85 protein-coding genes, 1 pseudogene and 1 other annotated feature are annotated in these 115343 nt (G+C 38.4%); of the genes and pseudogenes, 57 read left to right on the forward strand and 29 right to left on the reverse strand.

Annotated elements, in window-relative coordinates; translation table 11 throughout:
* The 6 genes from N3I35_09725 to N3I35_09750 all read left to right on the forward strand — a co-directional run.
* Positions 1-238 (forward strand): hypothetical protein (locus N3I35_09725; GenBank protein ID MCX8130364.1); only part of this gene is annotated, 238 nt, incomplete at its 5' end.
* Positions 210-1325: a CoA protein activase gene (locus N3I35_09730; GenBank protein MCX8130365.1), complete on the forward strand. Its 1116-nt coding sequence runs from the start codon at positions 210-212 to the stop codon at positions 1323-1325. The genes N3I35_09725 and N3I35_09730, both read left to right, overlap by 29 nt.
* A complete protein-coding gene (locus tag N3I35_09735) occupies positions 1294-2283 on the forward strand; it encodes an acyl-CoA dehydratase activase (GenBank protein ID MCX8130366.1) in 990 nt (329 codons plus the stop codon). The genes N3I35_09730 and N3I35_09735 overlap by 32 nt, the downstream gene beginning before the upstream one ends.
* 120 nt (positions 2284-2403) lie before the next feature.
* Entirely contained in the window at positions 2404-3582 is a 1179-nt protein-coding gene (locus N3I35_09740) for an endonuclease Q family protein (GenBank protein MCX8130367.1), read from the forward strand.
* A gap of 78 nt (positions 3583-3660) precedes the next feature.
* Complete coding sequence (locus N3I35_09745; protein MCX8130368.1) at positions 3661-4122, forward strand: recombinase family protein; 462 nt, start codon at positions 3661-3663, stop codon at positions 4120-4122.
* 389 nt (positions 4123-4511) lie between these two features.
* Positions 4512-6008, forward strand: coding sequence for a methyl-accepting chemotaxis protein (locus tag N3I35_09750; GenBank protein MCX8130369.1), 1497 nt, complete (start codon positions 4512-4514; stop codon positions 6006-6008).
* Positions 6009-6114: 106 nt separating this feature from the next.
* Here N3I35_09750 and N3I35_09755 read toward each other — a convergent pair whose 3' ends face one another.
* Positions 6115-7236 carry a DUF2087 domain-containing protein gene (locus N3I35_09755; protein MCX8130370.1) on the reverse strand — a complete coding sequence of 374 codons (1122 nt, stop codon included), beginning with the start codon at positions 7234-7236 and terminating at the stop codon, positions 6115-6117.
* Between the two features lie 339 nt (positions 7237-7575).
* On the opposite strand from N3I35_09755, the gene N3I35_09760 reads away from it, so the two are divergent.
* From N3I35_09760 to N3I35_09820, 13 genes are all read left to right on the forward strand, one after another.
* Positions 7576-8595 carry a LacI family transcriptional regulator gene (locus N3I35_09760; protein MCX8130371.1) on the forward strand — a complete coding sequence of 340 codons (1020 nt, stop codon included), beginning with the start codon at positions 7576-7578 and terminating at the stop codon, positions 8593-8595.
* 59 nt (positions 8596-8654) lie between these two features.
* Positions 8655-10454: an alpha-glycosidase gene (locus N3I35_09765; protein MCX8130372.1), complete on the forward strand. Its 1800-nt coding sequence runs from the start codon at positions 8655-8657 to the stop codon at positions 10452-10454.
* A gap of 472 nt (positions 10455-10926) precedes the next feature.
* Complete coding sequence (locus tag N3I35_09770; GenBank protein ID MCX8130373.1) at positions 10927-12252, forward strand: maltose ABC transporter substrate-binding protein; 1326 nt, start codon at positions 10927-10929, stop codon at positions 12250-12252.
* A gap of 125 nt (positions 12253-12377) precedes the next feature.
* The gene (locus N3I35_09775) at positions 12378-13679 is read left to right on the forward strand and encodes a sugar ABC transporter permease (protein MCX8130374.1); all 1302 of its coding nucleotides are present in this window, start codon (positions 12378-12380) and stop codon (positions 13677-13679) included.
* A complete protein-coding gene (locus N3I35_09780) occupies positions 13676-14515 on the forward strand; it encodes a sugar ABC transporter permease (protein ID MCX8130375.1) in 840 nt (279 codons plus the stop codon). The genes N3I35_09775 and N3I35_09780 overlap by 4 nt, the downstream gene beginning before the upstream one ends.
* A 22-nt stretch (positions 14516-14537) precedes the next feature.
* Positions 14538-16475 carry a type I pullulanase gene (pulA, locus tag N3I35_09785; protein MCX8130376.1) on the forward strand — a complete coding sequence of 646 codons (1938 nt, stop codon included), beginning with the start codon at positions 14538-14540 and terminating at the stop codon, positions 16473-16475.
* 378 nt (positions 16476-16853) lie between these two features.
* Positions 16854-17849 carry a radical SAM protein gene (locus N3I35_09790; protein ID MCX8130377.1) on the forward strand — a complete coding sequence of 332 codons (996 nt, stop codon included), beginning with the start codon at positions 16854-16856 and terminating at the stop codon, positions 17847-17849.
* A gap of 136 nt (positions 17850-17985) precedes the next feature.
* Positions 17986-22485, forward strand: a complete 4500-nt coding sequence (locus N3I35_09795) for an amino acid adenylation domain-containing protein (protein ID MCX8130378.1) — start codon at positions 17986-17988, stop codon at positions 22483-22485.
* A gap of 35 nt (positions 22486-22520) precedes the next feature.
* Positions 22521-25670 carry a cyclic peptide export ABC transporter gene (locus N3I35_09800; GenBank protein MCX8130379.1) on the forward strand — a complete coding sequence of 1050 codons (3150 nt, stop codon included), beginning with the start codon at positions 22521-22523 and terminating at the stop codon, positions 25668-25670.
* A 7-nt stretch (positions 25671-25677) separates the two neighbouring features.
* On the forward strand, positions 25678-29475 hold the full coding sequence (locus N3I35_09805; GenBank protein MCX8130380.1) for an amino acid adenylation domain-containing protein: 3798 nt from the start codon (positions 25678-25680) through the stop codon (positions 29473-29475).
* A 1-nt stretch (position 29476) separates the two neighbouring features.
* Positions 29477-30742, forward strand: coding sequence for an ACP S-malonyltransferase (gene fabD / locus N3I35_09810; protein MCX8130381.1), 1266 nt, complete (start codon positions 29477-29479; stop codon positions 30740-30742).
* A gap of 20 nt (positions 30743-30762) precedes the next feature.
* On the forward strand, positions 30763-34656 hold the full coding sequence (locus N3I35_09815; GenBank protein MCX8130382.1) for an SDR family NAD(P)-dependent oxidoreductase: 3894 nt from the start codon (positions 30763-30765) through the stop codon (positions 34654-34656).
* A complete protein-coding gene (locus tag N3I35_09820) occupies positions 34649-46999 on the forward strand; it encodes an amino acid adenylation domain-containing protein (protein MCX8130383.1) in 12351 nt (4116 codons plus the stop codon). The genes N3I35_09815 and N3I35_09820 overlap by 8 nt, the downstream gene beginning before the upstream one ends.
* A 154-nt stretch (positions 47000-47153) precedes the next feature.
* On the opposite strand, the gene glgP is transcribed toward N3I35_09820, so the two are convergent.
* Entirely contained in the window at positions 47154-49721 is a 2568-nt protein-coding gene (glgP, locus tag N3I35_09825) for an alpha-glucan family phosphorylase (GenBank protein MCX8130384.1), read from the reverse strand.
* Positions 49722-50107: 386 nt separating this feature from the next.
* Complete coding sequence (locus N3I35_09830) at positions 50108-50266, reverse strand: hypothetical protein (GenBank protein MCX8130385.1); 159 nt, start codon at positions 50264-50266, stop codon at positions 50108-50110.
* 121 nt (positions 50267-50387) lie between these two features.
* Here N3I35_09830 and N3I35_09835 point away from each other — a divergent pair, with 121 nt between their 5' ends.
* The 9 genes from N3I35_09835 (at position 50388) to N3I35_09875 (ending at position 57577) form a co-directional block, all read left to right on the forward strand.
* Positions 50388-50789, forward strand: a complete 402-nt coding sequence (locus N3I35_09835) for a hypothetical protein (GenBank protein MCX8130386.1) — start codon at positions 50388-50390, stop codon at positions 50787-50789.
* 140 nt (positions 50790-50929) lie between these two features.
* Complete coding sequence (locus N3I35_09840; GenBank protein MCX8130387.1) at positions 50930-51961, forward strand: phosphodiester glycosidase family protein; 1032 nt, start codon at positions 50930-50932, stop codon at positions 51959-51961.
* Entirely contained in the window at positions 51958-53004 is a 1047-nt protein-coding gene (locus N3I35_09845) for a hypothetical protein (GenBank protein ID MCX8130388.1), read from the forward strand. Before N3I35_09840 ends, N3I35_09845 begins: the two co-directional genes overlap by 4 nt.
* Positions 53005-53038: 34 nt before the next feature.
* Positions 53039-53362 carry a metal-sensitive transcriptional regulator gene (locus N3I35_09850; GenBank protein MCX8130389.1) on the forward strand — a complete coding sequence of 108 codons (324 nt, stop codon included), beginning with the start codon at positions 53039-53041 and terminating at the stop codon, positions 53360-53362.
* Between the two features lie 143 nt (positions 53363-53505).
* Positions 53506-53835, forward strand: a complete 330-nt coding sequence (trxA, locus tag N3I35_09855) for a thioredoxin (GenBank protein ID MCX8130390.1) — start codon at positions 53506-53508, stop codon at positions 53833-53835.
* 265 nt (positions 53836-54100) lie between these two features.
* The gene (locus tag N3I35_09860) at positions 54101-54544 is read left to right on the forward strand and encodes a DivIVA domain-containing protein (protein ID MCX8130391.1); all 444 of its coding nucleotides are present in this window, start codon (positions 54101-54103) and stop codon (positions 54542-54544) included.
* 84 nt (positions 54545-54628) lie between these two features.
* Positions 54629-54967, forward strand: a binding site (T-box leader).
* 135 nt (positions 54968-55102) lie between these two features.
* Positions 55103-55582, forward strand: coding sequence for an Lrp/AsnC family transcriptional regulator (locus tag N3I35_09865; GenBank protein MCX8130392.1), 480 nt, complete (start codon positions 55103-55105; stop codon positions 55580-55582).
* Entirely contained in the window at positions 55579-56748 is a 1170-nt protein-coding gene (locus tag N3I35_09870) for an aminotransferase class I/II-fold pyridoxal phosphate-dependent enzyme (GenBank protein MCX8130393.1), read from the forward strand. The genes N3I35_09865 and N3I35_09870 overlap by 4 nt, the downstream gene beginning before the upstream one ends.
* A gap of 10 nt (positions 56749-56758) precedes the next feature.
* Positions 56759-57577, forward strand: coding sequence for a Cof-type HAD-IIB family hydrolase (locus tag N3I35_09875; protein ID MCX8130394.1), 819 nt, complete (start codon positions 56759-56761; stop codon positions 57575-57577).
* Positions 57578-57604: 27 nt separating this feature from the next.
* Here the strand turns inward: N3I35_09875 and N3I35_09880 are convergent, their stop codons facing one another.
* Positions 57605-57754, reverse strand: coding sequence for an aspartyl-phosphate phosphatase Spo0E family protein (locus N3I35_09880; GenBank protein ID MCX8130395.1), 150 nt, complete (start codon positions 57752-57754; stop codon positions 57605-57607).
* Between the two features lie 205 nt (positions 57755-57959).
* Here N3I35_09880 and N3I35_09885 point away from each other — a divergent pair, with 205 nt between their 5' ends.
* Positions 57960-58622, forward strand: coding sequence for a helix-turn-helix domain-containing protein (locus N3I35_09885; protein ID MCX8130396.1), 663 nt, complete (start codon positions 57960-57962; stop codon positions 58620-58622).
* 170 nt (positions 58623-58792) lie between these two features.
* The gene (locus tag N3I35_09890; protein ID MCX8130397.1) at positions 58793-59236 is read left to right on the forward strand and encodes a hypothetical protein; all 444 of its coding nucleotides are present in this window, start codon (positions 58793-58795) and stop codon (positions 59234-59236) included.
* Between the two features lie 67 nt (positions 59237-59303).
* Here the strand turns inward: N3I35_09890 and N3I35_09895 are convergent, their stop codons facing one another.
* Together N3I35_09895 and N3I35_09900 are read right to left on the reverse strand one after the other, a co-directional pair.
* Positions 59304-60203 carry a carbohydrate kinase family protein gene (locus N3I35_09895; protein MCX8130398.1) on the reverse strand — a complete coding sequence of 300 codons (900 nt, stop codon included), beginning with the start codon at positions 60201-60203 and terminating at the stop codon, positions 59304-59306.
* A complete protein-coding gene (locus tag N3I35_09900) occupies positions 60200-61000 on the reverse strand; it encodes a hypothetical protein (GenBank protein ID MCX8130399.1) in 801 nt (266 codons plus the stop codon). The genes N3I35_09895 and N3I35_09900 overlap by 4 nt, the downstream gene beginning before the upstream one ends.
* A gap of 271 nt (positions 61001-61271) precedes the next feature.
* On the opposite strand from N3I35_09900, the gene N3I35_09905 reads away from it, so the two are divergent.
* A complete protein-coding gene (locus N3I35_09905; GenBank protein ID MCX8130400.1) occupies positions 61272-62333 on the forward strand; it encodes a metalloregulator ArsR/SmtB family transcription factor in 1062 nt (353 codons plus the stop codon).
* 73 nt (positions 62334-62406) lie between these two features.
* On the opposite strand, the gene N3I35_09910 is transcribed toward N3I35_09905, so the two are convergent.
* Entirely contained in the window at positions 62407-62745 is a 339-nt protein-coding gene (locus N3I35_09910) for a P-II family nitrogen regulator (GenBank protein ID MCX8130401.1), read from the reverse strand.
* A 207-nt stretch (positions 62746-62952) separates the two neighbouring features.
* Positions 62953-64293 (reverse strand): ammonium transporter, encoded by a 1341-nt coding sequence (locus tag N3I35_09915; GenBank protein ID MCX8130402.1) that lies wholly within the window; start codon positions 64291-64293, stop codon positions 62953-62955.
* Between the two features lie 878 nt (positions 64294-65171).
* Between N3I35_09915 and N3I35_09920 the strand changes: the two genes are divergently transcribed.
* From N3I35_09920 to prfB, 5 genes are all read left to right on the forward strand, one after another.
* Complete coding sequence (locus tag N3I35_09920; protein MCX8130403.1) at positions 65172-65756, forward strand: ANTAR domain-containing protein; 585 nt, start codon at positions 65172-65174, stop codon at positions 65754-65756.
* 207 nt (positions 65757-65963) lie between these two features.
* Entirely contained in the window at positions 65964-66677 is a 714-nt protein-coding gene (locus tag N3I35_09925) for an ABC transporter ATP-binding protein (protein MCX8130404.1), read from the forward strand.
* Positions 66674-68743: a hypothetical protein gene (locus N3I35_09930; protein MCX8130405.1), complete on the forward strand. Its 2070-nt coding sequence runs from the start codon at positions 66674-66676 to the stop codon at positions 68741-68743. The genes N3I35_09925 and N3I35_09930 overlap by 4 nt, the downstream gene beginning before the upstream one ends.
* On the forward strand, positions 68736-70118 hold the full coding sequence (locus tag N3I35_09935) for an ABC transporter permease (protein MCX8130406.1): 1383 nt from the start codon (positions 68736-68738) through the stop codon (positions 70116-70118). Before N3I35_09930 ends, N3I35_09935 begins: the two co-directional genes overlap by 8 nt.
* A 78-nt stretch (positions 70119-70196) precedes the next feature.
* Positions 70197-71307, forward strand: a protein-coding gene (gene prfB / locus N3I35_09940) for a peptide chain release factor 2 (protein ID MCX8130407.1) whose coding sequence is annotated in 2 segments (ribosomal slippage) — positions 70197-70271 and positions 70273-71307 — 1110 coding nt in all. Because the reading frame shifts where the segments join, the coding sequence is not laid out codon by codon here.
* Between the two features lie 36 nt (positions 71308-71343).
* On the opposite strand, the gene N3I35_09945 is transcribed toward prfB, so the two are convergent.
* Positions 71344-72999, reverse strand: a complete 1656-nt coding sequence (locus N3I35_09945; protein MCX8130408.1) for an ATP-binding protein — start codon at positions 72997-72999, stop codon at positions 71344-71346.
* Between the two features lie 415 nt (positions 73000-73414).
* Between N3I35_09945 and N3I35_09950 the strand changes: the two genes are divergently transcribed.
* From N3I35_09950 to N3I35_09960, 3 genes are all read left to right on the forward strand, one after another.
* Positions 73415-74479, forward strand: coding sequence for a response regulator (locus tag N3I35_09950; GenBank protein ID MCX8130409.1), 1065 nt, complete (start codon positions 73415-73417; stop codon positions 74477-74479).
* Between the two features lie 252 nt (positions 74480-74731).
* Positions 74732-75478: a DUF554 domain-containing protein gene (locus tag N3I35_09955; protein ID MCX8130410.1), complete on the forward strand. Its 747-nt coding sequence runs from the start codon at positions 74732-74734 to the stop codon at positions 75476-75478.
* Between the two features lie 49 nt (positions 75479-75527).
* Positions 75528-76376, forward strand: coding sequence for a YitT family protein (locus N3I35_09960; protein MCX8130411.1), 849 nt, complete (start codon positions 75528-75530; stop codon positions 76374-76376).
* A gap of 73 nt (positions 76377-76449) precedes the next feature.
* Here N3I35_09960 and N3I35_09965 read toward each other — a convergent pair whose 3' ends face one another.
* From N3I35_09965 to N3I35_09975, 3 genes are read right to left on the reverse strand one after another with little or no spacing between them, the layout of a single operon-like run.
* Positions 76450-76848: a hypothetical protein gene (locus N3I35_09965; GenBank protein MCX8130412.1), complete on the reverse strand. Its 399-nt coding sequence runs from the start codon at positions 76846-76848 to the stop codon at positions 76450-76452.
* Positions 76841-78088, reverse strand: a complete 1248-nt coding sequence (locus N3I35_09970) for an N-acetylmuramoyl-L-alanine amidase (GenBank protein ID MCX8130413.1) — start codon at positions 78086-78088, stop codon at positions 76841-76843. The genes N3I35_09965 and N3I35_09970 overlap by 8 nt, the downstream gene beginning before the upstream one ends.
* A 19-nt stretch (positions 78089-78107) precedes the next feature.
* Positions 78108-78557, reverse strand: a complete 450-nt coding sequence (locus N3I35_09975) for a hypothetical protein (protein MCX8130414.1) — start codon at positions 78555-78557, stop codon at positions 78108-78110.
* Positions 78558-78885: 328 nt separating this feature from the next.
* Between N3I35_09975 and N3I35_09980 the strand changes: the two genes are divergently transcribed.
* Complete coding sequence (locus tag N3I35_09980; protein MCX8130415.1) at positions 78886-79677, forward strand: hypothetical protein; 792 nt, start codon at positions 78886-78888, stop codon at positions 79675-79677.
* Positions 79678-79828: 151 nt separating this feature from the next.
* A complete protein-coding gene (locus N3I35_09985; GenBank protein ID MCX8130416.1) occupies positions 79829-80092 on the forward strand; it encodes a DUF3343 domain-containing protein in 264 nt (87 codons plus the stop codon).
* Between the two features lie 49 nt (positions 80093-80141).
* On the opposite strand, the gene N3I35_09990 is transcribed toward N3I35_09985, so the two are convergent.
* The gene (locus N3I35_09990; protein ID MCX8130417.1) at positions 80142-81146 is read right to left on the reverse strand and encodes a GDP-mannose 4,6-dehydratase; all 1005 of its coding nucleotides are present in this window, start codon (positions 81144-81146) and stop codon (positions 80142-80144) included.
* 319 nt (positions 81147-81465) lie between these two features.
* Between N3I35_09990 and N3I35_09995 the strand changes: the two genes are divergently transcribed.
* The 13 genes and pseudogenes from N3I35_09995 (at position 81466) to N3I35_10055 (ending at position 95829) form a co-directional block, all read left to right on the forward strand.
* Positions 81466-83607: a lectin like domain-containing protein gene (locus N3I35_09995; protein ID MCX8130418.1), complete on the forward strand. Its 2142-nt coding sequence runs from the start codon at positions 81466-81468 to the stop codon at positions 83605-83607.
* 122 nt (positions 83608-83729) lie between these two features.
* A complete protein-coding gene (locus tag N3I35_10000; protein ID MCX8130419.1) occupies positions 83730-84572 on the forward strand; it encodes a hypothetical protein in 843 nt (280 codons plus the stop codon).
* Between the two features lie 60 nt (positions 84573-84632).
* Positions 84633-85724 carry a glycosyltransferase gene (locus N3I35_10005; GenBank protein ID MCX8130420.1) on the forward strand — a complete coding sequence of 364 codons (1092 nt, stop codon included), beginning with the start codon at positions 84633-84635 and terminating at the stop codon, positions 85722-85724.
* 36 nt (positions 85725-85760) lie between these two features.
* Positions 85761-86822: pseudogene (locus N3I35_10010) on the forward strand (glycosyltransferase).
* An 87-nt stretch (positions 86823-86909) separates the two neighbouring features.
* A complete protein-coding gene (locus N3I35_10015; GenBank protein MCX8130421.1) occupies positions 86910-87584 on the forward strand; it encodes a glycosyltransferase family 2 protein in 675 nt (224 codons plus the stop codon).
* Between the two features lie 40 nt (positions 87585-87624).
* A complete protein-coding gene (locus tag N3I35_10020; protein ID MCX8130422.1) occupies positions 87625-89691 on the forward strand; it encodes a glycosyltransferase in 2067 nt (688 codons plus the stop codon).
* Between the two features lie 3 nt (positions 89692-89694).
* Positions 89695-90663 carry a glycosyltransferase gene (locus N3I35_10025; GenBank protein ID MCX8130423.1) on the forward strand — a complete coding sequence of 323 codons (969 nt, stop codon included), beginning with the start codon at positions 89695-89697 and terminating at the stop codon, positions 90661-90663.
* Positions 90664-90682: 19 nt separating this feature from the next.
* Positions 90683-91390 carry a hypothetical protein gene (locus N3I35_10030; protein MCX8130424.1) on the forward strand — a complete coding sequence of 236 codons (708 nt, stop codon included), beginning with the start codon at positions 90683-90685 and terminating at the stop codon, positions 91388-91390.
* 17 nt (positions 91391-91407) lie between these two features.
* A complete protein-coding gene (locus tag N3I35_10035; protein ID MCX8130425.1) occupies positions 91408-92586 on the forward strand; it encodes a glycosyltransferase in 1179 nt (392 codons plus the stop codon).
* Between the two features lie 22 nt (positions 92587-92608).
* Positions 92609-93295, forward strand: coding sequence for a hypothetical protein (locus N3I35_10040; protein MCX8130426.1), 687 nt, complete (start codon positions 92609-92611; stop codon positions 93293-93295).
* A gap of 43 nt (positions 93296-93338) precedes the next feature.
* Complete coding sequence (locus N3I35_10045) at positions 93339-93914, forward strand: SIS domain-containing protein (protein ID MCX8130427.1); 576 nt, start codon at positions 93339-93341, stop codon at positions 93912-93914.
* 12 nt (positions 93915-93926) lie between these two features.
* Positions 93927-95459: an NTP transferase domain-containing protein gene (locus tag N3I35_10050; GenBank protein ID MCX8130428.1), complete on the forward strand. Its 1533-nt coding sequence runs from the start codon at positions 93927-93929 to the stop codon at positions 95457-95459.
* Positions 95443-95829, forward strand: a complete 387-nt coding sequence (locus tag N3I35_10055; protein MCX8130429.1) for a hypothetical protein — start codon at positions 95443-95445, stop codon at positions 95827-95829. Before N3I35_10050 ends, N3I35_10055 begins: the two co-directional genes overlap by 17 nt.
* Before the next feature lie 28 nt (positions 95830-95857).
* On the opposite strand, the gene N3I35_10060 is transcribed toward N3I35_10055, so the two are convergent.
* The 14 genes from N3I35_10060 to N3I35_10125 form a co-directional block, all read right to left on the reverse strand.
* Positions 95858-96724, reverse strand: coding sequence for a WavE lipopolysaccharide synthesis family protein (locus N3I35_10060; protein ID MCX8130430.1), 867 nt, complete (start codon positions 96722-96724; stop codon positions 95858-95860).
* The gene (locus N3I35_10065; protein MCX8130431.1) at positions 96721-97494 is read right to left on the reverse strand and encodes a glycosyltransferase family 2 protein; all 774 of its coding nucleotides are present in this window, start codon (positions 97492-97494) and stop codon (positions 96721-96723) included. Before N3I35_10065 ends, N3I35_10060 begins: the two co-directional genes overlap by 4 nt.
* A gap of 36 nt (positions 97495-97530) precedes the next feature.
* Positions 97531-97851 carry a hypothetical protein gene (locus N3I35_10070; protein ID MCX8130432.1) on the reverse strand — a complete coding sequence of 107 codons (321 nt, stop codon included), beginning with the start codon at positions 97849-97851 and terminating at the stop codon, positions 97531-97533.
* Positions 97852-97872: 21 nt separating this feature from the next.
* On the reverse strand, positions 97873-98682 hold the full coding sequence (locus tag N3I35_10075; GenBank protein ID MCX8130433.1) for a methyltransferase domain-containing protein: 810 nt from the start codon (positions 98680-98682) through the stop codon (positions 97873-97875).
* Positions 98682-99422 (reverse strand): glycosyltransferase family 2 protein, encoded by a 741-nt coding sequence (locus N3I35_10080; protein ID MCX8130434.1) that lies wholly within the window; start codon positions 99420-99422, stop codon positions 98682-98684. The genes N3I35_10075 and N3I35_10080 overlap by 1 nt, the downstream gene beginning before the upstream one ends.
* Complete coding sequence (locus tag N3I35_10085) at positions 99419-100054, reverse strand: HAD family phosphatase (protein MCX8130435.1); 636 nt, start codon at positions 100052-100054, stop codon at positions 99419-99421. The genes N3I35_10080 and N3I35_10085 overlap by 4 nt, the downstream gene beginning before the upstream one ends.
* A complete protein-coding gene (locus N3I35_10090) occupies positions 100051-100677 on the reverse strand; it encodes a glycerophosphodiester phosphodiesterase family protein (protein ID MCX8130436.1) in 627 nt (208 codons plus the stop codon). The genes N3I35_10085 and N3I35_10090 overlap by 4 nt, the downstream gene beginning before the upstream one ends.
* A gap of 34 nt (positions 100678-100711) precedes the next feature.
* On the reverse strand, positions 100712-101686 hold the full coding sequence (locus tag N3I35_10095) for an SDR family NAD(P)-dependent oxidoreductase (protein MCX8130437.1): 975 nt from the start codon (positions 101684-101686) through the stop codon (positions 100712-100714).
* Positions 101683-102996, reverse strand: a complete 1314-nt coding sequence (locus tag N3I35_10100) for a UDP-glucose/GDP-mannose dehydrogenase family protein (protein ID MCX8130438.1) — start codon at positions 102994-102996, stop codon at positions 101683-101685. The genes N3I35_10095 and N3I35_10100 overlap by 4 nt, the downstream gene beginning before the upstream one ends.
* Positions 102997-103037: 41 nt before the next feature.
* Positions 103038-104228, reverse strand: coding sequence for a glycosyltransferase family 4 protein (locus tag N3I35_10105; protein ID MCX8130439.1), 1191 nt, complete (start codon positions 104226-104228; stop codon positions 103038-103040).
* Positions 104225-105295, reverse strand: a complete 1071-nt coding sequence (locus N3I35_10110) for a CotS family spore coat protein (protein MCX8130440.1) — start codon at positions 105293-105295, stop codon at positions 104225-104227. The genes N3I35_10105 and N3I35_10110 overlap by 4 nt, the downstream gene beginning before the upstream one ends.
* A 95-nt stretch (positions 105296-105390) precedes the next feature.
* Entirely contained in the window at positions 105391-106422 is a 1032-nt protein-coding gene (locus N3I35_10115; GenBank protein MCX8130441.1) for a CotS family spore coat protein, read from the reverse strand.
* A 163-nt stretch (positions 106423-106585) separates the two neighbouring features.
* Entirely contained in the window at positions 106586-106831 is a 246-nt protein-coding gene (locus N3I35_10120; protein MCX8130442.1) for a transcription initiation factor IIE, read from the reverse strand.
* A gap of 251 nt (positions 106832-107082) precedes the next feature.
* Positions 107083-108525, reverse strand: a complete 1443-nt coding sequence (locus N3I35_10125) for a hypothetical protein (GenBank protein MCX8130443.1) — start codon at positions 108523-108525, stop codon at positions 107083-107085.
* Between the two features lie 315 nt (positions 108526-108840).
* On the opposite strand from N3I35_10125, the gene N3I35_10130 reads away from it, so the two are divergent.
* Together N3I35_10130 and N3I35_10135 are read left to right on the forward strand one after the other, a co-directional pair.
* Positions 108841-111183, forward strand: coding sequence for an S-layer homology domain-containing protein (locus N3I35_10130; protein ID MCX8130444.1), 2343 nt, complete (start codon positions 108841-108843; stop codon positions 111181-111183).
* Between the two features lie 263 nt (positions 111184-111446).
* A complete protein-coding gene (locus N3I35_10135) occupies positions 111447-112802 on the forward strand; it encodes a LysM peptidoglycan-binding domain-containing protein (GenBank protein ID MCX8130445.1) in 1356 nt (451 codons plus the stop codon).
* A 286-nt stretch (positions 112803-113088) separates the two neighbouring features.
* Here N3I35_10135 and N3I35_10140 read toward each other — a convergent pair whose 3' ends face one another.
* A complete protein-coding gene (locus N3I35_10140) occupies positions 113089-113655 on the reverse strand; it encodes a putative ABC transporter permease (GenBank protein MCX8130446.1) in 567 nt (188 codons plus the stop codon).
* 225 nt (positions 113656-113880) lie between these two features.
* On the opposite strand from N3I35_10140, the gene N3I35_10145 reads away from it, so the two are divergent.
* Positions 113881-114735, forward strand: a complete 855-nt coding sequence (locus N3I35_10145) for an ion transporter (protein ID MCX8130447.1) — start codon at positions 113881-113883, stop codon at positions 114733-114735.
* On the opposite strand, the gene N3I35_10150 is transcribed toward N3I35_10145, so the two are convergent.
* Positions 114704-115144: a YaiI/YqxD family protein gene (locus N3I35_10150; GenBank protein MCX8130448.1), complete on the reverse strand. Its 441-nt coding sequence runs from the start codon at positions 115142-115144 to the stop codon at positions 114704-114706. The genes N3I35_10145 and N3I35_10150 overlap by 32 nt on opposite strands.
* Between the last annotated feature and the right edge of the window lie 199 nt (positions 115145-115343).

Genomic DNA, 115343 nt, shown 5'->3' on the forward strand with positions numbered 1-115343 from the left:
TAAGAGACAGGATGATATTCACGGGATCATCTATCTTATGACTTTTGGCTGCGGAGTAGACTCTTTTATAAGCGATTTGGTTGAGCGTAAGGTACGACGTGCACGGGATATTCCATTTGTTGTGCTGACAATAGACGAGCACTCGGGAGAAGCCGGGATGGATACACGGCTTGAGGCATTTATAGACATGATCAGGTGGAGGATTGGTAATGAAGATAACGTTTCCGCACATGGGTAATACCTATATAGTTGCCAAAGCACTGCTTGATGATTTGGGAACAGAATATGTCATACCACCATTCAATAGCAAAAAGACTTTGGAGATTGGGACTAAGTATGCGCCTGAGATGGCATGCTTGCCGCTTAAAATCAATATAGGAAATTATATTCAGGCATACGAGCGTGGGGCAGATTCAATCCTTATAACCGGTGGTTGTGGACCCTGCAGGTTTGGTTATTACTGCGAGATGCACAGAGAAATACTTTCTGATAATGGTTATAAGATGGATGTTGTAGCAATTGAGTGGCCTGACGATGGCTTAAAGGAATTTGCAAGAAGAATTAAAAAGATTGCTGGGAGTATGAATTTATATAAAGTTACTAAAGCTGTAGCCAATGCGACGATAATATCAAAGCAGGTGGATGAGCTTGAGCACTTGAGCTTTAAAGTTAGACCACGGGAAATCAATAAAGGAAGTACTGACAGTGTTTATAAGGCTTTTTTGAACAAGGTCAAAGGAGTTAAGGGCTCTGGTGCTATCAAGAAGTTAATTGAGGAGACCAGAAATGAACTCTTGAATCTACCTCAGGATACGAACTTTGTACCGCTAAAAGTAGGTATTGTAGGCGAAATATATACAACCATAGATCCTTATACAAATTTCAATATTGCAGCCAAGCTTGGTAATATGGGAGTTGAAGTAGAACGGTCCGTTACTGTCAGTGGCTGGATAATAGAGCATATGCTTAAAAATGCACTCCATCTTCCAAGGGACAAGAGCTATGAGGAAGCAGCAAAGCCCTATCTTGGGAGAATGATAGGAGGGCATGCACAGGAGACGGTAGGAAATGCGGTCTTGTATGCTAAAAAAGGATATGATGGCGTTATCCAGGTTTATCCGCTTACATGTATGCCTGAGATAGTAGCAGCAAGTATACTGCCAGCGGTGGAACGGGATTATAACATTCCAATAATGACATTGATAATAGATGAATTATCGGGAGAAGCAGGTTACCAGACACGTATAGAAGCATTTGTGGATCTACTGGTAAAAAGAAGGGAGAGAGCAGCAGTTGAAGGAAAATGGGCATTATCTGGGAATTGATGTTGGATCTGTAAGTACAAATCTTGTGGTTATAGATGAAGATGATAAAGTTTTGGAAAAGCTATATTTAAGAACAGGGGGACAACCCATAAATGCATTAAGAAATGGTATGAAAATGCTGATTGAACGTCTTAACGTAGGAGTGAAGATCAAGGGTGTAGGGACGACAGGAAGCGGCAGACAGCTTGCAAGTGTCATAGTTGGTTCGGATATAGTTAAAAATGAGATTACTTCACATGCGGTAGCAGCTCAAAAATTAGTTCCTGGAGTAAAAACAATCCTTGAAATCGGCGGGCAGGACTCGAAGGTAATAATTCTTAAAAATGGCGTTGTATATGATTTTGCTATGAATACAGTGTGTGCTGCAGGCACAGGATCATTTTTGGACAGACAGGCGGCAAGACTGGAAATTCCTATAGAGGAGTTCGGGAAATATGCACTCAGATCCGGTTCCACAGTGAGGATCGCTGGACGGTGTGCGGTTTTTGCCGAATCAGATATGATTCATAAGCAACAAACCGGCCACAGCATGGAAGACATTATAAACGGTCTATGTGAAGCACTTGTACGCAACTATTTGAATAACCTGGCTAAAGGTAAGGATATTCAGGCACCGGTTGTATTTCAGGGAGGAGTTGCCGCAAACGTAGGAATAGTAGCAGCTTTTGAGAGAGCTCTTGGAACAAAAATAATCATTCCTGAATATCACGATGTTATGGGGGCATTTGGAGCAGCTTTGATTGCGAAGGAAAAGATGGAAGGAGGGGGCTATAAAACAAATTTCTTTGGATTTGAAACGGCTGAAAATGATTACAGAGCAAAAAGTATGGAATGTAGTGACTGCTCTAACATGTGTGAAGTTATTGAAATTACTTCCAATGGAGAAGTAATTGCCCGTTGGGGTGATAAATGCGGCAAATGGGCAAACCTGATAAGTGAAAATCAGATTGTAGGATAAAATCTGTTCAGGATGAAAAAAATGATGAAATTCAGGGCGGCGTGCAGCCGCCTTAAGTATTTACAGAAATAGCTTGTAATGTATGATATAGTTAAGTATATATTCTTGATGAGGTGATGTATGAATAAATACTTTGTAGACCTGCATGTCCATATCGGACGGTCTTCGGAAGGTCGTGAAATAAAAAAAGCAACAGCAAATAATCTGACTTTTGAAAATATAGCCCATGAGTCTTATTACCGTAAAGGAATAGATATAATAGGCGTAGTCGACTGTATTTCTCCCTATGTGCTTGATGATATCGACAACCTCATAGATAGAGGTGAGCTGGTAGAGAAAAAAGGGGGGGGCATGGAATACAGAGGAGGACAGACCCTTATACTGGGGGCTGAGATTGAGACCCATGAAATAAATGGCTGCAGTTCACATTCATTATGTTTCTTTGCACATTTAAGACAAATAAAGGACTTTTCAAATGAAATGAGCAAACATATTAAGAATATCAGATTTTGCTGCTCTATGAGCAGGCTGACAGGCCAGGGACTCTTTAATATAGTAGACTCATTCGGAGGGATTTTTATACCTGCCCATGCTTTTACACCACACAAGAGCTTTTACGGCAATTGCTGCGATACTCTGCATGATATTTTCAACGAGGAATCTTTTGAAAAAATACCTGCGATTGAACTGGGATTAAGTGCTGATTCAAAAATGGCAAGCCATCTGAGTGAGCTGGATGGAAAAGCATTTATCAGTAATTCGGATGCCCACTCACTTCCGAAGATGGGAAGGGAATATAACATTTTTGAGATGGAAGAGCCTACTTATGACGAGATATTAAAAGCTTTGAGGAATGTCAGCGGAAGGCGTATAGCAATCAATTACGGCTTGAACCCTATGCTGGGAAAATACCACCGGAGTTATTGCGAAACTTGTGACAAGCTTATCGAGGGTGAGCCCCCTGTACTAAGATGCCCTGTATCAGAAAAGCATATTGTGGTTGTAGGCGTACGCGACCGGCTCGAGATTATACAGGACCGTAGGGAAGCGTGCATGAAAGGGAGGGCTCCTTATAAATATCAGATTCCTTTAGAGTTTCTTCCTAAAGTAGGTCCTAAAACCATATCAAAACTGATTGATCATTTTGGGACTGAAATGAAAATAATACATGATGCGCCGTTTGATGAACTGAAAAAAGTGGTCAGGGAGGACATCGCTAGAAATATTGTCTTGGCCAGAGAAGGAGAATTAGGAATTGAAGCCGGCGGTGGGGGAGTGTATGGAAGGATAGAAGGGTAAGAGTATAAAGAGACTGTTGAATAACTATTGGTACTAAAGCTAATAATACAACATAATAAGTATTTGGAGGACAAAACAGTGGATAATACTCAAAGAGCCGGTGGTTATATAAGGGTAGAAAATGAAAACGGAAGAAAAGATAGTGCTGAAAAGCAGCGGCAGGTTATTGAAAGCTTTGCCAGATCAAGAGGTATAAATCTGCTGGAATTCTATATTGATAGCGCAAATAGTGCTGACTTGCCTGGGGAAAGAGAAGGCTATAAAAAGCTGAACAATGATATTGTTTCGGGAAGGATAAACACCATCATAACAAATGACCTTTATAAGTTTACGGATGATGACAGGGAGAGACAGGGACTAATGCATAATTTTGCCGAGAAGGGTGTGGAAATATTTCTTGCATCAACAGGTGACTATATTAATCCGAGTGACCCGCTTACAAAGGAGCAGAGGCTGCTGGCCGAGGCTATGAGGAATATGGAGGATGAAAAGGCTAAAGCTGCAAACAATAAAAGCAGGGATGCAGGCAAAATACATTAGATTTTAAAGTGAGGGCTGTATTCACTGTCAACTCCATTTTTTGTCTACTAAAGGTGATGTCATAAAAGACAAAAGAATGTCAAATAATTGCACACCTTTCATATATATGCTATAATATATATATTCTGTTTTAATAAGAAGAACTATTCTTAAATGATTCTATTTTTAGCCTTTAAGCAAAAGTAATTTCTCTCAATCTATTATATGAATAAGTGCCTGATCGCACTAATGCGTTTAATATAGGAAAGTTTTTGCAAATCATGGTATTTATCCGATTTGAAAGTGTTAATTGCGAATAATTTGGATTGACAAAAAGTGGTTGAAAAAAACTGGGTAATATTGAAAACCATATATTCTGTTCAAAACAAAAAACTGGGGGAGATTTTGTGATGGAAAAAGAAGCAAAGGCTGCATACAACGTAAAAAAGGCGCATTTGGTAAATATCTCTGGAGTATTTATAGTTGCTATAGTACTCTCCATACTGGCACTTTCAGCCAGAGGATGGCCGGGTGCTGCAGAAACTGTATATAAAAGTATTGTTACGAGTGTAGTATTAGCAGTTATTTTCTTTATTCCGATTAAAGATGGTATTAAAGCAATGATATTCAGCTTGGTTCCGGCTATTATCTCTGTTATTTCCTTTTTATCGGATGCTCCCTTCTTAATCGGGTTTCATTATCTGATCTTTTTTTCCATCGCGATGATAACTCTGTATTTTGACAGCAAGCTCATTATTATATTTGGTGTTATATTGAACATACTGATTTTACTAGTGTGGAAACTGGCCACACAGAGCCTTTTTATGGGATATTATCTGAATCTGGGATCTTTGTTCGGTTTGCTTGTTTATATCAACTGCATACTGGGAATTTTGTACCTGCTTACAAAATGGGGCAGAGCATTAGTTGATGATTCTATACAGAAAGAGAAAAAAGCAAAAGAGCTTTTGGAAAAGTTGAATCTTACCATGCGGGAAGTTGATAAAGGCTCAATAACACTAAATGAAAATGTAGCATTCTTTAATAAAAATATACATAACACAAAAGAGGCGATGACAGGTATTAACAACGCTATGCAGGAAATGGCAAAGGGTGTAAATGAGCAAGCTGAGAATATCAATAGCATGTTCGAAAAGATGTCGGTGGTTTCAAATGAAGTAAATGAAATCCTTGATTTATCCCGGAATAATGCAAAGGAAACATCTGAGGTAACAGCGAAAGTCACAGAAGGCTCAGGCAAGATGGAGAATATGAATTCCCAGATGAACATCATATATCAGGCAGTAAGTACATCATTAATTACGGTAAATGAGCTTGAAACTAATATTTCTGATATAAATAGATTCCTTGAGGGAATAAGGCAAATTGCCGAGCAGACAAATATGCTCGCTTTAAATGCCGCAATTGAAGCAGCCAGGGCAGGTGAGCAGGGAAAAGGGTTTGCTGTTGTTGCAGAAGAGGTAAGAAAGCTTGCTGAGAAAAGCTCAAATACTGTCAAAGACATAAATGAAATCATTAAGGAAATAAACTCAAAAACAGGCCTGGTAGTTGAAAAGGTGACACTTGGAGATGATGCTGTAAAAACTGGAAATCAGTTGATAAAAGATGTGAATGAATATTTTAAATCGATTACGCAAGCCTTCAGTAGGACGAATTTACTTTTGACCAGAGAAGAGAAACTTGTGGAGGATATGAATGAAAAGTTTTCTTCAATAATAGAGAAAATAGAAAGCATAGCAAGTATATCTGAAGAACAGGCGGCATCAATCCAGGAAATTTCAGCTACAGTGGATAATGAGCACAATAATATAGTCAGTCTGAGTGGTTTGGTTCAGGAGATACAAGACCTGAGTGATACGTTGAAGGAGCTTTCAAAGACAAATTGAAAACACCTTCGGAAAATTTATTGAATCAACTTCTATACTTTAATAAAAGGTAAAAGGGCTGTTTACAGCCCTTTTACCTTTCCTATGGACATCACCTTTCCGGTTATTAATTGTACCCATGGTCTCCAAATGGCTGGAGTATATCAAGCCACTTTTTTTCAAGCTTTTTCAATTCATCTTTTATGTCAAAAAATTCATCTTCCTTCTTTTCAAGTTTTTCCAGCACCTCAATTACAAAAGCATCTTTGCCGTATTCTTTATATTCCTTTTGAAGTTTGTTGTTGGGAAAACTTCCGGAATCCAATTGAGTCCTTTTTCCATTCAAAGATTTAAGATTAGGAGTGTTTCCTACTAAAATTCTGTTGTTGATCACATTTTTTATCTGATATATTCCAGCTTCGGGCTTTACTTCCTTATACTGCTGCTTTAATTCTTTTTTTCTATCCATACTTAATTCCTCCTTTTTAGTAGAATCGTTTTTAAGCCAATATTGGCTTCCATCAGGTTTTCTGTCCAAAAAGCCATATTCAATCAGATATCTTCTCAAGGTTACAAAATCGTCATATATAGCCTTAAGTATTTTATTTACTTCCTTTTCCGTATATATTTTCTTACTTTCGAACTTCTTTGCAATTTCTCTCAGAACCACGATCTTATATTTCTCTTTTATTGAGAATGTTTTAAGTGGACCGGTTACTCCTTCAGGAAAGAACTTCATTAATATCTCATCGTTTTCCTCCTCGGTAATTCTGTAGCGGTCATCTACCATCCTGTTTGTTTTACTGGGATTCAAAATTGCAGGGGCATGCTTGTCTTTCTCCTTCAGGAGTTCCATCATTACTAAAAACACTTTAGACTGACGCTCTTTCTCTTTTAATGCAAAACGGTGATTGCGGATAGTAGAACTACTGCCGATGCCTAACTCTTCCTGTACTTCCTTGTCGCTTTTACCCTGGTAGAAAAGCTTGAGAAGTTTATTCTGATGATCCGACAGACCAGTAATTCTTTTATCCAGACCGGTCAGGTGTTCAAACACCGACTGGTGAGACTTGTTTATGTGTATTTGCATATACTTCTCAGCTTCATAAAGAATTCCATTTTCAGGGTAGATAATGCCTTTTTCGATTTTTTCCCCACAGAGCAAACATACATAATAATTATCTTTTCCCATATATCCACATTTCAACTCCTCTAATGTGGCATTCCAAAACAATTCAGAAACCTCCATTAAATAAACACATCCTTTCAAAGTTTGCTGTACAGTAGACATTATATTATTCTGTCTATAACATGTCAATACATAATATTTTGTGATTATGTTTATGTATTAACTATTAAGATTGTTTATCGATTATTTTATAAATGAGGTATTAGGTATATATCTTTAGAATAATATATCGTATACATTAACAATGTTAATAGGGGAAGAGGGCTGGTTGACAAATTATTGACTATGGTTACATAAATAAATTTTATTTTACTAAATAGGATGTAATCGGTTGCATAAGTTGTAATATCTGTTATAATTAAAATGACTAAAAATGTGAATAATAAGGTTGGGTAAATCATGGGAGTTAAAATAAAAGATGTAGCTAATGCAGCAGGGGTATCTACAGCTACTGTATCCAGAGTTATTAATAACAGCCCTCTCATACATCCTGATACCGCAGAGAAGGTAAGAAGAGCGATGAGGGAATTAAATTATTTTCCTAACAGTATAGCAAGAAGTTTTGCAAACCAAAGTACATACAATATCGCACTTATCGTGGATATAAATAATTCAGACGCTTTTGCAAATCCGTTTTTCTATCAGGTACAGTTTGGCATTGAAAAGATAATCTGTTCTCGTGGATATAATCTTATGATCATAAATGAAGGATCAATGAACAACCATGAAACCGCTATAAGCAGAATAATTTTAGAGAAAAAGGCAGATGGTGTAATCTTTCCGGGATTTATGCTAAAAGCAAGTATAGTAAAAAAAATGGATGAGTTGAATTTTCCTTTTGTCGTAATAGGTGAGGCAGAAAACAAGTTTAATGTCAACCTGATAGATGTAGATAACAGGATGGGGGGAGAAATTGCAGCCAGTCATCTGATAGAAAACGGCTACAAAAAAATTGCTTTTATAGCAGGAAACCCTAAAGATATGTTTGATAAACAAAGAATAAAGGGATACAGAGATGCTCTGATACAGCATGGCATCGAATACAGAGACAGTTATGTAAAGGAATACGTTTGCGACATAGAAGATGGTACCAGAATAATGAAGGAGTTGCTCTCCAGCAAGGATTGCCCTGATGCAATAGTGTTTTCCAGTAATTTAGCGGCTTTTGGAGCAATAAAAGTTATAAAGAACAGCGGATTGGATGTGCCTAAAGATATAGGGATTGTGAGTTTTGACAGTTATCCGGCTACAGAGTTTTCCGACCCTAAAATCACAACCGTTGATATTGATGTCTTTCAGTTAGGAGCACAAGCAGCAGTAATGCTATTAAAAGAGTTTGAATTGCCTTCCAGCATAAAACAAAAAACCTTGATTTCCGTAAAATTAATAAGTAGAGGATCTGCAGAAAAAAGAAGCTGATACATCTACTGATACATCTAATTATATCATTCTATTCAACAACAGACGGAGGAATATTTATGGTACCTGAGGCAATTATACACAATCTTACCAGGGATTTTGCTTACCCTTTAGAAAAAAACAAATTGCTGATAAAGCTTAAGATCAAGCGCGGCGACGCGACCAAGTGTACCCTGGTATACTGGAACAGGCACAGGCTGGAGTCAGAGGGGAAACTTCACGCTGTTATGAGGTGTTATGCAAGAGACTTCTTGTATGATTATTATGAAACTGTTATAGATACTGTAGAAATAACAAAATATATTAAGTACTTATTCTGTATAGAAGATGAAAGCAATACGGTATGGTTAAATTATTATGGTGTAAGTGAAAAAGAACCTGAGGACGGGTTCTTTGAATATAATTATACAAATGATAATGATGTCTTTAGGACACCGGACTGGGTAAGTGATGCCATTGTATATCATATTTTCCCTGAGAGGTTTTGCGACGGTGATGCTAGTAATAATCCCGAGAATGCTGTGCCGTGGGGAAGTACTCCTACTGGCCACAACTTTATGGGTGGTGATCTTAAAGGGATTGCTGAGAAGATTGAGTATATCGCTGATTTGGGCGTAAATATGATATATCTAAATCCGATTTTTGAGTCTTGTTCCAATCACAAATATGACACTACCGATTACTTCAAAATTGATCCTCAATTTGGTGATCTAGATGATTTAAAGAATTTAGTGAAAAGGTGTCATGAGAAAGGTATAAGGATTATTCTGGATGGTGTATTTAACCATTGTGGAATTTTATCGGGACAATTTCAGGATGTAATTGAAAAAGGGGAGAAATCTCAGTATAAGGATTGGTTTTTTATAGAAAATTATCCTGCAAACCCGCAAATCATGAACTATGAATGTGTAGGATATTATAATTGCATGCCTAAATTGCGGATGAGCAATCCTGAGGTTCGTAAGTATTTTCTTGATGTAGTTCGATATTGGATGGAGGAAACTGGTATAGACGGATGGCGTCTCGATGTTTCTGACGAAATAGAAGCGACTTTTCTCAGGGAAATGAGGGCATTAACCAAATCAATTAAAGCGGACAGTTTCATACTTGGAGAAACATGGAAGGAAAATCTTGAAATGCTGAAAGGCGATCAGGTTGATTCCATTATGAACTATCTGTTCTGGGACTCCGTGGTAGGCTTTTTTGCTAAAGGCAGCATAGAAAGTCAGGAATTTAATAATAGGATTAACAGATTTTTAGGCAATTACTCCAGGCAGGTAAGGTTTTCGCTGTATAACCTTATAGGGAGTCATGATACAACCCGTTTCTTAACATTTTGCAATGGTGATCATAGAAGAATGAAAGCTGCTATAGCTTTTCAGATGTGTTTTCCAGGAATTCCTGCCATTTATTACGGTGATGAGATAGGAATGGACGGAGAGAATGACCCGGGCTGCAGACGTACAATGATATGGGATGAATCGCTATATAATAGAGAATTGCTTGAATGGTACAAAAAGCTTGTGAAAATAAGGAAATCAAGCGAGGTACTAAGACAGGGAGACTACAAATGTAACTATTGTAACCCGGATAACGGGGTATATGCATTTTTCAGGGAACTGGGCAACGATAGATTCTACATTGTTATTAACAGTACTGAAAATGCAGTTGATATGGAATTACCCATTATTGAGGGGCGTAGTGGCAAAAAACTTAAGGATGAAATAAGCGGAAATGAATTTGAAATAGAACCCCTTAGAGGGGATAGCTACTATAATGATGATATATATAGTTATTCAGGAGTTGTAAACCTGAATGTTCAAGCCTTTCAGGTGTATATCCTGCCAAATAACCGTTAGGAAAGCAGGGAAGATATCCCTGTTTTTCTAACGTTACAGCATAGAAAAGTAATCATTTTGCAATCAAAAATATTAATAAATAAAATTATTTCTTATATTGACAATTAGTTCTAAATAATATATCATTACATATAATGATAACAAACAGTAATTTATGAAACCGGTTACAATTTATTTTTTCTTTAACAGATTTATTATAGAAAGATATATAAAAAAGTATGAAATCAAGATAATCAAAGATCAGTCTGAAGAGTGTGCATGTTGTATGTATTCTACCTAATAACCTAATTTCCCGTTTTAATGATATAGTTATGTTTTTTATAATAAAAGAACCAAAAATGCAAATAGATAGCTAGTATTGTTAGATGCATAGCAAAATAGATGTAACAGCTTACATTTGTTTTGCAATTAAACAGATAAGAAGCTCTTGTTTATATAGAGTTTTTTATAAAAAATAAAAGGGGGAATAAACATGTTTAACAATGTAAGAAAAAGACTGTCAACTGCAGTGGTTATGTTACTTGTAGCAGCATTAGCTGTAGGAAGTACTGGATGTGGTAAAACAAGCGAAGCTGGTGCGGAAGCTACAAAAAGTGAACAGACAGCTGCAGCAGCAGAAACAACTGCAACAACTGAAGCAGCAACAGAAGAACTAAAACCTGAAGCTGGTGCAAAACTTAAGGTATGGGATGCAGGCGGATCAGAAAAAGACTGGATGAAAGAAGTAACCAAGAAGTTTGAAGAACAGTATGGAGTACCTGTAAAGTTTGAAGGAATCTCACTTGGAGACATTCCTGCAAAATTGAAAACAGATGCACCTGCAAAGCTTGCTGCAGACGTTTTCTGCGTAGCACATGACAATATGGGCGGACTTGTAAAAGCAGGTCTTGTATACCCTAACGATGTATCCGATATGAATGAATTCGTTGATGCTGCAAAAACAGCTGTAACTTATGAAGGCGTAGTATACGGATATCCTGCAACACTGGATACATATGCAATGTTCTACAACAAAAAGCTTATTAAAGAAGCTCCAAAGACTTTTGATGAAATAATAGAGTATAGTAAAACATTTAATGATTTAAAACAGAAAAAATACGGCTTTATGTTTGAAGTAGGAAATCTATACTTTAACTATGCATTTGTAGCTGGTTTTGGCGGATATGTTTTCGGAAAAGACGGAACTGACGCAAACGACATCGGCATAAATAACGAAGGCACAGTTGAAGCATTTAAATATTTACAGAAAATAAAAGAAATTCTTCCTTTGAATTCTGCAAATATTACTTATGATATCAAAAATGCTTTATTTAAAGAAGGCAAACTTGCTTTTGATTTGAATGGTCCTTGGGCTGTAGACGGATACAGAGATGCTAAAGTTGATTTCGGAGTCTGTCCATTGCCTACACTTCCAAATGGAAAACAACCTGTAAGCTTCTCAGGTGTACGTACATATTTCGTAAACTCTTATACACAGTATCCAAACGCAGCTAAACTCTTTGCAAAATTCATTACTTCAAAAGATATGCTTAAGCTCAGATATACAATAACTCAGCAGATACCGCCAAGAGTTGACTTGATGGACGATGCCGACATAAAGAGCAATCCTATGTCTGCAGCTTTCCTCGAACAGGCTAAGAGCTCACAGCCTATGCCTTCAATTCCTGAAATGAGTCTTGTATGGCCTCCTGTAGGGAATGCTCTGCAAGAAAACTGGAATAAGGGTGGAGATCCTAAACCACTGTTGGATAAAGCAGTTCAGAATATTAAAGATTCTATTTCAAGACAAGCAAAATAGTTCTTTAGATTAGGAGTATAGACAGTGGAATGTTTGTCCACTGTCTATATCTCTAATTGGCTACATTTTCCCGCAGCTGAACAGCTGATTTCCAAACAATTTCCTTTTGAAAGGCGTGTAATCATATGAATCAACATACAAGAAATGCAACACTGCTATCAATACTCTTTATGGGTTTAGGACATATATATAACAAGCGGATTGTAAAAGGTATTATTTTTGCGGTAATTGAACTTTTTTTCATTATAGTTGTTTTGCCGATGGAGATAAAGAATATCAGAGGATTGATTACTTTGGGAGATATACCCCAGAGAATGATAAAGGGAAAAATCGTACAAGGTGACCATTCTGTTTTTATGCTCATATATGGTATAGTTGCCATAATAATTGCCTTTATTTTTATTATTTTATACTTAATAAACATATCAGATGCACGTAATGGCGGAAAACTGAGAGACAAGGGCCGGAACAGCAAAAATATTGAAGGTGATGTCTTCTCTGCGCTGGACAAGAGATTCCCTTATATTCTTCTTACCCCGGCGGTTGTTTTCACACTTTTTCTCACAGTGCTACCATTGCTTTTCGGTATATTAATCGCATTTACAGACTATTCATCACCAAATCACATTCCGCCTAGAGCGCTGGTTAATTGGGTAGGTCTACAGAATTTTATAAACCTTTTTAAAATATCTTCGCTAAAAACTACCTTCCTTGGAGTTTTGTCATGGACGATAATATGGGCGATAATTGCTACACTTACGACTTTTTTTGTCGGTTTAATATTTGCCGTCATCATTAATTCCAGTGCGGTAAAGATAAAGAAATTCTGGCGTACAATATATATAATACCATGGGCAATGCCGTCATTCATATCGGTATTAATGATGCGTAACATGTTTAATGGCGAATTCGGTCCCATAAACAAATATCTTTCCGCTTTAGGAGTACCTGCTATCGGATGGTTTTCTGATCCTACCTGGGCTAAAATTACGTGTGTACTGGTAAACATCTGGTTTGGTTTTCCATATTATATGGCTTTGATGTCAGGTATACTTTCCGGTATATCAAAGGATATGTATGAAGCTGCAGAAATAGAAGGAGCAAGTCCTTTCCAACAGTTTAGGAATATAACGCTTCCTATGGTTATGTTTGCTACGGCACCGCTTCTGATTATGGCTTTTTCATTCAATTTCAACAATTTCAACCTGATATACCTTCTTACTAACGGTAATCCTGTAAACCCGGATTATACTTATGCCGGAGCTACGGATATACTGTTGTCATGGCTATATAAACTTACACTTGAGCAGAGCCAGTTCCAGTTGGCATCGGTTGTTTCTATCCTGATTTTCTTGGTAGTAGCAACAATATCTGCAATTAATTTCTTGAACACCAGAGCTTTCAAAGAGGAGGACATGATCCAATGAAGAAACAAACATTTGGTAAAGGGGTTATGCGCGTAATAATAAATGTAATCCTGGTAGTAGCAGCTATAGCATCCTTATATCCTATTCTATGGATTGTAATGTCTTCCTTTAACCCGGGGACATCTTTATTCAGTTCTACTATTTTTCCTTCCAGTCTAACTTTAAGTCACTATGTAGATCTTTTTACTAAAAATGCCTTTGGAACCTGGTATATAAACACATTTAAAATAGCAGTGTTCACAACAATACTTTCAGTATTCTTTATTACAATTACTGCATATGCTTTATCACAGTTCCGATTTAAGGGCAGACGTTTCGGCTTGTTATCCATGCTTGTATTACAGATGTTTCCGGGGTTTATGTCGATGGTAGCGATTTATTTGCTTCTTCTGCAGCTTGAATTGCTGGACACTCATCTGGGACTCATTTTGGTATATGCAGGAGGATCAATACCTGGTGGGGCATGGATAGTTAAGGGATATCTTGATGGTATACCCCGTTCTATGGCAGAAGCGGCAAGGATAGACGGTGCAAATAATTTCCAGATATTTGCAAAGGTAATGATGCCTTTATCCGTACCAATTATTACATTCATTTCACTGACGAGCTTTACCGGACCTTGGATGGATTTTATCTTTTCCCGGTTGGTACTTCGTTCGGATGAAAAGATTACACTGGCAATCGGGCTTTTTGGCATGGTAAGTGACAGGATGCATACCGATTTTACCACTTTTGCCGCAGGTGCAGTGTTGGTTGCGGCGCCGATTACTATTTTATATACGGCTTTGCAGAAATTTATAATTCACGGCTTGACAGAAGGCGCGTCAAAGACTTAATAAAAAAATTGATGGGGGTTATATGTTTACGACAGAGTTTGATAGACTTTATGCTTATGAAGGTAATGATCTAGGTTTTACATACACAAAAGCAAAAACAACATTCAGATTATGGGCACCTATTGCTGAAAAAGTGACACTTGTTACTTATGATAATGGGGATATTGAATGTAAATGTTCAATGTCAAGCCATGAAATGCAAAAGGATGTAAAGGGTACATGGGTTGTTACTCTTGAGGGTGACCAGAATGGGGTTTTCTATACATATAGGATTAAGAATCCCGGGTATGATGAAGCGGAAGCTGTAGACCCCTATGCAAAAGCACTGGGAGTCAACGGAGACCGTTCTGCAGTTATCGATTTATCCCAAACAAATCCCAGGGGGTGGGAAAATGATGTAAAACCATTTTTCAGCCATCCTGTGGATGCAGTTATTTATGAAATTCATGTCAGGGATTTATCCATTAATGAAGATTCAGGAATAATTAACAAAGGAAAATATATAGCATTTACTGAAGAGGGTACCAGGAGTAAGACAGGGGTTACAACCGGAATCGATCACATCAGTGAGATCGGCATTACCCACCTGCAACTTCAGCCTGCATATGACTATGCATTGCTTAATGAAAAGGTTTTTGATAAGTCCAAGTACAATTGGGGCTATGATCCTAAGAACTATAATGTTCCTGAGGGTTCTTATGCTACTGACCCTTATATGCCGGGTATCCGTGTTAAAGAGTTCAAAATGATGGTTCAGGCTCTTCATGCAAAGGGAATCCGCGTAGTTATGGATGTAGTATACAATCATACATATGAAAATTATAAGTCAATATTTCATAAGGTTGTGCCTGGATACTACTACAGAATGAAGGAAGACGGAACATTCCACAATGGTTCTCACTGTCACAGTGAAACAGCATCTGAAAGAGCGATGATGCGAAAATATATAGTTGATTCCGTAAAGTATTGGGTTGAGGAATATCATATAGACGGTTTCAGGTTTGATTTGATGGGATTGCATGATATTACTACAATGAATGAAGTGCGGAAGGCTCTGGATGAAATTGATCCTACCCTTATTCTGTATGGCGAAGGTTGGGATATGGGAAATCATCCGAGAGAGGTAAGAGCTATCCAGGATAATGCAGCAAAACTTGAGAGGATAGGGTTGTTCAATGACAGAGTGAGAGACAATCTGAAAGGGATATATAATGACCCTCTTACTCATGGGTTTGTTGATGGGGAAAAAGGACTCGAACTGGAGGTAATGAAATGTGTTACGGGAAGCATTCATTACAATGATAGAATTTCCAGCTATAACATATGTCCTGCACAAAGTATAAACTATGTGGAATGCCATGACAATCATACTCTTTGGGATAAGCTGGAACTGGCCAATCCCGGTCTGAGTGAGGATGAGCGTATAAAAATGCACTTGCTTGCAAATACAATAATACTTACTTCTCAGGGAGTGCCGTTTTTACACGCAGGTTCTGATTTCTTAAGGACGAAATATGGTGTTTATGACAGTGTAAATTCTCCTGACAGTATAAATCAATTGGAATGGGAAAGAAAAGCTCAATATATCGATGTATTCAATTACTATAAAGCACTTGTAGGGCTCCGGAAAAACCATCCTGCCTTTAGGATGCGTGAGGTTGAATTGATAAGGAATAATATCATATTTACCAACATGCCTGAAAACGTTGTCGGCTATGTAATAAATGGAGCTGCAAATAACGACAATTGGAAGAATATTTTTGTAGTGTACAATGCAAATAATGAGGATAAAACTTTAGAGATACCCTATGCTAGCTGGAATATTGTAGTTAAGGGTAAAAAAGCAGGCGAGGATGCTCTGGAAACCTTGACTGATTCTAAAATAACTGTTCCGGCGTTAAGTGCTATTGTAATGCATACTGAAAACAAAATAGATTATGACAGTATCAGGATATTTTGATTTTGAAAAATAAACTTATAGTAATAATCAATATACGCTTTTTATAGTGAAGCAGCTTTAAAGCTTAGTATAAATTTCGTTATGAGTCGCAAGACTTATCAGAGTTTGATTAATGTAAACAACTTCTGTAATTGACTTTTTAGTTGTTTATCTACAAAGTAAATACCACAGATGCTTTATAAAAGTATACCAGCAGCATATAAAAGATAGAAACTATAAATAGGCTTTTGCAAAGACAAATTATGTATCTGCTATTCTTGCTTTGACATGCAATCATAAAATCATATTAATAGGGTGTTATTTGTCACCAGTCATATGAAATGCAATTTGCCTATTTATAGTTACTATATATTTTTGCTTTTTAAAGGGGAACCTTATATGTTAAATACAAAATTTCTGTTTCCGTCTACAGTTATGATCGAACCTGGAAATAGCTGCAATCTGAAATGTAAGATGTGTGAAGCGGGTTGTTCTATTACAACGAATAAGGAAAAGGCATTTATGACTCCGGAACAACTGAAGATAATTCTGAATAAACTAGAAAGATATGTAGTAAATATCGTATTTCAAGGTGACTGCGAACCTACTCTGAATCCGCACCTGCCTGAACTTATAAAAACAGCATCGGAATATGCAAAACAGATAAGTATTGTTTCCAATGGTACTTTGCTTAATGAAAGAAAAGTAAGAAGTTTTATCGAAAACGGACTTTCATGGTTTGCCATTTCTATTGATGATCACCGTCCTGAGGTATACAATTCCATAAGAATTGGCGCTGATTATGAAAAGCTTATTGAAAATCTGAAAGTAATTCTAAAATTACGTGACACCGAGACACCAAAAGTTAATGTTGTAGTGCATAAGATAGTATTTCCGGAAGATACACCTGATACTTTAAAGGAGTTTTTACGTACTTTCTATTGTAAATTCGGTGTGAATAAAATTGTGCTTGTACCGCTTGTAAAAGAAGGGGTTATTCAGATAAACAACTGGATTGAAATGCGGAACCGACTTGAAAATGAGCTTCTGCAGGAAGGTATAGATATCAATTTGCGTGACTTTGCAAGCTATCCGTATAAGACTCTATATAAGTACTGTGGGACAAGCCTGTTCTTCGTCAATCATAAAGGTTATTTCAGTCCATGCGGAATGCATTCCCAGACGTGTAAAGGGTTTGGAAATCTTCTGAAGGAGGAACTTGAAGATATAGCCAGCAAGGATTCCTTTATCAACTATCATAAGTTCTGGTCTGAAAGACGGTACAATGACGATGTTCCAGAGATATGTGAAGGCTGTTTTATTTTCAGCGGGTCTTACTTTTCATACTGCCTTGATGAAGGAATAAATGCTGCAAGAGTATTTTCGAACAAGTAATCATGAAAAAAACAGACGTACTTTATAAGTAAAACATAAACTTGAAATAATAGAGTGATAAGGTTTGAGCAATTAATATACAAAACCGGACAATTGCCGTCACGTGTTCTTTTAAGTTGGTATAGGAGTGAAATCAGTGCATAAAGACCATAGTAAGGAATTCTACCCATTGTCTCATCCACAGAAAAGAATATGGTATGTGGAAAACGCATATCCTGATACTTCTTTACATAATATTGGCGGTTATGCAAAAATTAATGGAAAAGTAGATTTCGAATTACTGGAAGAATCAATAGAGATTTTTATTAATAAAAATGAAGCAGTCAGACTAAGACTTAAGGAAGAAAACGGCGAAATAAAGCAGTACGTATGCCAGAATCCGCATTACAGGATAGACTTTTTGGATTTCAGTAAATACAGTAACCCGGAGGAAGAATTTCAAGCTTGGGTAAGGACAGAGTTTGAAAAGGGAATCAAGCTGGAAGAGGATAACCTCTTCTACTTTGCGTTATACAGAGTCAATGATGCCTTTAATGGGTATTTGGCTAAACTGCACCATATTATTTCTGATGGCTGGTCAATAAATATCATGACAGAACAGCTCTGCGACACGTACACCCGGCTTATGAATGATATGGAAGTGGGCGGAGAGAGTGAAAATTCTTACCTGGAATATTTAGATAGCGAGAACAGGTATATAAGCTCCGAGAGGTTTATAAAGAATAAGAGGTTTTGGAATGAAAAATTCAATACATTGCCTGAATTAATGAATAAAACTTCTTCCAATATAAAAGGGAAAAGAAAGACATTTGTTCTGGATGATGAGTTTTCAGATAGTATTAAGGTTTTTATCGGTAAAGAAAGAATATCCCTGAATACTTTTTTTATATCAGTCTTATTAGCTAGTCTGCATAAAATTGAACAAAAGGATGATATAGTAATCGGTTCGCCGGTATTGAACAGGTCTGGTAAAAAAGAAAAAAGTATGATCGGAATGTTTACCAGTACTATGCCTTTCAGATTTTGTATCGACAGCAACAGTACCGTGTCGGACTTTATAGGAGAAGTAAACAGGGAGATAATGCAATGTTATTTTAGTCAAAAATATCCATATGATTTTCTTGCAAGCGATCTGGAACTTAAGAGGAAAGGATATGACAGCCTGTTTCAGGTATGTGTAAACTACTATAATACGCACCTTAGCAAGGAAATAAACGGAATTTCCGTTGAAAGTGTGGAAGTGTACAACGGCTGCCAGTTGTATTCACTTCAACTGGTTATTAAGGACTGGACGGATACTGGGAAACTGACTTTGGATTTTGACTATAAAACTGATGACTACTCCGAATTTCAGATCGAAAGTATGTACAGCATTGTTATGAATATTACACGCCAATTCATAACTAATCCGGATATGAGAATAAAGGATGTAGAGATTCTCTCAAAAAAGGACAAAGACTGTTTGATTTATGAGCTGAATGACACAGGAGCCGTATATCCGGGAGAGAAGACGATTTATGGGTTGTTTGAAGAACAGGTAAAGAAAACGCCTGATAGGATTGCTGTTGCTTATGAAGATTTGCAGCTGACTTACAGGGAGTTGAATGAAAAGGCAAATCAGCTTGCCGGCATGTTAAGAAGAAAAGGGGTAAAACCTGATGGTATTATAGCTTTAATGGTAACCCATTCACTTGAGGCTGTTATTGGCATTCTGGGAGTATTGAAGTCCGGAGGAGCGTATCTTCCGGTAGACCCTTCATATCCTGCAGAAAGAGCTAATTATTTGCTCGAGGACTCCGGAGCAAAAATTTTGCTAACAAATACTGATCTGAAAGATGGTATGGAGTTTAATGGCGAAATTATCAATATAGGTGATAAAGAAATATACTGTGGTACAACCAATAATATAGAGGCAGTAAATTCACCCAATGACCTTGCATATGTCATATATACATCCGGTTCTACCGGCAAACCTAAAGGGGTTATGATAGAACACAGAGGACTTGTTAATTACATATGGTGGGCAAAAAGAATGTATATTCCCAAAGAGGATGAAATCTTTGCATTATATTCATCTCTTTCTTTTGATCTTACAGTTACTTCAGTTTTCACACCATTAATCTGCGGAAGCAAAATAGAGATATATAGTGATGACGGCTCGGAATTTATTCTTTATAAGATTCTGAGAGAAAACCGCGTAACGGTTGTCAAGCTTACTCCGGCTCACCTGTCATTGCTGAAGGATATGGATAACAGCAATTCGTCGGTTAAAAGGTTTATTGTGGGTGGAGAAGACTTGAAAACCGGCCTTGCCAACAGTATACATAAGAGTTTTAATGGGAAAATAGAAATATTCAACGAATATGGCCCTACCGAAACTGTTGTAGGCTGTATGATTCACAAATATGATCCAGAAAAGGATACAGGAGGATCTGTGCCTATCGGTCATCCTGCAAGCAATGTTCAGATTTATATTCTGGATAGATTCCTGAATCCTCTGCCTGGAGGCACTATTGGAGAAATGTATATATCCGGAGACGGCGTTGCAAGAGGATATCTGAACAGACAGCAGCTGACAGATGAACGTTTTATATGCAATCCATTTATTGCAGGACAGAAGATGTATAAAACAGGGGACCTTGCCAGACGTTTGGATGACGGGAAGATAGAGTATTCTGGCAGAGCTGACCATCAGGTAAAAATCAGAGGATACCGTATAGAACTTGGGGAAATAGAGAGCCAGCTGATGAGGCATGAAAGTATAGAAGAGGCTGTAGTTATTGATTGTACTGATTCTACCGGATCTAAGTTTTTGTGCGCATATGTCGTTCCAGGCAATGATTTTAATATTTCCGGCATACGTGAATTCCTTTCAAGATATTTACCTGACTATATGGTTCCCTTGCATTTTATTGCTATGGAGCAGCTTCCTTTGACGGTGAACGGCAAAGTAAACAGGGATTCGTTGCCTGCTCCTGTAAGTATTGCAGGGGATGAAAGACCTGTTATATATAAAAATGAGAGTGAAGAGAAGGTAGCTGAGGTTTTTAGACAAATACTCGGTGTAGATAGAATGGGAGCAAGTGATAATTTTTATCACTTCGGAGGGGATTCCATTAAGGCAATACAGGTGGCAGCCAGGCTTGGCGAGATGGGACTGGGCGTAAAAGTGAAGGATGTCATGGCAAATCCTTCTATTGAACAGCTGGCAGTTATCGCAGGAAAAGGTAAAAGGGCTTCTGCTGCTACACAAGCTCCATGTGAGGGAAGTGTAGGACGTATGCCTATTATATCCTGGTTTTTTGCACAGAATTTTAAGAATATAAATTACTGGAACCAGTCTGTTTTTCTGACTCTTAAACAGGATATTGGTACGATTGAAATAAAGAATGCCGTAAATGCTATTATAAGGCATCATGATTCACTGAGGTTGAATTATGATGCCGGCAGGGCTGAACTTTTTTATAATAATAAACACCTTACAGAAGAATATGAAGTACAGGAATTTAATCTGTCGGCTTTTACACCGGATGAGCAGCAGGTATGGATAGCCAGATATTCAGAACAGATTAAGGCCAGTATGGATATTGAAAACGGAGTGTTATTTAGAGCAGGAGTTTTTATTACCGGTCATACACAAAACAGAAAACTGCTTCTTACAGCGCACCATATTGTCACAGACGGGGTATCGTGGCGGATAATGCTAGAGGATTTTGACAGGCTGCTAAGATGTGGAAACGCCAGCAATACTGAATTACTTCCTGCCAAAACATGCTCTATGAAGGTATGGGCGGAGCAGCTTGGACAGTATAGCTTGAAAAGCGTTCTTAAGGAGCGTGAATATTGGGATTCAGTTATTAAAGATGTTTTTGCTTTTCCTATAGATTTCAATACTGGAGACGATTCTCTTGAGTATTGCGACATAGTTACTGGAAGTCTCTGTGAGAAGGAAACGGAAGCTCTGCTAAAGAATGCAAATAATGCATATGGTACAAAGCCGGATGAACTATTGGTTGCCGCACTAGCCCATACAGTGGAAAGCTTAACGGGAATGAAAGACATAGTTATAGAACTTGAAGGCCACGGGCGTGAGGATATATTTGAAGATATCGATGTTTCGAGGACTGTCGGCTGGTTTACAAGTATCTATCCTGTCAGGCTAAGAATGAATGAAACGGACATGGATTTGCAAATCAAATCTCTTAAAGAGCAAATAAGAGGTATTCCAAACAAGGGTATAGGTTTCGGGATACTAAAATATCTGAACGGAATTTTGAGATATGACGGGCAAAAACATATAAGGTTTAACTACCTTGGTGATTTTAAGAATATATCAAGCAGCAGCGTATTTGAAGTTTCAAACGGGATTACCGGCTCCGATTGCTGTAAAAGCAATCATATGACCTGCCGGCTTGATATTAATGCAATGGTTTTTGAAGACAAGCTTGAGATATCAATAACCTATAGTAAAAACAAATATACTGGGGAAACCGTACAAAAATTTATAGATACATTTATAGAAAGAATCAGGGAAATCATCAGTTATTGCTGCAGTAAGGACCAGGTGGAGTTTACTCCATCAGATTTCGATACTATAGAAATTTCTCAGAACGAGTTGGACAATATGTTTGCCTGAAGCTAATTTTGCATGGATTAAAGGGGAATTTGATTGTGAGGAAATATTTAAGAATTTGTATTTCAATCCTGGTAAGTATTGTTTTATTATCAGTGACTCCGATAGCAACATTTTCAGAAGGGATTAATAATAAAGAAGTTTCCTATAAAACTCCTTCAGATGGTAGTGGCTTATTACCGCTTAAGATAGAAGAAGTGGAATCATTTATCAAAAAACAAATGAAAGCCGGCAAGATACCGGGTTTATCGGTTGCTATAGTAAAGGAAGGAAAGCCTGTATATAAAAAGAATTTCGGATATGCTGATTTGAAAGAAAAGCGGCCAGTTACTTCCGATACTTTATTTGAATTGGGATCGACTACTAAAGCATTTACTGCACTTGCTGTCCTTGATCTAAAGGAAAAAGGGTTAATACAATTAGATGATAATATAAATAAATACATTCCATGGTTTAGTGCGAGGTATAAAGGCAAAGAGGTCAATATAACTCTCAGGCAGCTTCTATATCATACAAGTGGTATTCCCTATGAAAGCATAGGAAATATACCTGAAGGTGATGGAGACAATGCACTGGAAGATACGGCTGCCACTTTGGTCGGTAAAGAATTGCATCATTATCCGGGTGAAGAATTCTTATATGCTACTATTAATTATGATGTACTTGGTTTGATTATTCAGAAAGTATCAGGACAAAGTTTTGAAAATTATGTAAAAACCAATGTTCTTAAGCCTTTAGGACTTAATCACACTTATATGTCCAGACGTGAGCTGCCAGTGCAGGAATTGTCAAAAGGCTATAAAATCAGTTTTGCAAGACCAATAGAATATAGTGCACCAGTTTATCGCGGCAATACTCCTGCAGGTTATGCAATTTCTAATATTGAAGATGTCTGTAAATGGCTTGGTATACAGCTTGGAACAGATGAAACCTCGACATTCAGTAAAAGTATTATTAAAGAATCACATGTTGCAGACCGGACTGTCTACCCTGGGATGAAAGGTTCCGTCTATACTGCGGGATGGTATTTCTACCAGAGCGGAAAAGGGGAATACTCACACACAGGCAACAATCCTAATTTCTCCTCATTTATAGCATTCAGACCCGGAGAGAAGCTGGGTATAGCTGTTCTTGCCAATATGAACACTGATTACACCCGGATGGCAGGTCAGGGCATTATTGATATCATTATGGGGAAAAAGCCTGTAGAGCAGTCGGATCAATACCGGAGCATGGATATAATATGCTTTGCAGTTATATGTGCTGCTGTGCCGTTTTTACTCACGACCATATATTTGATAATACTTGCTCTCGTTCAAATTGCAAGAAAGCAAAGAAAATTTACTAATAAAGGTAAGAAGGGGATTGCGGGATTTTTCTTATCAATGCTGTTTGTAGCGGCATTTGTTCTTTCACTGTACCATTTACCAAGAGTAATGTTTGACGGGCTTAACTGGAAATTTCTAAGTGTTTGGGCGCCTGTAAGCATACCTGCAGCTGTCCTTGCCATACTGGCAGGCGTACTAGTCTTTTACCTGTATTTTATTATTACATCATTCTTTCCTAAAGTAGATGAAAAGTCATTCTTTACACTTGTTTTTCTCAGTATAGCAAGCGGATTCGGAAATGCTTTCATAATATTTATTATTAATGAAGCTATCAGACGTGACGATAGTCTGGCAAATGGTCTGCCTCTATACTTCCTGTTAGGAATTGTGGTTTATATTTATGGACAGAGGCTGATACGCACAAGATTAATATCCATTACTAATAATATGGTATTTGAAAAAAGAATCGAGCTTATCAGTAAAGTTCTGAAAGCAGACTATAGTAAACTGGAAGCTGTGGGTGACGGCAAGCTGCATGCCTGCCTGAATAACGACACTGAAATGATAAGCGGATTTGCAAATGTAGTAATTACCGGTGTTACCAGCTTCGTAACGTTCATATGCTGTTTTATTTACCTTGGGATTATCAGTTTCTACGGACTGCTTCTTTCTATACTTGTCATAGTAATCACGGGAGGAATGTATTTTGCTATAGGCAGGTCGGCAAACAAAATATGGGAGCATACCAGAAGCATACAAAATGTTTTTTTCAAGTTTATAAATGATTTAACTTCGGGATTCAAGGAGCTATACCTGCATGATGCAAGACGGAGAGATTTTAAATCTGATATGGAAGAGAGCTGTACATCATACAGAGACAAACGCATACAGGGAGATATGAAATTTGCAAATGTCTTTGTTCTTGGGGAACTCATGTTTACCTTGGTAATCGGTGCAGTTGTATTTATTTTTCCTGTCGTATTCGACAATATTTACAAAACAACCCTTAGTAGCTATGTTTTTGTCCTATTGTATATGACAGGACCTTTTCATGGTATTTTAAACCTCATTCCCAATATACTCCAGATACGGATCAGTTGGAACAGAATAAATGAGGTTATTGGTGAAATATCTCTGTTTGAGGTAGACAGACAAAAGATAATTTCAGAGATACCTGACAGAAATGTTTTAAGTGTTGAGTTATGTGGTGTTAAGTATAGCTACAAAGGCAGTGATGACAGGGAGTTTACGGTAGGTCCCATAGATTACAGGTTTTGCCCCGGCGAAGTAGTATTTGTAGCCGGAGGGAACGGGAGTGGAAAGTCAACTTTGTCAAAATTAATTACGGGTTTATATACGCCTGATGAAGGCAAGATACTGGTAAATGGCAAGGAGATTGAATCCCGGGAGCTTGGACAGTATTTCTCTGTTGTTTTCAGTGATTTCTACCTGTTTGACAAGCTGTACGGTATTGACCATAAACATGTGGACAGTGATATACAAAAATATCTTGAGATTCTGCAGCTTGACAAAAAGGTAAGGATAGAGAATGGGGAGTTTAGTACTATAAAGCTTTCTACAGGCCAGAAAAAGAGGCTCGCATTATTGATAAGCTATCTGGATGACCGTCCGTACTACTTGTTTGATGAATGGGCGGCAGACCAAGATCCCGAATTCAGAAAATTCTTTTATCAAAAATTGCTGCCTGACATGAAAGACAGGGGAAAATGTATTATAGCCATAACCCATGACGATTTGTATTTTGATACCGCAGACAAATTTATCAAGATGGAATCAGGAAAGATTGCTGATAGCTGGGTAAACTCCAGAGCCAAAAACATGGAAGAGACAGAGGAGTAGATTATTTATGCCGGAGGCCAAAAAGTTAGACAGACAAAATGTAGAAGATATATTAGCACTAACGCCTTTGCAGGAAGGCATGCTTTTTCACTACCTGAATGAGCCTGAGAGCGAGCAATATTTTGAACAGCTCAGCTTGAGACTTACAGGGGATATAAGCATGGAGAGAGTAAAGAAAGCATGGAATTTTGTTGTTGAAACAAATGAAATGTTGAGGACTGTATTCCGGTGGGAGGCGATGGAAAAACCGGTTCAGATTGTCTTGAAGAAACAGGAAATACCTTTCATAGAATATGATCTCCGTGAGTTTGAATCTGAGGACAGGCGTAAAGCAATAGATGAAATCAGGGCAAAGGACAGAAAGGAAAAGATCAGGATAGATGTATGCACATTCCGGATAAAGATGTGCCGGCTTGACGAGCATGAATACGAGATGATTATCAGCAATCACCATATTATATATGACGGATGGAGCACGGGTATAATACTGAAAGAATTTTTATCTGCATATAAAGATTTTGCAAACTTCAATGAACCGATCAAACAGGTGAAGACAAAATACAAGGAATTCATACGATGGTATCAAAGACAGGATAAGGAAGGACAAAGAGACTACTGGACAAAATATATGGCCGGGTTTGAGGCTAAAACACAGCTTCCTTCTTATTCAATAAACAAGGAACGAATCAGCAGTCCGGGAAACTTCACTCACACTCTGCAAAGTGAACTGACAAATGAAATCAGGGCGTTTGTAAGAGAAAACCAGCTTACGGTTGCAAATTTACTTTATTGTGCATGGGGAATACTGCTGCAAAGGTATAGTAATACAGGTGATGTCGTTTTCGGAACAACTGTGTCGGGAAGAACACCCCATATAAGAGGGATAGAGGAAATGATAGGGTTGTTCATAAATACTATTCCTTTGAGAGTTACAGAGGTTGATGATGAAGATATTCTGAGCTTTCTGAAAAGGATAGGCAGTATGTTGAAGGAAAGGGAAGAGTTTGAATACACCCCTTTAACTGATATAAAATCTTACAGCAAAAGCAGCAGCAGGGAAGGATTATTCGATTCGATAATTGTACTCAGCAACTATCCGCTTGATGAAATGCTAGGCAAGAAGGATAATATCATGAGTATTGATGCTTATACGATGTTTGAAATGACCAACTTTGACCTTACGGTAGGGGTAACTGTTTTTGACGACATAAGTATCAAATTTATATATAATACAGGGGTATTTGAGGATGAAACCGTAAATAAACTGGCAGGGCACTTTATAAACATACTTTCGGATATGGTGCGGAGCAGTCGTAAAAAGTTAACGGAAATTGAAATGTTAAGTGAAGAGGAAAAAGGGATACTTTTCGGATTTAACAATACAAATGCCAACTATCCGAAGGACAGGACAGTACATCAACTGTTTGAAGAGCAAGTAGAAAAGACACCGGGAAGTATTGCACTGGTATTTGAAGATTCTGTGCTAACTTACAGTGAATTAAATACAAAGGCTAATAAGCTTGCTGCATTACTCAGGAAAAAGGGAGTGAGACCCGGTACGCTAGTGGGAATAATGATGGAGCGTTCACCTGAGATGATTATCGGCATACTGGGAATATTGAAGGCAGGGGGAGCCTATTTGCCTGTTGACCCGAACTACCCTATGAATAGAATCCAACTGATGCTGGAAGACAGTAAACCTCCCATAATTCTGGTGAAAGAGGGATTTGAGCGGAAAGCTGCTTTTGATGAAATGCAGAACTGTGATGTGATTATGTTGGACAGCATATGCAGCATTGCTGCGGATGAAACTGTTGAAAATCCGCTAAATATTACGGGACAGGATGATATGATTTATCAGATATATACATCAGGTTCAACGGGAAATCCTAAAGGTGCAATGATAAAATCCCATTCTTTTGTTAACTTGCTGAATTGGTTTACAAAGGAGTTCGGAATCAGTGAAAGGGATAATATCCTGCTTATAGCTCCGATAAGCTTTGATCTGGCTCAGAAAAACCTTTACAGCAGCCTGATAAAGGGAGGTAAATTATGTTTGTTTTCACCCGGGCTTTTCGATTACAACAAAATGTCCGAGTTAATCCAGAAAGAAAACATATCAATCATAAACTGTACTCCAAGTGCGTTTTATCCATTGATGGATTTCAATAAAGATACAGGCTTCAAACGACTAAAATCATTGAGGTGGGTCTTCCTTGGGGGAGAGCCTATTAATGTGAATAAACTGACTGCCTGGACAAAGTCTTCGTATTATAACGCAAGGATTGTTAATACATACGGACCTACGGAATGTACCGATATAGCTACATTTTACACTGTTGACAGCGAGTTGGCCGAAGGGAGCGTGACAGTGCCTATAGGAAAGCCTATTCATAATACGCAGGTATATGTTGTGGACAGAGATATAAGGCTACTGCCTGTGGGGGTTGCCGGAGAATTATGCATCAGTGGTGTGGGCATGGGGAAAGGCTACTATAATGCACCTGAGCTGACACAAGAAAAATTTGTCGGGTGCTCTTATGCAGAGTCAGGCAGAGTCTATAGGACTGGTGACCTTGTAAGATGGATGCCGGACGGGAATATTGAATTTTTAGGTAGGATAGACCATCAGGTAAAAATAAGAGGGTACAGGATAGAACTCGGTGATATAGAAGCTGAACTTTTATCTCATAGCTCGATAAAAGAAGCGGTAGTCATAGCAAGAGAGGATTTTTCCGGGAGCAAATACCTATGTGCGTACATTGTTTCAGACATTATCATGGACAGCTTGTCTTTGAAGGAATTCCTGGCAAAGCAGTTGCCAGACTATATGATTCCTGCACATTTTGTCCTATTGGATAAGCTGCCTCTTACTCCCAGCGGGAAAATCAACAGGAATGGATTGCCTGCACCGGATGCAGCAATCAGCAGCGGGATAGATTTTAAAGCGCCAACTAATGAAGCTGAGATGAAACTGGTGGAACTGTGGCAAAAAGTACTGGGTATCGAAAGGGCAGGGATAAATGACAACTTCTTCGATATCGGCGGAAACTCAATACTTCTTGTCCAGCTGCATGCACAGATAGAAAAGGTATATCCGGGAAAAGTAGCAATTACAGACCTCTTTTCCAACCCTACGATAGCCAAGCAGGCGGCTTTTATCAATAAGGACCGGGAAACAGGAAACACCTGCCTGCCAGTTTCAACACTTGTATTGCCTGAAGAGTTTTTCTTCAATGGGTATGGGGAAAATGAAGGTTCTACATTCCGATTCAGCCTTGGCAATGATTTGCTTGAAAAACTGGAAGTGATATCAAAGAAGGAAAGCGTGGAATTATGTGATATTCTTCTTTCCATGTATGCATACGTGTTTGCGGAATTTTCCGGGGAGAAGAGTTTAACTGTTCAGGCTGTGACAGAGAAAAACAACATAGTTACTCCTGTGAGTATAGACTTAGATACCATGGAAGGATTCACACAGCTGTTTGCAGCAGTAAGAAGAGAACAAAAAACTGAAGAGAATTCAAAAAAATACAACATAAGGGATGTCAGCAGAGTAGTTGTTGAAAAAGAAAAAGTATCGGTTATTCCTCTATTCTGCAAAAGGAGTCTGATAGCAGGAAATACCGGTCTTACAGATACATTTGATATAGTTCTTGAGATATTTGAAGAGGGTGGACATATATATTTCGCTCTTGAGTATAACGGCAAGCGTTTAAAAAGAGAAGCCATGAAAGAACTTATAAACGGGTATTCAGAGTTGATTGAAATACTTACAGAAAAATATTTAAAGGGGGATATGTAATATGGAAAAAATCGCTTTATTATTTCCCGGACAGGGATCTCAATATGTGGGGATGGGGAAGGCGCTTTACGAACAATTTGCTGCTGCAAAGCAGACGTTTAACGAGGCAAATGAGGTATTGGGTTTTGATCTGAAAAACTTATGCTTTGAGGGCAGCATTGACGAACTGACAAAAACCGAAAATACACAGCCTGCGTTATTGACTGCAAGTGTGGCAGCTTTCAGAGTTTTTATGCAGGAGACAGGCATGATACCGGCATATTTAGCCGGACACAGCCTTGGAGAATTTTCTGCTTTAACTTGCGCGGGATGCATTAGGTTTTCTGATGCACTGAAAATCGTAAGGCAAAGAGGAAAGCTTATGCAGGAAGCTGCAGCTGCAAGTATGGGCGCTATGTCTGCTGTTATTGGGTTGGATAGAAAGATTGTTGAAGAGGAGTGTAAAAAAGCTTGTGACAGTGAAAGCATTGTTGTGGTATCAAATTATAACTCTCCAGATCAGATAGTGGTTTCAGGACACAAAAATGCAGTATCCAAGGCAGGAGACATATTGACAGGCCTGGGAGCGAGGGTAATGCCTCTCAAGGTCAGTGCGCCCTTCCATAGTCCTCTGATGAAGCCTGCATCTGATAAGTTTGTAGAAGAGCTGATCAAGTACGAATATGGAAAGCTGGAATGGCCTGTTATGTCAAATGTCACTGCTTTGCCTTATACCGGAAGTGACGGGATTATAGAAAGTTTGAAACAGCAGATGGTCCAGGCCGTAAGGTGGCAGGAATCAATGGAATATTTAAAAAGCCAGGGAGTAACTGCTGCAATAGAATTAGGACCTCAGACAGTGGTAAAAAATCTTATGAAAAAAAATGCACCTAAGATAAAAGCATATGCCTATGATAAAGATGATGACAGGCAGGATTTGAAAAAACTGTCTTTAGAGACCGGCATAAACAAAATAAAAGGGAAGAGTACTGTAAATCTGGTTACACGATGCCTGACTGCGGCCGTTACTACCAAAAATTCAAACTGGGATAATGAAGAATATCAGAAAGGGGTAATAGAACCCTATAAAAAAATACAAAAGATACAGGACGAGCTGGACAATGAAAACAGAGAACCAACACTTGAAGAAATGAGAGCTGCACTTGAAATGCTGCGTTCTGTATTAATAACTAAAAAATTGGCTGCTGCAGAACAGGTCGAGAGAATAAATGAAATATTGGATGAGACGGGAACGCGCGACATCTTTCCTGATTTCAAAATAATATAGCAGAACAGGGGGGAGCAGGGGTGCCAGGCTTTGATTCAATTAAGCTGAACAGAAGCAAACAGAATACTGCTGTAGGGATAGAGGAAATATCAAGGAAATCAATAGCCATCATCGGAGCAGCTGTCAGGCTGCCTAAGGCTGATACAGCTGATGAGTTCTGGAAGAACTTAAGGGATGGAATTGACTGCGTAAGGATGATCCCTGAAACTAGAAAAGAAGATGTAGAACATTACTTTAATTATATTGACAGAAATAGAGTTGAAATAAAGTTTGGTGAAGCTGCTTATCTTGAAGAAATAGATAAATTCGACAATGCTTTTTTCAGACTGTCCCCAAAGGAAGCAAGCCTGATGGATCCAAACCAGAGAATTTTTCTGGAAACAGCATGGAGTGCGTTGGAAGACTCGGGGTATGGCGGCAAAAAGCTTATAGGCACCAGAACAGGAGTATATGTTGGATATGGTTCTGATTGTGACTATAAAAAAATGATTTCTGAAATTGAACCTTCATCCCTTTCGCTTGCCGTACCTGGAAATTCAAAGCCTATTATAGCAAGCAGGATTTCATACCTTATGGATTTCAGGGGACCAAGCATGATGATAGATACAACATGCTCATCGTCTCTTGTGGCAGTACATACCGCATGTATGGCTATAAGGAATGGAGAATGCGATCTGGCAATAGCAGGAGGAATCCAGTTACACATTCTCCCCATAAGACAAGCCGAGATAGGGATTGAATCATCCGATGGAAGAGCAAAAACCTTTGATGACAATTCAGATGGTACAGGTACAGGTGAAGGGGCTGTGGCAATATTGTTGAAGCCCTTGAGTAATGCAATCAAGGATGGAGACAACATATATGCAGTGATAAAAGGAAGTGCAGTAAATCAGGATGGAAGTTCTATCGGCATAACTGCTCCCAATGCTGCTGCTCAGGAAGATGTAATAGTAAGAGCATGGAAGGATGCAGAGGTAAATCCTGAAACAATAACATACATAGAAGCTCACGGAACAGGAACCAAGCTTGGTGATCCGATTGAAATAGATGGTATACAGAGGGCGTTCAGTAAATTTACAGAAAGAAAAGCTTTCTGTGCGGTAGGTGCTGTTAAGACAAACATCGGGCATCTGGATAATACTGCTGGAATAGCGGGCCTGCTTAAAGCGGTGCTTTCACTAGGTAATGGGCAACTACCTCCTACCTTGCATTTTAAGCGGCCGAACCGCAAGATAGACTTTATAGGATCACCTGTATACATAAATGAGAGGCTGTCAGAATGGAAAACAGCAGGTTTCCCAAAAAGATGCGGAGTAAGTTCGTTCGGATTAAGCGGCACAAATTGTCATGTTATTTTGGAAGAAGCCCCGGCTTTATCCAATGAGGTAAAAAGTGGCTGTGACGGCTTGAATGTCTTGGTACTATCGGCAAAAAGCCGTGCATCCCTGGAGGTATTGATAGGCAATTATAATAAGCTCATTCAGGCAGAAAAGCTTCCTGAACTAAAGGATATATGTTATACAGCCGGGACGGGGCGGGGCCATTATTCATACAGGATTGCTTTTATCGTAGAGGATATCGGGGACTTAAGACAAAAGCTAACCAGACTTCAGAGTGCAGAACTGGAAACCATAAAGGAAGAAAATATTTATTACCAATGTCACAGAATAATACCTTCTGACAAGCCTTCACAGGAAAAGGAGTGTATTACCGAGCAAGAGGCTATAGAACTTGGTAATAAGGCAGCAGTAAAAATCAATAGTTTTGTTGAGGGAAACAGACAGGATAAAAGCATTTTGCATGAAATATGCAGCTTGTATGTGAAAGGGGCAGACGTTGACTGGGAAAAGCTATATACAGGACTGAGAACCAGAAAAGCAAGCCTTCCAGGATACCCGTTTGAACGTACCAGATGCTGGATTAATATACCACTCATAATGGCTGAAAAGGATAATTTTTTCTATAACATTGCATGGAAGCAGGAAGCTGCAGTCAACATAAGAAGAAAAGCAAAACAAGGGGCTGTATTATTAATCAGGGATGAAACAGATATAAGTGAAAAACTGGCAAAAAAATTTAAAGCTGACGGTGAGGAAGTTATAGAAGTCAGGATTGGGCAAGAATTCAAAAAAATCAGCCAAGACAGCTATGTGATTAGAATTGATAGTGAGAATATGAAAAAGCTCCTTAAGGATATTGGCGGGAAAAAGCTTTCTCAGATAATACATTTGCTTACTATTACGGATGCTGAAGAGGAAAAAGAACTTGAGAATCTGCTGCAAAGCCAGCAAAGGGGTGTAGACAGTCTTTTCCATTTAGTAAAAGTCCTTTTAGATAGTGGAATCAAGGATGGGGTGGACATTTTTCTTGTTTCCCGTTGTGTAAATGAAGTTACCGGAAATGAGGAAAAGCTTAGTCCGGGAGGAGCGACACTGTTCGGGCTTGGCAGGGTAGTTGATCAGGAGTATCCGATACTGAACTGTATGGGTATAGATATTGATACATTTACAACAGCGGAGGAAATTTATTCTGAGTTGCAGACAGATTCTGAAACTTTTTTAGTTGCTTACCGCGGCGGGAAAAGATATGTTGAAGAATTTGTAAAAGCAGAAATAATGGATTCTGAAATAAAAGAGACTCCCGTAAGAAGCAAGGGAGTATATCTAATAACCGGAGGAGCAGGAGGAATAGGAATTGAACTGGCAAAGTATCTTGCATCTAAAGGCAGTGTAAATATCGCATTGGTAAACCGTACAAAAATGCCTGAACACAAAGAATGGGAGGCTATACTGCGACAGGGCAATGATAAAAAGCTTTGCAGCAAGATAGGCAGTATGCTGGAGATTGAACAAAAAGGTTCTGTAGTGGAATGTCATAGTGCTGATGTATCGGACTATGATGAAATAAAGTCTGTAATAGGTTTGCTGAGGGAACGTTACGGAAATATAAACGGTATAATTCACAGTGCTGGTGTGGCAGGAGACGGGTTTATAATCAGGAAAGAAAAAGATGATTTTGACAGGGTTATGCTTCCAAAGGTGAAAGGGACATGGCTTCTTGACAAGCTTACAGAATCGGATAATATGGATTTCTTTATATTGTGTTCGTCTACCAATACTATAATGGGAATACCGGGACAGGGCGATTATACAGCGGCAAACTCATATCTTGATGCATTTTCGTCATGCAGGAACAAAGCCGGGAAAAGGACACTTGCTGTAAAATGGCCTATATGGAAGGAAACAGGGATGGCATTGGAGTATGGAGCCATACAGGATACGCTGCTTAAAGCAATGTCAACAGCTAAGGTACTGAAAGCCTTTGACAAAGTACTAAACAGGGATATGAGCCTGGTTGTTATCGGAGAACTGAATTATGGAGGCTCAGTACACGGCAAAACGCTTAATGATGCACGGATAAGGATATCCAATGAAATAATTGTGGAGATGGATAAGCACAGAAAAAATCCCGGACAGGTGCCGATACTTCAGGAATGCAGTGCTGATGAAGTTGTGTCGCTTAAAGGAAAGGATGATACCGACTACACCGATACAGAACAGAGGATAGCAAATATCTGGAGAGCAGTGCTGGGCTTTGAAGAGCTAAATGTATATGATAATTTCTTTGAAATTGGGGGCGACTCCATTCTGGTTACCAGAGTACATGCACTTTTGGAAGAAAAATTCCCCGGAAAGACTACCATAACCGATCTTTTTGCATATCCGACAATTTCAAAACTTGCACAGCATATAAGCGGGGACAATGATGTGCCGGTGCAGGACAGCTCAAGTGAAAATTTTGAAGAGGATATGGAAAATGATATTCTAGGTTTACTGGATGAGATGGAAAAAGGAAATCTGTCATTAGAAAAAGCAATGAGTGACTTTGATCAATTGGGGTGGAAAAATGAATAAATTTGCACGGTTAATTTTTGAAAGTGCTGCTGCTGGTAAGATTGAAAAGAATACGGCTGCTGAACTGCTTAAAACACTAAAGACAACTGAAATCAGGAAGAACGGGGATATAGCTATAATAGGCATGGCTGCGAGAATGCCTATGGCAGATAACATAGATGAATTTTGGGAAAATCTAAAAAATGGAGTGGATTGTGTTACGGATTTTCCTGAAACAAGGCGGAAGGATATGGATGATTATCTCCGCTTTACAGGAGAAGGCGGAGAAGATAATAAATACTGTGAAGGCGCTTATCTGAGGGAAATAGATAAGTTTGACCATAGATTTTTCAGATTGTCACCAAGAGAAGCGAGTCTTATGAGTCCCAATCAGAGACTGTTTCTGGAGACCGCATGGGAAGCTGTTGAAGATGCAGGTTATGGCGGCGAAAAACTGGTAGGAAGCAGGACCGGGGTTTATATAGGATATATTGCAGATGCGATATATGACTATAAAAAGATTATTATGGATACAGACCCTGCTTTATTATCTGAGGCTTTTACCGGAAATGTAACTCCCATAACGGCTAGCAGAATTTCATACCTGCTGGATCTGAAGGGACCGAGTATGGCAATTGATACTGCATGTTCTTCTTCTTTGGTGGGTGTACACCTTGCTTGCAGGGCTATACAAGATGGCGAGTGTGACATGGCAATTGCCGGTGGTGTAAGGACCAACTTAATACGCTTGAAGGACCAGGTGAAACTAGGGATAGAATCCTCTGACGGTAGGGCAAAGACATTTGATGATAGCTCAGATGGGACAGGTACGGGAGAAGGGGTTGCGGTTATACTTCTGAAGCCCCTGGAAAAAGCTCTCAAAGATGGCGATAACATATATGCAGTTATAAAGGGAAGCTCCGTCAATCAGGATGGAAGTTCTGTTGGTATTACTGCTCCAAATGTCCTTGCACAGGAGGAAGTAATAGTAAATGCATGGAAGGATGCCAATATCGACCCTGAAACTATAACATATATAGAGGCACACGGAACAGGAACCAAACTGGGTGATCCAATAGAAATAGATGGAATAAAAAGGGCTTTCAGAAGGTTTACCGACAAAAAGCAGTTTTGTGCAATAGGCTCCGTAAAGACCAATATAGGACATCTTGATAATTCAGCGGGTATAGCTGGCTTGATAAAAGCTGTAATGGCACTTTATTACAAGCAGCTTCCTCCATCTATACATTTTAACAAACCAAACAGGAAAATTGATTTTACCGAATCGCCTGTATATGTAAATGACAGGCTGAAGGCCTGGGAGAAGCAGGATTATCCGAGACGCTGCGGAGTCAGTTCTTTCGGTTTGAGTGGTACAAACTGTCATATGGTTCTTGAGGAAGCTCCTGAAGCTAAATTAGAAGCAAAAAGGGATAAAAACAAAATTAATTTACTTGCACTTTCTGCAAAAAGCGATGAGGCCCTAAAAGCACTTCTGGAAAGGTATTCAGACTTTGCCGCTAAAAGCAGTTGCATGGAACTGGGAGACATCTGCTATTCTGCCAACACTGGAAGGGGGCACTACAATAACAGGTTGGTTTTATTATTGAAAAGCAGGGAGGATTTAGAGGATAAAATCAGAATTTTGCTTGACCGCGGGTTAGAGGGCGTACAGGCAGAGGGAATATATTATGGTGAACATAAGATAGTAGCCGACAGCAGGAAGGTTGCAGAAAGCGGGGAAATTACCGAAGGGCATGTAAAGGAGCTTTCAAAGGAAGCAAGGGAAATAGTTTGCGAAATAGCAGACAGCAAAGATAATAGTGATGAAAAGTACAGCCAATTATGCGGATTGTATATTGCAGGAGCAGATATAGAATGGGATTTGCTTTACAGAAATGAGAAGATGAGAAGGATAAGCCTTCCCACATATCCATTTGAACGGAAAAGATGCTGGCTTGAAATAAAAAAGAAAGCCCAAAAAGTGGCTGAAGCCGGAAAACAACTTGATTATCCTCTTCTGGACAGATATATAACCCAGTCCTTTAATCAGGAGATATACACGACGAAATTCAGTGCCGAGAAATATTGGGCTCTAAACGAACACAGAGTCGGAGGCAACTGCGTACTTGTAGGAACAGCTTATCTTGAAATTGCAATAGAAGCGTGTAAAAAATACTTTCCGGACAATACTGTTGAATTAAGGGATGTATTGTTCCTTACACCTATGGTTGTATATGAAAACGAACCTGTTGAAGTGCAGACAGTTATTAGAAAAGAAGATGGCCTATTTGAGTTTGTTGTAGCAAGCAAACTGACAGCTGGTGATAGCGGAGAAGATGTAACATGGGTAAAGCATGTGGAAGGCAAAATACTTGGCATTGACAGTAATATGCCTGAAAAGCTTTCTATAGAGGATATCAAAAAGCAATGCAGTGAAGGGTATTATGTACCTGATATGGATAATTACAGTGATTCCAAGATTCTTGAATTTGGCCCCAGATGGAAAAATATAAGGGGAATGCACCTGGGTAAGAATGAGTCATTGTCATACATAGAGTTGTCTGACGAATTTACCGGTGAGCTGAAGGACTATATACTCTATCCGTCATTGCTGGATAATGCCCTTGCCACCAAAACAGTAGGAGACGGAAGCAGCGTATACTTGCCGTTTTCCTATAAAAGCATACACGTTTATAAATCTATTCCCGCTAAATTCTACAGTTATGTCAGAATGAAGGGGATAGTAACTGAAAGGTCTGAACTGCTCACTTTTGACGTGACTTTGCTAGATGTAACAGGGGCGGTTATTGTTGAGATTGAGGATTACTCACGTAAAAAGGTACACAACACCCGGATGATTTCAGGAAAGACGGCAGAAAGCAGCAGTGTTTACCATGAAATAGGCTGGATTGCCGATTCACCGGTATATGGGAGAGAAAAGCAATATGAAGGAAGCATACTGGTATTGAAAGATAAAAAAGGATTAAGCTGCGAAATTATAGAGCAAATAAAAAAATCTGGAAGACAGGTTATAGAGGTTGAACTGGGAGACGCATATGAAAAGGGCGGAAGCTGCAGATATGTTATTGATGGCAGCAGAGCTTCATATGACAAACTTTTCAACGATATGGAAGCTTCTGATTTGTCTCAGATACTGCATATGGCAACAATAAACGGAAAACAGGTGGCTGGAAGTCTTGAGGAGCTTGAAGAGTGCCAGAATACAGGTGTTTTCAATCTGTTTAATATGACAAAGGCTTTGCTGGAAAACGGCATTAGTCAAAAGATAGAGATAATTGTTATTTCGGAGTATGTATATTCTGTAACAAGGGAAGAAGAGTTTATCAAGCCTGAGAATGCAACTCTGTTCGGTTTTGCTAAGGTAATAGGGCAGGAAAACCCTAACCTGAGCTGCAGATGTATTGATATCGACGGGTATGTTGGAGCTGATGAGGTTTACAGGGAAATTAACGCTGATTCAGGTAAAAATGTAGTGGCTTTACGCAGTGGAAATAGATATATTGAGGAGTTCAGAAATGTAAATGTTGATAATGCCGGTATTAGAGAGACAGGCATCAAAGAGGATGGAGTATATTTATTAACAGGTGGAACAGGTGGAATAGGCCTGGAAATAAGTAAGTATATTGCAGCTCGTAATAAAGCCAAAATCATATTGGTAAACCGTTCTGACATGCCTTTGCAGGAAAAATGGGATGAAATATTAGAAAAAGGTGAAGATACAAGCACCTGCAGGAAGATTAAAGCGATCCGGGAGATAAGAGCTGCCGGTTCAGAGGTAGTTTGCTACAGTGCGGATGTAGCTAACGAGGAGCAGATGAAATCCGTATTAGAAGATATAAGACGGAGATTTGGAAAGCTAAATGGGATAGTGCATAGTGCGGGTATTGCAGGTGAAGGATTTATTATACACAAGGATGATGGGGCATTCAGGAGAGTAATGAGCCCGAAGGTGCAGGGAACATGGATTCTGGATAGATATACAAGCGGAGACAGACTTGATTTCTTTGTCATGTTTTCGTCCGGTACTTCGCTTACAGGTTCATCCGGGCAGAGTGATTACACTGCAGCCAATGCATACCTTGATTCCTTTGAAGCTTTAAGGAACAGATCCGGAAGCAGAACGCTGACTATTAACTGGGTTGCATGGAAGGAAACAGGTATGGCTGTGGAGTATGGTGCTGCGGGAGATAATATCTTCAAAGCCATAACCACAGATACGGCTGTAAATGCATTTGACGAGGTATTGAACAGGGATATTGACAGAATAACCATTGGAGAAATCAACTACGAAAATGAAGCAGTATATAGTGATGCCGTTTTTCCTTTTGAATTTTCGGAAGAACTAAAGGAAGAGAGGCTTAGAAAGAGAAAACTGCTTGGAACTTCAAGGGTTTCAAAGGAAAGCAGCCTGTCAGATGTGAAATTGAAAGGAAGAAAAGACGGTAAATACACTCAGACAGAAAAACAGACTGCTAAAATCTTCGGAGAAGTGCTTGGCCTGGATGAACTGGACATCTATGACAATTTCTATGACTTGGGCGGAGATTCACTAATCGGAATGAGGATTGTAAACAATATTAATAAGGAAATGGGTTTGCAAGTAGAAGTAACTGACCTGTTCAAGCATATTACGGTCAAAGAATTTTCTGCATGTCTGGATGATAAGTATCTCGGACGAGATGGAAAAGGCAGTTTTGAGGTAATACAGTCAGTTGAAGAAAGTGATTTTTACAAGGTATCATCAGCACAGAAGAGAATGTTTATACTTAACCGGCTTGAAGGTGAAAATACAAGCTATAACATACCGTCAGTACTGATGATACACGGGAAACTTGATACGAAACGTGCACAGGAAGCTTTTGACAAACTAGTGCAACGGCATGAAACGCTAAGAACAACTTTTGATTTTGTAGATGAAGTGCCTGTCCAGAGGGTACATAAAAATGTTGATTTTAAAATAAGTTACATGGAAGCAGACGATAGCATGATAAAGGATATAAGCAGAGAGTTTATCCGTCCTTTCAATCTAAGTGAAGCACCACTGCTGAGGGTTGGGTTTGTAAAGCTGGCAGAGGACAGGCATTTGCTGTTGTTTGACATACACCATATCATTTCCGATGGTGTGACCATGAATATCCTTATTAAGGATTTTATAGACTTGTACGGAGGAAAGAACTTACCTGATATAAGAATACAGTACAAGGATTTTTCCGTATGGCAGGAGGAGTTCTTTAAATCAGAGGCAGTCAGAAAGCAGGAAGAGTATTGGCTGGAAGCTTTCAAAGGAGAACTTCCGGTACTCAGCATGCCTACGGATTATCCAAGACCATCGGTTCAAAGCTTTGAGGGCGCTACTCATACGATTACGCTTGATACTGGGCTTCTGAACCAATTAAGGGCATTCTCTTCAAAAACCGGGACTACCCTCTACATGCTGCTGCTTGCCGCATATAATGTCTTATTGTCAAAATACACGGGGCAGGAGGATATTATTATCGGTTCGCCTATAGCCGGAAGGCATCATGCTGACGTAGAGAATATGGTTGGGGTATTTGTCAATACACTTGCCATGAGAAACCGTCCTCATAATGCCATATCATTTGGAGAATTCCTGGATGAGGTTAAAGGAAATGCGTTGCAGGCATATGCAAATCAGGATTATCAGTTTGAAGAATTGGTGGATAAGTTGGACATACCAAGGGATATGAGCAGAAACCCTCTGTTTGATACCATGTTTGTCATGAGAAATATGGGAGTACCGGAGATGGAAATTGCCGGTCTTAAGTTTGTTCCGTGTGAGTTTGAAAATGAGGCATCGGTGGTTGATCTTACACTGTTGGCAATAGAAACAGCAGAAAAGCTGAATCTGAGGTTTGAGTATTGTACACGGTTGTTTAAAAGGGAAACTATAGAGCGTTTGATGAAACATTTTGTAAATATTCTGAAAAGTGTGTCAACCGATCCCGGAAAGAGGCTTTCAGACGTAGATATGCTTTCTGAAGAAGAGAAGAAGCAGATATTGTTGGACTTTAACAATACGGAAGCGGCATATCCCAAAAACAAAACAATTCATCAGATTTTTGAGGAGCAGGTAGAAAAGACTCCGGACAGGACAGCAGTAATTTTTGAGAGTGTAAAACTCACATACAGCCAGCTTAATGAGAAGGCAAACCAGCTTGCACGCACCTTAAGGGGAAAAGGTGTAAAGGCTGATTGTATCGTGGGCATAATTACAGAACGCTCACATCAGATGATGATTGGTATAATGGCTGTACTGAAGGCCGGTGGGGCATACCTCCCGATAGACCCCAATTACCCTGCCGACAGGATAAGGTATATGCTTGAGGACAGTGGAGCTTCTTTGATTCTGACATCCGGTGAATTCATGGGTAAGATAGAATTTGAAGGAACGGTAATTGACCTGAAGAATGAAGAAGTGTTCACAGGAAATGTATCAAATCCTGAGAGTGTAAATACTTCACGTGACTTAGCATATGTCATATATACTTCCGGTTCTACAGGAAAGCCGAAAGGCTCTATGATAGAGCACTATTCGGTTATAAACAGGCTGAATTGGATGCAGAAAAAATACCCTTTAAATCAGGACGACGTAATACTGCAAAAAACGCCGTTTACCTTTGATGTATCGGTATGGGAGCTGTTCTGGTGGGCATTTGCAGGTGCAAAGGTTTGTTTCCTGGCCCCCGGAGGTGAGAAGGATCCATCGGTTATTGTTGATGCTATAGCAAGAAACAGCATTACCACAATGCATTTTGTACCTTCAATGCTGAATGCATTCTTAGAGTATATAGATAGTGGTATTGGTAAGGATAAGCTTGTTAGTCTAAGACAGGTTTTTGCAAGTGGAGAAGCGTTGAATTTACCGCAGGTCCAACGGTTCAACAGGCTTTTGAACAATGAATATGGTACAAAACTATCAAATCTGTACGGACCAACAGAAGCAACAGTAGATGTATCATACTTTGACTGCTCCACAGGAAAGAAACATGAGCTTATACCTATAGGAAAACCTATTGACAACATAAAGCTTTACATTGTTGACGGCAAAAATAATCTGCAGCCCATAGGAGTGGCAGGAGAGTTGTGTATTGCAGGAGATGGGCTGGCAAGGGGCTACCTAAACAGGACTGAACTCACGGAAGAGAAATTTGTGCCTGACCCGTTTGCTTTACAGGCTTACAGTAACCGTCAGTCGATTGGTCGCATGTACAGGACAGGTGACCTTGCAAGATGGCTTCCGGACGGCAATGTCGAATATTTAGGCAGAATAGACCACCAGGTTAAAATCAGAGGCTTCAGAATTGAGCTGGGAGAAATCGAAGCCCAACTTCTAAAGAATAAATACATAAGGGAAGCAGTTGTGACAGCAGTTGAGGACTCGGATGGCAACAAAAACCTTGCCGCATATATGGTTTCAGATACTGAAATAGAGCAGACTGATCTGAAGGCATGCCTGCTTAAGGAAGTTCCTGATTATATGGTGCCGGCATACTTCATCCGTATGGAAAAAATGCCTTTATCGCAGAATGGGAAAGTAGACAGAAAAGCCTTGCCTAAGCCAACAGTAAGTATTGGTGCAGGAGCAGTGTATGAAAGTCCTGCAAACAAGACCGAAGAGGAGATAGCAGCTATCTGGTCTGATGTGCTTAAAGTTGAGAATATAGGAATAAATGATAACTTTTTTAATCTTGGTGGAGATTCAATAAAGGCAATCAGCCTTATAAGCAGAATTAATAAAAAGCTGGCGGCAAACATGCAGATGAAAGACATTTACATTAACCAGACTATCAGAGAACTTGCTGTCAACATCGGCAAAAGTACGCTTACTACCGTTCAATCAGATTTGGAATGCGGACTTGGGATTATTGAGGATATCAAGAAGAATATATTGTCTGATGAAAAGCAGGCATCTAAGCTGCCTAAGGATTATGAAGATTTTTATCCTCTCAGTCAGATACAACAGGGAATGGTTTTCTATTCAAGGCTTAAGCCTGAAGAGCCTGTTTACCATGAACAGTTTGTATATGTGATCGAGTCCGGTGAGTTTGACATAGAGCTTTACCGTGAAGCCATCAGAATCATGGTGCAAAAGCATTCGATGATGAGGACTACATTTGATATGACACGGTTTAGTGAGCCTGTTCAAATCGTTCACAGGGATATACCTCTTGATGTGGAATTGGAAGACATTTCAGATATTCCAAAGTATGAGCAGGAAAAGCATTTGGAAGCGTATATGCTGAACGACTTGAAAAACAAGTTCAAATTTGAGGATGATTTATTGTGGAGGCTTAGGATATTTAAGCTGGACAGCCTTAATTACTGTATTGTGCTGACATTTCACCATGCTATTCTTGACGGATGGAGCGTAGCGTCATTCAACAGCGAGATTATTGATGTATATAGCAGGTTGGTTGGAAAAGAAAAATATAGTAACACGAAACTGAGCAGCAGTTATAAGGAATATATAGCAATATCTCTCAGCAGGAAAGTATCCGAAGATACAAAGAAGTTCTGGAAGGAGACTCTTGGGGGATATACAAGAAACAAGCTGCCTTTCAATTTCTTAACTAAAAAACTGAATACCGGAAAATCGGTACAGGTGTACGAAAAAACTCCTGAGACGGGCTTGGTGGCTGCCTTGGAAGAAAAGGCAAGGGAGTATGGTTGTACTCTAAAGGAAATATGCCTGAGCGCACACATATACCTTTTAAGCCTGATAACAACAGAAACCGATATCACTACCGGCGTGGTTACACATGACAGACCTACAGTTGAAGATGCTGATAAGGTTATCGGCTGCTTTGTGAACACCATACCGGTGAGAGTGAGTGTGAATGCGGATACTGACAAACACGCACTGGTAAAAGCCGTAAAACAATATCTTATAAATGTAAAACAGCATGAGCTCTTTTTATCCGATATTGTGGAAATTATCGGTGATACAGGTAAAGGTACCGGTAATCCGATATCGGACATACTTTTCAATTTTACTGACTTTTATGTCATGGATAATATAAATAGTACGGAAGTTGTAAAAAGCTCGGAATACGGACTAAATATAGAACGTATGGAGATGACGAATACATTGTTTGATCTTGAGGTTTCAAAAACCCTCAATAATTTCAGCGTGCGTATAAGGTATTCTCCAAACTATTTCCATACGCAAGACATAGAAACAGCTTATAGATTGTACATAAGGATTTTGGAAAAGTTCACTGAGGCAGGCAATGAAAAACTGACACCTGATATTCTGATGCCAGATACAGAGAAGAGCAGGCTGATGCAATATAGTTATAGCTATGCACATTATCCTCATAACAGGACTATCCAGGAACTCTTTGAGGAACAGGTGGAAAAGACCCCCGACAGTATAGCGGCAGTATTCGAGGGTAAAAAGCTGACCTATAAGGAATTGAATGAAAAGGTAAACAGGCTTGCAAGGGTACTGAGAAAAAAAGGTGTACAAAGAGATGATAAAGTAGGAATAATGATAGAGCGCTCTCTTGATATAGCAATAGCCGTACTTGGTGTTGTGAAGGCTGGAGGTGCATGTCTGCCCATAGACCCAGAATACCCCGCGGAAAGAATAAAATATATGCTTGAAGACAGCAAAGCAGGCATATTGATCACACAGCAGGAGCTACCTGAAAAAGCTGCTTTTACCGGTACAGTGGTTGAGCTAAACAGTATAAATACTTGCTCTGAAGATACAGCAAATCCTGAGGTAGTGAGTGAGCCGCATGACCTTCTGTATGTAATATATACTTCAGGTACTACAGGTAAGCCAAAAGGTGTAATGATTGAACAAAGAAACATGCTTAACCTTGTGTATTACCAGTATACATCAACGAATATTGATTTTTCCGGCAAAGTAACACAATATGCAACAATAAGCTTTGATGTCTGCTACCAGGAGATATTCTCCACACTGCTCGCAGGAGGGGAATTGCATATTATCTCAGGTGAAAGAAGAAGGAGTGTGGAAGGTCTTCTGGATTATATAGGGAATAATAGTATAGATGTAGCTTTTTTGCCTACTGCCTTTTTCAAATTCATACAAAATGATGACGAATATATAAAAAGGATTCCTGCAAATCTGAAACACATTGTTACGGCAGGAGAACAGCTCTCTGTATCAGAGAGATTCAGAGAGCATGTGAGGAATAACCGGCTATATCTGCATAATCATTATGGACCATCAGAGACACATGTTGTTACAACTCTGACTATGGGATGTGCAGAGGATATGCCCGATCAGCCTTCTATAGGAAAGCCTGTAGCAAATACCCGAATATACATCCTTGATAGGAATGGAAAACTGCAAATTCAGGGAGTTGCAGGGGAATTATTCATATCAGGCGACAGTGTTGGGAGAGGGTATCTAAACAGGCCTGATCTTAGCCGAGAAAAATTCTTGTCTGATACATTTTTTGAAGGCAATAGAATGTACAGAACCGGAGACATGGCAAGATGGCTTCCTGACGGAAATATCGAGTTTTTGGGTAGAGCAGACCATCAGGTAAAAATAAGAGGCTTCAGGATAGAACTGGAGGAAGTGGAAGCGCAGCTGCTGAGCTATGAGCCTGTAAAAGCTGCTGCAGTTGTGGCCAGAGCAGACTCTTCAGGTACTAACAGCCTGTGTGCTTATGTAGTAGCCGATAAAAAGCTGATTGTATCAGAACTGAGAGAGTTTATGACCAGGAGGCTTCCGGACTATATGATACCTTCATTTTTTGTTCAACTGGATAGCATTCCACTCACTCACAACGGCAAGGTGAACAGAAATGTACTGCCTGAACCGGATACAACCTGTATGAATGGAGATTATACAGCTCCTTCCGGTAGTACGGAGGAAAGGCTTGCAAACCTATGGAGCGAAGTTTTAGGTGTCGAGCGAATAAGTGTCAATGCAAATTTCTTTGACCTTGGAGGACAGTCACTAAAAGCTGCAGTGCTCGTATCCAGAATCTATAAAGAATTTGGAGTGGAAATCCCTTTGAGGGAGATTTTCAGGTTAGCAACCGTCAGAGAGCTTGCCGGATATGTTGATGAGAGACAAGCTGTGAAGGAAGGACTGCAATCAGAAGCAAATAACAATGAAGATACTGTGTATGTCAGGGCGGATCATTCTGCCGGCAGCAATCCGGAGGGGAGAAGATTTAATAAGGGATACATGCCTGCAAACAAATATCCGCCATACTATAACTGTCTGTTCAGTATACTTGTTGAAAAGCTGGTATATGAAAACGGTGTAAGTGTTGAGAAAGGTTTTGTGCCTGCGGCGTTGGGGATATCTCTGATCGGATACGGATATGAAAATAACGGCAGCCTTTCTGGTAAAATTAAGTTTAAAGCCATTCCTTACAGCAAGTATGCGGGCTTGTGGAACTTTTTTGACAATTACGGCATAAAGCTGAAGTTGAAGGCATTTAGCAGCTGCCAGGAGGGAATTGATTACTGTAAGGACCGTCTGAGTAGAAATGAAATGTTGATTATTCATGGAAGCACATATGATTTGTATTATACGCCTGAATACAGAATTGAGGAGAAGGAGTGGGCAAGAAGGCTTGATGAGGGTGTTGAGATAAATGCACGCCTGACCTTGGAGCATATAGAAGCTCCCCATGCATACCTCCTTATAGATATTACAGAAAGCGGGTATCTGGTATACGATCCTGTATTCAATTTTTACGGAGAAATAACGGAGAGCAGCTTCCGGAAGTCCTTTGAGGGAGTAAAAGGCTTGAAGTTCCTTGAAAATGAGCGTGTATACAAAATCAGCCAGCCATACCTGATCAGTGAGCTTGATACTTCCGAAATAAGAAAATTTACCTTGGAAGAGATAGGATTGGACATACTTAAGCAAAATATAAATGGATATATTTCCTCAAAAAGTGGCAATATTGACTTATATTATGCGGAAAAGGATAAATACAACTATACTATCACTACAGGGCTGAGTGCTATATTAGAATTGATGAAAACGTTGAACGAAGCACGGGGATACAAGGAAGAATATAGTTCGCTGAAAGCTTTTATGTGTGATATGTTCAATGCATGGAAATACGCTTACATATTCTTTATAGACTTCCTAAGAGATTTTTCAAAACACTGGAAGCTGCCGGAAGATGTGATAAATCGCTTCGAGAGAGTTGTAAACCAGTTTGAGGAAATATACTCCTTAAGCTACAGCGCAAAAATTTCCGATATGGATAGCTGTATAGAAAGTGCAATTGACAAGCTGGAGATAATATATAGAGAGCAAAGGGAAATGTATGAAAGATTGAAGTCTGATCTTAGGATATTCCAGGATTAATACGCTTAACTTAGCTGGAACAACGGGTAGAATTAATTGTACTGCTGAATAAATAACGAGGCTGATACCATTTTTAGGTATCAGCCTTGTTAAGTAATGTGAGTGTTTAGCTCCGTTCTATCCGTATACAAAGGAGTAGTTTGCATAATCAAACTTACTCTACAACCCAGCGGATTAATCCCATATCAAACTTATTGATCAAATCAGAATGGTGAGGAACTACACGGATAGTATAGCCGTATTCTCCACCTTCAACCAATTTTATATTGCATGAGAATCTGTAAGTTGATGAGTCCAGTTTGCCATCCAGTTTCATTTCTTCTATTTCGGGATTTTCTATAATACTGTTTTTTCCTACATACCCGTAGTATAGTTCCACCTTTACGCTTGATGGGTCTATATTTCCAAGATTAACTGCAGTGCCTATGCTTATAGTGTCCCCCGAGACTGATTTTTGCTCTTTAAGCTGATTCATGCTTTTTTCTGCAATGATTCCGACCTGAGACCAGTTTCTTTCCATCAAAAGCTTCCAGTCAGCAAGATTTTTCAGTATTTCATAGTTTGCCGATACTATTTTGTCTACTCTTTCAATAGAAGGTATATACATTTTGTCGGTATAGTCTTGTACCATTCTATGAGTACTGTACTTGTACAACAGTGATTTGATGGATTCTTTCATGACATTTACCCATTTTACAGGTATACCTTTATCATCCTTGTTGTAAAATGTAGGTATTATTTGCTGGCTCAATATTTCATATATTGATTGACTGTCCGCATTATCCTGGTAATATTCATTTCCATAAAATGTATCATCTCCTATTGCCCAGCCGTTTTTGCCGTTATAGCCTTCACACCACCAGCCATCAAGTATGCTGAAGTTGACTATACCATTTATACAAACCTTCTGACCGCTGGTACCACTGGCCTCAAGGGGACGTCTGGGATTATTGAGCCATACATCCACGCCCTGTACCAGGTTGCGCGCAAGAGTCATATTATAGTTTTCCACTAAAATAACCTTGCCCCTGAATCCTTCCTGTCTCGCAATATCGTTAATATTTTTAATTACCTCATGTGCTGGTCCGTCAGCCGGATGTGCTTTTCCGGCAAAAATAATCTGAACAGGCATTTCTGGATTGTTAAGAATTTTCTGAATCCTTGCAAGATCCCTGAATATAAGGTTTGCACGCTTATATGTGGCAAATCTCCTTGCAAAACCTATAGTCAGAGCATTGGGATCCAATAAATTATCGACTTCCTTTATGCTTTCCGCAGGTTCACCGTTTTCTATTCTTTGTTCTTTAAGCTTTTCACGTACAAAACTTATCATCTTTGTCTTTAAAACATAGTGTGTTTTCCATAACTCTTCATCCGGGATATCATTTACCTTTTCCCATATTTCCTTTTTATACAGGTTTTCCTGCCAGTCAGGGTCAAGATATTTGTCATAGAGAAGCTTAATACTGGGGGAAAGCCATGTAAGGGTATGAATGCCGTTTGTTATATGCCCAATAGGGACTTCATCTTCAGGTACTCCTGGCCAGACGTTATTGAATATATTGCGGGAAACTGCACCGTGTAATTCGCTTACACCATTCTTTCTGCCTGCAAGTGTAAGAGCCAGTACGGTCATATTAAAATTCTGGTTATCATTAATTTTCATTCCCAGGTCTAAAAACTCATGCCTGCTGATACCTACAGACTCCCAGTAACTGCTGAAATACTTATCAATCATATGGAGTGGAAATACATCGTTGCCTGCAGGCACGGGTGTATGTGTAGTAAATACTAATGATGAATTGGCCATTTCCTTTGCAGTTCTGAATGTCAATCCTTTTTCCTTCATCAGTTTTCTTATGAACTCCAGTCCCAGAAAAGCAGAGTGGCCTTCATTCATATGATAAACGGTTGCATTTATACCCAATGCCTGCAAAACTCTAATACCGCCCATACCGAGGAATATTTCCTGCTGTATTCTTGTTTCCTGGTCACCGCCATACAGTCTGGCAGTGAGCATTCTGTCAGAAGAATTATTCTGCTCCACGTCAGTGTCCAAAAGGTAAAGAGTTACACGCCCAACCTTAACCTGCCAAACTTTTGCATAAACAAGCCTTCCAGGTAATTCCATACTGATATAGATTTGGTCGCCGTTAGCATTCAATGCAGGTAAAATAGGAAGCTGTGAAACATTCAGATTAGTGAATCTGGTTTCCTGCCATCCGTCGTGATTAATATGCTGACTGAAATACCCCTGTTTATAAAACAGCCCTATTGGTACAAAGGGTATTCCTAAATCACTTGCAGATTTGCAGTGGTCACCTGAAAGAACTCCCAGACCTCCTGAATAGATTGGCAATACTTCATTTAAGCCGTATTCTGCAGAAAAATATGCTATTATATGATTCTGTTTTCCAGGATAGGTTTTGCTAAACCAGGTATTGGTGTTATTCATATAGGAATCAAATTTTAATACGATTTCATCATAACGTCTGAGATAGTCAGGGTTGTTAAGTACTTGTTCAAGTTTTTTCTGACTGACTTCCTGAAGGAATCTGACAGGGTTTTTCCCTAGTCTTTCCCAAAGAGCAAGATCAATTTCCCTATATAAATCAATAGCTTCAGAATTCCAGGACCACCATAGGTTGTAAGCAATGTCTTTTAATCTTTTCAATCTTTCCGGCAATACTGCTGTAACTGTTATTCTTCCTAAAAGATACATATTATACCTCCAGTCATTTTTATCTATTTTATTATTAACTATTTTAGTCAAATAAATAACAATATACGTAATTAACTATTTTATATTGCTTATTTCATTATTATGTTGCTGCGCTTCCAATAGTTATTGCAATTTAATTTCTATTTTAATATGTATTTATTTATTACCGAATATTTTGTCACCTCCCGGAAATCAAATCTGTTTTCTTGGGAATAACCAAAATAGCCCGATTTGGGTGTAAAGGAATTAATTTATAGAAAACTCGGAAAGAAAAACGGATATCTTTTTATATATATTAGCATATATATGTCAATTTTTGTACATTTTTAGACAAATCTTTGCAAAACATTGATATCAGATAATTGAGCAGAAGCACGAAAGTGCTTCTACTCATCCTTTGTAGTCAGATTATTAGGAGGGGTTTTGTAAGGATTTCTTTTCATATACCTTCCTGTAGGATCATGATCTGCAGGATCTTTGTCGGGTACAAGTTCACCTTTGAAACCTGCAGGCTGTGTTATGGCTTTTGTTTTTCTGCTTTTCATATACATCCTCCGATTTTTTTTATTTCCTTTATCTTTTGCTTTTATATATATGGTTATGCTTATCAAATTTTAACCATAATTTCCTTATCATTAATTTTTGCTTTATTGAAAAAATAATATCATGATAAAGCGATATTTGATTTATGGGCTGATAGGTTGGTGTGTCGAGATATTCTGGACCGGTTTGGGCTCGCTAATGAATGGTAACATCAGGCTTGAGGGCTTTACAAACTTGTGGATGTTCTTTATATATGGAATGGCTGTATTTCTGGAACCCATACATGATGTTATCCGTGAATGGAGGTGGCTGTTCAGAGGAGTTATCTGGGTAGTAATAATATGGGGTATAGAATATACAAGCGGTTTGGTTCTGGGAAATATACTAGGAGTGTACCCGTGGGTTTATACAGGAGCATTTGCAGTTGATAACCTTGTTCGGATTGACTATGCACCAGCCTGGTTTGTGGCAGGTTTAATATTTGAAAAAATCCATTACAGGCTTGATGCCTATGGAATAGCATGAAATGAAGCAAAAGTGAAGCTTGCTTCATTTTTTATTTATATGTATTGTAAAAAATTAATTATTTAAAAATTATTAGAAATTTATTATCATTAAATAATAGGAAAAATTTTTCTATAAGTATAAATAGTAGAGTGGGGAAAATGTTGAAAGCTTACGGAAAGTTTACAGACAGACTGTTCAGATGGAAAAAACCGGGTTGGAAAGCAGCTGCAGCATTCATTGTGTTTCAAATATTTTTTGCATGTATTACATTACCGCTGTTTGTGTTCTTTGGACCTTTCGACGGTGTAAAAAGCACTGTTGTGGGAGCATCCTACAGAACATTTAAGCACCAGTATATAGCGGAACTTTTCTTATCAAAAGACAAAATCAAAAGAATATTGGAAGAAGTAAACCCACACGATCCCACTGAAAAGGGAGAAGATATAAAAGTGCTGAAATTTGGGGTCCGCAACACCGATAGGATTGAGGTTCTTAATTTGAGAGGCATTGATTATACAGGGAAGCTAATGATTGTATATGATCCAACAAGAATAAAAGTAGGTTATTCTTCGCAGATACCTGTATCAGGTGAGACTACAAGTATAATTGCAAAAAAAAATGGTGCTGTCGCAGCCGTAAATGCAGGAGGGTTCAAAGACGGCGGATGGGTTGGAACCGGAGGAACTCCGATAGGCTTTATTATGCATGGAGGCAAGGTTTTGTTTAATGAATCCGGTAACGAGAAAGCTAGGATGGATACTATTGCATTTACTGAAGATGGCATGCTGATAGTTGGCAAACATTCAATAGAAAAACTTAAGGAGTATGGGGTTAGGGAAGGGGTTAGTTTTGGGCCTCCACTTATAGTTAATGGCGAGCCTACAATAACAAAAGGTGACGGAGGATGGGGAATAGCGCCAAGGACAGCTATAGGCCAATGTGAGAATGGTGAGGTTCTGCTGCTTGTTATTGATGGCAGGAGTTTAAAATCTCTGGGAGCTACGCTAAGGGATATGCAGGACATACTCCTGAAATATGGGGCAGTAAATGCAGCTAATCTTGATGGGGGTTCCTCGACAACTATGTTTTTTAACGGAAGGGTTATTAATGTTCCTTCCGACAGATTAGGCGAGCGGGCAGTTCCGACCGTATTCATGGTATCTCCGGCAGAGGGGAGTGAACATGAATGAAGATAGTAAAAAAGTTTTTAGTTTGGGCGGCCGTATCGGTAGTATTTCAATTAGCCCTGCTCTGGATTGTTAATGATTTTTATATTGAAAACAGAGGGAAAATCGTAGAGGTAACGCGATATGAAGAAAAGGAAGGCAAGCCTGTTTCAGAAGAACTGAAAACTACTGCGGACAGCGGGGATGTTTCGGTCTCTTTTGACTGCAGCTATGCAGGATATATCAGTAAGGGTAAATTGCAAATCATCAGTTTGAAAGATAATGGACACGTAAAAACTATCAGCGGAAAAATGGGTGAAATAATATACTTTAGATGGCTTCCCGATAGAAATATGGTTTTGTACGTTTATATGGAGGACATAAGGGATAGGAAGAATATACATGTTGAGACGTATGATGCAGAGACGTTTGTTATCCGGGACTACCCTCAGATCACAGAAAGTTCTGACTCGATAAGAGTAGCGGATGTAGTACTATCACCATTTACCAACACTGTTTATATGAATCTGCAATTGGAGGATGAGAAAAGTAAGCTATATAAATATGATATAGCAGAAAACCTGAACTGCATCATGGCCGGGAAGAAGATCGAATACATGAATCATCTTAAATACACCGATAATATTGTTTATCAGACGGATGAAAAGCATATTTTTCTTATGAACGGTAAAGGGGAAATTTCCAGCTTGATTGAAGAATCAGTAAAAGATTATGCACTTCTTGGGGTTGATTACGGAGGAAGCATATATATAGGCGAACTAAACCAGAACAAAAAAGTAACAAAGGTTATTCTAATGAATACCTCCGGCAATGAGAAAAAAATGATAAAGACAATATATACTGACAGGCTTATTTCAGCTCAAGACATATACGTCTCACCGGAAGGAAACTTGTATTTGGTTCTACAAGATGAAAACACGGTTTATGACGCAGTGAATAGTTTAAACACAAAATATCCGGGTAAATTTATTCAAATTTCCGGCAAATATATAGTATCCGGTGAAAATGGCAAATTGATATTTACAACTCTTGCAGTATTGCAATAAAACTGGAAAAGATTTATAATTCAAGCATACCCATATGGAGTATTATCCGGAGGTAATCATAATGGAGAATGGAAAATCAAGTGAACATTACAGTGATAAACAGGATATATTGAAAAGATTAAGAAGAATTGAAGGGCAGGTAAAGGGTATACAAAAAATGGTTGAAGAGGATAAATACTGTGTGGATATACTGACGCAGGTAGCTGCGGTAAGGGCTGCAATAAACAAGGTAGGCGGATTGGTGCTGGAGAAGCATACCAAGACATGTATGAAGGATGCGCTTGAATCCCGTGATCAGGAAAAGATCATTGAGGAGTTTGTAGATACTGTACAGAAGTTTTTAAAATTTGTCGATTGATTTCAGAAGCAAATCAGTTAAGTCTGAATAAAAACAATTTTATGTTTCATATAAATTATACAGGGTAAAAATACTGAAAGAATTCTATTCAAAAAGAGAATAATAAATATAAACAGGCTAATATAAATTACAGGAGGCGTATTATGGCAAGTGAAAAGATAATTGTATTGACAAAGGATAATTTCGAACAGGAAGTGTTAAAGTCAAATGAACCTGTTCTGGTTGATTTTTGGGCACAATGGTGCGGACCCTGCAGAGCCGTAAGTCCCATAATGGATGAGTTGGCCAATGAGTATGACGGAAGAGCTAAGGTCGCGAAAGTAAATGTAGATGAGCAGGGTGAGCTTGCAGAAAAATTCAGAGTTATGAGTATTCCTACTGTAATGCTATTTAAGGATGGACAGATGGTTGAGAAAATAATAGGTGCCAGATCAAAGAACGAATTTTCGGGTATGATAAACAAGAATATTTAGTTGGTTTATACAAATAAGACGTAGTGATATATAATCGCTGCGTTTTTTATTGTAATAGGACTTTTGAATTATATGAGGGTAGCATGTCTCTATTTTTTGTAGAAAAAAGAGGATTTTTATTTTGTATATTGAATATATTATACTATAAGATCTGCATAACTGAACAGGTATTAACCAGCAGACTGTAATTTATAAACCGATTCTTGGAAAATGGAATCATTTTATAATAAATTTTATTATTTTCATACTAATGAGGGGGATTCAGATGGCAGGGGAAAAGCGTTTCAGGAACTCATTTTTTGGTTTTAAGAAATCTGATGTTAATGCATACATCGAAAAGATTCTAAAAGAATTTGACGACAAGCTGAAAGAGAAAGATGATGAAATTACTGCCTTAAAGAATCAGAACAGAGAAGCAAAGCTCAAATTTGAGGATTTGTCAAAGAAGGCTGATCAGATAAATGAAGATAGGGCAAAAATTGCAGATGTTCTTATTAAAGCCCAGGAAAAGGCAGAACTGATTATAGAAGATGCCAGGCTGCAGGCTATAGATGAGAAAAAGAAGCTTGAACAAATGGTAGAAGAAGAAAAGGAAAAACTGGTTGATTTGAAGCAGGAGCTAAAGCTGCTTAAATCCGAAGTTATAAACACTCTTAAAAAGTACGAAGGTCAACTGACTGAAATGATCGATACGGAGTCGGCGAGCTGATCCTTAAAAAAACACGAAAATACAGATAAAATTTCTATTGAAAAAAAAATTATTGAGTAGTATAATAACTACAACATTTATATTAATAAAACTGTGATAGGGAAGAGTACATGTAGATAATCTTTTAGCGAGCCCGGGTTTGGTGCAAGCCAGGCAGAGGACCATATGGAAAGCAGCCCTTGAGTTTCTTTCTTGAGAAATGCAGAAAAAATATCTAAGATTCTGCAATAGAGAAAGACGTAACCTTACGTTACAGAGGCACGGTATAATAAAGCATATGTTGGGGATTAAGTTTCTGTTTTCTTAATAATTATTTCCTTAAACTTTAATCGCTTACTTACTGCATAAATATGTATCGGTAGAGAGAGTGCCCGAAAGGACACTAAATAGGGTGGTACCGCGAATAGCTCCTTCGTCCCTTTGTAGGGATTAAGGAGTTTTTTATTTATACGCGTACCAGCTTTTCTTAAATACTTTGAAAAGACATAGGCGCAAGCAAGAGTGGCAGGGCTACATTTATTCTATTTTACTTCACAAATTGAAAGGAGTGTTTTTCAAATGGAAGAAATTTTAGAAGTCTTGGAGAAAAACAGCAGGCTCAGTGAGGAGCAAATTGCAGTAATGCTTAACAAAACTGTGGAGGAAGTACGAGCGGCTATAAAAAAACTTGAAGAAGACAATATAATTTTAGGATACAATACCATGGTTAACTGGGAGAGAACCAGCAAAGAAACAGTTACTGCTTTGATAGAGGTAAAGGTTACTCCGCAGAGGGGTGAAGGGTTTGATAAGGTAGCAGAAAGGATTTATAGATTTCCTGAAGTGAATGCATGCTATCTTATGTCAGGAGGATTTGACCTCACTGTGATTGTGGAAGGCAAGACTATGAAGGAGGTAGCTCTTTTTGTAGCAGAAAAGCTGGCACCACTTGAATCTGTTCTCAGTACTGCGACACATTTTGTTTTGAAAAAATATAAGGATAAGGGTACTATATTTGAGGAAAAAAGAAAGGATGAGAGGGAGGCGATATTTTTATGAGAATAGCTGATATGATTTTACCTAGTGTAAGAAATACTCCTCCATCAGGGATAAGAAAATACTTTGACCTAATAAATGAAATGAAGGATGTTATTTCCCTAGGGGTTGGGGAGCCGGATTTTATTACTCCATGGAATATCAGGGAAGCAGGCATTTATTCTTTGGAAAGAGGTCATACCCAGTATTCTTCGAATGCAGGATTCATAGAATTGAGACAGGAGATCGGCCTTTATCAAAAGAGAAAGTATGGTCTTGAGTATGGTTGGAAAGATCAGATTCTTGTTACGGTTGGGGGAAGCGAATCGATAGATATTGCTTTAAGGGCATTAGTTGGTCCGGGGGATGAAGTTGTTATCCCGGAACCAAGTTTTGTAGCATATAAGGGATGTGTTTCCTTTATCGGCGCAACGCCTGTAACTATAAACTTAACGGCTGAAGACCAATTCAGACTCACACCGGAATTGTTGGAAAAGGCTCTGACTGACAAGACAAAGGTTGTAATTATACCTTTTCCAAACAATCCTACAGGCGGTATTATGAATAAGGAAGATCTTGATAAGATTGTCAGTATATTAAAAGACAAAAATGTTATAGTTATTTCCGACGAGATATACTCCGAGCTGACATATGAAGGCAAGCATGTTTCAATAGCGAGTTATCCTGAGATGAAGGATAAAACGCTTGTAATCAACGGATTTTCGAAGGCATTTGCAATGACTGGCTGGAGACTTGGCTATGCATGCGGACATCCGGATCTTATAGAAGCTATGAAAAAGATTCACCAATACGCAATAATGTGTGCACCCACAACAGCTCAGGATGCTGCTATAGAAGCACTAAGAAACAGTGATAAGGATGTAAAAATGATGGTTCAGGAATATAACAGAAGAAGAAGAGTCATGGTTGATGGGTTTAGAAAAGCCGGATTGGACTGTTTCGAGCCACTGGGTGCTTTTTATGTTTTCCCCTGTATAAAATCAACAGGAATGAAATCTGATGATTTCTGTGAAGGACTTTTAATGGAGGAGAAGGTGTTGGTGGTTCCGGGAACAGCTTTTGGAGATTGTGGAGAGGGATATGTGAGAGCTTGCTATGCATCTTCCTTTGATAATATAGTGGAGGCTATGAAGCGTATAAAGAATTTTGCGGAGAGGAACAGGGGATAAGAAAGGGTAAATGTACAAACTTATTGCTATTGATCTGGATGGGACACTACTAAATTCTAATAAACAGATATCGCAAAAGAATATAACCTATATAAAATATGCAATTGACAGGGGAATAAAAGTAATAATATGTTCCGGACGGATTTTTGCAGGTGCAAGGATTTTTGCCAAACAAATGTCTATAGCAGAACCTCTTATTGCTTGCAACGGAGCAATAATTAAAGATATGAATTCAGAGGAAGTTCTTTATTATAACTCCATGAATATAGGCGATTGCCTCAATGTAATAGATATGTGCCATGCTGAAAATGTGTATTTTCATATTTATATCGGTGACACAATGTACACGGAAAAACTGGAGTTCTCATCCTTGTTTTACTGGAATAAAAATAAAGAACTTTCTGAGGATGAAAAAGTAGACATAAAGTTGGTGGGCAATATAGAAAGGATTGTAGAAAACTGTAAAGCACCGGTTTCAAAGTTTGTCGTTATATCTGAAGACCTAAAACAGTTAAAGCGGATTAGAGAAAAGGTATGTACTCTTGACACCATTGAAGTAGTGAGTTCAAATTACAATAATTTTGAAGTTATGAACAATGGGGTAAACAAAGCAAATGCGCTAAAATTTCTAGCCGGAAAGATGGGAATAAAAAGGGAAGAAATAGTAGCTATCGGAGACAATGAAAATGATTATTCAATGATAGAGTACGCGGGATTTGGAGTAGCTATGGAAAATGCGGAAGAAAAAATAAAAAGTATTGCTGATTTTATTACACTGTCTAATGACCAGGATGGAGTAGCTCATATAATAAAAAAGATCGTATTATGATACGGTCTTTTTTTGTTTGTAAGTAAGCTAGGCAGGCACTCTTTTTATCTTCTTGCCTTGTTTCATATAAAAAAGTATTAATCTGTCAAGTTCCTGACTTGCTTTAAGTATATCCTCACAGCTGCCTTTCTCAATTACTTTGTATAATTTTTCTCTAAGAAATTCCAACTTGCTCACAACAAACCTCCAAAAATCATAAAACAAAATATTGCGTTATTCTTCATCTTTCTAACAATTTATGATAAAATAAGGAAATAAAGTATTATCTTATATAATAAAGCAACATTATGTTGCTGTCAATATTAAACAATTAATTATTCCTTGAATTTCTTCATAAAACAAGTAATAGTCAAATAACATAAATTTTTGGGGTGAAAATATTGTGACTTTTTCAACGGTACTAAAGCAGTTAAGAGAAGAGAGACAACTGTCCCAGAAAATTATAGCAGAATTTTTAGGAATTACACGGCAAGCTATTGCGTCATATGAGCTTGGTAAAAGGGAACCGGATTATGATATATTAAGAAAACTTGCCGATTATTTCGGAGTATCTGTAGATTATTTGCTGGGAAGATCCATATGCAAAGATGTTAATGCTGTGACAGTAGGCAGCAATATTATTCTGATAAAAGGTGGATTAACCTATAAGGAATTATCTGAAGCTATCAGCAGAAAAACCGGTACTTTAATCTACCATGACCTGCTTGAAAGTTACGCAAAAGGTGAAAAAATGCCATTTATTGGCACAATTAAGATTTTGGCCAGATACGCTGGCGTCCGTGAATCCTTTTTTTATACATATAATACGGAAGAAACACTGGAGGAAGAAAAAACACTTTATACGAGAGAAATGCAGTTGCTGGATTCAGATGAAGTAATGCAGCATCTGGCACTATTTGACAGAGATTTACTTCAGTGGATGGTTAACCAGGACAATATGAATTTTATTGAGCTGGCAAAAGAAATGCAGGAAAAGGGTGTGAAAATTGATACGTTGAAATCCCTTATTACAGATTTAGCGTGTGATAAGGCATTAAGTGAGTAAACATAATACAAATAAAAGTAACTTGGATATATTGAACGGCATATAATAAATATATAATATTGATAAAAGTATCAATTATGCTGGAGCAGAACAAACTATCTGTTTTGCTGAGCGGACAAGCAAATAAATTATTTCTGTGTTTGTCTCATTAAGATTATGGAGGGATTTGTATGGATTATAGACCATATGATCAAATGATGAATTATTATATGCCCAACTCACCTATGATGGGTAATCCAACAGAAAAGCTGGAAGATATGTACCCGGAAGTATACTATAGAATATATCCCAAAATCAAACAAATATGTATGTTGAAAGATACGGCTGACAATAAGGAAATGTATCCTTATCCGAGCAGGAGTACCGTTGAGAGAATGGTTGATGATATATATAGAGATACTATGATGGAAATGGGAGAGACTGAGGACGATCAGGAACAGATGGAAGAGCAAAGACAAGTACTTCCTTACGGATATGCTTATCCCGGATATACTTTTCCGGTATATGCCCCTCCAGTATATGGCTTTGGCGGCAGAAGAAGATTTCTCAGAGATCTTGTCGGCGTATTGTTGTTAAGAGAACTTCTTGGTAGAAGAGGATACTACTATTATTAATTACAAGAAAAGGGTCAGCTTAGTAAAGCTGGCCCTTTTCTTAAGTAAAGAGGAGTGATGTGCAATACTATCTGTTTTTTATGTAACAATCAAAATACTCTTTGTTCAATATTTCTTCACTCAAATCTTTATATGCAAGTTCTTCTGAAGTTATACACAATCCGGCACATATAGTAGCAAATCTTAGACATTCTTCTATAGATTTATTCTGTAAATATCCATATAGAAATCCTGAGAAAAAACTGTCTCCAGCTCCATTTGCATCCTTGTACCTATATTTGTCAATAATATCTGTCTGTATCCAGTCACCGCTTTCTGCAAGGCATGTTGCACCCTTTTTACCGTGTGTACATACTATGAGCTTTTTTCCTTTAGAATACAGATCTTTCATAACAGACTTGTAATCCGACATATTGTCAGAGCTCATGAATATATAGTCTGAAACGTTGATATAATCTTCATGATAACTGTTTTTACCGTCATAATCATGTAAATCCGTCCAAATAGGTTTGTTGTATTTTTTGCAAAGATTTATTAGTTTTTTTGTATAGCTGATTATATTTAGTACAATAATATCGCAGTCACGAATAATACTTTCAAGTCTGTCCAAATCCAGAGAGGGGCTATCGGAAGAGTTTGTAACAAAAATGGATATTCTGTTACCTTCTTCATCCATAATATTGATATGTCTCTCAGTTCCATTTGCGTCTATATCGTATATAAAATTTACTCCATTTGAGGTAAGGCTTTTTACAATTTTTTCACCATATATATCATTGCCTATAATTGAATGCAATACAGTAGGTACATTGAGTTTGGCAAGATTAAGGGCTTTTCCCGCTCCGGTTGATCCTAATGTTTCATTAAAGGATGCATAGTGTATTGTTTGTGGCTTTTGTTCAGGTAGATTCTTTAGGTGAACGATGGAGTCATAAGTTGTTCCTCCCAGTATAACAACTTTTTTCATTCTGCTTCCTCCTTTGGCATTTTGCTGGCAAGCTGAAATGCCAGATTTTTAATTGCATTTGATAATTCTTTATTTACAGGGTAAAGATCTTCTAAATATTCCAAAATGTAAATAGCCGACTGTGGGGATTTTTCGTATCCCTGAAGCATTTTGCCGAGGTGTTTTGAAAACCCGGGGTATTGCTTTTCGATTCTCCTATTATTACAGAATTTATCAGCATAGGATTCTGTTTTTATCTCGATCAGGTGGACTATGGACGTTAATTGGTTAACAGCATGATTTTCAATTAACCTTAACGCGGACAGTTTTTCCCCTCTGGCATATCTGCATAATCCAACGTATAGATTCGTTAAAGCTTCGTTTAAGGCAAAATCAATAGAATGATTTTTCACTTCCGGGATGATTTTGCTAGGCCTTGCTATATCATTATTGTTGTATGAACTGTATTTCCAAACTATTCTTCCTTCAGAATAAGGAATACCTTCCAGTTCTCTTTCTTCAAAAACTGCAAACTCCCCATAAATCCCGTCTTCAAACATGATCTTATAGCCGTTGTCAGTATTTTTGAAGGAATAAGTCAAATTATTAACATGACTTAGCCAGTCCAGGTTATCCAAAAGTCTCTGTTTGCATCCCTGTTTTGCAATAACAAAAAAGTCAAGGTCTGAGTAATCATCGATTCTTTCTGTTTCAATTCCGACAGACCCAAGCCCAAGCAGAGCCAATGCCTGATTTGTTAATTCAAGGGATTTCCCGATATCATCAAGTCTTTGCAGTAATAAATTTTTTCTTGACATAAATCACATCCTGACACAATAGACTTTTTTCAATTATTACTTTTGTTAACTTACATATGAGAATTTATTTACATTTAATGCTATTATAATTAAACTATAAGTTATATTTGCATAAAAGTCAATATGGATTCAATTATTATCTAATGCATATTGACCAGAAGAGATTTACGAATTATAATTGTTAGATAAGTATTAAGTTAGTGCTCTGTGTTAGTGAAATTATTCCTGGAATGGGTATAATGGGTTAACTTCAGTTTTGTTGGAGGATAGTATGAAAAGCAATATAAAAATATTGGTAAGTCCCCCCATGGAATTTTTGTATTCTCTTTTTGCTTTAGGAACAGATAAAAGTTTTTTTGAAATGGTCCGGAATTTTAACCTCGAACCAAACGAAGCTATTGTCGGTACACTAAATAACATGAGAAAAACTCTTTCACGCTATATACAGCAGGAATTGAAATACTTCTATGATTTGGGCGGACTGGGATATATACTTTATAAGTTCATAGTAGCAAATCCTGAGTTGAACAAGGTATATGAGATTTTGGAAAAGCTTAAGGAAGAAAATGCAGATGACCTGGTACTTAAAATTATTCAGAGTGTCTGTAAAAACACCCTTCCTAAGGAAGACTCTGAGGAGTATTTGGCATTAAAGGGGAACAGGGAAAATCTCCTTAAGTTACTGGACAATACCAAGTTTCAGGATGACCGGAGGAAGGATAGGGTAATCGAAGCTGTAGAAAATCCTGAAGAAATAAAACTACGTTTTTACCTTCTTTTATCCCAGTTTTATGAATGTAGTTTTAAACCTGTCGAAGGAGAGATTATAAAGCTGCTTGATAATCAGAAAGAGAAGTATGAAAAAATATTTAAAGAAGAGACAAATGATTTTTTGGAACAATACATAGGGATAGAATCCCTTAAGGATGACGGGGACATAATTATTCATATAAGCTTCTTCAAATACGTCAGCTGCCACAGCTATTCATCATATAGCCCTGCATTTGCGGATTGGTTTGTACTAGGCATATATTCGGATTTGCTGTTTGATGACTATATAATATCAGAAAAACTGGCTAATTTCTTTAAAGTGCTGTCTGATGTAAACAGAATAGAAATACTTAGGCTTTTGTCTGAACGCTCATGGTTTGGACAGGAACTGGCAGAGAAACTTAATATTTCTCCTCCTACGGTGTCCTATCATATTGGATTCTTGCAGCAAATGGGGCTTGTAAACTTCGAAAGAGCAGATAACAGGTTTTACTATTCACTTAACGAGGCAAAGTTAACAAAACCTCTCGAAGAGTTTAAAAGACTATTGGGTAAGAGATAGCAACAAACTATATTCTATATTTGAATTAATAAAAAGGATGACTCAAGCTGTGAGCCATCCTTTTTATTTGAGTTTATACTGCGCCTTCGCCTCTTTCACCGGTCCTTATCCTGACTACATCTTCAACATTATATATAAATATTTTCCCATCTCCCACCTCACCGGTTTTAGCTTCCTGGGAAACAAGCCTGAGGATATCTTCTACCTGATGCTCTTTTGCCACAATTTCAATCTTAATTTTGGGAAGAAGATTCAGGGTAACTTCCGTGCCTCTGTAAAACTCTTTTCTTCCTTTCTGCAAGCCACATCCCATAACCTGGCTTATGGTAAGACCATGAATATTGAATTTGTTGAGAGCTTCCTTGATTTCTTCCAGCTTACCCGGTCTGATAATAGCTTCAATCTTTTTCATTAAAACCCACCTTTCTTGTTATTAATTGTAAATCAGTGCTATATATAAACAACTTTATAGTGAATTCTGAAAAGCTGTTTATCCAAATACTCCATAAGAATTTGTAAAATCTTACGGTTATTAGCGAAAAGTGTAATTTGAGTTTCACAGTTGATTGGTTATATGAATCATAGTAGCTGCGATTTAGCCTCTTAACTTTCTCCGGGCTTACAGAGCGATACTCTGATCTGCTGTAAAATCAGGATAGGCATCTTCACCATGTTGAGCAGTATCCAAACCTTCTTCTTCATCTTTTTCTGAAACCCGTAGTTTTGTGAATACTGAAATTACTTTTAATATAGCAAATGTAAGAATTCCTGAGAATGCAATTGTCACTATTACGGATAATGCCTGGATTCCTAATTGTGTGAAGCCGCCACCCAGCAATAATCCCTTATGCTGTGCAAATGAGTTTATGGATGGATCAGAGAAGAGGCCTGTTGCAAGAGCTCCCCAGATACCTCCTATGCCATGACAACCGAAAGCATCAAGGGAATCATCATAACCGAGCTTAGCTTTTACTACGCTGATTGCGAAGTAGCATATAGGACTTACCAGCAAACCGATTATTACGGCAGGCAATACACCGACGAAACCTGCAGCGGGAGTTATGGCTACCAGTCCTACTACAGCACCTGTTGCTGCACCTAGAAGTGTTGGCTTACCGTGATGTACCCATTCAACAACCACCCATGATAAGAGAGCAGCAGCTGCTGCCGTGTTTGTTGTAACCAAAGCATTTACTGCAAGACCGTTCGCTGATAAGGCACTTCCTGCATTGAAGCCGAACCATCCGAACCATAGCAAAGCTGCTCCTATAAGCACGAAAGGTATGTTGTGCGGAATCATTGGTACCGTCCTGTATCCTTTACGTTTACCTAAGACAAGTGCTGCAGTAAGACCTGCAATGCCTGAGCTTATATGAACTACGGTACCACCTGCAAAGTCAAGTGCACCCATCTTCCCAAGCCATCCGCCGGAACCCCATACCCAGTGGGCTAAAGGGTCATATACAAAGGTTGCCCAAACCAGTATGAATGCAAGAAAAGCGGGGAAGCGCATTCTTTCTGCGAAAGATCCGGTAATCAAAGCCGGTGTTATTATTGCAAACATCAGCTGGTACATAGCAAAAGCGCCATGAGGTATTGTGGCTGCATAACCGGAAGGATCTGCTCCAACACCTTTGAATCCGAGGAAATCAAGGTTTCCGAAGAGACCGTTGAATGCATCGGGACCAAAAGCTATACTATAACCTACCAGAACCCACTGGACTGATATCAACCCGATTATTACAAACGAATTCATCATTGTGTTCAAAACATTTTTCTTTCTAACCATACCACCATAAAACAATGCAAGACCGGGTGTCATAATAAATACCAGGGCAGTACAAATAATATTGAATGTTGTATCACCGCTGTCGATTTTTGATTCACCTTCTGCGAAAGCTGCAACAGGTATACAAACGATAAATAATAACATGATTATTGAGTATAATTTTTTCTTCATTGTTCGATTCCTCCATTTTCTTAATGAACCTTGTCGGGTTCTGTTTTATAGTTTTATTTCCTTTGGCACTTTAAAGGACTTACTGTGTCTATAAGCACCTTTAGCTAAGATTTTGGAATTATCGACTTTGATAATATTGGTTGATAAACTAAAAAATCCGTTTAGTACTTGCGTATTGGAGCTCCAGCACGAAATCGCTTCAATGAGATTCGTGAGTCAACAAAGTTGAACTGGCAGCAGATGGTTATTTCTTGTAAGAAAAACCAAAAAGGCGCATTATTAAGAGTATACAAACTTCTAAAGAGTGCAATCTCTTAATAAGCGCCTTCACTTATTTTTCAACTTTATTTACTTTAGACTTATTATAACATTGACTATGTAAAAATGCAATATTATTTATATATAAATTCATAAAATTTTCTTGTAAGTTAATCGTGTATACTCATATTTGACATTGTATCTATTCTTTGCAATTATTTCGAATGTGGTAGCATTTGCAAATATGAAAGTTCTAGAATATAAACTTGCATTTTTGAAATCAATATGATAACATAATCAATATAAGCGTGGATGATTTTGAAAGCAACATAAAAATGATCATGCATTTATAAGGTATATAAAATCCATATTGACAGATTATAGATTTAAAATTATATTTATGAATATAATTAACCATATACCAAATATTTAGTAATGGGTAACACAAATAAATTGTAAGTTTTTTAAAACTGGACTAAAAGCAGATGTATATATAACAGACAATGGGGTCTTTCACTACGGGCAGGGTTGGCTTGTGGTTGAGAGACTTTTTTCTAATTCTATTGGCAAACTAGCAATAGTATCTTTGTTATAGAGGCATTGAAAGGCAGGTACTTACAGTGGCTGGTGAAAAATATATCGTAGCAACAGCTGAAAATCCAATACAGATAAGTGTCCGTAACATACTTAACCCTGAGGGATATGGCTTCTTAGGTAATTGCAGTGACTCAATTTCACTTATAAGATTAGTCAGGAGTTACAATCCTGATTTTGTTGTCGTAGATATGAATCTGCAGCTGCGGGAATTGAGGGGTATACTTGAAACCATTGATGAAGAGATGCTGTGTGCTTGTATTATTATTGGGGATTATAAAGATGTGGAAATTGTGAGTTTGCTGGAAAAGTCAAAAGTTATGTCGTATTGTCCGAAACCATTAAACAGGGATGTTTTATTGCACGTTGCCGAAATGGCAAATATGAGCTACAGAAGGATTTACGATCTGAGCAAAAAACTCAGAGAAATGACAGAGAGTTATGAAAGCCGTAAGGTAGTGGAGCGTGCGAAGTGGATTCTTATGGAGCGGGATGGCATGACAGAAAATGAAGCATACGAGAGAATGAGAAAGAAAAGTATGGATAACAGGATGTCGATGAAATCAATAGCAGAAGCAATAATATTTACTTATGAAATAACAAACAAATAGTGCTATAAAAATAAATCAGCTGCTGGCATATGCCGGCAGCTGATTTATTTTTTACTTAACCTGCCCAGCTGCTTGATTTCATATGCTTCAGGTAATTAATAAGTCTGGTAAAAAGAATTAATAGTTAATTTATGGAACTATATGCAGGAAACTGCGTCTAATAATGTTGTTTTTTACTTTTGGTGGTAATAGTTGGGGGGTGAAATATTGGGGGGTATTATAGAAATTAACGGTGCCAGAAAGGTTTACAGAGTGGGGAATGAGAAGATTGTTGCATTGGACAAGATAGATTTATCCATAGAAAAGGGAGAATTCTGTTGTCTCCTTGGTACATCCGGTTCAGGTAAGTCAACACTTCTGAATCTTATGGCAGGACTTGAAAAGCCTACTAAAGGGCAAATAAAGGTAAAAAACGAATACATAGAAAAATTGAATGAAAAAAAGCTTGCGGTGTTTAGACAAAACAACATCGGATTTGTATTCCAGTCTTACAACTTGTTGCCTACTTTAACTGCTTTGGAAAACGTAAGCCTGCCCCTGGCATTCAAGGGAGTTCCCAGATTAGTCAGGGATAAAAAGGCAAAAGCGATGTTGGAGGCCGTAGGACTGACTTCGCAGCTTAAGAGAAAGCCGTCGCAGATGAGTGGTGGGCAGCAGCAGAGAGTAGGTATTGCGAGGGCATTTGTTGGTAGGCCGGAAATTGTTTTTGCAGATGAACCTACAGGAAATCTTGATTCCAAAACAACTAAAGAGGTAATGGAGCTTATCACCTCAATGGCACGTACATATAATCAGACGCTTATTATTGTCACTCATGACATGACCATTGCTTCTTATGCTGATAAGATTGTGCATATATTGGATGGAAATATAGAAAAGATAGAAATGAATTACAAATATTCAAGGGGGACAACTCTATGAGGAGAATCAGAGCATGCGCTTTTATATTGGCATTGATAGTTTTATTTGCAGGTAATATATATGCCGAAGCGGCACAGGGCGATTCAGGACCAATAATAATCAATGTGGACGCGGGAGACGTTAAGCCATTATTGAACATAGTACCCGGAACTTCTATTCCGGTATTATACGCAGGTGATACTGTCACGCTTACACTTCCGGTAAAAAACAGCAGTACCCATGATGCAAAAAATATCACTGTAACACTGGATTCCGGGGGGAAATCAGATTTTCCTTTTGTATATGATGAACTAGGCTTGGCAAAAAAGGTAGATAAAATAATCAGCAATCAAACTGTAAACGTAGTGTTTGAACTGGATGTAGACCAGTATGCTACTGAGGGCAGGCACGTGATAAAGCTTAATTATTCTTATTCTAATATAATGGGTAATGACTATACCTCATCTGAACTTATAAGTGTAAAGATAATAAATAATAATGCGCCTCCGAAACTGACAGTAAGCAATATAGCTTTCAGTACAGAAAAAGTGATACCGGGACAAAAGGTTAATGCGAATTTTAAGCTCAAAAATTTGGGTACATTGGAAGCTAAGGATATTAAGATCACCCTGAACGGTTTGAAAAATGAAGGATTTACGATAGATAATTTCACCGATACCAAATACCTATCAGAAATCAAGGGACAATCGGAAGCTTATGTTATATATACACTGGTACCATCTAAGAATATTACAGGTGGAACTCATACCCTGGAACTTAAAATGGAGTATAAGGATAATAAGAACAAAGCATACACTGAAGTCAGCCAGGTATTTATTCCGGTTACAGGGAAGGCTGAAGAGGGTAAAGCTTCATTGATGTTCGAAGAAATTCAATATCCTGTGAATTCACTTGAACCAGGTAGTGACTTTCCTCTTAGCTTTAAAATAACAAATAACGGTAATGGAAAAGCACAAAATATCAAAATATGGCTTACAACAGATAAAGAAATAATTTCGAAATCCCTAAGCACAATTGCTATTGATACCCTAGATAAAGGGCAGACAAAAAAGGTGGAGTTCAAGCTAAGTGCTGTTTCCGATGCAGCAACGAAAAACTACCCTGTAGCAATAAATATGGAATATGATGAGACACGGGATGATAAGGTTCAGAAGAATAACTTGACTCAATATATAGGGATATATATTGAGAATAATACAGTGGGAAAATCCGTTCCCAAAATCATTGTAAGCAAGTACAGCTTCGAGCCGGTGCAGGTAAAGGCAGGAGAAAACTTCAGGCTGAAGCTGCATTTTCTAAACACCAACAGGTCAATACCTACAAGTAACATAAAAATTTCATTATCATCAGATGACGGTACCTTTCAGCCTGTAAATTCCAGCAATACTTTCTATATAGAAGGTATTGCTCCGAAAGCTGTTGTTGGCAAGGAAATCACCTTTAGTACCAAACCTGATGTAACAGCAAAACCTTACATATTGACAGTAAATTATGAATATGAAGATGATAAGGGAAATCCGTATACTGCAAAAGATGTGATCAGCATACCTGTCCTTCAGGTTCTAAGACTGGTTACGGGTGAAGTAGCAGTATCGTCTGAGGCGTTTGCGGGACAGCCGGTACCGGTGACAGCCGAATTCTTCAATATGGGTAAATCAACACTTTATAACCTGATGATCAAAGCAGAAGGAGATTTTCAGGTTCAAGGCTCCGGATATTTCGTAGGTAATTTCGAACCTGGAAAGAGCGATGTGTTTGATACTACTCTTATTCCCAATAAGGTAGGGGGAGCAAAGGGAAATATAGTATTCTCTTTTGAAGATGCTTCAGGAAAGCAGACAATTATTAAAAAAGAGTTTACTATGAATATAATGGAAATGCCGAAGCAGCCGGGTATTGATGGAGAGATTCCTGGAGTTCCACCGGCTGCTGAGTCAGGGAAAAAAGGTGTTAAGCCAATATACCTTATTGCCGGAGGAGCAGGGGCTGCTATTATTATTCTGATACTAATAATTGTTCTGCGCAAGAAAATCAAAGCAAGGAAGGAATTGACTTTGGATGAATAGTCTTGATCTGATTAGAATGGGCTTAAGAAACCTGCTCAGGCGCAAAACCCGTACAATTCTGACTGTATTGGGTGTAGTTATAGGAACTGCGGCAATTGTTGTCATGCTTTCTCTAGGGATAGGAATGAATGAGAGCTTTAACCGTGAAATGCAAAAAATGGGCAGTCTCAATATAATAAACGTAAATAATTATCGGATGCCTGAAGGTGACTCAGGTATCATGCAGGGGCCCATACAGACAGGGGTGCTTGATGATAAGGCTGTTGCCAAGATGGCCCAGCTCGAAGGTGTAGAAGCTGTTACACCTTTGTTTGAAGCATATCCTAAATTCGTATCGGGCAAGTATGTGGCTTTTGGGCAGCTAATAGGAATTGATACAAGAGTGATGAAGGAGTTTGAATTTAAAATTGATCAGGGAAGCTTATTGCAGGCCGGAGAAAGTAATACTGTAGTTTTTGGCTGTAATATGGCACAGAACTTTTATAACCCGAAATCCCGGGGAGGCTTCAACATGTACATGGGTATGCCAGGACAAAAACCTCCGGTTGATGTCATGAATGACAAGATGCTTCTGACCTTTGACATGAGTTATGGAGAAAGGCAGCCTATGGGAGCAGTACAGGATCAAACTGTAAAAAAGCCGGCCAAATTGTATAAAATAAAGGTTGCAGGTCTTCTTGCCCAATCTAATGATGAAAAAGATTACTGTGCATATATGGATATCAATCAGTTGAAAAAGCTGGTAAAGGAGTTTGAGAAAAGCCAGGGTAACCAGGGGGGGCGGGGGATTAGCCAGAGTCAGCAAGGATATCAAAGAGTAATGGTGAAGGTTTCAGACATAGAAGATGTAGAGATGGTGCAAAATAAGATAAAGCAAATGGGTTATGGCACGTATAGCCTTTCTGATATTAGAAAATCAATGCAAAAGCAGGCAAACACCATACAGATGGTACTCGGAGGCATTGGAGCTATTTCTTTGCTTATTGCTGCACTGGGTATTACAAACACAATGATAATGTCTATTTATGAAAGAACCAGAGAGATTGGTGTGATGAAAGTATTGGGGTGCATGTTGGGAGATGTCAGAAGACTGTTTCTTTTTGAAGCCGGTATGATTGGTTTTATTGGAGGGCTTGTGGGTATCGTTTTCAGTTATGGGGCTTCTTCGCTGCTCAATTATGTAGGCTCAGGTTTTATGAATAGGGGAGGCCCGCCTATGGGGGGGAATCCTGAACCGAATCACATTTCCGTAATTCCGGTCTGGCTGGCTCTGACATCTATTGTTTTTGCTGTAATCATAGGCCTGGTTTCCGGCTTCTATCCTGCAAGAAGGGCGATGAAACTGAGTGCATTGGAGGCAATAAGGACTGAGTAAAAGCTTTTATATTTGACAAGATCAATATTTAGTTAGATAATATAAATCTAAAGCGTGATTTTGAAAGGATTGATGAAAGTGCTTGAATTAGAACAATACAAGCTTGAGATTGAGGGAATGAAGAAAGACTTGGACGAAATGGGGGCTTCACTTTGACATCCCCAGACTGAGTGAACAAATAGAGGAGTTGGAACAGAAGGCAGCAGAGCCGGGTTTTTGGGATGATATTGAGAACTCTCAGAAGGTTTTACAGAAAACAAAAGGACTTAAGACAAAGGTAGAAAAATTTCAGAGTCTTGAAGCCAAGTGGGAAGACCTGGTTACATTGTGTGAATTGGGTATAGAGGAACAGGATGAAAGCATCATACCTGAAGTCGGAGAAAGTCTGAAAGAGTATAAAGACGGATTTGAGAAACTCAGGCTTGAAACACTTTTAACTGGCCAGTATGACAAGAATAATGCAATACTCACATTGCATGCAGGGGCAGGCGGAACTGAGGCTCAGGATTGGGTACAGATGCTGTTGAGGATGTATACGCGGTGGTGTGAGGAAAAGGGTTATACGGTCAAAACCTTGGATTTTCTTGATGGGGATGAAGCCGGTATAAAAAGTGTAACCATACATGTGATAGGTGAGAATGTATATGGGTATCTCAAGTCAGAAAAGGGTGTACACAGACTAGTTAGGATTTCTCCCTTTGATGCATCTGGAAGAAGGCATACATCCTTTGCCTCTCTTGATGTAATGCCTGAGCTTGATGACGATATTGAGATAGATATAAGCCCTGATGATTTAAAGGTCGATACCTACCGTGCCAGTGGTGCAGGTGGGCAGCATATTAACAAAACAGAATCGGCTGTAAGAATTACACATATTCCAACCGGAGTAGTAGTAGCCTGCCAGACTGAACGTTCACAGTTTCAGAACAGGGATACTGCTATGAAAATGCTGAAAGCTAAATTGTTGGAATTGAAAGAACGGGAGCAAAAGGAAAAAATAGAAGATTTGAAGGGTATACAAATGGATATAGCATGGGGAAGCCAGATAAGATCGTATGTATTTTGTCCTTATACCCTTGTAAAGGATCATAGAACTAACTATGAAGAAGGTAATGTAAATGCAGTAATGGATGGAAAGTTGGACGGTTTCATAAACTCATATCTTGCTGCAGGCTTAAACAGCAAATAGTGGTATAAAAAAAGGAAGCTTGATTTTCAAGCTTCCTTATGTTTTATCATTATTGATTGGGATGCAGACTATAAATTCCGTGCCTTTGCCTAATTCACTTATTACCCTTATCTCTCCTTCATGTTTCTGTATTATGTTCTGACAGATAGAAAGCCCAAGGCCCATACCGATACCTGCACCTTTTGTAGAGAAACCCGAATCGAATATTTTTGGTATGTCTTCTCCTTTAATCCCGCATCCTGTGTCTCTTATGCTTATATATGCCTGATTTTCATCAGCATAGGTTTTAATGAAAATATCGCCTTTTTCTTCTATTGATTGTATAGCGTTTACCATTATATTCATAATTACCTGGTTCAGAAGTCCAGGGAAGCATTTTACCATCCTTGAGTTTTCATAATCCTCATGAATTGTAATTTTCTTTTTCCAGAGATTTGAAGTAAGTATAAGAACACTCCTTATACCCTCGTGTATATCCGTTTCCTGAAACTCAGCCTGGTCAAGTCTTGAGAAGGTTTTCAGGCTTTTGATTATTTCTCCCACCCTTTGGCAGGCCATAACGCTTATGCTGTTAGTTTCCTTCATTTGGTCTATCTGTTCTGACAGCTCTTCATTGGATTTGATTACATCATTTTCGCTCAGCATGTTTATAAACATGTCACATATCTGGACATTACTGTTTATAGCACCTAAAGGGGTATTTATCTCATGGGTGATGGCAGCAGTCAGCTGCCCGATGGAAGCCATGTTTTCACTTTGTACAAGCATGGATTGGGTTTCCTCAATCTGCCTTTTTGATTCGATCAACTCTTCGTTTTGTGCTTCTAGTTCATCATTCTGATTTTCAAGAACTTTTTTCTGATCCTCCAGAAGTCTGCTGTATTCTTTCATTTTGTTCATTATGCGATTGGTTGAATCTGCAATGGATTCAATTTCTCGAAGAGGCCGCTTGAGAACTATCTGCTTGTCGGTTTGGTTCTGGAAATCTTCGTTTGCTATTGCCATAATCTTTTCATCCAACTGAATCAATGGATTTGTTATTGGGGCAGTAAGAATCTTATTTATAATGTTTGCAATAATAAGAGCTACGATGCCGGAAATGACGATTCCTATAAGCAGCGCTATTACTACAAAAAGAATAAACTCAGAATTGATTCCTGTTAGGACGCTTCCTATAACGATCCCTTTGGAATCCTTGAGAGGGTAGGAGACTTCAGTATGGGAATAGTAATCAAGAAGCTTTTCGATAATCCAGCCATCCTTCTTTTTTGTGGCGCCTGCAGGAGCTCCCGGTTTCGGAAGTTTGTCCCTGTTGCTGTGATCCACACCTATATCCAACACTTTATCTCCTATGGTTATTCGGGTATAAATGGCACTTTTCATATTGAAGATAGGAATGGAATTGTTGCTGCCAGGTCCGAATGCTATATCTATTGTAGTTTTTTCCTTCTGGGGAATCGAAAGCTGTATACCGGTAATAGGTTTATCATTAGGGTTATTATGCTGCATTACATCAACGGATTTTTGCACTTCCATTATGTACCTGGCCCATTCCTGAGCGTTGCTGGAATTTGGGTCAAACTCCTCTAGACCCTTTATGCCCATCTGCTTATAAAAGTAGCTTTGATCCATGCTTTTAGCTATGGTTTTACAATAAAGCTCAGCTATAGAAACAGCTTCAGTTTTTGACATTTGAATACTCAGGAAGATGATAATACCTCCGAATATCAGGACAGTTAAAAATATACACAAAGAAACTACTCTTTGTATTCTCTTCTTTAAAGTTCTTTTGTTGGTCTTTTTCCCCAAGATATACACCGACCCCTCGAAAGATGATGTTAATTCAATTGACATATTCTCTTATAATTATATAAATTATATCACTTATCGACAGGTTTTTACAGCGAAATATACGATAATATGTCAACTTTGCTTTGTTTTTTAATGAAGTATATGGTAAAATTGTAGTAACAGTTCAAGATATTATGCACTGAATGTATTTGCATATCTACCGTTTGTTGAGATATATTCCGTATAATAATCCGGATTAAGCGATGGGGCACTTTTGGCATTTAATTATGCTGCAGTTTACTAGGGGGGACAATGCTTGAGTAAAACAATTCTTGTTGTTGATGATGAAAAGATGATAACTACTACGTTAGCTACACTCATAAAAATGGTTTTGAAATATTCTGTGAAGACATTTAATGACCCTGTGCAGGCACTGCAATCTGAAGAACTTTCGGAGCAGAATGTAGATCTGATAATTTCTGATTTTATGATGCCTGGAATGAATGGGCTTGAGTTTCTGAAAAATGTGAAGGCGAAAAGCCCGCAGACAGTAACTATACTGCTTACCGGATATGCGGATAAGGAAAATGCCATAAAAAGTATTAATGAGGTAGGGCTTTACTATTATCTGGAGAAACCGTGGGATAACAATAATTTGATAAAAATTGTGCAAAATGGTTTGGAAAAAAAGGAGCTTACAGATAATCTCAGACAGAAGTATGATGAGCTCAAAGATTCAAACAGGGAGATAGAAAGATTATATGAACTTTTACAGAAGGATTATCAGCAGGAAGTAGACAGTGTAAGAAATCTGATAATTACTCTGGCTAATGTTATTGAGGCAAAGGATAAGTATACGGACGGGCATACAAGACGTGTCGGGAGTATCAGCAGATTGATAGGTGAAAAACTTGGGATGACTACTGAAAAACTTCAATATCTTGAAGTTGCTGGTATCATCCATGACATTGGAAAGGTAGGGGTTTCTGAGAATATTCTTAATAAACCCGGGAAGCTTACCGACGAAGAATTTGAAATAATGAAAAGACATACAGTCATAGGAGAGAATATCTGTAAACCGTTAAATTCCCTGCAGGTGTGTCTTGATGCAGTAAGGCATCACCATGAAAAGCTCAATGGGTCAGGATATCCAGACGGGCTGAAGGGGGATGAGTTGTCGCTGGAAGCTAGAATAATCGCAGCAGCGGACATATTTGACGCTTTGTATTCTGACCGTCCTTACAGAAATAAAATGCAGATGGATATGGTCAGGAAGATACTTTGTGAAGATGTGGAAAAGGGATGTCTTGATAAAAATGTTGTGAATGCACTTTTTGAACTGATTGATACCGGTGCTTTAAAGGAAATAATAGAGGATTGAATGCATAATAGTGAAAAAAAGTGAATTACACAGGTTTACATGGAAGAACAGGAAAAAGCCTGTTCTTTTTTTGGACGTAAGAAGACATGACGATATTACAAAATAACTTTTCATACTGTTGAGATATACCTGTACACTTTTTTGGTAATTTTGTTGTATGGAATTTTCAGACCGGTATTGATATAATTTATGGATGGTTAATTCGCATTAAGAGAGGTAAGTCGTTTACCCATAGCAGAAATGGAGGCACAAATGATTGGGTTAGGTACTATAGTAAACGCAGCAGCAATAATTGCCGGGGGTACAGCCGGAATTCTTGTGAAGAATGGTCTTCCAGAGAGGTACAAAACCACAGTGATGCAGGGAATAGGGCTTTCTGTGCTGGTGATCGGAATATCTGGAACATTGCGGGGTATATTTGATATCTCCCAAAATCACATTATTGAAACGCAATACATAATGACAATGATATTCAGCCTTGTCATAGGTGGAATAATAGGAGAACTGCTGAATATAGAACAAAAAATGGAAAAACTTGGAGTATGGTTCCAAAACAGGATAGATAGAGGTAAGACCAGTCAAAGCGGCAGCAGTTTTGCAGAAGGTTTTGTCACAGCAAGTTTGATTTATTGTGTAGGGGCAATGGCTATAGTAGGCTCTCTTGAAGATGGTTTGTCAGGGAATACATCAACGTTGTTTGCAAAATCCATACTTGACGGAGTAAGCGCAATTATTTTTTCAGCTACAATGGGGGCTGGGGTTACATTCTCTGCTTTACCGGTTTTTATTTACCAGGGTAGTATCACTCTGCTGGCCGGATTTATCAAGCCTTGGCTGACTGATTCGGTAATTAATCAAATGTCTCTTGCAGGAAGTGTTTTAATACTTGCCATAGGTATTAATTTGCTTGAAATAAAAAAAATAAAAGTAGGGAATATGCTTCCAGCCATATTTTTACCTTTAATTTATTATGTTATTACCAGACTTATTGGCTTTTAAAAAGCAGGGGATAGATCACTGCTTCCGGCTATCCATAGGGGGTATGTTTGTGAGTAGATTGAAGGAATTTATCTTAATTAATCTTGGCCTGATTCTGGTTGCTTCAGGGATATATCTTTTCAAAATACCAAATAATTTTGCAACCGGTGGTGTTAGCGGGATAGCAATAATATTGGATAGTTACTTTCCTTTTGCTCCCGTCGGATCTTTAATGCTCACTATAAACATTGTTCTTATAGGTATCGGTTTTTGGTTTATGGGTTTTAATTTCGGTTCTAAAACTATCTATTCCAGCTTGGCATTGTCTGCAATGGTATGGCTGATGGAAAAATTTTGTCCTATAAATAAGCCACTGACCGGTGAAATGATGCTGGAATTGGTTTTTGCCATACTTCTTCCGGCTGTCGGTTCTGCAATTGTTTTTAACCAAAATGCATCAACGGGTGGCACTGATATTGTAGCCAGAATTCTAAACAAGTATACGCATATAAATGTGGGAAAAACACTGCTATTATCAGATTTTGCCATAACTGTAACTGCACTTTTTGTTTATGGGATCAAAATCGGGATGTATTCAATTCTGGGATTAATATTAAAAGGCTTTGTTATAGATCTGGTACTGGAAGGCATGAACATCTGTAAGCAGATGGTAATTGTAAGCAGTAAGCCCGATGAGGTAAAGAATTTCATTATAAATAATCTTGGAAGGGGAGCTACGATTTATAAAGCTACAGGTGCTTTTACCAACGAAGAAAAGCAGGTAATAACCACAGTGCTGAACAGAAAACAGGCGATTAAGCTAAGAGTCTTCATAAAGGGGATAGACACCCGTGCTTTCATTACCATTAGCAATACATCCGAGATAATCGGGAAAGGATTTAGAAATATTGGGTTATGAGAGTAAACAAAGGGATTGGGCTCCAAACAGACGATGCATCCCTTTGCTTACTGTAATATTTGCGGTAAACCTATTAATTTGAGATGTTTTTTTTATTAGCTCTTACGTAATATTCTATTCTGCCGTTTATCCACTCATCAAGGTTGACTAAATACCGATAACTGGAACGGCCGGCATTTTCCTTAAGCATTTTATATATTTTTTCTTTACAGCTTTCAAAGGCTTCTTCCTTATCTAACTGGCAGAAAGTGTTTGATTCCTTCAATATATTGACTAATGATTGATTTGTCGCAATTACGTTAGATTCAATTATTTCGTCCAGCTGAACAAAATTCTTTTGAAATTCATTATTCTTCAGGTCAGAATTGATATTTCGTCTAATAACGTCAATCAGTCTAATTGTAAAGAATAGGGTCACCACTATTGAAGATGCAAGGATAAAAAAACTGAACAGTGATATTAGACTATTCATCTTTCAAAAACTCCTTCCTCAAACGATTGATAAGAGATATTACCATACCCTCGGATGCAGGTTTATCTAATGTGCCGCTGTGATCAGAAAAAAGTATGCCGGCTTTTAAGAGTTCGTCATTATCCGGTTTTGCCCAATGAGGCGGCTTGTTATCCGGTGGTATTGGCGTATTGTTATCTTCTTTTGGGGGATATTTTTCGAAAATACTTTTTTGCATTTTTATAATATTTTGCCCATAGCCGATTCCGGGAACTGCCCATCTTCCGTCTAAATCTTCCCAATTTTGTGCTATCCCTCTATCAACATATTTAAATCTTGTATCATACAGTTTTCTGCCTGGAGGTATTGGTTGCCTGGTGCTGTATGCAAATAAATGTTGGATTTGTGCTTCGACGCCGGCTTCCTTTGTGGGAAAACTGATTCCCGGATTGCCTCCCCCTGTTGCTCCGAGACCTGCAAAATTGTTTTGTGAGGGTTTTACTGTACCCGAGAATCTGAACCAGCCGGTTTCATGCAAAGCTTGGATAAATGCAAGATCTGCCTTAACTCCATAGACACTTCCGATTGTATAATACAGATCAACTATAGAAGCGTCCCAAGCTGGGTTTACATCTTTTAAAGCCGCTTTTAACTGCTGGGGTTCAAGAATGGATTTCCCGATAATCCTGGTTTTGATATTCTCAATTGGCGGAATATATTTCTTAACAGCTTCGGCTACAGCAGAAGTAAGCCTGTTCTGCCATGCAGGATCATTCAGCAGCTTGGAATCCTCCTTATTATCCATAAATCCAAACTCTACTATTATAGTTTCTACCTTGGGATAAGTTAATCTGATTACATAATAGTAGTCCTTACCTTTGTTTGATGGGTTTATACCCTCACGGCTAAATGCTCTTCTCACAGGAAAATCTGTTTTCCTGACCGATTCAAGTATCAGCGAGGCAAGCTTCCCTTCTGAGTGGATACTGTGGATTACTTCAAGCCCTCTGGCATTTCCGTCAAATGAATTGTTATGGCATGAAATGCAAACAGATGCACCGGAATTGTTAATCAAATCCGTCAGTTGAGTGGAGCTGTAATATGTGTCATTAATAAGGGATTTATCAACAACTATATTTGATTGTTCCAAGTTTTTGGCCAGAAGATCAGCAAAAATCAGATTGAGCTTTTTTTCCTTAATGCCGAAATAAACTGCGCCATTGTCACTTCCACCGTGTCCCGGATCAAGTATCACTTTCATAGCATTGTCTCCATTAATCTTATATTGTTTCTGTAATTGATTTGTTTCCTAAAACATCAGCTTTTGCTTTTGATTGATTCACATAGTATTCAATTCTGCTATCGAGCCAGGCATCAAAATCCTTGTAAAGTGTACCGAGGACTTTAAGTGTTGTGTCGCCTAGAATGTTCAATACTTTTTCTTTTGCCATTTCAAATGCAACCTTTTGTTCGTAAGCAGTCAGTTTTCCATTTTTTCTCTTAAGCTCATCGACATATACCTGATTTACCGCTGTAACTGCTGTTATTACTGCATTTTCTGCAATATCTGCATACATGGAAAGCTCTTTGCCGTTTGTTCTCTCTCCAATCTCTGCTATCTTGCTTTTTACAAGTGCTATGAGGTATGCGCTTATTACCGGTAGAAGAGGAATAATAATAATGTTTATTATAGACACCAGAAGTTCATTCAATTTTGAAGAATCCGACATGTGTAACACCTCCAAAGTAATCAATAACTACTTACTATAAAATAATTTAGTTTTCTGAAAGCAAATACCTGATTTTTTACGGGGTGAATTATTACTTCACTAAATATTATATGGTTATTTTGACTAATTGGTGTGGTATGGACAAGAAGAAGAATTGGTTTTTTTATGTAAATTTTTATAAACATAAGATAAAAACCAGTAACCTTTTTTTTTATTACAAATATAATATTATTGTAAATGTTATACAGTGCAGATAAAAGAATGGATTGAATAACGAAAGTTTATGTAGATTGATTATAAGGAATTATAGGCAAGGAGGTATTTTTTTATGGGAAAATGTGAAGAACATTTTGTAAAAATCGAAGCAGGACAAATTTTGAATCCTGACCACTTTCCACCACCAAATGAATTAGTATGTATACAGGTTCCTAAAGTATTTGACCAGGTAGCTTTAAGAAGCTGCCAGACTGTTATGGATGTAGCTCTTCCGGGGGCGGTTGCCGGGAGTACAAATGTCCTTTTCAGACAGGCATACAACTTCAATATTACTGATATCACTGTTTATAGTAAAACAGATTCTATGACAAAACCTGGGTTTAAAAAGCTTAAACTTACAGTAACAGTTACCTTCGATATTGACTATGCTTATGTTGATAGTCTGGGAGTACGCCATGAGCCTACTCTTAGAGGTTATACTTCAGTATTCGATATCACAGTTAACGAAATATACTGCCCTGACTGTGTAACTCAGATCGGCTTGGTCCGTTACCCGGGCGGTACAGGTGCTATAGATGAAGATGGCAACCTTGTAAAAGCCGAAGCGCTTATAGAAGTATTCAATACCGCAATTGCTCCTCCGACACCAGGTGTTCCTACTGCTACGTATACTCTCAGTTTTGATATAGGAGCATTTTTCATAATCAAATGTGAATGTGTAGTACAATTGCTGATTCCAGCATATGGTTACTGCCCGATTCCGCCTGAGCAAACCATATCTGAATCTCAGAGGAACTGCAGTATTTTCAGCGATAGATGCTTGACCCCGTTCCCGCCCCAATTTTTCCCCGATCAGAAGTGGAATCCTTTGGATAAGGGAAAAAAGGAAGATTGGGATGATTAATCTTATACATTATAGAAATGCAGGCTTTAGTAGATAAGCAATAAAAATGCTTTTCCAGATAGTCTGGTGGCTATTGACTATTTATCTTTAAGGCATAGAGCCGCCAGACTATAGCTTGCATTTCTATATACTTTCCTTTGGGGTGATTAAAATGGTATTTTATTACACTGCTCTTCAATCAAGAGCTCATGCTTTCTTATTAGAGAGAAGGATGAAAAGTGAAGGTGTTGAGTGTGAATTAGCATTTATGCCAAGACCTATACTCAGAGATTTATGTAATCTGGGTGTCAAGTTTAAGGACAGCGATTTCCAATCAGCTGTGCGGATCATTAGACAGTCAGGTTTACCCGGAATAAAGGTTTATAAGGAAACTATCTACCCAAACAACAGCCAGTATACGGAAATAATTATCTGAAAAACGAGCACATGATCGAGTATCATCATGTGCTCGTTTATTTTTATCTTTATTTATTAAAGTTGTTTTTATACCATTGAACCATTTCTTTCAGACCGTCTTCCAACCTTATTCTGCTTGACCAGTTGAGATGGCTTCTGGATTTACAACTGTTCAACAGCAACTGTCTAGGCTCTTTTAATGTACCAGGTACATGATCCAGGATGCTTTCTGGCTTATTAAGATGCTTAAGTATTTTTCTTGCTATATCAACATTTGAGGCCTCTTCGCCTGTACCAAGGTTATAAGTCTCTCCAGGCCTTCCATAGAATAATACTCTGATAAGGGCAATTGAGTTATCCTGTACATGAATCCATTCCTTAATCCTGTAATCTTCTTCGGATATACGTACAGGAGTATCTTCCAATGCATTTAGTATAAACCTTGGAATAAAATTTTCCGTATGTTGGTGTGGACCATAATTTGTACAGCATCGTGCTATTATGGAAGGTATGTCGTAGGATCTGGAAAATGCGCTGACCATCAGATCTGCAGCTGCTTTTGAAGCAGAAAAGGATGTTTCCGGAATAACAGGGGACTCTTCCAGAATATAGTTTTTATCTGATTTTGAATGATTCTCTCCGATACCATACACTTCATCTGTGGAAATCTGAATAAATCTGCTGCTTTTAAAACTACGCCGATTCCAGATATACCTTAGTCCTTCGAGAAGAGTCATAGTACCCATTATATTTGTTTCTGCAAACATTGTAGGCCGTTCAATAAACCTGTCAGTATCCGAGAGATTTTTTTTCGGCGATTCTGACGCAAAGTTAATTACAAAATCAGGTTTATATTTTTTAAGTACATAGTTAACAAGTTCATAGTTGCATATGTCGCCTTTTATGAAATGATATCTCGGTGAGTCTTCAAGTTCCCTTAAATTTGCTGAATTACCTGTATGTGAAAGCTTGTCAATGTTTACAACTAAAAAATTCTTATTACGGCCTAAAAAGTATTTTATGAAAAAGCTCCCAATAAAACCTGCACCTCCGGCAGCAAGTAAAACCTTCATGCAAAATGCCCCCCTTTACAAAATTTAAAGCATAAATTTTCTGAATGCTTATCTGACGCTTGGAATTTAAACAGCAGCTGACATACTGATAAGCTCTGAAATATGTATTGGTAAGATATGGTCATACTACCCCGGGTTAAGGTTAATAAATTATGTATACTACTATATTATTAAGTGTGCCTGGTTATTGTGTCTGTTTATTATTGCAAATACCCAATTCTTAAGCTAATCACAATTTGCTGCGGTAAACATAATATGTTAGTAGATTAATATGTCTACTAATTCATCGTGTATTTTCAATAGGAGAGGGTGTATTTTTATGCCGAATAGTCAGTATCAACTTAAACAAACACCACTCAGCCAGGAATTTTTAGATTTTTTTAGCAATAATAAGATGAATATTCAATCTGGTGGTTTTATCCCGGGGCACATTCCGGTTCCGGTCAAGGTGCCTCAGGTAAAAAATGGACAGAAATCAGTTGAAGCTTTACCGGCTTCCTTCGATTTGAGAATTGTATCGCCAGAAAAGCTGACACCGGTTAAAAATCAGGGACCACATGGTACCTGCTGGGCATTTGCAACACTTGGTTCCATGGAGTCATGTCAGCTTCCGGAAGAGACTTATGATTTTTCAGAAAACAACCTGATAAATACGCATGGGTTTGATTGGGGGCCTGATACAGGGGGAAACAGTCAGATATCCACGGCTTATATGGCAAGGTGGAGTGGCCCGGTGTATGAATCTGATGATCCATATTATAATCCTGTTCCTAACCCCATGCCGCCGCGTAAGCATATACAGGAAGTTTTAAATCTGCCGGACAGGACAGGGAGCCTTGACAATGACACAATAAAGCAGGCAATTATGGATTATGGTGCAGTATACACAGCTATGAACTGGAATGATGCCTGCTATAATCCTGTAAATTTTTCATACTACAGTCCGGCACCTGACAATGCTAATCATGCAGTTGCTTTTATAGGATGGGATGACAATTATCCTGCTGCAAATTTTACTCCGCAAGCACCGGGGAACGGAGCTTTTATACTTAGGAACAGCTGGGGTACAAGTTGGGGAGAAGCGGGATATTTCTATGCATCATACTATGATGTAAATCTTCAGGAATTTTCTGTATTTAGTAATGCCGAGAAAATTGATAATTTTGCATCTGTTTACCAGTATGACCCCTTTGGGCATATTGGCAATGTAACTTATGGAGGTTTGAATGACAGCATATGGATGGCTAATGTTTTCACAGCAATTTCGGATGAACCTTTAACTGCAATCGGTTTTTACACTATTTATCCCGGTTCTGAATATGAAATCAGCATATACAGGGATAATGCTCCTGGAAATCCGTCGAGCGGAGTTTATTCCGGTGGGATTGCCGGATTTTTCCTATATGCCGGATACCACACGATTATATTGGATTCTCCTATTCCGATTACAAATGGTCAGAGCTTTTCCGTCGTTATTAAGCTCACTAAAATCGGGTATGGGGTTTTAGCTGCAACAGAAATTAGACTAATCGGTTATGACAGTGCAGCAGTAAGCTATCCCGGAGAAAGTTATGCAAGTCCTGACGGCAGTACATGGGAAGATCTATATGATTATAATCTCGGTAACATGTGCATAAAAGCGTTTACCAGAGGGAGTGTACCTCAGGCCGATCTTGTGATAGATAAATACGACCTGCCTGACCCGGTTATGATAAACAATATTTTGACATATAGTATCAAAGTAACCAATAAAGGTACTGGTACAGCTACAAATGTAGTGATGACTGATAAACTGCCAAGTGAAACGAGCTTTATTTCTGCCAGTCTGGGTGCATACAACCCTGATACGGGAGTGCTGACTGCAAATATAGGAACTTTGTCAGCAAATGCAGAAATTACTATTGTCATTACTGTTAAGACTCTCGCTGCCGGAATTATAACAAATACAGCTTTTGTTACAAGTGATCAGACTGCTGAAAAAACTATTGCTCATACAACAGCAGTCCTTGAAACAATATGCATGCAAAGCAACATGGTATTGGATACCTATCAGTTTACACAGCATTACGGAGTTTCTTTCAACTGGAAAACAATACTCAACTCAAACACAGCTCCATCTTCAGCCGATTGTGTAATTACCGGTATGAAAAGCTATATCAATGCACTTACTGTGCCCGATATGAAAGGAATGATTCAAGCATTGGTTACTGTTTCGATTGAGGCATGGTTAAAGCTTGTGGATAATGAAAAGGAGATCTATTATAATTCTTCATTCAGCTTCAACAGACAGGTTGAGTTATATGCTCCGGGACAGTCAAGTCTCTCTTCTGATATAGCCGGCGCATCAACAAACTGTACGGTTAATGGGGATTATGTTTTTTGTGAGTATGATACCAACGTACTCGCCGAATCGAGAGGTAAAGCACAGTTAAGAGTACTGGCTGCCGGATCATGTAATTAGTTTGCTGGCAAGGAGACGCATTATGACTAAGTTCCTGAGTTTGAATTACAGACAATCACAAGTTATGTCAACGTTGCATATCCTGTATTAACGTTACTTGATAAGGGGGGAGATTGTATAAGATGAAGAATAAAGAAAGAGAAATTTATCAATGGGATGGGCATTGCAATGACCCTGCAAAGAATAATCTGGAAATTCTAAAAGAACAAATTGAATATGAAAAATGGAAGCAAAATAATCAATACAACAGTGTAAAGCACAGTTGCAATGATGATGACGATGACGATGACGAAGAGGAAGACAATGAAAAACATCACCACGGGAGGCCGCCATGTCCGCCCAAACCACCATGTCCACCTAAACCACCATGTCCTGTAATATGTCCTACTGGACCAAGAGGACCAATTGGACCTCCGGGACCGGCAGGAGCAACAGGACCGACAGGGCCGACGGGACCAGCAGGAGCAACAGGGCCAGGGTGTGTCGTAGGATGCCTGTGTGTAGATCAGATGTCTAATATTATCAGCCAGCTGCTGCAGAACTCTACTAATATTGGTGTACAGGTAAATGTAGAGAATGGAGGTCTTGAGACCGGTAATCTGGAAGCGCTTACTACAGACGGTATTGTATTGCTGAACGGTGCTACCAACAATGCTGTAAGTCTTTGCAAACTGGCATGGCTCAGGCTGCAAAACAACACATTTGAACAGTTTACCAACCCGACAATAAGTTTACTGACACTTCCACAGCCGCCTCTGGACTGCTGTGAAGACCGTTGTGAACTGGGGGTAAGGAACCAATTGACCATAGGTGCCGAAGTGAATATCAGAGCAGGAGGAACTTCTACCGGTAACAGGAGGGTTAATCAGACCCAGGTAGGTATAGCCCTGATAGGAAATGTGAACATGCCTGGAGAGTCAGACACAGCTGTATCAACATGTGAAGTGGAGATTATCAGGAGTTAGTAAAAATATGGGGGAAGTGCAGTGCATTTCCCTCATAGATTACATAATGGGGGTGGAAGGATGTTAACGATAAGCCTCTGCATGATTGTCAGGAATGAGGAGGCGAATATAGGAAAATGCCTTGAATCGGTTTATGATCTTGTTGATGAAATAGTTATAGTAGACACCGGATCTACTGATAAAACAAAGGTGATAGCTTCTCTATATACATCAAATATTTATGATTTCGAATGGGAAGACAACTTTTCTACTGCCAGAAATTTTTCATTTTCCAAAGCAACAAAAGAATATGTTTTCTGGCTGGATGCCGACGATGTCCTTCTTGATACAGACAGACAAAGATTTAGAGACTTGAAGTACAGTATGGATCCAAGTATAGATGTATTGCTTTTCAAATACAATTACAGCCATGATGAAAATGGCAATGTAGTAATAGCACATTATAGAGAGAGACTTTTAAAAAGAAGCAGGAACTTCAGATGGAAAGACCCTATCCATGAATATCTGGATGTGAACGGGAAAATAGCTGTAGCCAATATTTGTGTCACTCATACGAAACCATTTGGGATAAATCACCGGAATATCAGGATTTTCGAAAAAATGATTTCGGAAGGTAAGGAATTGAACCCAAGAAACATGTATTATTTTGCAAGAGAGCTGTATAGTCATGAAAGGTATGATGAAGCTATCATGTACTTTACCAGATTTCTGGATTCAGGAAAAGGACTTTTGGAAGACAGCTTAAATACATGTTACTGTCTGGCAATCTGCTATAAGCGGAAAAAAGAATATGACAAGATGATGGGCTACATTTTCAAAAGCTTTGAATATACTGTTCCAAGGGCGGAATTTTGCTGTGAACTGGGACATTACTTTTTAAGTAAAAAGGAATATCACACTGCAATTTACTGGTATGAGCAGGCACTCACAGTAAAAAAACCAAAGCACTTATGGGGATTTGATATTGTAGACTGCTGGGACTTCATACCATGCATACAGCTTGCAGTTTGTTATGACAGACTTGGTGATATGGAAAAGGCAGTAAAATATAATGATTTGGCTGCACAGTGCAAGCCTGAAGATGTACAGGTTTTAATGAATAAACAATATTTTAGCTATAAATCAGGGTCACAAACTGCATTGTCACCATAAAATGATTACAGAATCATTGGTGATAGGAGTGGTAATGTGGTTTCAATCAGCTTATGCATGATAGTAAAGAATGAAGAGGCTGTTTTGGAAAACTGCCTTGAATCGGTTTCTGATATTATGGATGAGATAATTATTGTAGATACCGGTTCTACTGATAAGACTATAGAAATAGCGAAACGGTTTACCGGCAAGATATTCCATTTCGAGTGGATAGATGACTTCTCTGCTGCAAGGAATTTCTCCTTTTCAAAGGCGACTAAGGACTATATTTTCTGGCTTGATGCAGATGATGTGCTGCTGGAACAGGACAGAAAAAAGTTCAATGACTTGAAGCAGGCTTTGGATCCATCGATAGATGTGGTAATGATGAAATATAACTACTCCTTCGATGAGCGGGGAAATACTACTCTATCTCTGTTTAGAGAAAGGCTTTTAAAAAGATCCGGAAACTTCAAGTGGATCGATCCTATCCACGAATATCTGGAAACCGGCGGCAACATTATCAATTCAGACGTGTGTGTTACTCACAGGAGGACTCATTCTGCTCGGGGCAGAAATCTGAAAATCTTTGAAAGTATGAAAAAACAGAATAAAACTTTCAGTCCAAGGAATCTTTTTTATTTTGCAAAGGAGCTATATTATAACGGCAGATACGAAGAGGCCATAGAGTATTTCAATAAATTCCTTGATACAGAAGAAGGCTGGGTTGAGGATAACATATGTTCATGCTATGAAATGGCTAAATGCTATAAACTCACAAATGACAGAAAGAACGCACTCAAAGCCCTGATGAGGGGGATTGAATACAGCGGTACACCAAGGGCGGAAATTTGCTGTGAGCTGGGATACTTTTACATGGATGTCTGCGATTATGAAAAGGCGATTTATTGGTTTAAGACTGCGGTAAGTCAAAAATTACCTGAGGGAAACTGGGGTTTTTTCCTGCTGGACTGTTGGGGGTATCTGCCTTGTATAGAATTGTGCGTCTGCCATTACCGGATAGGAAATTTAGAAGAATCTATCAAATACAATAATAAAGCTGGGGAGTTCAAGACTGATGATCCTTCGGTGATTTCAAACCGGAAATTCTTTGAGGAACTATACAGGAAGAATGAGCTTTCCGAAAAAGCTGTAAATATCTTGTTTCCAAAGCAAAATAAGCAGGGAGCAAAACTCACATTGTCCATGATAGTCAGAAATGAAGGAAAAAGGTATTTGAGAAGGGTCCTTGAAGAGCACAGAAGCTATATAGACGAGGCTGTGATTATAGATGATGGAAGCACTGATGACACTGTACAGATTTGCTGTGAGGTATTAAAGGGAATACCCGTAAGGCTGGTGCAGAATAAAATTTCAAAGTTTTCAAATGAGGTTGAACTAAGGAAGCAGCAGTGGGAGGAAACAGTAAAAACAAACCCGGACTGGATACTAAGCCTTGATGCTGATGAGGTTTTTGAAAGCAGATTCAGGCATGAAATCAGAAAAATGATAGAACAGAATGATGTAGACCTTTATTTGTTCAGGCTTTATGATTTCTGGAATGATACGCACTATAGAGAGGATAATTACTGGATTGGACATTATATATACTGGCCTTTCCTGGTCAAATACAGAAAGGACTACAGCTACAGATGGCAGAATACTCCCCAACACTGCGGAAGGCTGCCACGCAATGTGATGGATTTACCCAGTAAAAGGTCGGAGCTCAGACTTAAACATTTGGGCTGGATTGATCCGGATGAGCGTATCAGGAAATACCTAAGATACATGGAGTTGGACCCTGAGGGGAAGTACGGCAATTTAGGACAATATAAATCCATAATGGATGAACGGCCTAACCTCGTGGAATGGGTGGAATAAACATTAATGCTAATCTATGTATGTGATGGGTGAGAATAAAATGGTAAGAATCAGCTTATGTATTTTTACAGATGAGAACAGCAGTTCTTTGGAAACCTGTCTGGATTGTGTGAAGGGTATAGCAGAAGAGACTATAATAGTGGCAACTGAAGCATCTGAAAAGTTAATAGAGATTGCTTCAAAGTATTCAGCAGAGATATTCACTGGCGAAGGAATCGACGATGTTGCAGAAGCCGGAAACCTATCCTTTGAAAAGGCTTCAATGGATTACATATTATGGCTTGATGATTCTGATGTCATAAGTGAGGATGACAAAAGGAAGTTGCTGATATTAAAGCGGGATATGGATGTATCGGTAGACACTGTAACAATGCCGTACAGGATGGTTCTTAATGAAGATTGTATGGAAGCTGTCCGGCTAAGGCGTGTCCGGCTGATCAAAAACTCCGGTTTCAGAAAGTGGCATAAGGGTATATACTGGCACTTGAATGCCAGTGGTAAGGTTATTGACACAGATATAGAAATTACAGGCAAAGCACCGGGCGGTAATTTGAATAGGAACCTGCTGTTTTTGGAAAATAGTATTGAGCTGGGGGAGGACCTGACACCCTGGGATTTGTACGATTATGCTTCTGTGTGTATGGAAATGCAGCGGTACGATGATGCTGTTGCATACTTTGGGCGATTTTTAGAGAATACGAAAGGAAGTGTTGAGGACAAATTATTTGCTTGCCACAAGCTGGCTGAGATTTATTCCCGATTGGGCGATAAGGATAAGGAGATTGATTCCATAGTCAGATCCTTCCGGTATGGAGTGCCCAGGGCAGAGTTTTGCTGCCGATTGGGAGGCATATATCTGGACGGACAAGAATATGCCAAAGCTGCTTTCTGGTATGAGACAGCTTCACAATTAAACAAACCGGAAAATCCTTATGACTATTATAATGATGCCTGCTGGACATGGCTTCCGCATATACAATTGTGTGTCTGCTATTTTCACCTCGGCAAATACGAAGAATCCTTTGAACACAATGAAATAGCTCTGAAATATAAACCTGGTGATGATAGGATGCTTTTCAACAAAGAGTTTATGGAGGGCTTTATTAAGCAGCATGGGAGTGGGAAGTCAAACGTTGCGGTGACTGGCAGGCAAAGGCTGAAAATAGTACAGGTATCACCAAATTTTATTACTGTTCCGCCTAAGAATTACGGGGGCATAGAGAGGGTTGTCTATGACCTGACGGAGGAACTGGTAAAATCAGGCCATGAAGTGTATTTGTATGCTCCTCATGGTAGCCGTACAAGTGCACATCTTATTCCGTACCAGTCAAAATCACCCGACATAACGGATTTTGTTCTACAAACACTTCCATCAGGAGTGGATTTGATCCATGACCATACTCACCCATCTTTTATGGGGATCAAAAACCCGGATATACCGACAGTGTGTACAATTCACGATACCAGGCTGAATCCTGTGAAATATCCTGTCTATCTAAGCAGGAGGGCGTTGCAGGTAATAGGAGGGAATAGAGGGTTTTATGTTTATAACGGTATAGATATCCGTGAATACGAATACTGCTGGAAAAAGGAGGAATACCTGCTGTTCATGGGAGAATTGAGGTGGCATAAAGGTATACTGCATGCACTGGATATTGCGGAGAAAACAGGGAAAAAACTGGTAATAGCAGGGCCTGTGTTCTATTGGGATTATTTTGAGAATGAAATAAAGCCCAGAATGAAAAAAAATCCAAACGTTCAATATGTAGGGGCAGTAGGCGGAAAGGAAAGGCAGCAGCTTTTCAAAAAAGCAGAGTGTATGGTTTTTCCTACGTCATGGGACGAACCTTTCGGCCTTGTAATGATTGAAGCAATGGCTTGCGGTACACCTGTAGTAGCTTTGTCAAATGGAGCTGTACCAGAAGTGATGAAAGGATTTCCTGAACTTGCATGTCACTCGGCTGATGATATGGTAAAAAAGGTAATAGAAAAGAAATTTCCCGATTCTATAGAGCTGCGCGGATACGTCGAAAGAAATTTTTCCGCAAGGTCTATGGCAGACAAATATATTGAATTGTATAGAAAAATACTGGAGTGTGAGGAATGAAGCATGAGAATAGTACAGATTGCACCGGATGTATATCCGCTTCCTGCCGGAAATTACGGTGGGCTGGAAAAGATAGTCTATGAGTTGACGGAGGAACTTGTCAGAAGGGGTCATGAGGTTTACATTTTTGCACCAGAGGGCAGTAAGACGGGTGCAAGGCTTATTCCTTACAAACATAGGGAAGCCTGGAATTACAATGAAATAGTGAACCGTGTGATGGAAGCTCTTCCTGAGAATACCGGCATTATACACGACCATACGCATTATTCACTGATAGGAAGATTGAAGCCTCCTGTACCGACTGTGTGTACTGTCCATATTCCTTCAAACAATAATGTCAGATATCCGGTATATGTTAGCAAAAGGGCTCTTGAGCTCTACGGAGGAAACTCTGGTTTTTATGTGTATAACGGATTAAGGCCTGAAGAGTTTGAATTCAGTGCGGTTAAGGATGATTATCTGCTCTACCTTGGGACACTCACTTCTGCAAAAGGCGCCCATTGTGCTCTGGATATAGCGGATAGAATGGGGATGAAGCTCATAATGGCGGGACCATCTCACGTAAAGGATTATTTTTCCGATAAAATAGAACCACTGATTAAAAGAAATACGGAGCTTCAGTATACAGGACCGGTAGCGGGTAAATTAAAGCAAATACTGCTCAAATATGCAAAGTGTGTACTTTTCCCTACATTATGGGAGGAGCCCTTCGGTCTTGTAATGATTGAGGCTATGGCCTGTGGGACACCGGTATTAGGCTTGGCTCACGGTGCAGTTCCTGAAGTACTTAAAGGTTTCCCGTATCTGATATGCCAATCGGTGGATGAAATGGCAGTAAAGCTGCAGGAAGCAAACTTCCCTGAGCCGGGAGAATTAAGGGAATTCATCATCCAGAATTTTACCGTATCGACTATGACTGATAAATACCTGGAAATATATAGGGGGGTTATGGAGGGGTACGGCGAGCAGTAGGGAATAAGGGGGATGGGGCATGTTTTATTTGCTTTGGTGTACTATACGGCCAAACGTGTTTGTAAATACATACAAATATTGGATGGAAATGTGTAAGGAAAAACAGAATGTAAAGCTGTTATTAGCAGTCAACACGGAAGAACAGAAAAGAGAAATAATGGAGGAAGCCAATTGTTACGGAATTTATCCAATAATGGAGGAAGATATCATAGTAATAGGGAATGAGAGAAAAGGCTTGGCATATGCCGCTTATTGTCTGACTTCCAGACTTCAGGCCAGAGAAAAGGATATAGTAATTCTTTCTTCCGATGATTTTTTTCCTCCAAAGGATTGGGACCAGTACCTTGAAGAAAAGTTTGCGGATTTCAGCGGATGCATTTTAGTCAGAGACGGTTTCCATGATTTTAACCGCAATGAAACAGTTCCTGTGACATTGCCAATTATGACTTTTGAATGCCTGCTGAAGCTCAACCGGATTATTTATCATCCTGAGTATATCCAAATGTTCTGTGACAATGAGCTTTATCTGAATGTTAAAGAACTGGGGCTGTTGAAGGATGTAAGGGCAACAGACCGCATAATATTTGAGCACAGGCATTATGCCGTAAATAAACGGTCTATGGATTCTATAGACCTCATGTATAATTCCTTATGGAAAACTGAAGAAGAAAAATATGAGAGAAGAAGAAAGCTGACACTGGAAGAAAGACTTAAAGTTATTAATTAAGTTCAGGAGAATGGTAGATGATTAGTGTAATCATGCCTGTCCACAATGCGGGCAGATATATCCGGCAAGCTATCACAAGCATATTGGAACAAACAGAAAAAGAGCTGGAATTGATTATTGTAAATGATGGTTCCACTGATAACAGTGAAGAAATCATATTTTCCATTGAAGACCAGAGAATCAAGTATTTCAAGCAGGAAAAAGCTGGTGCGGCTTCGGCCAGAAATTTCGGTATTGATATGGCAAAGGGCAGCTTTATTGCACTTCAGGATGCTGATGATATTTCACTGCCCGGAAGGCTTGAAATTCTTAAGAGGCAATTTATATGTGAAAGTGTTGGTTTAGTGCATTCAGATGTCATGTTAATCGATGAGAACGACAGTCCCATAGGTTATTTTGTGAATAGAAACATAGAAAGGAAACGGGCAGTAAGGTATTTCTTCAAGACAGGGACACCTGTTTGCGGGGGAAGCATGATGGTGCGTAGGGAAGTTTTTAAAAATCTCAGGTATGACAAAACTCTGATAATAGGTGAGGATAACGACCTGCTTCTTCAGATATGCAGGGATTGGGTTACAGTACATGTACCCGAACCGCTGTATTTATACCGTCGGAATTATAGCAGTACTTCTTACAGGGCCTATGATTATACTACCTACTATTCATATATAAGAAAGATATTAAGGGTATACAGCCTGGAGGAGCTGTTTCCCGAAATAGGTTGGAACAAAGAAGAAGATTTGGATTGTCAGGCGAAAGCATTGGCAATTGCATCTGTGATTATGTTCAGAAGGGGATTGGTAAATGAAGCTAAAGAGCTGATTTTAAGTGCTTTTGCATTAGTGGAGACAGGGAAATCAGTGAATAATCAGAATACCAGAAAGTTTCTGCTGGGAACTTTTAGTTTGCTGACAGGTAACTATGACGGGGCAATTTTAATCTATAATTCATGTGGTAATACTGACCACCTTATAGAGAATTATCTGGGTGAATGCTATGCCTTGAAAGGGGACATAGGTGAGGCTCAGCGTCACTTTTTAAAAGCTTTGGTTATCCATGCGGATTATGATGATGCCATAGATAATTTGAGGGCAATAGCGGGAAAAACAAGTGAATACTGTATGGGAGACAATACATGGCAGAAATTCCATCGTATGTATAATGTGAATCAAATGAAGTCAATGCTTGAGCAATAATATAAAAATGGAGATGAATGCAATGATCCATATATTATGGTGCACTATCAGACCCCAGACATTTATGCAGACACACAGCGATTGGATGGCTAAGTGTAGTTGTACAGAAAATGTAAAGACAATGGTAGCGCTAAACACTGAAGAACATGCGGCTATTATCCGGCCTTACGGAGAAAAATACAGCTTAGAGACAATAATAGTGGGAGATGAAAGGATAGGTATGGCATATCCTGCGTATTGCCTGTCATCCAGGTTGAAGGCTGATGACATGGATGTTGTAGTTCTTGCATCAGACGATATTTTTCCACCGGAAGCATGGGACGAATATCTCATAAATAAGTTTGCTGATTTTAGCGGTTGTCTGTATGTAAGGGACGGATATCAGGAAAACATTAAAAACAAAGGGCTGCCCTCAATAACTATTCCTATAATGACCTATAACTGTTTGAAGGAATTGAATCACGTGATTTATCATCCGGAGTACAGGCAGCTTTTCTGTGACTCTGAACTATATATAAATTTAAAAGAAAAAGGATTGTTAAAGGATGACAGGGAATCTGACATGACTACCTTTGAGCATAGACACTATCTTGTAAACAAAAGAGATGCAGATATATACGATTCTGTATTCGGAAGCTACTGGAACAGGGATGCGGCAGTTTTCAAGAGAAGAATGTGTTTGTCGCTGGAGGATAGGCTAAAGGTGTGAAAAAGGAAGGGCCGGATCTGCTGTTATCTTAAGGGGGATGGCAATGGAGTGGGAAGTTAGTATAAAAGAACAGATAAAAACCCTGGAGTATGCTTATGAAAACATGGATAAAAAACAGGTGGAAGATGCGCTTAAAATGTTGCTGGAATGCAATGGCATCCGCTTTTTTACCGGGATTGGAAAGAATGGACATGTAGCAGCAAAGATAGCATCTACCTTTAGCTCTTTTGGTCTCAGAAGTATTTATATACACCCGGTAGATGCCGTGCATGGCGATATGGCTCTTTTTTCAAAGGGTGATATTCTTGTGGCTATATCCAAGAGCGGATCGACAGATGAACTTATGGTATTTTTACATGCTCTGAAGCAAATAAATTTCAATAATATAATAGGAATACATTCAAAACCGGAATCTCCACTGGATAAAATCTCAAGATTGGGGTTATATATTCCTGTGGTTTCTGAAGCTGACCATCTGGGAATAGCGCCTGTAGCTTCATCACTGGCATATATGAGCATTCTTCAATCCTTTGCTGTAGCTATCAGTTCACAGAATGGTTTTACTAAAAAAGACTTTGTAAGGACGCATCCTGGTGGTGCTTTAGGAAAATTGATGTAGAGGGTTTGAATTATGGAAAAGGATTTTTCTGGTATTCATATAAAATATGTAATAATCCAGGCGGGAGGAAAGGGAACCAGGCTGGGACACAATACATGGAATAAACCCAAATGTCTAGTTTCATTAAATGGTAAACCTATGCTTTATAGCCTCTTTGAAGCGTTTCCCGGTGCTGAATTCATAGTTATAGGCGATTATCACTATGAGATCCTGGAAAAGTATATAAAGTCCTTTCCACCCGAAGGGAAGGTCACTTTGATTAAAGCATCGGGTACGGGAACCTGTTCTGGGATCCAGGAAGCTGTAGGACTGCTGCCGGATAGGGATACACCATTTGCACTGGTATGGAGTGACCTGCAATTTACCGGATGCGTTAGGCTTCGGGAATATCATGCCAATACAGTAGGGGTCAGCTATAACCTGAAATGCAGGTGGAGCATGGTAAATAATGAACTTAAGGAAATAGCTGCTGATATGAACGGCGTATTGGGCTTTTTTTATTTCGGTAATCCTTCGGAAATAGGAACTATACCGGAAAGCGGGGAATTCGTACGGTTTTTAAGCCAGTCAAGTGCAAAGCTTGAAGCGGTTTGTATTGAGAATTGTTTTGAAGTCGGGACTGAAACAGCTCTGGAAGAGCACAGGGGAAAATGTGTTACCCGTTTTTTCAATAATGTTACAGTTACAGGGAATAAAGTTATAAAAAAAGCCAAAGTGGACTCCTTTGAGCATCTTATCCAAAAAGAGGTTCAATGGTACAGGGAGCTTGAAAAACATAAATGTAATTACATCCCCCAGGTATATAGTACCGATCCTCTGACCATGGAATATATTGACGGTGTGCACCCCTTCGAGCTGGATGTGCAGGATTCGGGCAAAGAAGAAATTCTTGCTGATATCATAGGGAAGATTAAGCATTTACACTCACTGGCTTTAACCCCAAACAATATTGATGACATAAAAGGGGAATATATAGAAAAGACAATCTCCAGATTTAACAGAATAAAGACTATGTTTGATAATTTTTTTTATGATGAGTATATTGTAAACGGCAAGCCTGTTCAGAACATTCTGCATCCGCTGCATATGGCGGAACTGCACCAGATAGTGGAATTTTTGCCCAGGGCGGATTTTACTTTGATTCATGGTGATCCTACATTTTCAAACATTATAGTAGACAGGGATCTAAAGGCCTGGTTTATTGATCCAAGGGGGTACTTCGGGAATCAGCTTCTGTATGGAGATCCCAATTATGATTTTTATAAGCTTTTTTATTCGATTGAAGGAAATTATGATATGTTTAACCGTAAAAGGTTTTCCTTGAGGATATTCAATAAACAAATTGAACTAAATATACCAGAATCACCATGGAGTAGGTTCAAAGGCTTGTTTTACACTGAAACCGGGCTTGAAAAGAGGGCTGTTGATTTGGCTCATGGATTGATATGGATTTCGCTTTCAGGATATGCCGTAGATGATGTGGATTCAATCTTTGGTGCATTTTTCAAGGGATTGGAGTTGATTGCTGATGCATACCGGGCATAAACCTCTGCAATTAAGTCTATTACCTAAGACATGGATTCTGGATATAGACGGTACAATTTTTAAACATAATGGATACTTGAAGCAGGATAATGCTTTGCTGCCCGGAATAAGTGAATTGTTCCGCGGCATAGGAGATGAAGATATAGTAATACTTCTGACTGCAAGGGATGAAGTCTACAGAATGGAGACGGAATGTGCACTTGCCGGCAGTGGTTTGAGATGGAATTATCTTATCATGGGTGTACCTCATGGTGAAAGAATTCTCATAAATGATAAAAAGCCGTCAGGATTAATAACGGCTTATGCTGTAAATGTTGAACGGGATGGGGGAATACCGCCTTCCTTTTTTGTCAGGAAAAATAATCTTTAGGTGAATCGGCTGATAAACGCATTAAAGTTTATGTTGATATTAAGATATCTGAAATATAGTTTTTTTGCTTGAATTCATATGCTTCTTCCCGCAAATCAATCAAGTCATGATAAAGTCCCAGCCAGTAAGAGAAATTAAGTACTTCATAGCATTCCATTGAACCGTAGTATTTCTCAAGTATAGGCCCTTTGGCAAAATTGAACCTGAAAAACTGGTGGTCAAATACTATAAAGATATTTTTAAATAAGCTTAGACTGTCTTCAAAGGTATCTGTAGTATTCCATCCGATTTTCTTACAGAATTCCTTACAGAAGTAGATCTCAGGAAAGCAGGCAGTTTTGCTTGCGTCTTCTGCAAGACCTCTGATGGTAAAATTTAGTTTTCTTAAATCCATTGGTAGATCCCAATAGGTGTACAGGTCATCAATATGACCGAACATGAACCAGTCTGAAGGATGATAAAACAGGTATTTTCTTGTGTATATGTTTGGAACTATAAGCCTTTTACGCAGTTTGAAATCTTTATACTGTCCATCTGAATAAGTTTCCAGAAGTGAGTGGCATTTTTGCATAAAGTATTTATCTTCAATAAGTAAATCACTTCTTATTTTTGCCAGATACTCCATCCCTATTTCCTTCGCCTTTTTGATACCGGAGATTGTACTTGCGATTTGTGCATTCCTGTTGGCTTTTCCAGGGAATTCGGGTAAGGTGTTCAATACAAGGTTTTCCGTCAGGGTATTTATTGCTTCCAGAAAACAAGGTTCAGAGTCTTTCCATGTGGAGACTATTACTGAATTGCTTCCATACAGATTGCAAAAATGCTTTATGATTGAGACGGTTACCGGGTATACAGGACCTTGAATAAGTATTCCGTAATTGTTTTCCAATTTCATATTGACCTCTCAATAAATTTTAGTTTTAATACTGCCTTTTCCGATATTTCATGCGACAGGAATCTTTCCAGATCGCTGGGGATTCCGATGCCGTACATTCCGTTAAATTCGCTGCCGATATTATAATATGAGATTTTCATACCTGCATCAATCATTTCATTATATGCGGGAGCAACATAGAATTCTCCATTTACCCTTAAGCCTTTTTCAATCATTTTTTCTGCTGCTTTAACAAAGCAGCGTCCTTCTTGGTAGTTATATATACCTACAGTTGCTTCATCTGATACCACTTGCTTTTCAACTACTTCAATAACATTGCCGTTGTGCAACCTGGCATATGACCACTTGGGATCATCCGAATTCATAGTCATGATAAGGCCGTCAATATCTCCGCCGGCGATATGGCTGAGATAGATATTAATATCCGTATCTACCCACTGGTCACTATTTGCAATCATCAATGGATTGTTATCATTAATAAAATCTTTTGCAAGTAATACTGTACAGGCAGCTCCTTCAGTGAGCCGGTCCACAGGAACGATAACACAACATGGCTCAAGGGACAGTAATATTTTATGTATGTTGTACTTGTCAATGTGTTCCTGTTGGCAAAGAAAAATAAACCTGTGTTCCTGCTCAGGTTTCAGATTGTTTATTACAACCTGTATCATCGGTATGCCGTGTACAGGTATTAAAGGCTTTGGAAGCTCATATCCTGCAGCGCTGAACCGGCTGCCTCTGCCTGCCATAGGTATGACGATATTCAACATATCATATCCTCCTCAAAACTTCTTTTTGTGGGAGATTTATACAGGATATTTGTCGCTGTTTGCACCGGGTATCTTTACAACAACACTGGTTGTAGGCATAACAGCTTTAAAATCCGTAACTTCACCGGGGTATAAAACTATAATGTCACCCTGCATGTAACGTATATTGTTCATTTCTGCCTCCCCGGAAACAATAACGGTTATTTCTGTGGCGATTTTATGAAGATGGGGCTGTTCATAATCGCCTGCCATATATTCTTTTACAGCCACTTCAACTTCCTTTGTCTTATACAGGGAAGGCTCGAAATTACCAACAAACCACCCGTTTATCATTGATTCCAACCTTCTTAATTCCATATCTGCCTCCACTGATGATAATCACTTTTCACCATATATGAAAATATAGTGGGTTGCCCAGTAATAGTCTCTACTATAAACTCTGTGAGTAATGCTTTCAGGTTTGATTTCTAAAAGTGTGTAATCATAAAACCAGATTTTTATGTTTTTAAAATACTTATAGAAATCACCTACTACCAGTGGGACGTCAGCAGGGCCAATTCCTACATCACAACCGCTGTTTGTAGCACTTGCATCAGTTCTGTCCTCAAACCATGAAGCATGAGTATTATCGAGGGTTTTTACAAATACCTTCTTATCTTTGGAAATATCATGTACATTTGTAGAATTATAAGGAAAATCCTTGCTGAAAGCCATCTGAATATTTACTACACCTTTATCATTCAAAACTTCTCTGATGCATTTCAGTATGTTCAATCTTATGGATCTGACGGCTATGTGCTGCATAGTGATAGTGCTGTAAACAAAATCATATGTGTTGACTGGTGCATCCCCAAGGTCATCTCCCTTTGAAACATAAAAATTACCGGCCGGGCAATTCTGTCTTGCTTCTTTGATCAATCTTTCTGATATATCTACTCCATCCACCCTTTTGAAGTATTTTTCCATTCTTTTTACCATACGGCCGGGACCGCATCCAAAATCCAAGGCTGTTTTATCATGAGTTTCATTAATAATGGGCTGCCTTATATCTCCATTTTTATATAAGAGAAAAGTCTCATAGGGAACCATTTCATGCCACTCATAATGGCCTACTATTTGTTTTGAAGGTATGTTTGTATCTTCGTATAAGCTTTTTTGCATATTTATGTATGAATCATAACTATTCATTATTTTACCTCCATATTCAAATACTGTTCATATTCCTCGATGCCCTTGGGATTAGCCAATGAAAAGTAAGCCTCTCTTTTTATTTTTTCTACACCGATTCTTTTTCTTTCCAGGATCATTTCATTAAAGCATGGACAGACATAAAACTTTCCATCGATATGGGCATCTTTTTTTATCATGGACATGGCAGCTTTGACAAAATCCTCACCCTTCTTAAAGTAAAAAACCCCTGCTGTAGCCAATTTGCTTATAGGCCTTTTTTCAGCGGTTTCTACAACATAGCCGTTTTCATCACATTTGACATATGACCACCTTGGATGATAAGCTTCAAATACCACTATTCCTCCATCCAGATCCCTGCCTTGGAAGCTTCTGATCAAGCCAGCCATATCAATATTCAATATTTGATCGCCATTGACTATCAGTAAAGGCTCGGAGGAATTTATCCGGTCAATTGCCAAAAGGGCAGTGCAGGCAGCTCCACCTGTTAAAGACCCTACATCTATAATATGAGCTTCAGGAAGAAGAAGCTTGATAACCATTCCTGTGTGGAATTTTCTATTTTCCTCCCTTCTTAACAGGAATATGGGTTTGCCAACGCCACCAATAAGACTTTTCAAGCTGTCTAAAACTCTTTGAACAAGGGGAAGACTATTGACTTCTATCAGATTTTTGGGGTAGGGATAGCCTTTTTCACTAAATTTATCATCATTTCCTGCCATAAGCACTAATACATTCATTGAATCAGTTCCTCAATTCTCTTTATTTCTGATGATATGTTGTCATAGCAAACATCACTTACCGAGTTTATAATCATTACATGTGTACCTGCAGCTTTTGCAGCTTTGATTCCGTTTTCATTATCCTCCAGCACAAGGCAATCAACAGGGGTCAAGTCTAATTTTGAGATGGTTCTTTCATATATTTCCGGATCAGGCTTTGCTGCTTTCACATCTTCATTGCTCATTATCAGATCAAGGTATTGTATTAGATTGCTTTTTTGCATCATAACTTCAATAGAGTGACGTATTGAGTTTGAAGCGACTGCAAGCTTATACCCGTTTGTCTTTAAAGCTGATAAGGCAAATTCATGCTGGAATAAAGGTTTACATCTGGCATGTACGATCTCCATCGTATACATTTGCTTAAGTTCATTGATAAAACTGTGGAGTGAGGATGGTAACCCCCTGTCCAAAGTAAGCATCTGCAACTTTTTTCTTGTAGGAAGTCCGTCATAGGTAAATAGATGGTCGTAGCGGCTTATTTCATAGCCAAATAATGAAAGTGCTCTGTTTAATGCTTCGTAGTGCCATTCCTTTGCATCAATCAAAACACCGTCCATATCAAAAATAACTGCTTTTATCTTGCTCATTTGAAAAACCTCCGTGCGCTTTCGGGGCTATCAGTGCAGATAAAAACTTCATTGTTCTGCTTAATCGGTGCTTTGCAAAAAGCGGACCAAACAGGGAAAGCTGGTCTGCCATGAAGCTCGGGAGATACTATGCAGACTTGTTTTTTATTGCTTAAATGCTCCATTATTTTGGCATAATCAATCCAGTCGCTTTCAAAACAGTCAATCCATACGCCTTTTGAACTCTCATAGAAAACAGGTAAAGGCTCAAATTCACTTTGCCTGGTAAACACTTTTAATCCTGATTTTATGTATTCCAGTTCATCAGGTATTGACATGTCAAATACAAAATAGTTTTCTACCCGGCTGCTATCAAGATATTCTTTCAGAAGCCTGCAAAGGCCGTCTGCCTTGATGTTCAATGCAAGGTATGGTTGATTACCGTATTGTTTATATATTTCCAGAAACTCATGCAGGGTGGTAACTGAATTCAAAGGTATGTCGTGAGAAATCACAAGCTCTCCGTCCTTATCTCTAATATCCGTTTCTACACCAAAACCTGCATCGAATGCTCTTTTGAAAGCTGCCATCGAATTTTTTTCGTGCTGTTCTGTCCAAAAGCCTCTATGCGCCAGAATATTCACTGATATCACCTTTATCTTAATAATATAATATGTTTTAGTTAACATTAAGTGCTTCGGTTTTGTATTTATTTTTGCTATACCATTGAACGAATCTAAAAATGCCTTCTTCGATAGGCACTTCAGGTTTATAGCCCAATAATCTGTATGCTTTCGAAATATCAGCACAAGTATATTCAACATCACCCTTCTGTAAAGGCAGATTTTTTCGCTTTGCGGGTTTACTCAGCTGCTCTTCAATCAATTCTATAAGGGTATTCAGCTTGACAGGACTGGAATTTCCCAAGTTAAATATCTCAAAACTGCATTTCAGCTCCATCGCAGCCAGAATCCCATTTAAAATGTCATCTATATAAGTATAGTCCCTGTAACTTGTTCCATTATCATATACAGGTATCTCCAATCCTTCGTGTATAAGTCTTGTGAAATTGTGTATGGCCATTTCAGGTCTTTGCCTTGGTCCATATACAGTAAAGAATCTCAAACAGACAACAGGTATACCGAACAGAGTGTTGTAGGTCTTGCAGAAAAGTTCCCCCGCAGCTTTGGAAGCGGCGTAAGGGGAAACTTGCGAGCAAGTGTTCTGATCTTCCGAAAATGGAACAGGATTTGATCCGTAGACAGAAGAGGAGGATGCAAACACAAACTTTTCTACTCCATAATTTCTACAGAATTCTAACAGGTTGACTGTTCCTTTTATATCTATATCAATATATTCCAAGGGATTTGACAATGATCTCCTGACACCGGCAAGAGCAGCCAGGTGTACTACTATATCCACACCGTAGCAGGCAAAAACATGCTCCAATATCCTTTCATCCCTGATATCACCCTGAAACAGTACATATTGAGGATCTTTTAAAGCATTGATGATATTTGCCTTTTTCACTGCCGGGTCATAAAAATCATTGAAATTATCAATATTTATTACTTTGTGTCCTGATGCCAATAAGCGCTCACAAAGGTGGGAGCCTATAAATCCTGCTCCTCCTGTAACCAATACAGTTTTCATTTCCTGCCAACTCCTTGATATATAAAGCCGGATTTTTTTACACTTTCTGGCTCATACAAATTTCTCAAGTCTATGAATAACGGTGTCCGTACAAGCTGCTGCAGTCTTTGCAGTTCCAGACAGGAAAACTCTTTCCACTCAGTTGCTATAACGATGCAATCAGTGCCTGCACACGCAGAGTATGCATCTTCAAAGTACTCGATATTGAATGAACGATATAGATTTTTCATGTTCAGCATAGCTTTGGGATCATAGACTTTTACATTTGCTTTTTCTCTTATCAGCATTTCTATTATTGTAATTGGGGGAGATTCACGTATATCATCTGTTTCAGCTTTGAAAGCCAGACCCAGAACTGTTATGTTTTTATTCTCAAGGCTGCCTAATGCTTTCTTTATTTTTCTGAACATAAGCTTTTTCTGGTTTTCGTTTACTGCTATAACGCTATTTATCAGTTTAGGAGCATAACCTATTTTCTTTCCTATACCAACCAAAGCTTTGAGATCTTTTGGGAAACAACTTCCGCCAAAACCCGGCCCGGGGTTTAAAAATTTGCTGCCTATCCTGCTGTCCAGGCCTATAGCTTTGGAAATCATGCCTACATCAGCATTGCAGTATTCACACATATTTGCTATTTCATTGATAAAACTGATTTTAGCAGCAAGAAAAGCATTGGAAGCGTACTTAATCATTTCAGCAGTTTCAAGGTTAGTGGTTAGTAGAGGAATTCCTCTCGAAATAAATGATTCATATAGTTTCTTCATAATATCAAGTGGAGCGTTGTTGTCACTTCCGATGACTATTCTTTCAGGCTTGAAGAAATCTTCAACCGCATTTCCCTCACGGAGAAACTCTGGATTTGATACTACATCAAAGCTAATATTCTTTCTGTTTTCATACAGGATTTGTGATATTTCTTTTTTTACACATTTAGCAGTTCCCACAGGTACTGTACTTTTGTCCACAATAATTTTGTAGGAATCCATATGTGTCGCTATGCTTCTGACTGCTTGATACAGATTTTTAAGATCAGCCGTATTATCATCCATTGTGGGAGTACCTACAGCAATGAAAATAATTTCGGAATACTCTACGGCTTCTTTAATATCGGTAGTAAAATTCAGGTTTTTGCCGAAGTTGTTTTTTACAATTTCTTCTAAGAGAGGTTCGTAGATGGGAATGCTGCATTGCTTAAGCTGGCTTATTTTATGCTCATCTGTATCCATGCATAAGACATTCATACCAAGGTCCGCAAAACCTGCTCCTGTTACAAGACCTACGTATCCGGTGCCTATTATCGAAATATTCATACCGATTGCCCCTCTCTGAAAGAAACGGATAAAATTATTGCTCAGATAAAAAAAGTAAAAGGATCTTTGCGCTCACTCTTTGCTATTGTCTCATTATTACGTGGGGATACTGGCTTAAAGATTTCTTTTGCAACCCTTTCCCAGTTGAACTTTTCTTCAGCCAGTTTACGTCCTTTTTTACCATGCTCAAGACACTTGGCTGGATTTTCAAGGAAATAATTGATGCAGCTGGCCAGAGTCTCCGGATTACTATAGTCATTTATTACTTTTCCGTTTCCATATCCGTGTATTACTTCTGAGTTTCCTCCTCTATTCGTAGTTATGATTGGAATACCTGCAGCCATAGCTTCATAATGTACCCTTGCCAGAGGCTCGTTCCACTGTGAAGGACAAACAAATACATCTGCGAGATTATAGTACGGAGGGATTTCTGAAGGTGGAAGAAATCCTGTAAATACGATTGGTCCTGTCAATTCCTTTGCCAGGTTTTTCAGAAGTATTGTATACTCATCAGTTTTGTTTTCTCCAAACCATTTGCTTCCGACTATTACCAGTGCTACTTTTTTGTGTTTGCTCATTACAGTTTTCAAAGCCTTTAAAAGTATATGGACTCCTTTTTTGTTGCTTAACCTTCCTACAAAGAGCACTACTTTATAGCCATTCAGACTATATTTTTGCTTTAGGGTCTTCTTGTTTGCCATACCTTCTTCAGTCCATACTGGCTTATACTTATAGATATCTGCGCCGGAGTACACAACATTCATCTTACTTTTTGCCACCGGAAGACGCTTGACTACGCCTTCTGCTATAAACCTGCTTACGGCATTTATGAATTCAACTCTGTTAATACATTTCAGCGCATCCGCTTCACTGATTTTCTCGGGGTGAAACATTTCATTATGGAGACTTAAGCTGAATCTGGTATCGGGAAGCTTTTCGCCAAGCGCCAGAATCCACAGGGGTCTGTTAAAAACATGGACAAGGTCGAAGTCTTTTCCTATGACAGTTCTTAAGTTATTAACATATTCCTGGGTTGATTTGGCAGAAACTCTTACATAATGCACACCGCCTACTGTCTCATCCGGGGCTAGGGAGGGATGCTCGATGCTGTAGACTGTTATTTCATGGTGTTGTGACAGATATGGTAGTATGCCTTCAATATATAGCTGCACAGCTCCGCCTGATACCGGAGGAACAGGAAGTTTTTCCGTGCAAACCATTGCTATTTTCATCGGGACCCCTCCTTTTTAGCAGGAATACTTGTAAATCCTTTTTTCTGCTTGCTGGTTACTTTAGTTTTTTTCAGTAGTGACACAAGTAAATCGACTTTTGACTGTTCAAGCTTTGCTATCCGCTCAATTTCGGAAGGTTTCAGGGGTTTGTTATTCTGAAACAGATTCTTAACAAGGCCAAAAAACCAGTGCGGATATAAGAGGTCTATATAAAGCAGATCGGTATCGGCATCACTCATATGATTGACGCCGGAATAGCATTCGATTACGTTATTTATATTTTCAATGCTCCATTGATTTCTGTTTTCAGCCTGTTTTCCTATGATCTTTCTTAAATCCCGCGCCGGCAAATCATAGGTGATCCCATCAAGATCAATTACGTATACACCCATCTCGGTAAGAATAGCATTTCCATTTCCGAAGTCCTGATGGCATAATACAGGTGATTTTGATTCAGGTGATACAAGTCTGACATAATCAGAGGTTGATAGATGGTCTGATGCCAGGTTGCATATCTCAATAACTGAATCAATATGTTTCAGATAAGCATTATGATAGGGAAGGGATATGTTTTTTGAAATTTCTTTCCAGTCTGTCAGCCTGGTTTTCATTGAGTCATATTGTTCGGGCCATTTATTGAGCTTTGAGGATATCCTGGAATTTTCAGGTGCTCTATAGCCCTTGGAACATATATGAAACTTAGCCAACCCTCTAAGCGCTGCCTGCAGGTCGGAACTGTTTGAAAAATTCAGGTTTTTACCATGCAGCCACTCATATAGTACAAATAACTGGTCTTTATGCTGTACTATCAACTGGCCTCTTTTATCTTTAATTACAGAAGGAACATTTCCTCCCGACTCTTTTATATAATTTTGAGCATTGACTGAAAAGAGCGCCTTATCATAAGTATGTTTAAGCCGCTTCAAGCAAAGCATGCCCTCTTTGGCTTTTACTTTCCATACAGTTTTTATAGTACCGCTTTGTATGACTGAAATGTTTTCGGGAGAAATAGTGTAATTTTTAAGTACCTCATCTGCCAACTTAATTAAGTTTTCTTTATTATCCAATATGTTCAACCCCTTTGGAAGAAGTCGTAGGGAGTACTTCTTTCCTGATATGCATTAAATTTTATATGTTTTAGTCAAGACACGACCAAATGACTTTATTTGGGAATTATTGATTCAAATTTATCCAAGACAGGGCTAATGGTCTTTTCTATAACCGTTACTTCCTTTAAACGCTTGAAATAATTTGCGTTTGTCCACTCCTTTTCCCGTTTGTAATAATATTTATTCATTGCACCGATGAACAGATGGGGAAACATGATATCCAGCTTTACTACCTGCCATTCTGACGATGTAAGCGGATTGCCAGACTGATAGTATGCAAGAATTTTTCTTGTAAGCTCAATATCCCATTTGCCCCTTTTTTTCATTATTTTATTCAGTAATTTACGTATATCCCTTGCCGGTATGTCAAGTGTTATGGAATCAGTATCAATTACATACATATCACCTGACGCTGTAATGAACAGATTACCTGCTGCAAAGTCCTGGTGGCATAACCCTCCTGTTTTTTTTACTTTTTCTACCCAGTCCCTGTATTCAGTACCTTTCAGACCTTCAATTGCTTTGTGGCCTCGAGAATAAAATGCTGGGAATTCAGCTGTTATGAATTTGCCTATTTCATCCCTTGATTCTGATGCAAGCTCCTTTTTATAGAAGCTATTCATATCCTCCAATTGCTGCTCATAGTCCTCAATCCATGTTCCAAGATGGATTTTAGGCTTAGAATCAGGAAGCGGGGAGAATCCGCGGGAAGCTTTATGGAAATTCGCAAGCTCTTTTACTACAGCTTCAAGCTGCTGGGGTATATCATAACTGGGATTTTTTCCTTCAACAGCTTTTGTTAATAAATAACACGTTCCGTTTAAAACTACATAATCCGACTTATCTTTTGTAACTATTACTTCCGGAATATTAATGCCATTTTTATTAAGGTGACGTACGGCCGAAAGTATATACTTCAAAGTATCCTCAGAGTTGGAGATTTTCTTAAGGATTCTGTATCCCTCTGGGGTTTTTACCCACCATACACCTTTTTTGTCCTTATAAGACTCATTTCTGGTATTTAGCACTTCCAGGCTATATTTGCTTAAGATCTGCTGCAGAGGCTCGTTGCTGGCTGAAGGCAATATTAACACTCCTTTGCTGGATATTGTCATACACATACTGTACATATGTGTAAAGATAGAGGTTTATGTAGGAGTAGACAGTATAATCCACTCCTACATAGACTTTACATAATAGTGATGTGTAAAAAATAATGCAGTAAAACCGTCCTCCGAATAAAAGCTATTAGAATACTTCTTCTTCAGGAGCAGCTTCTTCTTCTACTACATTATCCCAAGTGATTTTTAATGTAACATTACCGCCTGTTTCATCTACTGAATATTTAACCTTAACATCCATATCCAAGTCTTCCGGAATATCTACATTCTGGCCTTCTACAACAAGGCGTCCAGCTAGTAAATCGGAAATTACCTTTTTAACATTGCCTCCCAGGTCAGATCTTGTATAGGTGTTGCTTTCTGAGTACTTCATAATATACACTCCTTTAATTATTCTCAGCTATTTGTTTAGCTATTTACATAATATTAATAATAGTAAAAATGTGTTACATAAATTAGTTATCAAATATTTATTTTTAAAAAATAAAAAAAACCATTACTACGAGTGTAGCTAGCGGTGTGGGAGGATAAAAGAAAAGGCTACGGCTGCTTATGAAACAACCGAAACCTTTTTGGAATTATTAACCATTAGGGACAATACAAAAAGCAAATGGGTTTCTATGATTATTTCTTCTGTAAATTTCTCAAAAATTCCGGTGTAATACTAGCGAAGCCGGCACCGGGCATAATAGGTGTATTGCTGCTGAGTACCTGGGTATTAACCACTTCTACAGGAGCTTCAACTGTAAGAGGAGCAGGCTTCCCGTTTGTTTGATTATTTACTTCATGCAGCTGTTTCGTCTCATTAAGTGTAGATATTATCTTTAACAGGTCAGAGTCTGTTATTGCCAGCTTGCTGCTATATCTTCCAAGTTCGAGTTCAAACTGTTTTTGACTGTTTTCAAGCAGCACAAGTTTTGCATCCAGTTCTGTCATAAATCTTTTTATCTCGCTCACATCGGAGGAGAGCATCTTGAGAGTGTTTAGCACCTCTGACTGAAAGCTTTCAGGGTGTACTTTAACATTTTCCACAGATTTTTCCGGTGGGGCAGAATCGTTAAGGAAGGCCAAATTATATCCATTGGTAATAGTTCCGGGAGTCGTATATCTGAATTGTTTAGCAGTTTTATCAGGGGTATTTGATATGTATGAAATGCATTGTACCTGTTCGTTTTCCTGAAATGCATATGTCTCAGGAGAATTCCAGGTATGTCCTTTATTGTTTGAGGTACTATAAAGGATATCACTTTCTTCTATCCAGTATATTGTGATATTGTTATCTCGGATAATTAATGATGCATTGATAAAAGGCTTGTGAGACGAACTCACCAGTATACTGTCATTCCATTTTCCGGATTCAGCGTGTTTAAGTGATAGCAAAAGCTCAAAATTTTGAGAAAGCTGCCTTTGCCAGCACACATATGATATACCGGACGAATCACAGGAGCAGGAGAGAACACTGCTTTCCCCGTTGAAATCGGTTATGGGAGAAAAATCACTCCAGCTTCTTTTAGACTGTATATATTTTTTATATCCGACCCTGCTGTACTTGATGTCCTGGTATGTATAAAACACATAAATACTTCCATCCGGATCGTTCAGTATAATATATGGTGTAGGTGAATCGGATACATAGTCTATTACTTTTGGGTCGCTGACTTCTCCCATACTGTTTTGGATCTGATATGACAATATGTTTTTTTCCGAATGCTTCAAAGTATAAAAAAAGTAAATTTTTTTATCATCCCAGATCATATTAAGATTTTTATCGTAGGGGGTTAGATTTCTACTCCTTAGAATGATTTTAGAATGCCACTTTTCATTATCATGGCTCATATACTTTATGTTACCCTGCCTGTCCTGGCATAATAAATGAATCCTGTCATAGTTGTCCATGCAAACACTGTATCCGGGGAGTATATCTTTTGTAACCGTTACAGTGTCACTCCAAACACCTTTTTTGCTCAAATAGCTTAAAGTCAATCCTGCGCTTGGCTTGTAAGACATATTCAAAGTTCTTCCTGAGGTTTGTCTTAATATGTACTGTTTGTGGTTAATATCATACATTAAAGCATCACACTCCTTTAGTATTATATTTTTACATAACTGAAATGGTTACTCTGAAAAACTGGATAAAAGGAATTATTAATTTTATATTACATTAATGCAAAACAGGTGATATAAAACATTTTGTTGGATATAATTGGTTTTGGGGGCGGGTTATCCTTGAAATATTAACCGAATTTTAACTTTTATTTGGGAACTTTATCAAATGATTGTCGTCTATGGTTAATGTGAGTAACACACCCAAACTATGGTTGTGCCATTAAATTCAACAAGGTCTTTTATATTATTTAGACCAGTATATGAGGAGGTATATTGATGAAACTGAAGAAGACCCTATCACTGATTATTGCAACTACACTGTCGTGTTCTTTTATGTTTACCAGTGTAGCAGCTGCAGAAAATGTGGCTGAGACTAAAATTATGCTTATGGAGGCTGCTGGAGAAGTACCGGCAAAAGACGGAGCTACAAAAGAATCACCTGATACCAAAATAAGTAAGGATGAAGCAATAGCAACCGCAAAAAAGATGATCGAAGGTTATAATGATTATGAAATTGGATATGTTAATCTTAACCCTTCATGGGGAGCGTCTGCTAACAGGGTATGGAATATAGAATTTTACTGTCAGAAAGCGCCCGGTGGGAACGCGAATGTCGCTGTAGACAGTGAAACAGGCGAAATACTGAATTTCAATATCTGGGAAGGTTATGACAATCAGACAAATTTTGTTGCAAAAATGACCAGAACAGAAGCGAAAGTTAACGCTGAGAAGTTTATAAAAGAGCAGCTCAAAGAGAGCATTGATAGCTATGAACTCCAAAAAGAAGATCCTTATATGTACGGATACAGGATGGGCGGAGTAAAAGAGCCTATTGTCTATAACTTTACATATGTGAAGAAAGTAAATGGAGTTCCTTTCTCAAATTACACAATAAATGTAGGTATTGATGGAGTTAACGGAAAGGTAAGAAGCTACTATAGCAACCGTGTGAAGATTGACGAAAAGAAATTTCCTTCTACTAAAGATGTTTTAAGCGCAGAAAAGGTGTTTGAAAAGTATAAGGAGCTTGTAAAGGTCAAACTTCAGTATATTGCAACATACTCACATTCACCTTATGGTATGTCTAAGCCTAAGGTAACACTTGCGTATGTCCCTGTAACATATGTAAATATGATGGATGCCAGTACAGGTAAAGTTTTAAATTATGATGGAAGCAGTACAGATTTTTCATCTGAAGAAATAAAACAGCTTCTAAATAACCCTGTACCGATGAAGCCTGATGCAAAGATATCGAATAAGGCTATTTCTGAAAAAGATGCAAAAGCAAAGGCTGAAGAATATAAAAAAATAGTAGAAAAGCTTTTAGGTATTACATTTGATAATCCGGAAGGAAATGAATCCAAACCGTATTATTACGGCAGCCAGCAGGATGAAGTATGGAACTTTAACTGGTATAAGAATTCTGAAACCGGCAATGTACATTTTAATATAGCGATAAGCGCAAAAACAGGACACTTATTGAATATCAGCCTGGGCAGCTATGATAATATGTACGATATGAAAATGCGTGAAAACAAAAAACCGGAGCCTGTCAAAGAGAAACTTAAGTGGGCAAATGGAAAAGAGAAGGCTTTGGAACTTGTGAAGAAGCTGGTTCCCGATCAGTATGGATTTTATGTGGATGAAAACATCAAAGAACCTGAATATAGTGAAGAAAGCAGGAAGTACCTCAGAGAACATTATTATTCCTTTACCAGAATTGAAAACGGCATAAGATTCAGGGATAATAGCATAAACGTGGGCTATGACCGTGAAACCGGAAAATTAAGAAACTTCTACTTCAACTGGAGTGATATGGAATTTCCGGCTAAAACAGCATTGATTTCCGAAGAGGAAGCAACAAAGAAATATTTTGAAGGTACAGAGGCTAAGCTTATGTACTTCCTCAAGGCAGACTATACACCCCAAGGCGTTGTGTTTGGTGAAACTCCTCAGCTTGTATATTCCTTTAATACAAAAGGATATATGTATGGGGCACTTATGATTAATGCAAACACAGGAAAAGAAATTGACTATTCGGGAAATGAGATAAAATATGAAACTCCTGTAGGAGAAGCGAATATAGCAGATCATTGGGCAAAGAGAAGTGCAGAGCTTCTTGTCGCACAAGGCATACTCAAAAATCCTAACGTTGATTTGAATTCTAAGGTTACTAAAGCTGAAGCAGTTAAGATGATAACGCTTTCAAAGGGGATAAATTTCTACTATTATGAGAAATCTGATGCTCTTGCTCCTGAACCGACATTCAAGGATGTACCGAAGGATGATGAGTATTTCCAGTATATTGAAAGCGCTATAAAACAGAAATTAATAAGCAAGGATGCTGATGAGTTTAAGGGCAGCGAAAAGATGACCAAGGCTGAATTTGTAAAACTTTTAGTAAACCTTATTGGCTATTCTGATATAGCAAAGCACAAGGATATATTCAAAGTAAATAATGTGATAAATGTACCTTACGATATGACAGGATATGTTGCCATAGCAAGTGTGCTGGATATTCTCCCCGTGCAAGCAGGCAATACTTTTAACGGCAGTGATGAAGTGACTTACGGTGAAGCTGCGGATTCATTGTATAAAGCCTTAAGCCTTGTAAAATAATTCAACATTAATCAATATTTTACGACAGCTTTTGTCATTTCTGATTGAAACTGTAGGGCTCTTATGATATGCTGTAATTGCAGCATTTCATAAGAGCTTTTTGTTTATCTGAAAAGTATATTTTAGTATTTCTAATATTTCTTGAATACAGGTTTATTTTGATGATTATTTCAGCGTGATGCTGATTTCTTACTCTGACAATAGATGAGAGTTTGTTATTTTTTTTCTAAATTAATATAAGTGTTTTGGTAAGGTGGCTGGATATGGATAAAATAATTGGAATTAATGCTACGGCAGTATCTCATTCTGGGATGGGATATTCTGATAATGAAGACAATTTCTATATGAACGGAAGGCATATGTATGAATACGAGAGGGATAATATTCAGGTATCTGTCGAAAACCGGAGCGAGGAATATATTTTTGCAGTAAGCTGCGGAATGGACCGGGTAAGTAATGAGAAGGGCACGTCTATTTCCATGATGAAGGAGCTTAAAAAGTTCCAGGAGAAAATAAGAGGAACTGGCGGTGACCTTGTAAGCAAAATTGCTCAGATGAAAGAAAGCGTAGAAGAAGTAAATAATGTGATCTACAGTATGAATATAGGTAAATACACAAATAGTGAAAAAGCAACTTCTTTTGCAGGTATATTCATCCTTGACGGAAAAGCGGTGGCTATCAGTTGTGGAAAATCCAGAGTGTATCATCTGAGAGATGATAATATGAAGTTGATTGCTGCTGATAGTAAAAAGGCTGAAAGACTTCTGAAAATGGGAATTATCACTAATGAACAGGCAAAAACCATTTCAGGACATGCTGTTACAAGTGGAGCAGATGGACATACCAAATTGAATAAATCAGAGTTGATAGACATCAGAACGGGAGATAAGTTTCTGATATGCAGTGATGGTATATGCAGTATCCTTGAAGATGAGCATATACACGAAATATTGTCAACTAATAAGGACACCGGCTATATATCAAATATATTGATAAAAGAAGCTATGAAAAAAGGAAGTAAAGACAATATAACTGCTTTAGTGATAAGAGTAGAGGGTGATGGAGCTGAAGATACTTTACAGAGCAAGAAAGTCAAATCTGGTCTAACAAGGAGAGCAAGGCTGCAGGTTAATGAAAAAAGCGAAAACACCAGGACTATAATTGCATCCGTAATTGCTTGCATTTTAGTTGTAGGTATCCTGATTACCGTATTTTATAAAGCATGGACCGATAACAAGCAGGAGAGTCAACTGATTTCCAATTCAACTACAGCTACAACTACCACTTCAGATAATCCTGATAATAACAGCGGAAATGAGTCTGCCGCTAATGGGGGCTTACAAGAGGAACAGACTGCTGCTCCAGCCGAAGTGGAGAATAACAATGAAACAGGCAGCAAAAACACGGAAGAAAATGAAGACAAGGGTAATACAGAGGGAAGTTCGGATGAGAATTCCGGTGAAACCCAGCATAAGGTAGAGACAGGAGACACACTTGAGAAAATCAGTAAAAAATACTACGGGAGTATGGGGAAATACAGATTGATTATGGAGAGGAATAACATTACCAACCCTAATCAGTTAAAAGTAGGACAGGTTCTGATAATACCGAAAGAGTAAAAAAAACAACCGGATAATCATTTGAGATTACCCGGTTGTTTTTTGCTGTTTTAAAATTAAGAAAAAAAATAAAGCACTGTTATAATAATATAAATAATAGCATTAATATGTGCTTTAACAACTTATAAAAATAAATAATCAATATTTCAAAGGAGAAACAAAATGAAAAATTATTGCTGTGTCATTTGTATTATATCATAAGAACTGGAAAATTCATGTTAAAATTCTATTAAAGTTGTTAACAAATAATGAACAAAAGTGTTTTGTACGTATTTGATAAAACGGCTTACCTTGCTATCCATAACAATTGATTCAGCTGAAGTTTGAAGCCGGTTACTGCTGTTATGGTTGCTGTACAATCTATAAGGAAATAGAGCACAAAAAAATATGATAGAGATTTTCTGAAATAAACTGGAATATGTGATATGAACCAGTGTATATAAGGATGTACAAAGCCCATGAAAAATAATGAAATAATACCCCAGGTAATGGATGATTTAAGGCAAATCAGCCCTGCAATGTTAAATGGCTCCTCGCTATAGTCCCACCAATTATTATTGAATACGGAACGGAGCATAATCCCTATACAAAGTTCAAGTATGGTTGTCAGAATAATAGCATAAATGAAGTATTTGACAGCACTTTTACCCACATTACCCAGTAGAGTTATCAGTATCAGGGCACCGAAACCATAAATGGGACAGAAAGGTCCGAATAAAAAGCCTCTGTTTACCAAGTGTCCGGCCCGTAGTGACATATATACAGTTTCCATACACCAACCAGCAAAGGAATAAATAATAAAATAGTATAACAGATGATATAGTTTTCTATCTAATACTTCCCCGACTTTCACTTTAACCCCTCCAAAAGAAAAAAACTCATTGAATTATCTAACTTAATATACGGATAATGCTAAATTTTGTCTTATGGTGCAGCCTTAAATTTAATAAATTATTCCTAAAATACAATCGGTTTGTTGTTTATTTGGAGGTGTTGTTATATAATTCAGGTGAAGGGGAATAATCTGACAGGCATAAAAAAAACTAATAAATACTAATATTTCGGACTGGTGCTTTATATGTATAAAAAATTTAAGATAAGAGTGTTTAATATTATCGAGGGGACTTGTGAGAGCAGGAATGCAGGTAGGATTTTTGAATACTTTATAATGTCCCTGGTTGTTTTGAATGTAGTTGCCGTAGCTTTGGAGACCGAAAATGCATTGTATGAAGATTATGAAAGTGTGTTTCGCATATTTGAAATGTTTTCAGTTGCTGTATTTACTCTTGAATATGCTGCACGTGTTTGGGTATGTACAGAATACGCAAGATTTAGAAGGCCAATAATAGGAAGATTAAAGTTTATTCTTACGCCGATGTCGGTTATAGATTTACTTGCCATAGTACCGTTTTATTTGTCCATACTTCTATCATTTGTCCTGATTATTCCGGATTGGAGATTTATAAGAGCGGTAAGACTATTCAGGCTTTTCAGGTTACTTAAGCTGGGACGGTATTCTGATTCGCTTAAATCCTTTGTCAGAGTATTCAAATCTAAAAAAGAAGAGCTGACAGTAATATTATTTATAATATCCATCGCTCTTTTTGTTTCCTCAAGTATAATGTATTTTGTGGAAAATGATGCACAACCGGATAAGTTTTCCAGTATTTTTTCCGCTATGTGGTGGGGCATAGCTACTTTGACAACTGTAGGATATGGAGATATCTATCCAATAACTGCGATCGGCAAGATCCTCGGAAGCGTAATAGCACTTCTTGGTATTGGTATGTTTGCACTGCCGGCAGGGATGCTTGCTTCAGCATTTGCCGAGGAAATTCAGAAGGGAAAGAGGAAAAGTGATGTATGTCCACACTGTGGGAAGGAAATAACGGGTATAAAAATTAACACTGAGGATGACGCAAGCAGCCTCTGAAAGCTTTTTCGAATTTTACATCATCTTCTTTTGTTCTTTTCCTTATACTTCCGCACCTACCTCCTGAACGTCTTATTTTTTGGGATAGATGCCTTTCGAATAAAAGCCTGTCTATATTGCTTTCATTATAGATAAGGCCATTTTGATTAAGGACTGTCACTCCTTTGGAGAGACACATAGTGGCTACTCCGTAATCTTGTGTTACTACAATATCTGATTTTTCCGCCTTGTTGACAAGGGCAAAATCTACTGAATCACACGACTTATCAACAGTGATTATTTCTGAATAGCCGTCATAGAGTATATGGCTGGTATCACAAAGCATTATTACCTTAATGCTGTACTCTTTTGCGATTTTCACAATAATTTCCTTAACAGGACATGCATCTGCATCAACAAGTATCTTCATATATATACTCCCGTTTGATTAATTTTTATTGTTCTATTATAACAGATTCTCTAAAGAAAAATCCGAATCTGATAGTAATATTAATGCTGACCGTATATATAAAACTATAATAAATGGATATAAAAACTCTAATAATATATGTGGATAAAGTTTGAATGGCTATAGCCTGGAAAGCGGATGCATCTTCGCCGGATGCCAG

This window comes from Clostridia bacterium (genome assembly GCA_026414765.1).
Lineage (GTDB): Bacteria > Bacillota > Clostridia > Acetivibrionales > DSM-27016 > SKW86.

Excerpts from the sequence above, each read along its gene's own strand:
- trxA (MCX8130390.1), top strand. The coding sequence starts at position 53,506 with ATGGCAAGTGAAAAGATAATTGTATTGACAAAGGATAATTTCGAACAG.
- N3I35_09955 (MCX8130410.1), top strand. The coding sequence starts at position 74,732 with ATGATTGGGTTAGGTACTATAGTAAACGCAGCAGCAATAATTGCCGGG.
- N3I35_10085 (MCX8130435.1), bottom strand. The coding sequence starts at position 100,054 with ATGAGCAAGATAAAAGCAGTTATTTTTGATATGGACGGTGTTTTGATT.
- N3I35_10065 (MCX8130431.1), bottom strand. The coding sequence starts at position 97,494 with ATGTTGAATATCGTCATACCTATGGCAGGCAGAGGCAGCCGGTTCAGC.
- N3I35_09860 (MCX8130391.1), top strand. The coding sequence starts at position 54,101 with ATGGCAGGGGAAAAGCGTTTCAGGAACTCATTTTTTGGTTTTAAGAAA.
- N3I35_09970 (MCX8130413.1), bottom strand. The coding sequence starts at position 78,088 with ATGAAAGTGATACTTGATCCGGGACACGGTGGAAGTGACAATGGCGCA.
- glgP (MCX8130384.1), bottom strand. The coding sequence starts at position 49,721 with ATGTATCTTTTAGGAAGAATAACAGTTACAGCAGTATTGCCGGAAAGA.
- N3I35_10080 (MCX8130434.1), bottom strand. The coding sequence starts at position 99,422 with ATGAATGTATTAGTGCTTATGGCAGGAAATGATGATAAATTTAGTGAA.
- N3I35_09935 (MCX8130406.1), top strand. The coding sequence starts at position 68,736 with ATGAATAGTCTTGATCTGATTAGAATGGGCTTAAGAAACCTGCTCAGG.
- N3I35_10055 (MCX8130429.1), top strand. The coding sequence starts at position 95,443 with ATGCATACCGGGCATAAACCTCTGCAATTAAGTCTATTACCTAAGACA.
- N3I35_09910 (MCX8130401.1), bottom strand. The coding sequence starts at position 62,745 with ATGAAAAAGATTGAAGCTATTATCAGACCGGGTAAGCTGGAAGAAATC.
- N3I35_09980 (MCX8130415.1), top strand. The coding sequence starts at position 78,886 with ATGGGAAAATGTGAAGAACATTTTGTAAAAATCGAAGCAGGACAAATT.
- N3I35_10030 (MCX8130424.1), top strand. The coding sequence starts at position 90,683 with ATGTTTTATTTGCTTTGGTGTACTATACGGCCAAACGTGTTTGTAAAT.
- N3I35_10040 (MCX8130426.1), top strand. The coding sequence starts at position 92,609 with ATGATCCATATATTATGGTGCACTATCAGACCCCAGACATTTATGCAG.
- N3I35_10045 (MCX8130427.1), top strand. The coding sequence starts at position 93,339 with ATGGAGTGGGAAGTTAGTATAAAAGAACAGATAAAAACCCTGGAGTAT.
- N3I35_09770 (MCX8130373.1), top strand. The coding sequence starts at position 10,927 with ATGTTTAACAATGTAAGAAAAAGACTGTCAACTGCAGTGGTTATGTTA.
- N3I35_09965 (MCX8130412.1), bottom strand. The coding sequence starts at position 76,848 with ATGAATAGTCTAATATCACTGTTCAGTTTTTTTATCCTTGCATCTTCA.
- N3I35_09975 (MCX8130414.1), bottom strand. The coding sequence starts at position 78,557 with ATGTCGGATTCTTCAAAATTGAATGAACTTCTGGTGTCTATAATAAAC.
- N3I35_09915 (MCX8130402.1), bottom strand. The coding sequence starts at position 64,293 with ATGAAGAAAAAATTATACTCAATAATCATGTTATTATTTATCGTTTGT.
- N3I35_10150 (MCX8130448.1), bottom strand. The coding sequence starts at position 115,144 with ATGAAGATACTTGTTGATGCAGATGCATGTCCTGTTAAGGAAATTATT.
- N3I35_09845 (MCX8130388.1), top strand. The coding sequence starts at position 51,958 with ATGAAGATAGTAAAAAAGTTTTTAGTTTGGGCGGCCGTATCGGTAGTA.
- N3I35_09905 (MCX8130400.1), top strand. The coding sequence starts at position 61,272 with ATGAAAAGCAATATAAAAATATTGGTAAGTCCCCCCATGGAATTTTTG.
- N3I35_09945 (MCX8130408.1), bottom strand. The coding sequence starts at position 72,999 with ATGTCAAAAACTGAAGCTGTTTCTATAGCTGAGCTTTATTGTAAAACC.
- N3I35_09780 (MCX8130375.1), top strand. The coding sequence starts at position 13,676 with ATGAAGAAACAAACATTTGGTAAAGGGGTTATGCGCGTAATAATAAAT.
- N3I35_10095 (MCX8130437.1), bottom strand. The coding sequence starts at position 101,686 with ATGAAAACTGTATTGGTTACAGGAGGAGCAGGATTTATAGGCTCCCAC.
- fabD (MCX8130381.1), top strand. The coding sequence starts at position 29,477 with ATGGAAAAAATCGCTTTATTATTTCCCGGACAGGGATCTCAATATGTG.
- pulA (MCX8130376.1), top strand. The coding sequence starts at position 14,538 with ATGTTTACGACAGAGTTTGATAGACTTTATGCTTATGAAGGTAATGAT.
- N3I35_09895 (MCX8130398.1), bottom strand. The coding sequence starts at position 60,203 with ATGAAAAAAGTTGTTATACTGGGAGGAACAACTTATGACTCCATCGTT.
- N3I35_10050 (MCX8130428.1), top strand. The coding sequence starts at position 93,927 with ATGGAAAAGGATTTTTCTGGTATTCATATAAAATATGTAATAATCCAG.
- N3I35_09755 (MCX8130370.1), bottom strand. The coding sequence starts at position 7,236 with ATGGAGGTTTCTGAATTGTTTTGGAATGCCACATTAGAGGAGTTGAAA.
- N3I35_09840 (MCX8130387.1), top strand. The coding sequence starts at position 50,930 with ATGTTGAAAGCTTACGGAAAGTTTACAGACAGACTGTTCAGATGGAAA.
- N3I35_09850 (MCX8130389.1), top strand. The coding sequence starts at position 53,039 with ATGGAGTATTATCCGGAGGTAATCATAATGGAGAATGGAAAATCAAGT.
- N3I35_09750 (MCX8130369.1), top strand. The coding sequence starts at position 4,512 with ATGGAAAAAGAAGCAAAGGCTGCATACAACGTAAAAAAGGCGCATTTG.
- N3I35_09870 (MCX8130393.1), top strand. The coding sequence starts at position 55,579 with ATGAGAATAGCTGATATGATTTTACCTAGTGTAAGAAATACTCCTCCA.
- N3I35_10000 (MCX8130419.1), top strand. The coding sequence starts at position 83,730 with ATGAAGAATAAAGAAAGAGAAATTTATCAATGGGATGGGCATTGCAAT.
- N3I35_10130 (MCX8130444.1), top strand. The coding sequence starts at position 108,841 with ATGAAACTGAAGAAGACCCTATCACTGATTATTGCAACTACACTGTCG.
- N3I35_09995 (MCX8130418.1), top strand. The coding sequence starts at position 81,466 with ATGCCGAATAGTCAGTATCAACTTAAACAAACACCACTCAGCCAGGAA.
- N3I35_09730 (MCX8130365.1), top strand. The coding sequence starts at position 210 with ATGAAGATAACGTTTCCGCACATGGGTAATACCTATATAGTTGCCAAA.
- N3I35_09930 (MCX8130405.1), top strand. The coding sequence starts at position 66,674 with ATGAGGAGAATCAGAGCATGCGCTTTTATATTGGCATTGATAGTTTTA.
- N3I35_10060 (MCX8130430.1), bottom strand. The coding sequence starts at position 96,724 with ATGAAATTGGAAAACAATTACGGAATACTTATTCAAGGTCCTGTATAC.
- N3I35_09775 (MCX8130374.1), top strand. The coding sequence starts at position 12,378 with ATGAATCAACATACAAGAAATGCAACACTGCTATCAATACTCTTTATG.
- N3I35_09875 (MCX8130394.1), top strand. The coding sequence starts at position 56,759 with ATGTACAAACTTATTGCTATTGATCTGGATGGGACACTACTAAATTCT.
- N3I35_10015 (MCX8130421.1), top strand. The coding sequence starts at position 86,910 with ATGATAGTCAGAAATGAAGGAAAAAGGTATTTGAGAAGGGTCCTTGAA.
- N3I35_10070 (MCX8130432.1), bottom strand. The coding sequence starts at position 97,851 with ATGGAATTAAGAAGGTTGGAATCAATGATAAACGGGTGGTTTGTTGGT.
- N3I35_09990 (MCX8130417.1), bottom strand. The coding sequence starts at position 81,146 with ATGAAGGTTTTACTTGCTGCCGGAGGTGCAGGTTTTATTGGGAGCTTT.
- N3I35_10005 (MCX8130420.1), top strand. The coding sequence starts at position 84,633 with ATGTTAACGATAAGCCTCTGCATGATTGTCAGGAATGAGGAGGCGAAT.
- N3I35_10120 (MCX8130442.1), bottom strand. The coding sequence starts at position 106,831 with ATGAAGTACTCAGAAAGCAACACCTATACAAGATCTGACCTGGGAGGC.
- N3I35_09900 (MCX8130399.1), bottom strand. The coding sequence starts at position 61,000 with ATGTCAAGAAAAAATTTATTACTGCAAAGACTTGATGATATCGGGAAA.
- N3I35_10035 (MCX8130425.1), top strand. The coding sequence starts at position 91,408 with ATGATTAGTGTAATCATGCCTGTCCACAATGCGGGCAGATATATCCGG.
- N3I35_10020 (MCX8130422.1), top strand. The coding sequence starts at position 87,625 with ATGGTAAGAATCAGCTTATGTATTTTTACAGATGAGAACAGCAGTTCT.
- N3I35_10100 (MCX8130438.1), bottom strand. The coding sequence starts at position 102,996 with ATGAATATTTCGATAATAGGCACCGGATACGTAGGTCTTGTAACAGGA.
- N3I35_09865 (MCX8130392.1), top strand. The coding sequence starts at position 55,103 with ATGGAAGAAATTTTAGAAGTCTTGGAGAAAAACAGCAGGCTCAGTGAG.
- N3I35_10075 (MCX8130433.1), bottom strand. The coding sequence starts at position 98,682 with ATGAATAGTTATGATTCATACATAAATATGCAAAAAAGCTTATACGAA.
- N3I35_09765 (MCX8130372.1), top strand. The coding sequence starts at position 8,655 with ATGGTACCTGAGGCAATTATACACAATCTTACCAGGGATTTTGCTTAC.
- N3I35_10145 (MCX8130447.1), top strand. The coding sequence starts at position 113,881 with ATGTATAAAAAATTTAAGATAAGAGTGTTTAATATTATCGAGGGGACT.
- N3I35_09835 (MCX8130386.1), top strand. The coding sequence starts at position 50,388 with ATGATAAAGCGATATTTGATTTATGGGCTGATAGGTTGGTGTGTCGAG.
- N3I35_10135 (MCX8130445.1), top strand. The coding sequence starts at position 111,447 with ATGGATAAAATAATTGGAATTAATGCTACGGCAGTATCTCATTCTGGG.
- N3I35_10025 (MCX8130423.1), top strand. The coding sequence starts at position 89,695 with ATGAGAATAGTACAGATTGCACCGGATGTATATCCGCTTCCTGCCGGA.
- N3I35_10125 (MCX8130443.1), bottom strand. The coding sequence starts at position 108,525 with ATGTATGATATTAACCACAAACAGTACATATTAAGACAAACCTCAGGA.
- N3I35_09760 (MCX8130371.1), top strand. The coding sequence starts at position 7,576 with ATGGGAGTTAAAATAAAAGATGTAGCTAATGCAGCAGGGGTATCTACA.
- N3I35_09790 (MCX8130377.1), top strand. The coding sequence starts at position 16,854 with ATGTTAAATACAAAATTTCTGTTTCCGTCTACAGTTATGATCGAACCT.
- N3I35_09830 (MCX8130385.1), bottom strand. The coding sequence starts at position 50,266 with ATGAAAAGCAGAAAAACAAAAGCCATAACACAGCCTGCAGGTTTCAAA.
- N3I35_09805 (MCX8130380.1), top strand. The coding sequence starts at position 25,678 with ATGCCGGAGGCCAAAAAGTTAGACAGACAAAATGTAGAAGATATATTA.
- N3I35_09890 (MCX8130397.1), top strand. The coding sequence starts at position 58,793 with ATGGATTATAGACCATATGATCAAATGATGAATTATTATATGCCCAAC.
- N3I35_09820 (MCX8130383.1), top strand. The coding sequence starts at position 34,649 with ATGAATAAATTTGCACGGTTAATTTTTGAAAGTGCTGCTGCTGGTAAG.
- N3I35_09740 (MCX8130367.1), top strand. The coding sequence starts at position 2,404 with ATGAATAAATACTTTGTAGACCTGCATGTCCATATCGGACGGTCTTCG.
- N3I35_09985 (MCX8130416.1), top strand. The coding sequence starts at position 79,829 with ATGGTATTTTATTACACTGCTCTTCAATCAAGAGCTCATGCTTTCTTA.
- N3I35_10105 (MCX8130439.1), bottom strand. The coding sequence starts at position 104,228 with ATGAAAATAGCAATGGTTTGCACGGAAAAACTTCCTGTTCCTCCGGTA.